76 protein-coding genes and 3 tRNA genes (1 of these 79 cut by a window edge) are annotated in these 96,151 nt (G+C 37.5%); 42 read left to right on the top strand and 37 right to left on the bottom strand.

Annotated features, from left to right (window positions below):
• Positions 1-1,735, top strand: a 1,735-nt coding sequence (locus AC6I5C_RS09590) for a T9SS type A sorting domain-containing protein (protein ID WP_497904963.1), incomplete at its 5' end; no start/stop codon positions are given.
• Between the two features lie 214 nt (positions 1,736-1,949).
• On the opposite strand, the gene AC6I5C_RS09585 is transcribed toward AC6I5C_RS09590, so the two are convergent.
• A complete protein-coding gene (locus AC6I5C_RS09585) occupies positions 1,950-4,499 on the bottom strand; it encodes an ATP-dependent Clp protease ATP-binding subunit (RefSeq protein WP_497904962.1) in 2,550 nt (849 codons plus the stop codon).
• Between the two features lie 261 nt (positions 4,500-4,760).
• Here AC6I5C_RS09585 and gyrA point away from each other — a divergent pair, with 261 nt between their 5' ends.
• Together gyrA and AC6I5C_RS09575 are read left to right on the top strand one after the other, a co-directional pair.
• Entirely contained in the window at positions 4,761-7,304 is a 2,544-nt protein-coding gene (gyrA, locus tag AC6I5C_RS09580; RefSeq protein WP_053977760.1) for a DNA gyrase subunit A, read from the top strand.
• A 44-nt stretch (positions 7,305-7,348) separates the two neighbouring features.
• Entirely contained in the window at positions 7,349-8,665 is a 1,317-nt protein-coding gene (locus tag AC6I5C_RS09575; RefSeq protein ID WP_497904961.1) for a tetratricopeptide repeat protein, read from the top strand.
• A gap of 55 nt (positions 8,666-8,720) precedes the next feature.
• Here AC6I5C_RS09575 and AC6I5C_RS09570 read toward each other — a convergent pair whose 3' ends face one another.
• Both AC6I5C_RS09570 and AC6I5C_RS09565 read right to left on the bottom strand, forming a co-directional pair.
• Positions 8,721-9,470, bottom strand: coding sequence for a C40 family peptidase (locus tag AC6I5C_RS09570; RefSeq protein WP_497904960.1), 750 nt, complete (start codon positions 9,468-9,470; stop codon positions 8,721-8,723).
• Positions 9,471-9,479: 9 nt separating this feature from the next.
• Positions 9,480-10,658 (bottom strand): acetyl-CoA C-acyltransferase, encoded by a 1,179-nt coding sequence (locus tag AC6I5C_RS09565; RefSeq protein ID WP_497904959.1) that lies wholly within the window; start codon positions 10,656-10,658, stop codon positions 9,480-9,482.
• 212 nt (positions 10,659-10,870) lie between these two features.
• On the opposite strand from AC6I5C_RS09565, the gene AC6I5C_RS09560 reads away from it, so the two are divergent.
• Positions 10,871-12,916, top strand: coding sequence for an HD family phosphohydrolase (locus AC6I5C_RS09560; protein ID WP_497904958.1), 2,046 nt, complete (start codon positions 10,871-10,873; stop codon positions 12,914-12,916).
• Between the two features lie 109 nt (positions 12,917-13,025).
• Here the strand turns inward: AC6I5C_RS09560 and AC6I5C_RS09555 are convergent.
• Both AC6I5C_RS09555 and AC6I5C_RS09550 read right to left on the bottom strand, forming a co-directional pair.
• Positions 13,026-13,099, bottom strand: a tRNA-Arg gene (locus AC6I5C_RS09555).
• A 197-nt stretch (positions 13,100-13,296) separates the two neighbouring features.
• A complete protein-coding gene (locus AC6I5C_RS09550) occupies positions 13,297-14,055 on the bottom strand; it encodes a LytR/AlgR family response regulator transcription factor (RefSeq protein ID WP_497904957.1) in 759 nt (252 codons plus the stop codon).
• A gap of 186 nt (positions 14,056-14,241) precedes the next feature.
• Between AC6I5C_RS09550 and AC6I5C_RS09545 the strand changes: the two genes are divergently transcribed.
• The 4 genes from AC6I5C_RS09545 to AC6I5C_RS09530 are packed head-to-tail and all read left to right on the top strand — an operon-like array spanning position 14,242 to position 19,156.
• Positions 14,242-15,474, top strand: a complete 1,233-nt coding sequence (locus tag AC6I5C_RS09545; protein ID WP_497904956.1) for an alpha/beta hydrolase-fold protein — start codon at positions 14,242-14,244, stop codon at positions 15,472-15,474.
• Between the two features lie 47 nt (positions 15,475-15,521).
• On the top strand, positions 15,522-18,428 hold the full coding sequence (locus AC6I5C_RS09540) for a tetratricopeptide repeat-containing hybrid sensor histidine kinase/response regulator (RefSeq protein ID WP_497904955.1): 2,907 nt from the start codon (positions 15,522-15,524) through the stop codon (positions 18,426-18,428).
• Complete coding sequence (locus AC6I5C_RS09535; RefSeq protein WP_497904954.1) at positions 18,425-18,811, top strand: response regulator; 387 nt, start codon at positions 18,425-18,427, stop codon at positions 18,809-18,811. Before AC6I5C_RS09540 ends, AC6I5C_RS09535 begins: the two co-directional genes overlap by 4 nt.
• Positions 18,812-18,826: 15 nt before the next feature.
• Positions 18,827-19,156 carry an Hpt domain-containing protein gene (locus AC6I5C_RS09530; RefSeq protein WP_497904953.1) on the top strand — a complete coding sequence of 110 codons (330 nt, stop codon included), beginning with the start codon at positions 18,827-18,829 and terminating at the stop codon, positions 19,154-19,156.
• Between the two features lie 48 nt (positions 19,157-19,204).
• On the opposite strand, the gene AC6I5C_RS09525 is transcribed toward AC6I5C_RS09530, so the two are convergent.
• The 9 genes from AC6I5C_RS09525 to tsaD all read right to left on the bottom strand — a co-directional run bounded on the left by AC6I5C_RS09525 (position 19,205) and on the right by tsaD (position 25,463).
• Positions 19,205-19,279: transfer RNA gene (locus AC6I5C_RS09525), tRNA-Pro, on the bottom strand.
• Between the two features lie 9 nt (positions 19,280-19,288).
• Positions 19,289-19,372, bottom strand: a tRNA-Ser gene (locus AC6I5C_RS09520).
• 142 nt (positions 19,373-19,514) lie between these two features.
• Complete coding sequence (locus AC6I5C_RS09515; RefSeq protein ID WP_497904952.1) at positions 19,515-20,177, bottom strand: HAD family hydrolase; 663 nt, start codon at positions 20,175-20,177, stop codon at positions 19,515-19,517.
• A 104-nt stretch (positions 20,178-20,281) separates the two neighbouring features.
• A complete protein-coding gene (locus AC6I5C_RS09510) occupies positions 20,282-21,460 on the bottom strand; it encodes a THUMP-like domain-containing protein (protein WP_497904951.1) in 1,179 nt (392 codons plus the stop codon).
• A 1-nt stretch (position 21,461) separates the two neighbouring features.
• Positions 21,462-22,550 (bottom strand): AI-2E family transporter, encoded by a 1,089-nt coding sequence (locus tag AC6I5C_RS09505; protein WP_497904950.1) that lies wholly within the window; start codon positions 22,548-22,550, stop codon positions 21,462-21,464.
• 23 nt (positions 22,551-22,573) lie between these two features.
• The gene (locus AC6I5C_RS09500; protein ID WP_497904949.1) at positions 22,574-23,077 is read right to left on the bottom strand and encodes a TrmH family RNA methyltransferase; all 504 of its coding nucleotides are present in this window, start codon (positions 23,075-23,077) and stop codon (positions 22,574-22,576) included.
• A 12-nt stretch (positions 23,078-23,089) separates the two neighbouring features.
• On the bottom strand, positions 23,090-23,731 hold the full coding sequence (locus AC6I5C_RS09495; protein WP_497904948.1) for a DUF4159 domain-containing protein: 642 nt from the start codon (positions 23,729-23,731) through the stop codon (positions 23,090-23,092).
• Between the two features lies 1 nt (position 23,732).
• Positions 23,733-24,437: a 16S rRNA (uracil(1498)-N(3))-methyltransferase gene (locus AC6I5C_RS09490; protein ID WP_497904947.1), complete on the bottom strand. Its 705-nt coding sequence runs from the start codon at positions 24,435-24,437 to the stop codon at positions 23,733-23,735.
• A 3-nt stretch (positions 24,438-24,440) separates the two neighbouring features.
• A complete protein-coding gene (gene tsaD, locus AC6I5C_RS09485) occupies positions 24,441-25,463 on the bottom strand; it encodes a tRNA (adenosine(37)-N6)-threonylcarbamoyltransferase complex transferase subunit TsaD (RefSeq protein ID WP_497904946.1) in 1,023 nt (340 codons plus the stop codon).
• 126 nt (positions 25,464-25,589) lie between these two features.
• On the opposite strand from tsaD, the gene AC6I5C_RS09480 reads away from it, so the two are divergent.
• The 4 genes from AC6I5C_RS09480 (at position 25,590) to AC6I5C_RS09465 (ending at position 33,072) form a co-directional block, all read left to right on the top strand.
• Positions 25,590-29,972 carry a translocation/assembly module TamB domain-containing protein gene (locus tag AC6I5C_RS09480; protein ID WP_497904968.1) on the top strand — a complete coding sequence of 1,461 codons (4,383 nt, stop codon included), beginning with the start codon at positions 25,590-25,592 and terminating at the stop codon, positions 29,970-29,972.
• Positions 29,973-30,113: 141 nt separating this feature from the next.
• Entirely contained in the window at positions 30,114-31,100 is a 987-nt protein-coding gene (pfkA, locus tag AC6I5C_RS09475; protein ID WP_053977777.1) for a 6-phosphofructokinase, read from the top strand.
• A gap of 15 nt (positions 31,101-31,115) precedes the next feature.
• Positions 31,116-32,117 (top strand): type I glyceraldehyde-3-phosphate dehydrogenase, encoded by a 1,002-nt coding sequence (gap, locus tag AC6I5C_RS09470; RefSeq protein WP_053977778.1) that lies wholly within the window; start codon positions 31,116-31,118, stop codon positions 32,115-32,117.
• A gap of 85 nt (positions 32,118-32,202) precedes the next feature.
• Complete coding sequence (locus AC6I5C_RS09465; RefSeq protein WP_497904945.1) at positions 32,203-33,072, top strand: N-acetylglucosamine kinase; 870 nt, start codon at positions 32,203-32,205, stop codon at positions 33,070-33,072.
• A gap of 53 nt (positions 33,073-33,125) precedes the next feature.
• Here the strand turns inward: AC6I5C_RS09465 and AC6I5C_RS09460 are convergent, their stop codons facing one another.
• The gene (locus AC6I5C_RS09460; RefSeq protein WP_497904944.1) at positions 33,126-34,166 is read right to left on the bottom strand and encodes a GMP reductase; all 1,041 of its coding nucleotides are present in this window, start codon (positions 34,164-34,166) and stop codon (positions 33,126-33,128) included.
• Positions 34,167-34,359: 193 nt separating this feature from the next.
• On the opposite strand from AC6I5C_RS09460, the gene AC6I5C_RS09455 reads away from it, so the two are divergent.
• Both AC6I5C_RS09455 and AC6I5C_RS09450 read left to right on the top strand, forming a co-directional pair.
• Positions 34,360-34,938, top strand: coding sequence for a YdeI/OmpD-associated family protein (locus AC6I5C_RS09455; RefSeq protein WP_497904943.1), 579 nt, complete (start codon positions 34,360-34,362; stop codon positions 34,936-34,938).
• Between the two features lie 76 nt (positions 34,939-35,014).
• Entirely contained in the window at positions 35,015-36,799 is a 1,785-nt protein-coding gene (locus AC6I5C_RS09450) for a DUF885 domain-containing protein (protein ID WP_497904942.1), read from the top strand.
• A gap of 86 nt (positions 36,800-36,885) precedes the next feature.
• Here AC6I5C_RS09450 and AC6I5C_RS09445 read toward each other — a convergent pair whose 3' ends face one another.
• Positions 36,886-37,266, bottom strand: a complete 381-nt coding sequence (locus AC6I5C_RS09445) for a RidA family protein (protein ID WP_497904941.1) — start codon at positions 37,264-37,266, stop codon at positions 36,886-36,888.
• Between the two features lie 4 nt (positions 37,267-37,270).
• Complete coding sequence (locus AC6I5C_RS09440; RefSeq protein WP_497904940.1) at positions 37,271-40,030, bottom strand: putative LPS assembly protein LptD; 2,760 nt, start codon at positions 40,028-40,030, stop codon at positions 37,271-37,273.
• A gap of 110 nt (positions 40,031-40,140) precedes the next feature.
• On the opposite strand from AC6I5C_RS09440, the gene AC6I5C_RS09435 reads away from it, so the two are divergent.
• The 12 genes from AC6I5C_RS09435 to bshA all read left to right on the top strand — a co-directional run bounded on the left by AC6I5C_RS09435 (position 40,141) and on the right by bshA (position 53,829).
• Positions 40,141-41,262 carry an N-acetylmuramoyl-L-alanine amidase family protein gene (locus AC6I5C_RS09435; protein ID WP_497904939.1) on the top strand — a complete coding sequence of 374 codons (1,122 nt, stop codon included), beginning with the start codon at positions 40,141-40,143 and terminating at the stop codon, positions 41,260-41,262.
• A gap of 56 nt (positions 41,263-41,318) precedes the next feature.
• A complete protein-coding gene (locus AC6I5C_RS09430) occupies positions 41,319-42,290 on the top strand; it encodes an MlaD family protein (protein ID WP_497904938.1) in 972 nt (323 codons plus the stop codon).
• A gap of 18 nt (positions 42,291-42,308) precedes the next feature.
• The gene (locus tag AC6I5C_RS09425) at positions 42,309-43,619 is read left to right on the top strand and encodes a 4Fe-4S dicluster domain-containing protein (protein WP_497904937.1); all 1,311 of its coding nucleotides are present in this window, start codon (positions 42,309-42,311) and stop codon (positions 43,617-43,619) included.
• A 56-nt stretch (positions 43,620-43,675) separates the two neighbouring features.
• Entirely contained in the window at positions 43,676-44,467 is a 792-nt protein-coding gene (locus AC6I5C_RS09420; RefSeq protein WP_497904936.1) for a (Fe-S)-binding protein, read from the top strand.
• Positions 44,468-44,648: 181 nt separating this feature from the next.
• The gene (gene serB, locus AC6I5C_RS09415) at positions 44,649-45,872 is read left to right on the top strand and encodes a phosphoserine phosphatase SerB (RefSeq protein ID WP_497904935.1); all 1,224 of its coding nucleotides are present in this window, start codon (positions 44,649-44,651) and stop codon (positions 45,870-45,872) included.
• A 94-nt stretch (positions 45,873-45,966) separates the two neighbouring features.
• Complete coding sequence (locus AC6I5C_RS09410; protein ID WP_497904934.1) at positions 45,967-46,161, top strand: hypothetical protein; 195 nt, start codon at positions 45,967-45,969, stop codon at positions 46,159-46,161.
• Between the two features lie 40 nt (positions 46,162-46,201).
• Positions 46,202-46,720: a PH domain-containing protein gene (locus AC6I5C_RS09405; RefSeq protein WP_497904933.1), complete on the top strand. Its 519-nt coding sequence runs from the start codon at positions 46,202-46,204 to the stop codon at positions 46,718-46,720.
• On the top strand, positions 46,707-48,215 hold the full coding sequence (locus AC6I5C_RS09400) for a PH domain-containing protein (RefSeq protein ID WP_497904932.1): 1,509 nt from the start codon (positions 46,707-46,709) through the stop codon (positions 48,213-48,215). The genes AC6I5C_RS09405 and AC6I5C_RS09400 overlap by 14 nt, the downstream gene beginning before the upstream one ends.
• Before the next feature lie 34 nt (positions 48,216-48,249).
• Positions 48,250-48,732: an ABC transporter ATPase gene (locus AC6I5C_RS09395; RefSeq protein ID WP_497904931.1), complete on the top strand. Its 483-nt coding sequence runs from the start codon at positions 48,250-48,252 to the stop codon at positions 48,730-48,732.
• A gap of 29 nt (positions 48,733-48,761) precedes the next feature.
• Positions 48,762-49,646, top strand: coding sequence for a hypothetical protein (locus tag AC6I5C_RS09390; protein ID WP_497904930.1), 885 nt, complete (start codon positions 48,762-48,764; stop codon positions 49,644-49,646).
• 100 nt (positions 49,647-49,746) lie between these two features.
• Positions 49,747-52,689 carry a serine hydrolase domain-containing protein gene (locus AC6I5C_RS09385; RefSeq protein ID WP_497904929.1) on the top strand — a complete coding sequence of 981 codons (2,943 nt, stop codon included), beginning with the start codon at positions 49,747-49,749 and terminating at the stop codon, positions 52,687-52,689.
• 3 nt (positions 52,690-52,692) lie between these two features.
• A complete protein-coding gene (gene bshA, locus AC6I5C_RS09380; RefSeq protein ID WP_497904928.1) occupies positions 52,693-53,829 on the top strand; it encodes an N-acetyl-alpha-D-glucosaminyl L-malate synthase BshA in 1,137 nt (378 codons plus the stop codon).
• A gap of 75 nt (positions 53,830-53,904) precedes the next feature.
• On the opposite strand, the gene AC6I5C_RS09375 is transcribed toward bshA, so the two are convergent.
• Positions 53,905-54,411 (bottom strand): hypothetical protein, encoded by a 507-nt coding sequence (locus AC6I5C_RS09375; protein WP_053977791.1) that lies wholly within the window; start codon positions 54,409-54,411, stop codon positions 53,905-53,907.
• A 153-nt stretch (positions 54,412-54,564) separates the two neighbouring features.
• Between AC6I5C_RS09375 and AC6I5C_RS09370 the strand changes: the two genes are divergently transcribed.
• Positions 54,565-57,480, top strand: coding sequence for an FAD-binding and (Fe-S)-binding domain-containing protein (locus AC6I5C_RS09370; RefSeq protein WP_497904927.1), 2,916 nt, complete (start codon positions 54,565-54,567; stop codon positions 57,478-57,480).
• A 1-nt stretch (position 57,481) separates the two neighbouring features.
• Here AC6I5C_RS09370 and AC6I5C_RS09365 read toward each other — a convergent pair whose 3' ends face one another.
• Positions 57,482-58,324, bottom strand: coding sequence for a UDP-2,3-diacylglucosamine diphosphatase (locus AC6I5C_RS09365; RefSeq protein WP_497904926.1), 843 nt, complete (start codon positions 58,322-58,324; stop codon positions 57,482-57,484).
• A gap of 186 nt (positions 58,325-58,510) precedes the next feature.
• Here AC6I5C_RS09365 and aroC point away from each other — a divergent pair, with 186 nt between their 5' ends.
• The 3 genes from aroC to AC6I5C_RS09350 are packed head-to-tail and all read left to right on the top strand — an operon-like array spanning position 58,511 to position 61,749.
• On the top strand, positions 58,511-59,572 hold the full coding sequence (aroC, locus tag AC6I5C_RS09360) for a chorismate synthase (RefSeq protein WP_497904925.1): 1,062 nt from the start codon (positions 58,511-58,513) through the stop codon (positions 59,570-59,572).
• 18 nt (positions 59,573-59,590) lie between these two features.
• Entirely contained in the window at positions 59,591-60,907 is a 1,317-nt protein-coding gene (locus tag AC6I5C_RS09355; protein WP_497904924.1) for a dicarboxylate/amino acid:cation symporter, read from the top strand.
• An 8-nt stretch (positions 60,908-60,915) separates the two neighbouring features.
• A complete protein-coding gene (locus tag AC6I5C_RS09350) occupies positions 60,916-61,749 on the top strand; it encodes a sulfurtransferase (RefSeq protein WP_497904923.1) in 834 nt (277 codons plus the stop codon).
• A 180-nt stretch (positions 61,750-61,929) separates the two neighbouring features.
• Here the strand turns inward: AC6I5C_RS09350 and AC6I5C_RS09345 are convergent, their stop codons facing one another.
• From AC6I5C_RS09345 to AC6I5C_RS09330, 4 genes are all read right to left on the bottom strand, one after another.
• Positions 61,930-64,080, bottom strand: a complete 2,151-nt coding sequence (locus tag AC6I5C_RS09345; RefSeq protein WP_497904922.1) for a DUF4139 domain-containing protein — start codon at positions 64,078-64,080, stop codon at positions 61,930-61,932.
• Positions 64,081-64,479: 399 nt separating this feature from the next.
• Positions 64,480-65,151 carry a hypothetical protein gene (locus AC6I5C_RS09340; protein WP_497904921.1) on the bottom strand — a complete coding sequence of 224 codons (672 nt, stop codon included), beginning with the start codon at positions 65,149-65,151 and terminating at the stop codon, positions 64,480-64,482.
• Between the two features lie 140 nt (positions 65,152-65,291).
• Positions 65,292-65,708, bottom strand: a complete 417-nt coding sequence (locus AC6I5C_RS09335; protein WP_497904920.1) for a thiol-disulfide oxidoreductase DCC family protein — start codon at positions 65,706-65,708, stop codon at positions 65,292-65,294.
• A complete protein-coding gene (locus tag AC6I5C_RS09330; RefSeq protein ID WP_497904919.1) occupies positions 65,705-67,873 on the bottom strand; it encodes an endonuclease MutS2 in 2,169 nt (722 codons plus the stop codon). Before AC6I5C_RS09330 ends, AC6I5C_RS09335 begins: the two co-directional genes overlap by 4 nt.
• Positions 67,874-68,030: 157 nt before the next feature.
• Here AC6I5C_RS09330 and AC6I5C_RS09325 point away from each other — a divergent pair, with 157 nt between their 5' ends.
• Together AC6I5C_RS09325 and ung are read left to right on the top strand one after the other, a co-directional pair.
• On the top strand, positions 68,031-69,008 hold the full coding sequence (locus AC6I5C_RS09325) for an alpha/beta fold hydrolase (RefSeq protein WP_497904918.1): 978 nt from the start codon (positions 68,031-68,033) through the stop codon (positions 69,006-69,008).
• A gap of 33 nt (positions 69,009-69,041) precedes the next feature.
• Entirely contained in the window at positions 69,042-69,707 is a 666-nt protein-coding gene (gene ung, locus AC6I5C_RS09320; RefSeq protein ID WP_497904917.1) for a uracil-DNA glycosylase, read from the top strand.
• A 225-nt stretch (positions 69,708-69,932) separates the two neighbouring features.
• Here the strand turns inward: ung and AC6I5C_RS09315 are convergent, their stop codons facing one another.
• From AC6I5C_RS09315 to AC6I5C_RS09295, 5 genes are read right to left on the bottom strand one after another with little or no spacing between them, the layout of a single operon-like run.
• Positions 69,933-70,790: a substrate-binding domain-containing protein gene (locus AC6I5C_RS09315; protein WP_497904916.1), complete on the bottom strand. Its 858-nt coding sequence runs from the start codon at positions 70,788-70,790 to the stop codon at positions 69,933-69,935.
• 2 nt (positions 70,791-70,792) lie between these two features.
• Positions 70,793-71,668: a nucleoside phosphorylase gene (locus AC6I5C_RS09310; RefSeq protein WP_497904915.1), complete on the bottom strand. Its 876-nt coding sequence runs from the start codon at positions 71,666-71,668 to the stop codon at positions 70,793-70,795.
• Positions 71,658-72,593, bottom strand: coding sequence for a DUF1835 domain-containing protein (locus AC6I5C_RS09305; RefSeq protein WP_497904914.1), 936 nt, complete (start codon positions 72,591-72,593; stop codon positions 71,658-71,660). The genes AC6I5C_RS09310 and AC6I5C_RS09305 overlap by 11 nt, the downstream gene beginning before the upstream one ends.
• Positions 72,594-72,597: 4 nt before the next feature.
• Entirely contained in the window at positions 72,598-72,927 is a 330-nt protein-coding gene (locus AC6I5C_RS09300) for a translation initiation factor (protein ID WP_053977806.1), read from the bottom strand.
• 7 nt (positions 72,928-72,934) lie between these two features.
• Positions 72,935-73,885 (bottom strand): isopenicillin N synthase family dioxygenase, encoded by a 951-nt coding sequence (locus tag AC6I5C_RS09295; RefSeq protein WP_497904913.1) that lies wholly within the window; start codon positions 73,883-73,885, stop codon positions 72,935-72,937.
• Positions 73,886-74,034: 149 nt separating this feature from the next.
• On the opposite strand from AC6I5C_RS09295, the gene AC6I5C_RS09290 reads away from it, so the two are divergent.
• Both AC6I5C_RS09290 and AC6I5C_RS09285 read left to right on the top strand, forming a co-directional pair.
• A complete protein-coding gene (locus AC6I5C_RS09290) occupies positions 74,035-76,035 on the top strand; it encodes an alpha-ketoacid dehydrogenase subunit alpha/beta (RefSeq protein ID WP_497904912.1) in 2,001 nt (666 codons plus the stop codon).
• Between the two features lie 31 nt (positions 76,036-76,066).
• Complete coding sequence (locus tag AC6I5C_RS09285) at positions 76,067-76,519, top strand: 3D domain-containing protein (protein WP_497904911.1); 453 nt, start codon at positions 76,067-76,069, stop codon at positions 76,517-76,519.
• Here the strand turns inward: AC6I5C_RS09285 and AC6I5C_RS09280 are convergent.
• A complete protein-coding gene (locus tag AC6I5C_RS09280) occupies positions 76,491-77,051 on the bottom strand; it encodes an ExbD/TolR family protein (protein WP_497904910.1) in 561 nt (186 codons plus the stop codon). The two genes, AC6I5C_RS09285 and AC6I5C_RS09280, sit on opposite strands and share 29 nt — an antisense overlap.
• A 644-nt stretch (positions 77,052-77,695) precedes the next feature.
• Between AC6I5C_RS09280 and AC6I5C_RS09275 the strand changes: the two genes are divergently transcribed.
• The 3 genes from AC6I5C_RS09275 to AC6I5C_RS09265 all read left to right on the top strand — a co-directional run bounded on the left by AC6I5C_RS09275 (position 77,696) and on the right by AC6I5C_RS09265 (position 80,616).
• Entirely contained in the window at positions 77,696-78,175 is a 480-nt protein-coding gene (locus AC6I5C_RS09275; protein ID WP_497904909.1) for an Hsp20/alpha crystallin family protein, read from the top strand.
• A 128-nt stretch (positions 78,176-78,303) separates the two neighbouring features.
• On the top strand, positions 78,304-79,827 hold the full coding sequence (locus AC6I5C_RS09270; protein WP_497904908.1) for a DEAD/DEAH box helicase: 1,524 nt from the start codon (positions 78,304-78,306) through the stop codon (positions 79,825-79,827).
• A gap of 93 nt (positions 79,828-79,920) precedes the next feature.
• Complete coding sequence (locus AC6I5C_RS09265; protein ID WP_497904907.1) at positions 79,921-80,616, top strand: hypothetical protein; 696 nt, start codon at positions 79,921-79,923, stop codon at positions 80,614-80,616.
• Between the two features lie 10 nt (positions 80,617-80,626).
• Here AC6I5C_RS09265 and AC6I5C_RS09260 read toward each other — a convergent pair whose 3' ends face one another.
• The 4 genes from AC6I5C_RS09260 to AC6I5C_RS09245 all read right to left on the bottom strand — a co-directional run bounded on the left by AC6I5C_RS09260 (position 80,627) and on the right by AC6I5C_RS09245 (position 86,586).
• Positions 80,627-81,214: a pseudouridine synthase gene (locus AC6I5C_RS09260; protein ID WP_497904906.1), complete on the bottom strand. Its 588-nt coding sequence runs from the start codon at positions 81,212-81,214 to the stop codon at positions 80,627-80,629.
• Positions 81,201-83,492: a type IA DNA topoisomerase gene (locus tag AC6I5C_RS09255; RefSeq protein ID WP_497904905.1), complete on the bottom strand. Its 2,292-nt coding sequence runs from the start codon at positions 83,490-83,492 to the stop codon at positions 81,201-81,203. The genes AC6I5C_RS09260 and AC6I5C_RS09255 overlap by 14 nt, the downstream gene beginning before the upstream one ends.
• A gap of 104 nt (positions 83,493-83,596) precedes the next feature.
• On the bottom strand, positions 83,597-85,690 hold the full coding sequence (recQ, locus tag AC6I5C_RS09250; protein WP_497904904.1) for a DNA helicase RecQ: 2,094 nt from the start codon (positions 85,688-85,690) through the stop codon (positions 83,597-83,599).
• Positions 85,691-85,776: 86 nt separating this feature from the next.
• Positions 85,777-86,586, bottom strand: coding sequence for a DUF1853 family protein (locus AC6I5C_RS09245; protein WP_497904903.1), 810 nt, complete (start codon positions 86,584-86,586; stop codon positions 85,777-85,779).
• Positions 86,587-86,679: 93 nt separating this feature from the next.
• Here AC6I5C_RS09245 and AC6I5C_RS09240 point away from each other — a divergent pair, with 93 nt between their 5' ends.
• Both AC6I5C_RS09240 and AC6I5C_RS09235 read left to right on the top strand, forming a co-directional pair.
• Complete coding sequence (locus AC6I5C_RS09240; protein ID WP_157503254.1) at positions 86,680-86,853, top strand: hypothetical protein; 174 nt, start codon at positions 86,680-86,682, stop codon at positions 86,851-86,853.
• 72 nt (positions 86,854-86,925) lie between these two features.
• Positions 86,926-88,482, top strand: a complete 1,557-nt coding sequence (locus AC6I5C_RS09235) for a DEAD/DEAH box helicase (protein WP_497904902.1) — start codon at positions 86,926-86,928, stop codon at positions 88,480-88,482.
• Positions 88,483-88,554: 72 nt separating this feature from the next.
• On the opposite strand, the gene AC6I5C_RS09230 is transcribed toward AC6I5C_RS09235, so the two are convergent.
• A complete protein-coding gene (locus AC6I5C_RS09230; RefSeq protein WP_256385857.1) occupies positions 88,555-88,686 on the bottom strand; it encodes a hypothetical protein in 132 nt (43 codons plus the stop codon).
• A gap of 119 nt (positions 88,687-88,805) precedes the next feature.
• Here AC6I5C_RS09230 and AC6I5C_RS09225 point away from each other — a divergent pair, with 119 nt between their 5' ends.
• From AC6I5C_RS09225 to AC6I5C_RS09215, 3 genes are all read left to right on the top strand, one after another.
• Positions 88,806-89,888 carry a nickel-binding protein gene (locus AC6I5C_RS09225; protein WP_497904901.1) on the top strand — a complete coding sequence of 361 codons (1,083 nt, stop codon included), beginning with the start codon at positions 88,806-88,808 and terminating at the stop codon, positions 89,886-89,888.
• 122 nt (positions 89,889-90,010) lie between these two features.
• Positions 90,011-91,402 carry an FAD-binding oxidoreductase gene (locus tag AC6I5C_RS09220; protein ID WP_497904900.1) on the top strand — a complete coding sequence of 464 codons (1,392 nt, stop codon included), beginning with the start codon at positions 90,011-90,013 and terminating at the stop codon, positions 91,400-91,402.
• A 64-nt stretch (positions 91,403-91,466) separates the two neighbouring features.
• A complete protein-coding gene (locus AC6I5C_RS09215) occupies positions 91,467-92,384 on the top strand; it encodes an EamA family transporter (RefSeq protein ID WP_497904899.1) in 918 nt (305 codons plus the stop codon).
• Positions 92,385-92,498: 114 nt separating this feature from the next.
• Here the strand turns inward: AC6I5C_RS09215 and AC6I5C_RS09210 are convergent, their stop codons facing one another.
• The 3 genes in view from AC6I5C_RS09210 to AC6I5C_RS09200 are tightly spaced (at most 18 nt apart) and all read right to left on the bottom strand, a layout consistent with a single transcriptional unit that may run on beyond the window.
• On the bottom strand, positions 92,499-94,364 hold the full coding sequence (locus AC6I5C_RS09210) for an OmpA family protein (protein ID WP_497904898.1): 1,866 nt from the start codon (positions 94,362-94,364) through the stop codon (positions 92,499-92,501).
• Positions 94,365-94,376: 12 nt separating this feature from the next.
• Positions 94,377-95,315, bottom strand: coding sequence for a PorP/SprF family type IX secretion system membrane protein (locus tag AC6I5C_RS09205; protein WP_497904897.1), 939 nt, complete (start codon positions 95,313-95,315; stop codon positions 94,377-94,379).
• Positions 95,316-95,333: 18 nt separating this feature from the next.
• Positions 95,334-96,151, bottom strand: partial view of a T9SS type B sorting domain-containing protein gene (locus AC6I5C_RS09200; RefSeq protein ID WP_497904896.1) — the final stretch only. Its footprint extends 4,177 nt past the window's final position; 818 of the gene's 4,995 nt are visible here — the last part of the coding sequence; the start codon falls outside the window, past its right edge; the stop codon is at positions 95,334-95,336.

Below are 96,151 nucleotides of genomic sequence, written 5' to 3'. Positions count from 1 at the left end.
GTTTGCCGAGTGGGTTGCCCTGGGCAGCATCACCGGTGGCTGTAACCTGGTGGTTGACGTAACCAATCCAGGGGCACCTGATGCCTGTGGCGGTTCGTCAGAAGTGATCTGGACAGCTACCAGCGACTGTGGGGCACCGCTGTTGTTGAGTTCGACCTTTACGGTAGAGCCAGCACCTGAGGTTTCCTTCACCGCGCCAGAGGATTATACAATGGCAGCATGTTCCGACCAGGCTTCCGTAGACCAGGCGTTTGCCGAGTGGGTTGCCCTGGGCAGCATCACGGGCGGCTGTAACCTGATGGTTGAAGTGACCAATCCAGGGGCACCTGATGCCTGTGGAGGTTCAACCGAAGTTATCTGGACAGCTACCAGCGACTGTGGGGCACCGTTATTGCTGAGTTCGACCTTTACGGTGATAGGAGATACGACACCTCCAATGCTAGTAGGGCCAATTCCAGAAGGTATTTCGGATATTGATGCTTGTTTTAGCGATGTTCCAGAAGGGCCAACTGCAGATGAAATCGCAGCTATTTATGAAGATAACTGTGGAGAAGTATTTGTAGAAAAAATGCCTTCTATTGTTGGAGATGATTGTAAATGGATAGCGCTTTATGAATTCATAATATCTGATGCATGTGGTAATACATTGCCTCGTCTTAAAATTTACTATAATGGAGGAGATCAAACACCGCCAGTCATTGATGTACCAATGATGGATCCTATATGTAATGATGAATTCCCAGAAGCTCTTAAGGCTAATTGGGTAGATAATTGTTCAGGTGAAGGTGAAGTAACGGCATATTTAAGTGATACAACTATGGATGGTTGTGTTGAATATGGTACTTATGTGTTTGAAGCATCTGATGCATGTGGTAATATGGCTCAAGAGATATTAACTCTTGAAAGAACGGTTGAGAAGTACTCCGGTAATTGTGAGACTGCTTTTGGTAGAGATCCAAACAGTAATACATGTTTCCTTCAAGACGGATTTAACCGTTGGGGTTGGACCAATTATTACGCAGAAGAAGGTACCTATACTATGGATCTTTATGCGGGAGCAGGACAATGTAATTTGTCCAGTGGTACTCTAGCTGGAGATGTCGTGGTGGAATATCTAGATGGATATGTTACTGTATACTTTGATATTGCTAGTGGATTTGGAATGAGTGAGGCCCAAGTTTATGTGGGTTGTAATCCTTACCCAACTAAAAATAATGGAGCCTATACAGTAGCTCCTGGACAGTACAACTTCAATGTTGGAGCAATGGATTATATGACAAGTTACACCGTAGGGCCTATTGAGGCGTCTGGACCAATCTACGTAATAGCACATGCTAATGTTTGTGAAGCTATTTGCCAATGTGGTGAAGGAGATTCTGGAGAGTATGCGCCAGAAGGAGCTGCTATAGATTGTGAAGATGAAGTGATTGATCCTGAACCAACAGTTGTTGCAAGTAACTTAGACTTTGTTGCTTATCCTGTTCCATTCGATAAGGAGGTTACTATATCATACATGTTTGAATTTGAAACAGATGTAACTATTGAATTGTTTGACACAAGAGGAATTGTAATCTTAAGTGAAACAAATAGAAATTATGGTAAAGGATTTAAAGATAAAACAACCTTTGATTTATCTAGAATACCTAATCAAATGTTCTATGTGAAGTTAACGACCAATCAAGGTTCGGTTACTAAGAAAATTGTTTCTTCTTCATTGAAGGAGCATAAAAATTAGAAAGTAGAATTTAAAATTGAAGGGCAGCTATAAGCTGCCCTTTTTATTTAATGTAGTTTTTGATTTTCAATTTGTGACCAGTATTTTATGGTATGGAGCTTTAATAATTCCAACGTTTTAATTGATTTTTGGTAATTGCTTTTATTTTGCCATGCATAAAAAAAGGTCCCTGTTTTTAACAAGGACCTTTTCTATTTTAATACTCTCTCTTTACTTAAGACTCTGTATGCTTTTCAGCCTTTTCTATTTTTATGGTTAATTCTTCAGTTTTTGAATCTAAATCCATAAAAATAGTATCGCCTTCCTGTAATTGGGCATTGATGATTTCTTCAGCAAGAGCATCTTCAATATACTTTTGAATAGCACGTTTTAAAGGTCGCGCACCATACTGTTTATCGAAGCCTTTATCTGCGATATAATCTTTGGCTTTATCACTCAATTTAAGTTCGTAACCTAAACCTTTGATGCGCTCAACAAGCTTGGCAAGTTCAATATCAATGATTTTATCGATATCTGATTTTTCTAAAGCATTGAATACAATGACATCATCAATTCTGTTTAGGAACTCTGGAGCAAAGGCTTTTTTCAAGGCATTTTCAATAATGCTTTTTGAGTTGTCATGAGCTTGGGCTTCTCTTGCAGCGGTTCCAAAACCAACACCTTGTCCAAAGTCCTTAAGCTTTCTGGCACCGATGTTGGAAGTCATGATGATAATGGAGTTTCTGAAATCTATCTTTCTTCCCAAGCTATCAGTAAGATAACCGTCATCCAATACCTGTAAAAGCATGTTGAATACATCTGGATGCGCTTTTTCAATCTCATCCAAAAGGATTACAGCATAAGGCTTACGACGAACCTTTTCGGTTAATTGCCCACCTTCTTCGTAACCAACGTATCCTGGAGGTGCTCCAACAAGTCTAGAAATTGCAAATTTCTCCATATACTCACTCATATCAATTCTGATAAGAGCATCCTCGCTGTCAAATAATTCTCGGGCCAGTACTTTGGCTAATTGGGTTTTCCCAACTCCAGTTTGCCCTAAAAATATAAACGAGCCAATAGGTTTGTTAGGATCCTTAAGACCAGCTCTGTTACGTTGAATTGCCTTTACAACCTTAGCTACTGCTTCATCTTGACCAATAACTTTTCCTTTGATGTGGTCAGGTAACTTTACCAATTTGTTGCTTTCTGTTTGTGCTATTCTATTTACAGGAATACCTGTCATCATCGATACCACATCTGCAACGTTATCTTCGGTAACAATTTCACGGTGAAGTTTGGTTTCTTCTTCCCATTTTTCTTGGGCCACGGCCAATTCTTTCTCCAGGCGTTTTTCGTCATCTCGAAGTTTGGCCGCCTCTTCATACTTTTGTTTTTTAACAACCGTATTTTTGGTTTCCCTAACTTCTTCTAACTTTTTCTCCAATTCCAAAATTTGCTTCGGAACTTCAATATTGGTGATATGTACTCTCGATCCAGCCTCATCCAAAGCATCTATAGCTTTGTCGGGTAAAAATCGATCGGTCATGTATCTATTAGTCAATTTTACACAGGCCTCAATGGCTTCAGGAGTGTAATCTACATTATGGTGGTCTTCATATTTTTCCTTAACGTTGTTAAGGATTTCAATAGTTTCTTCCACAGTTGTAGGTTCTACAATCACCTTTTGGAAACGACGCTCTAAAGCACCATCTTTTTCGATGTACTGTCTATATTCGTCCAAAGTAGTAGCGCCTATACATTGAATTTCTCCACGTGCCAAAGCTGGTTTGAACATGTTTGAAGCATCCAAACTCCCTGTGGCACCACCGGCACCTACAATAGTGTGAATTTCGTCAATGAACAAAATGATGTCATCATTCTTCTCAAGTTCGTTCATCACGGCTTTCATGCGTTCTTCAAACTGACCACGGTATTTCGTTCCAGCAACCAAACTTGCCAGGTCTAAAGTCACTACTCGCTTGTTGAAAAGGATTCTAGATACTTTACGTTTTACGATACGTAGTGCCAAACCTTCCGCAATAGCCGATTTACCAACTCCAGGTTCGCCAATAAGAAGTGGATTGTTCTTTTTACGTCTGCTCAATATTTGGGACACACGTTGTATTTCTTTTTCTCTACCAACAACAGGATCTAGTTTGCCTTCTTCTGCCAATACGGTGAGATCTCTACCAAAATTGTCTAGAACTGGCGTCTTAGATTTTTTTGTTGTTTTAGATGAAGATTGACCAAATGGGTTTTGTTTAGAATCATCGTCATCGGCCATATCGTCGTCTGAATAGGACTCGGCTTTTGGAGATTCTAAAAAGTCATCATCGTTTGTAATCATAAATTTAAATTGCTCTTTAACGTTATCATAATCCACTTTTAGCTTGTTCAAAAGCTTGGTTGTGGGGTCGTTTTCGTTTCTTAAGATACATAGCAGCAAATGCGCTGTATTGATAGATGTGCTTTGAAACAGTTTGGCTTCCAAAAAGGTGGTCTTTAAAGCACGCTCTGCCTGTCTAGTAAGATGTAGGTTCTTTTTTTCGTTAGAGGCAGTTGCCACATTAGAATTGGCGGGGCTCAATATTTCAACCTTGCGCCTTAAATGGTTCAAATCTATATCTAGGGCACTCAATATATCAATTGCTTTTCCACTGCCATCACGAAGTAGGCCCAGCATTAAATGCTCGGTACCTATAAAATCATGGCCAAGACGCAGTGCTTCCTCTTTACTGTAAGCAATGACATCTTTGACTCTTGGGGAAAAATTATCGTCCATAATTAAAAATCCTTTCTGCATTAAAAATAATAAAAAACAAAGTTATAAAGGCAAAAACTGTACCTTAAATGTTTCATAAAAGCTAATAGAGGAAAAAACTTTAAAAATTCAAAACTTTTGGACTTTTACTTATTAACGAAAGAAGGCCTTATATTTGTTAATAAAAAAAGTTAAAAAACCCTCTTAAAAGTCGGATAAGGACTAACAAAATACTTATATTAGCACGATTTGAAAACCTACAAAAAATCTAATTAAATATATATGGTAGAAGGAGAAAAACTCATTCCAATTAACATTGAAGATGAAATGAAATCGGCCTACATTGACTATTCAATGTCGGTCATTGTGTCACGTGCTTTGCCAGATGTTAGAGACGGATTGAAGCCAGTGCACAGACGTGTATTGTTTGGGATGCATGAGCTTGGTGTAAGATCCAATTCACCTTATAAAAAATCGGCCAGAATTGTTGGAGAGGTTTTGGGTAAGTACCACCCTCACGGAGATAGTTCTGTTTATGATACAATGGTACGTATGGCTCAGGAATGGAGCTTGCGTTATATGTTGGTAGACGGGCAGGGGAACTTTGGTTCCATTGACGGAGATAGCCCTGCAGCTATGCGTTATACAGAGGCGCGTATGCGTAAGATTTCCGAAGATATGTTGGCAGACATTGAAAAGGAAACCGTAGACCACAAACTTAACTTTGACGATACTTTACAGGAACCAACTGTATTGCCTACCAGAATTCCAGGATTATTGGTGAATGGTGCTTCAGGGATTGCAGTAGGGATGGCTACCAATATGCCTCCACACAACATTTCTGAAGTTGTAGATGGAACTGTTGCTTATATCGATAACAACGATATTGAAATAGAGGAGTTGATGACCCATATTAAGGCGCCTGATTTTCCAACAGGAGGTACTATTTACGGGTATGATGGAGTTAAGGAAGCATTCAAAACAGGTAGAGGAAGAATCGTAATAAGAGGTATTGCCAATATTGAGGAAGTTCAAGGCCGCGAATGCATTGTGGTAACAGAAATTCCTTATTTGGTGAATAAGGCCGAAATGATCAAGAAGACGGCCGACTTGGTTAACGATAAGAAACTGGAAGGAATTTCTACTATTCGTGACGAATCCGATAGAAACGGGATGCGTATCGTTTATGTACTTAAGCGTGATGCCATTCCAAATATTGTTTTAAACAAACTTTACAAATATACAGCTCTTCAATCGTCGTTCAGTGTTAATAACATTGCATTGGTGAATGGGCGTCCACAATTGTTGAATCTAAAAGATTTGATTTATCATTTTGTGGAGCACAGACATGAGGTTGTAGTAAGAAGAACCACTTACGAATTGCGAAAAGCTGAAGAGCGTGCCCACATTTTGGAAGGGTTGATTATTGCTTCGGATAATATTGATGAAGTTATTGCATTAATCAGAGCCTCTTCAAATGCAGAAGAAGCAAGAGAGAAGTTGATCGAGCGTTTCAAGCTTTCAGAAATTCAAGCGAAGGCAATTGTTGAAATGAGATTGCGTCAGTTAACAGGACTGGAGCAAGACAAACTTCGTACTGAATATGAAGAATTGATGAAGACTATTGAAGACTTGAAGGATATTCTTGCTAAGAAAGAGCGAAGAATGGAAATCATCAAGGAAGAACTTTTGGTAGTTAAGGAAAAGTATGGTGACGACAGACGTTCTATTATCGAATATGCTGGTGGTGATTTAAGTATTGAAGATATGATTCCTGATGCGCAAGTGGTAATTACCATTTCGCATGCGGGTTATATCAAACGTACATCATTGAGTGAATATAAGCTTCAACATAGAGGAGGAGTTGGGCAAAAAGCATCAACAACAAGAAACGAAGATTTCTTGGAGCATTTGTTTGTAGGGACCAACCACCAGTACATGTTGTTCTTCACCCAAAAAGGAAAATGTTTCTGGATGCGCGTTTATGAAATTCCAGAAGGAAGTAAAACTTCTAAGGGAAGAGCTATCCAAAACTTGATCAACATAGAACAGGATGATAAGGTTAAAGCGTTCATCTGTACTCAAGATTTGAAGGATGAAGAATACATCAATAGTCACTATGTAATCATGGCGACTAAGCAAGGTCAGGTTAAGAAAACGTCTTTGGAGCAATATTCGAGACCAAGAACCAATGGTATCAACGCTATTACAATTAAGGAAGATGACGAGCTATTAGAAGCAAGACTTACTACTGGTAACAGTCAAGTGATGCTGGCATTGAAGTCTGGTAAGGCCATTCGATTTGAGGAAGCTAAAACACGACCAATGGGACGTAGTGCTTCTGGAGTACGTGGTATTACTTTAGCTACGGACACAGATGAAGTAATTGGTATGATTGCCATTGAAAATCCTCAGGAAGAATCTGTTTTGGTAGTGTCTGAAAACGGTTATGGAAAACGAACCTATATTGACGATCCAGAAGATGGAGAACCAGTGTACAGAATTACCAACCGTGGAGGTAAAGGTGTAAAAACTATTTCCATTACAGAAAAAACAGGAAGTCTTGTGGCTATAAAAACCGTTACAGATGAAGATGATTTAATGATCATCAATAAATCTGGTATCGCCATTAGAATTGCGGTTAAGGATTTGCGTGTAATGGGAAGAGCTACACAAGGTGTTAGACTTATCAGCTTAAAAGGAAAGGATTCTATCGCCGCTGTTGCTAAGGTAATGAAGGACGAGCAAGAAGAGATTGAAGGAGCAGCAGAAGATATCGAAACCGCAAATGAAGATGGTGCAGCCATCGACAATGCACAAGAATAAAAATAACTAATATTAATAAATAGTAATTCAAAATGAATTTTTCAATGAACAATCATAAATACTCAATTCAGAGAAGTATTGTGAATAAAAAGCAACTGGCAGTTGCTTTGGCTCTTTTGGCTGGTTCTTTCACCTATGCGCAAAAGAATGAACTTAAGGATGCTGAAAAGGCTATTAAATCTGGAAATTATGCAGATGCCAAAACGGCAATCAATTCAGCAGAGTCATTAATATCAGGTACAGATTCTAAAACTCAAGCAAAATTTTATTTCCTTAAAGGGCAGGCTTTGTATGCTAACGGTGCTGGATCGGATGCTGATATAGAAAAGGCTATTGAAAGTTTGGATAAAGTTAAAGCTATTGAAAGTGCCGATGGTAAAGTAAAGTATTCTAGCGATGTTGATGAAATGAAGCAACAGATGTTAAATGGATTCTTAACCGATGCAAATTCTGCACTTGAGGCGAAAGATTATATGAAATCTTCAAAAGGATTCGAGCAAGCTTACAGAATGTCTCCAAAAGACACTTTATATCTTTATTATGCAGCTTCTACTGCTGTAACTGCTAAAGATTATGATACCTCTTTGGAGTATTATGAAGAATTAAGAGATTTAGGTTATGAAGGTGTTGAAACTGAGTATACAGCTATAAATAAAGCAAGTAATGAGGTTGAAACTTTCGGTTCAGCATCTTTACGTGATATAAGTGTAAAGGCAGGAACTCACATCAAGCCTTCAGTAAGAAAGACAGATCCAAAGTCTGCCGAAATCATCAAAAACATCGCTTTGATTTACGTGTCTAAGGGAGATACCGCAAAGGCTATTGAAGCAATTGATGATGCTAGAAAGCAAAATCCAGATGACTTTAACTTATTGTTGACTGAAGCTAACCTGCACCTACAAATGGGGAACAAGGATAAATTTAAGGCTTTAATGCAGGAAGCGACTGTTAAAGATCCAAATAATCCAGAGTTACAATATAACTTAGGTGTTATTTCAGCAGAAGCAGGTGAAACAGAAGCCGCAAAAGCATATTACAAAAAAGCTATTGAATTAGACCCTGGATATGTTGATGCTTACAATAACCTAGCGGTTGTAACTTTAGCCGGTGAGCAAAGCATCATTGAAGAAATGAATGGTTTGGGTAACTCTGCTGCTGACAACAAACGTTATGACGAATTGAAGGAGCAACGTATGCAATTGTATAGGGATGCTGTTCCTTATTTAGAAAAAACATTACAGTTAAAACCTAACAATTTGCAAGCGGCTCAAACGTTAATGAATATTTATAGTGCTATTGGAGATACTGATAACTATAAAAAGATGAAGGCAAAAGTTGAAGCTATTCAGAGCGGAAACTAAAACTTGAAGGATATATCATAAAAAAAGCTACTTAATTTTAAGTAGCTTTTTTTTGTTAGATTATTTTTTTGATGACTCTCAATTTATGGGTGTGCATCCGTTTGTCTACATTGTAAATTCCAGAATGGTCCAAACGATCAATCCTTACTTTGCCATGCGCATGGATAATGTAATTGTTAGCCATGATGATGCCAACATGAACAATATGTCCTTCGTTATTATCAAAGAAAGCTAAATCTCCAGGTTCACTTTCTTCTATAAAACTTAAGGCTTCTCCCTGTGTAGCTTGCTGCGAAGCATCTCGCAAAAGTTTATAACCATTAAGTTTGTACACCATTTGTGTAAACCCAGAACAGTCTATTCCAAAAGGTGTTTTTCCTCCCCACAAATAAGGAGCGTTCAAATAGGTGAATGCAGTTTTAAGCAGCTGTTCTCTTGGTTGAATTCCTTGAACCAAATTACCATCGTGTTGATGCTCCAACACAGATAAGCCATTTAATGACGAACCTAACGGTATGGTGATTAAATTGTCATTGACATCTTGTACAAATTCAACTAGGTCGGAGGAAAGTTTAGGGAATTCACCTTTTAAGGTGTTATAATTCTCTTGATCAATTTCAAGATATTGCTTGTTATCTATCCAACCTTCGTAATTATCAAAATGCAAACGGATTTTGCTCCAATGTTTACGCTGTTCCAAAACCTTAAAGAAATCTCCATATAAAACCTGTGAAACGAGTTCACTTTTATCGGAAGGTTCTAATCGTAAAGGAACAATGCTTAAGTTACAAATTCCGTATTGCATGTATCTGTTTTAGTTACGTTCAATAACAATTGCAGAAGCTCCTCCGCCACCATTACAAATAGCAGCCGCTCCAATTTTAGCATTGTTTTGTTCCAAAACATTTATAAGGGTGATGATAATTCTAACACCTGAACATCCAAGTGGGTGTCCTAATGAAACGGCTCCACCGTTTACATTTACTTTATCATCATTTAATCCTAGAAGTTTCATGTTAGCCAAGCCTACTACAGAAAAGGCTTCGTTAAATTCAAAGAAATCTACATCCTCTATAGCAATGCCTGCTTTGTCCAATGCCTTAGGAAGGGCCTTGGCAGGAGCAGTTGTAAACCATTTTGGTTCGTGAGCTGCATCGGCATAACTTTTTATGGTGGCCAATGGAGTCAATCCTAATTCTTCCGCTTTTTCTCTGCTCATCAAGACTACGGCTCCAGCACCATCATTAATGGTAGAAGCATTGGCAGCAGTAACAGTTCCTTCTTTTGTGAAGGCAGGGCGTAAAGATGGAATTTTGTCAATTTTTACGTTTGTGAACTCTTCATCTTTGTTCACAACTAGAGCATCACCACGACGTTGAGGCACTTCAACAGGAACTACTTCATTGTCGAATTTTCCAGCTTCCCAAGCAGCCGCAGATCTTTCATAAGACTGAATAGCAAAAGCATCTTGGTCTTCACGGGAGAAGTTATATTCGGTTGCACAAGCATCGGCACAAACACCCATGGCATTTTGGTCGTAAGCATCTACCAAACCATCTTTTTGCATCCCGTCAATTAAACTTGCAGGACCAAATTTTGTTCCCATACGGGCATGCATATAATGCGGAATCAAACTCATGTTTTCCATCCCTCCGGCAACCACGATATCCGCATCACCTAAAGCAATAGATTGGGCAGCCTGCATAACGGCTTTCATACCAGAAGCACATACTTTGTTTACTGTTGTACAAGGAACAGTATCTGGAATACCAGCATACATAGCGGCTTGTCTAGCCGGTGCTTGACCAGCTCCAGCTTGTACTACGTGGCCCATTAAAACTTCCTGAACCAATTCTGGTTTCAAGTTAATTTTATCTAAAGCTCCTTTTATGGCAACTGCTCCCAATTTTGGTGCAGGTATTGTTGATAAACTTCCTAAAAAACTACCTATTGGTGTCCTTGCAGCAGACACAATTACGACGTCTTTACTCATTGTTATGCATTTGTATTAGTTCGAGCAAAATTAATCATTTTTTTACAGAGTTAGGAACGAAATGGCATTATAACGTTATCGTAAATTTTAAGTAATTCATTTTGAAATGTATAGGTGGAAAATGAATAAGCGAGGAGATGGGAATTAGAATTTCTTAAAATTTAATAGTTTGGCTTTATTTCTTACATTTGAAATTGTGTCAATACTACGCTATGAATGAACTAATAAATAAATGGTACAGAAACCATGCGCTTTTGTATAAAGTACTGCTGTTTATTGCTACCACTTTATTGATTGTATACCTCTTCCCTAAAAGCGGAAAATTTAAATACAGCTTTGAACAAGGTAAGCCATGGCAATCGGAAAACTTATATGCGCCTTTCAATTTCGCCATAAAAAAATCCCAAGCAGAAATCAATGAGGAAAAAAGGACTATTCAAGAGAATAGTACCATTTATTTCAATGTAGATGAAGGCTTAAAAAGCACCGTTTTACAATCCTATAAAAACCAGTTTAAAGGAGCATTTCCCGACAGTGTCAAGCAAAAAAGTAATGCATTGTATAAAATAGGGAAGGATGTTATAGAGCGTATATATAAACATGGTGTTTTAGATGATAGCTATAATTATGGGCCAGACAAAAACGTGGTGCTTTTGGACAACCAAACCCAAGTGGCCTCGATCACCTATAAAGATCTTACCAAGACCAATGCTTTCATAAATATTTTGGAACAATCACTTGCAGAAGAAGACCTATCTGAATATGATTCCAATTTTGTGTCCTTGTTTTTTGATATTGTCAAACCAAATATTTCTTTGAACAAAGCCATTACAGATAATGCTTTGAAGGAAGAGTTGGATCGTGTGTCACCTACAAGGGGAAGTATTGAAAAGGAAACTTTGATCATTTCAAAAGGTGAATTAGTTGAAGGCAAGAAATATGATATTCTAGAATCCTTAAAATCAGAATACGAATCCCAAGTTTGGAGTGAGTCCAACTACAACTGGGTGATTTTTGCCTACACATTATTGGTGGCCTTGGCTTTATTGATGCTGCTTTTATTCCTTAGGAAATATAGAATGGAAGTGTTTTTGGACAATACCAAAGTTACCTTCATTTTTTTCAATATTGTATTCGTGATTTTATTGACCACCTTGGTGGTAAATTATGATTCGAGGTATGTTTATGTAATTCCGTTGTGTATTCTACCTTTGGTGTTGAAAGCCTTTTTTGATGCGCGTTTAGGTTTGTTTTCACATGTGCTTACCGTATTGCTTCTTGGGTTTATTGTGCCTAATAGTTATGAGTATATTTTCCTTCAGATTATTGCGGGTATTGTAACCATTTTAACGGTTTCAGAACTTTATAAACGAGCCAATTTGTTTATTTCCGTAGGGCAGATTACCATTATTTACATTATTGCTTATTTCGCCTTTTTCGTGATTCATGAAGGAAGTGTGGCTAGCCTAAAATGGGGAACATTTGGATTGTTTATTTTGTGTGGACTTGCCACTTTGTTCGTACAGCCTTTAATTTACATCTATGAGAAATTGTTCGGGTTGGTGTCAGATGTGTCTTTATTGGAGCTTTCAGATACCAATTCTAAACTGTTGAAGGAATTGGCTAATAAAGCGCCAGGAACTTTTCACCATTCCTTAAATGTGGCCAATTTGGCTGAAGCTTCGGCCAATGAAATAGGTGCTAATTCCATGTTGGTGAGGGTAGGAGCTTTGTACCATGATATAGGTAAAATGAAGAATCCAACCTATTTCACCGAAAACCAATCTACGGGGATCAATCCTCATGATGAATTGTCTCCGAAGGAAAGTGCTAGAATTATCATAGATCACGTGATAGATGGTATTGAAATTGCCAAAAAGAACAACTTGCCAGACCGTGTGATTGATTTTATAAGAACTCACCATGGAATGAGTTTAGTGTATTATTTTTACTTAAAGGAGCGTGAAATTGATGAGAATTTGAACAAGGAAGAATTTAGGTATCCAGGACCAAAGCCATTTAGTAAGGAAACTGCCATTTTAATGATGTGCGATAGTGTGGAGGCGGCCTCCAAAAGTTTAAAGGAACCTTCTTCAACCAAAATCGACAAGTTTGTAGAATCCATTATAGGGAAGCAGATGGAGAGCGGTCAGTTTTTGAATGCCAACATTACCTTTAAGGAAATTGAAGCTATCAAGAAGGTTTTAAAGAGTAAATTGGCCAATATTTACCATTTACGGATTGAATACCCAGAATAGGAATATTGTTCTTAAAATTGGTTAGAGTGGTATTGTTCCCCTAGAAGAATATATCTTAACGAGACACATAAAAACAAAAAAGCCTTACTATTTCTAGTAAGGCTTTTTGTGATCGCGACAGGATTCGAACCTGTGACCGTCTGCTTAGAAGGCAGATGCTCTATCCAACTGAGCTACGCGACCAAAACTTTAAGAGCGTTCCTCAAAAAGGCGGTGCAAATATAAGTACATACTTCATACAAAACAACTCTGTTTTTGATTTTTTTGAATTTTTTTTTCGCAGCATCTTTCATGTACTTGCTTTGGTTCATTTGGGTTTTGCCTGCTTTGAAAAAGTTTTAGGCTGCTATTGTTTTTTAAACGATTTAAGGGTGAGTAGTTTAGTGCCTGTCTTCGCGAAAATGATGAAACCATGCTTTTGCAGATTTAAGCTTTCTCCTAGAGATTTCAATGGAAGTGCCGTCTTGAAAAAAAAATGCTTGATTTTCCATTTTTTCTATGAAATGTTGGTTGATCAACATTGATCGGTGACATCTAAAGAACCCAAAGTCGCCTAAAATATCCTCAAAATAGCCTAAATTTTTCGATGACAATTCTTGGTTTCCGTTGTGTAAAATCAATTTGCTGTAGTTTCTATCGCCTTCAATGTATTTAATTGATTTTAATTTTAAACGTAAGGTTCCCGAATGGGTAGGCAATAATAGCGTTTGGTCTTTAATGTGTTTTACCTTTTGGTTAGACAAGGCATTTTTAACTTTCTCTTGGTTTAACACCCCGTTTTTTTGATTGGAAAATCTATTGATGGCATTTTTTAGTTCTTCGGTATCAAAAGGTTTTAAAAGATAGTCCAATGCATTAAACCGTATGGCTTTTATGGCATAATGGCTATGTGAAGTAATGAAAATGGTTTTAAAGTCAATATTGGTAACAGTGTTAAGCATTTCAAACCCTGTCATGTCTGGCATTTCTACATCAAGGAATAGCAATTCGGGTTTTAGAGAATGTATCATTTCAATGGCTTCTTCGCCATTGGTAGCTATACCTACCACATTTAAAAGTTTATGGTTTTCAGCTAAATGATCTTTTAGCAGCTCCAAAATGAAGGGGTTGTCATCTATTAGTAAGGTTTTAATACTCATTTTAAACTGGAATTATCCCAATAGGGGTATGCATAAACCATAAAATAGTTACCACTTGATAATAATTAAGGCCGCTCGATAATTCAAAAGCATCATTAAAAAGAGTTGGTTTCTAAATTTATACAACCTTAAAAATGGGAAATTTTTCCATTAAGTAAAAAGAATAACCATTAATACTTCCAAATTATGAAAACTTTAATGACATCAATTGTGTTGTGTTTTACTTTGTTGGTGAGTGCACAACAGCAAAAGACAGTAGACTTAGGCGTTGAGGATAGTATATTCTCTAAAGTGTTGAATGAGCACAGAAAAGTCTGGATATATAATCCAGAAAAGAACTCTGGTATCTATCAATCTAATAAGGTGTATCCGGTTTTGTACCTGTTGGACGGTCCGTTACATTTCCATTCCGTAGCAGCCATTGTAAAGCAATTGAGCACTACCAATTTCAATAGAATTTTGCCTGAAATGATTATAGTGGCCATACACAATACGAATAGATCTAGAGATTTGTCCCCAACACAAATGGTTGAAAAAGCAGGGTATGCCCCAGGTGATATGAGTAAACGTACAGGCGGCGGTGATTTGTTTTTGGACTTTATTGAAAAGGAATTGAAACCTTATATAGAATCAAATTATCCTACAGCTCCCTATAGTATGTTGGTAGGGCATTCTCTTGGAGGGATGATGGCCATTTACACCATGTTCCAAAGGCCTCAAATGTTTCAAAGTTATATTGCCATTGACCCATCGATATGGTGGAACAATCAAGAAATCTTAAAGGAAATCCAAAACCGTCCAAACTTAAATGATTTAAAAGGAACATCTCTTTACCTAGGTTACGCGAATACTTTGGTAGAAGGTTACGATATTTCAACAGTAAGTAAAGACACAACAGAGGAGACGCTTCATATACGATCTATTTTGTCTTTAGACAGCTATTTAAAGGATAATTTAATAGAAGGGTTTAGATACAAAAGTCAATTTTACGAAAATGATACCCATGGATCTGTACCGTTGATAACGGAATATGATGGGTTACGGTTTTTGTTTGAATTCCATAGAATTGAAATTAATGAAAAGGATTTTGAAAATATGGATGTTGATATGGTGGCGCAAATTGCAGGGCATTATCAAAATGTTTCAAGACACATGGGCTATGAAGTTAAGCCAGATGAAAGCTTGATAAATAGATTGGGATATGGGATGTTGAATGGTAAATTATATGATAGGGCGGGGCAGTTCTTCTCATATAATGCAAAGATCCATTCGGATAGTTTTAATGTGTTTGATTCCCTTGGTGATTACTACGTGGCAACAAACAATAAGGAAAAGGCTGCTGAAAGCTACCAAAAGGCTCTAGAACTAAAGGAATACCCACTTACCAGGGAAAAATTGGAGCAGCTTAAACAGCAGTAGCTCAGTCATGTTAACCTTTTAATTGTTAAAATTAGTAACTTACTAAGATGAAACATTTGATTACATTATTCTTTTTTGCTTTTCTCTTTGCCAATTCAGTACAAGGACAAGTAGCTCCTATAGATTCTCTTTTTCAGGTTTTTAAGGACACTTCCAAAACTCCAGAAATGAGATTGAAGGCTTATGACGAGCTTTATAGCTACCTCGTGGATCCTGAAAAAAATAAAGGAATGGCACCTAAGGATTTATTCGGTATTGTGGATAAATTGAATTTTGGAAGCGATACAGCTCTTGATTTAAGTAATAAATCAAGCAAAACTTTTAATAGAGGAAAAGTATATCTGCTAAAAGGATCTTATAGTTTTATCAATAATAATCAGTCTATGGATTGTGATTATTTGATGAAAGCCTTGGAGGTAGGCATGGAGGAGCAGGATTATGTGGTTATAGGAGGTGCTTTAGAAAGCTTATTGGCTTTTAATTGCAAAAACCTTTCGAAAGAACGAGCCATCCAACTCATGTTTGATTTAAATTCAAAAGATCTGACGGCAGAGGAACAATTGAATTTATATAGTTCCATGAGTCGATTTATAGAAAATGATTCTATTAAATCCATTTTGTTCAAAAATCTTCCCGCAACGTTAAAATCGGAAACTGTAAGAAACTATAAATTGCAGGGGTTCTTTTCGGAGGTATTGAGAAATTTAGATTCCCAAATAGCAAGACCACTTTTTGATCATATTGAGACGGTATTGGATGTGCCAGAGGCTCGTGATAAATTGATTCCGATGTACTTGAGTTTAGGGGAATTTTATGTGTTGAATGAAAAATATCCAGAAGTTTTAAAGGTGTTCCAAGAAGCATTGAAACTCTCTGAGGAATTACATTTTGAAATTGATAATTTGGAGAATGTTTGGGTGTCTATGGGAGAAATTCATTCAAATATTGAAAATTTTGAAGAAGCACAAAAGTACACTCTAAAAGGCTTGGAAATAGCCAAGCAAAAAGAGGAAAGTAGGAACTTAGCCAGAATCTACTTATCAATGGCTTCTGTTAAAACAGAAATGAAAGAGCCCGAAATGGCATTGAAATACATAGACTCTGCAGTAGTGTTGATGGCTCCAAAAGCCAGTGAAGATAAGTCTTGTGAGCAATGTATGAATTATGCATTATTGGTGAAATCTAAAGTGTTTAATGGACTTGCTCGCTACCGGGAAGCTTTGAGTCAGTTGTTGGATTTAGAGCCCTTTTACAAAGATAATTTAGCTAGTAGAGTACAACCATTATTGTATCAGGAAATAGGGAAGGCCTATGTAGGACTTGGTGAGTTTAAACAAGCTATTTCTTCAATTGAAAAAGGAATGGCATATCCTCATGTAACCTTGCTTGATGATAAACGGAATTACGAAATATTAGCTAAATCTTATAAGGAGCTTGGTAATTATCAAAAGTCGCTTGAGGCTTATGAAAAGTTTGTTGCCGCAAATGATTCCATTACAAAATTTAGAAATAGCCAGGAAACAATACGTTTGGAGCTTGAAAATGCTTTTCGACAGGAGCGGTTTAGGGATAGCTTGGTTGTAGAAAAGACAGTCTTGGAAAAAGAGTTGAAATTTGAGAAGCAATTGAGAAAGGAGCAAACCTTTAGAAATTTAGTTATTGGGGCTGCAATTTTAGCGTTATTGGTTGCTTTAGGCCTGTATAACCGTTTGAATTTTATCAAAAAGACCCAACGTGTCTTAAAGGAAAAAAATCGTGTTATAGAGGCTGAAAAGGAAAGGGCAAAATCCTCAGAGCGCGCAAAACATCAATTTTTGGCTAATATGAGTCATGAAATAAGGACACCGATGAATGCCATTAAGGGAATGACGGATATTTTATTAAGACGAAACCCCAAAAAGGAACAATTGGATTATTTAAAAGCCATTAAAGAATCGTTGAATTCCCTTTTGGTAATTATTGATGATGTATTGGATCTGTCCAAGATTGAATCCGGTAAAATCGAGTTGGAGAAAATTCCCTTTTCAATTTCAGAAGAAGTCCACAAAGTAGTCCAAATAATGAAGTTTAAAGCGGAAGAGAAGGGAGTGTCCCTAAATGTCGATTTTGATCAACATATTCCAATGGTAAAGGGGGATTCCGTTAGATTGCGACAGGTGCTTTTAAATCTTGTTGGGAATGCTATCAAGTTTACATCTGCTGGCCAAGTTGTTGTAAAAGTAGATCGTAAAATAGAGGAAAGTGTAGGAAATCTTGAAGTTCATTTTTCTGTTTTAGATACTGGTATTGGAATCGAAGAAGATAAACTTGTGAATGTTTTTAAATCGTTTGAACAGGCCCAAACAGATACCAATAGAAAGTTTGGTGGCACCGGATTGGGTTTAAGTATATCTAAGAAGATAGTTAAACTGCATGGAGGAAAAATTTGGGCGGAGAGTAAAAAAGGTAAGGGGAGTACATTTCATTTTGTGATTCCATATGAGCCATTTATTATTCCTTCAAATTTAAATGGCAAGACACATACAGATGAATTTGATCTTTTGAAAGATCAATTGAAGGGGCTTAAAGTATTGTTGGTTGAAGATAATGCCTTTAATGCCGTTGTGGCAAAAGAAGAATTAGAGGACAATATCCAAGGTGTTGAAGTAAGGATTGCCGAAAATGGAGAAGTGGCTTTGGATAAATTGCGGACTGAATTGTTTGATGTTGTTTTAATGGATGTTCAAATGCCTGCTATGAATGGCTTTGAGTGTACAAAAGCCATACGTCAACTGAAGGATTCTGTAGGCCATATTCCCATTATTGCTATGACAGCAAATGTCTTGAAGGAAGAAGTGGTAAGATGTTTTGAAGCGGGAATGAATGATTTTGTTCCCAAGCCTTTTGATGTGGCAGATTTGCTTCAGAAAATCTATAAGGTAACTGACAAAGAACATAAAGTATTAAAATCATGAATTCTTATAAAAACAAAGTATTCATTGTAGATGACGAACCCTTGTTTTCTGCAATGCTTAGTGACTTTTTAATGCAACATAATCCCTCGTTGAAGGTAAAGAGTTTTATGTCTGGAGAGGCTTGTTTGGAGGCTTTATATGAAAATCCAGCTCTTATTATTTTGGATCATTATTTAAGCTCCAATAATTCAGTGTGTCTAAATGGATTGGATATGTTAAGTGAAATAAAGAAAACGAAAAGTCATCCTGTAGTAGTAATGCTTTCTGGCCAGGAAAGCTACTTCACGGCAGCTAAAGCCATTGGTTTAGGAGCGTTGCACTATGTGATAAAAGATGAAAAAGCGTTTGAAAAGGTGAATAGGATTATTAAGGCGAATATTTGAAGAGAAATGATGTCTATGGATTTATCTTTTTTAGAGAAGTTTACGGGGGGAGATCCTTTAAAGATGAAGAAGTATATTGCGCTTTATCTAGATACAGCAACTGTGCTGTTCAATTCCATTGGTGAGGGAATTGCAGCTGAAGATTGGGAAAAGGTTTGTGCCAATGTCCATTCTCTTAAACCACAGATAACTTATATGGGATTGACTAATTTGAGTGAATTGTTGTTGAAAATTGAAGAGAAGTCAAAAGCTCAAGATACCTATTCCATAAATGAAATTTTTGAGCAAGCTTTGGTTGTCCATAGGCAATCTAAACAAGTTTTGGAAGGCTATTTGGAAACTTGAAAGAATTCCATAAAAAAAAGCTGAACAAAATTATTGTTCAGCTTTTTGTCGGGGTGGCAGGATTCGAACCTGCGACCTCCTGCTCCCAAAGCAGGCGCGATAACCGGGCTACGCTACACCCCGAAAAGAAAGCGGAGAGACAGGGACTCGAACCCTGGCAACACTTTCGCGTTGACAGATTAGCAATCTGCTCCATTACCACTCTGGCACCTCTCCAATATTAAATAAAGAACCTTTCTTAATTGCGGATGCAAATGTAGGATAACATTGCGTATCTCACAACTATTTTTTGAATTTTTTCGTCAATATTTTGAAATTTCAAACCACTGGAGTTTTAAATAGCTTGAAGCCAATATGTTTAGACGACCTGTAAATTTTGAATTTTTTCAAATGAAATTTCCTTAAAGTCGTCAATTAGCAAATTCGCTAGGGTGTAATCTTGATTTTTGGAATTTTCACTTCTATAGGCAACACAAAAAATGTCGGCACTATTGGCCGCTACAATACCGTTGGTAGAGTCTTCAATCACCATGCAATGCTGTTTTTCGTGTCCAGAAACTTCTGCAGCCTTTAAAAATATTTCGGGATGTGGTTTGGAGGCTTTTAAATCGGCGCCGCTTAATTTGGCTTTAAAATATTGATCTAACTCAAATCTTTTAAAGACGCGATCAATGGTACTCATGGTTGCAGAAGACGCCAAAATTAAGGTTAGTCCATTAGCGTGGTATTCTTGAATTAATTCCAACACACCGTCTAAAAGCTGCAAACTTTCATCATAATCGAACAAATGATTAAAATGGTTGCGTTTCTTCCTTTCGAGATTTATAGGATCTTCATCCAGTCCAAAATGCGAACAAAGAAACTTACACACATTCCTTGTAGATTTTCCAGTAAAGGTTTCATACAATTCATCTGAAACGTCAATACCATAGTCATCAAACATTTTGTGGTAGGCCTTGTGGTGCAATGGTTCGGTGTCCACAATAACACCGTCCATATCGAATAAGACTGCTTTTAGCATCAATAAAAATTTTGCGCGAAGATAGTCAGAACCTTTGGAACAAACTAACTATTGATTTGAGCTAATCATCTGATGATTATTGAAGTAGGAAAGTTAGAGTTAAATTAAGAGGTTTTCTTGCAAAAAATCACGATTTTTTCATCGTTTAAGTTGGTGGAGAAGAATAAATAGAGTTCTCCACCATCTTTTATTTTCAATTTGGTTCTAAGTTGTTGAACCGTTTCGGGGAAATTTCTAGTGGTAATATTCGCTTTCGAGATTCCTTCCTTTTTCAGAAGTTGTTTGTTAAAAGAGAGTGTTTTAACAATTTCAAAACTTCGTCCAGGAAATTCAATTAAAGTTTCTGATGTATACAGATGTGTATGCTGATGTAGCTTTGGAATCCCCAACTTTTCTGAAACAGATTTAAAAGCGCCTGATTTTAAAATAGCGGCGTTAGGTTCGTATAGATACGAAAGTGGTTCGCCAAATACAGCGCTAGCATTTTTTTCTTCATTAAAGTTGAAATCAAACTTTTCTTCAATTGGTAATGTTAGGTTAACTGTTCTTATTTCGATATCACCTTTAAAACCATCTTCTAAAACCCACAGGAGTTCTTTTACTTCATTGTTAAGCGCAACAATATGAATGGTTTTGATATGCTTTAATTCTCCCATTCCTACAGAAATATCCAAAAGCGGGGAGGTCTTGATCATGATGTTCTTGGAACGTTGAAACAACATATCCAAATGTAAAGGCACATTGGGCAGGCAGTCATTTAAAAAAAAGACTTTGCCTTTGCTGTCATGGCGTCTGGAAGGATCTATATAAATCCAATCGAAAGTATCTTGATGTCTTTTTAAATGCTCAATACCATCAACGTTCAATGTTTTAATATTGACATTTAATTGGGAGTAGTTATGCGTAACGATTTCCGAAAGTTCAGAATTCAACTCGCAGTGTGTGACATTTTGAAATCGTTTGGAAAAGTAGTAGCAATCCACTCCAAAGCCACCTGTTAAATCAATTAAGGACTTCCCTTCAATAAGTTCAGCTTTGTATTTGGCTGTAGCTTCAGAGGAAGTCTGTTCAATATTGAGTTTATTGGGATAAACTATGAGAGGTGCATTAAACCAAGTTGGAAGTTTATGTTGACAGCGTTTTTTAGCTTCAATCTGTTCTACCAAAAGTTTGATGTCAACTGAAATCTCTGGATGGTTTTTGAATAGCAAAGCAACTGTGTCAGAATTTAAATTTGCATCGATAAATTCTTGGTGCGTGGTATTTAAAATGTCAGGATTCAATTTAGAGATCTTTTGTGAGTCTTTGTACCAATTTTATATCGTACAAAAATTCCTTTAAAATAACTTTTAAGGCTGTATAAGCCGGCACGGCTACAACCATTCCAACGACTCCAAAAAGGATGCCTGCAATGATAATCACTAGGAAAATTTCCAATGGATGAGATTTTACACTTTTCGAAAAAATAAAAGGCTGGCTAATAAAATTATCAATTAACTGGCCAATAGCAACCACGATGAGCACATAAAAAGTAGTTGGTAAAATGACAGTGCTCAAACCTCCGCCAAGATTGGAAGTCATAGAAAGTGTTACCATGATAACAGCACCAATTAGCGGACCGATGTATGGTATCAAATTAATTAAAGCACACAGGAATGCAATAACCACAGCGTTTTCAACTCCTACAATAAGTAACCCAATTGTATAAATGAAAAACAGAATGGAAATTTGAATGATCAATCCAATAAAATAGCGAGATAATAAATCCTTGATTTTATCAAAGGATTTTTTCAAACGAGTTTCCTTGCTATCTGGAATAAATGAGAGTATACTATTCTCCAAAAGTTTACTATCCTTTAGGAAGAAAAATGAAATAAACAATACAGAAAAAAGTCCGATTCCAAAACTTCCAAAGCCACCAATAATAGCATTGATAAAATTTGGAATAGCCGCAAAATCAAGTTTTTCAATCAAATTGGAATACTTGAAGGATTCTTCCATATTAATATTATAGATGTGAAAATAATCAATGACTTGGATATAGAGACTTTCAATATTGTCTTCTAGTTTTTTGATATCCAACAAAGCTAAATTATGACTCTGCTTTACGATCATTGGAATAAACATCCCTATAAGCCCAACCAACAAGCCAACCAAAATTAGCATGGTAACAATTACGGCAGCAGTATTACCAAATTTAAGCCGCTTTCTTAAAAAGATGACTATTGGTCTTCCAACTAAAGAAGTAACCCCTGCAATCACGATATAAGTGATGACCGATTGAATTTTGTATAAAAAGAATAGGATAAGTACAATGGCTAAGATGATGCCTAAAGCCCTTAAAATTCCGTTTGCAATTACTTTTGAATCCATATCTGTAAATATAGAAAATTGGATTACATAATTTGCTTTGTAAGTTCATAGAGTGCCACACTTGTTGCTTGCACAACATTCATACTGCTGTTTTGTCCAAACATTTCAATGTGCAATATGTGGTCGCAATTTTTGAGGATGTCTTCCGACACACCAAAATTCTCATCGCCAATTACCAAGGCTATAGGGGATTGGTCACTATAGTTGAAAGTGTGTAAAGGAATACTATTAGAGGTAATTTCAAGCGCAATAATTTGAAATCCTTTCTGTTTTAGACCTGACACAACTTCCAATGTATTTTCTTCAATTTTGAATGACACTACTTTTTCCGTTGCTCTAGCTGTTTTAGTCATTTTACGGCCCATAGGGATGTCATTGCCGCAAAAAATGAGTTGTTCCACTCCAAAGGCATCAGCGGTTCGGAACAAGCTTCCAATATTTGGTGCATTAGAAATATTGTCACAGACAATAGTGATTGGAAATTGCTTTTTAGTAAAATTGGAAGTGTAGTGGGTGAGTTGTGTCACTGTGGTGTGATATTAATGCTCAAAGGCATACTTTACTATATTGGCTCCCATTTTAAGAGCTTTTTCCCTAACATCTTGCGGGTCATTATGTACTTCGGGGTCTTCCCAGCCATCACCTAAATCACTTTCATAGGTGAACAGTAATACCAACCTGTTTTCATAAAAAATACCAAAGGCCTGTGGGCGTTTGCCATCGTGTTCATGAATTTTGGGAAGACCTTCAGGGAACTTGTAAGCGATATTGAAAATTTCGTGAGTTTTCGGGATTTCAACAAGTTCTAAGGCCGGAAATACTTTTTTTAGTTCCTTGGTGATATATGGACGAATACCATAATTGTCATCGATATGAAGAAAGCCTCCTGAGATTAAATAGTTCCGAAGGTTCTCGGCATCTTCGGTGCTGAAAAACACATTGCCATGCCCTGTCATATGTACCAAGGGATATTGAAAAATATCGGTGCTACCTATCTCAACTGTTTCTGGTATGCTGTTCATTTGGGTGTTGATGTTGGCATTACAGAAAGCAATAAGATTGGGTAAGGAGGTAGGATTTCCATACCAATCGCCACCGCCCTTATATTTGGCAACTGCCAAATTTTGAGCAGAAAAACATAATGGGAATAGGCAAATTACAAGGACTAGGTACTTTTTCATATTATTCATTTGTAAAGGCAACCGAGTGACAGGCAACGATGGCCGCTGTTTCTGTTCTAAGTCGGGTGTTACCCAAAGTTACAGGAATAAAATCATTCTTAAGAGCCATTTCAATTTCTTTCACACTAAAATCTCCTTCAGGGCCAATTAAAATGGTGACTTCCGTATTTGGAGTCAATTGTGATTTTAGAGATTTCCTATCCAATTCCTCACAATGCGCAATAAATTTTTGTCCACTGAATTCCTGTTCGACAAAATCTTTAAAAGGAATAGCAGCTTCCAGTTGCGGCATATAGCTACTCAAGGATTGCTTAATTGCCGATTGTAAAATCTTTTCAAACCGTTCTGTTTTGATAACTTTCCTTTCGCTATGCTCACAAATGATGGGGGTAATGGTATCGATGCCTATTTCGGTGGCCTTTTCCAAGAACCATTCGTAGCGATCGTTCATTTTTGTGGGAGCTACCGCCAAATGGAGTGTATAGTTTCGTTTTTCATGAAAGGTTTTAGAGGTAATATTGGCACGACAGTGTTTTTGGTCGGCAACCTCTATTTCAGCAGTAAACAGCCAACCTTGTCCGTTAGTAATGTGCAATACATCTCCTTGGGATTTCCGAAGCACTTTTACTATATGCCGACTTTCTTCTTTATCAAAAGAAATTTGGGAGGAAGTTTCTAAAAGCTCTGGGTTGTAGAACAACTGCATAAATTAAATTTTTAAACGAGCCGTAGCGGTTACGTTAAAATCGGAAAAATCACCTTCCATATATTTTAAATGCCCAACGATGGCAATCATGGCAGCATTATCTGTGGTGTATTCAAATTTTGGGATATAGGTAGTCCATCCAAATTTTTTCTCACCATCCTTAAGTGCTTTTCGAATGCCCGAATTGGCAGACACTCCACCACCAATGGCGATGTGTTTGATACCGGTTTCTTTGCTGGCAAGTTTTAGTTTGTCCATTAAAATTCCAATGATGGTATATTGAATGGATGCACAAATATCGTCTAGGTTTTGTGCTATAAAATCAGGATTGTTTTTGGTTTCCTTTTGAATAAAATACAGAATTGCCGTCTTTAATCCCGAAAAACTAAAATTTAGTCCATCTACCTTCGGCTTGGTAAATTTGAATGCTTTTGGGTTTCCAACTTGAGCGCGTTTATCTATTTGTGGCCCGGCAGGATAGCCAAGCCCTAAAATCTTTCCACTTTTATCGTAAGCTTCTCCCACGGCGTCATCGATGGTCTCACCAATTACTTCCATATCAAAATAGGAGTTCACTTTTACAATTTGTGTGTGTCCTCCAGAAATGGTCATGGCCAAGAAAGGGAAAGGTGGTTTGTTGAAACCGTCTTCTTCTATATAATGCGCCAAAATATGAGCCGACATATGATTGACATCAATCAATGGGATATTAAGTCCGTAAGCCAAAGATTTAGCAAAAGAGGTTCCTACCAAAAGTGAGCCCATAAGTCCAGGACCTCTTGTAAAGGCTATGGCGCTTAACTGGGATTTATCTATATTGGCCTTTTTTAACGCTTGGTGCACCACTGGAACAATGTTTTGTTGGTGGGCCCTAGAGGCAAGTTCGGGGACAACGCCACCATATTCTTCATGAATATTTTGACTGGCCACAACATTGCTTAAAATTTTTCCGTTCAGCATTACAGCAGCAGCCGTATCATCGCAAGAGGATTCTATGGCAAGTATGTAAATATTTTGTGAAGTCATTACTGAAAATTAGGCACAATAATTGTTAATTTTGGCTTCAAAGTTAAAACATTAATACGTATCAAAAAATTTTTAAAAATAGTATCAAAGCTCGTTGCAATAGTTTTACTGTTGTTTGTCATTTTGGTGCTAATACTTTCCATTCCAGCTGTTCAGACCTCTTTGGGTAAATATGCTACCAAACGACTTAACGATGAGTTTGGAACGCATATTTCCATAGAAAAGGTTGGTTTGCAGTTTAATGGCGATGTGGAGCTGAAGCAGATTTACATTGAAGACTACAAGAAAGATACGTTGATTAGTGTTCAGGAACTGAATACCTCCATCCTTAATTATAGAAATTTATCTGAAGGGAAATTGGTGTTTGGAGATATAGATATCATGAATTTGGTGTTCAATATCAAAACTTATGAAGGGGAAAAACAGACCAATCTGGATGTTTTTGTAGCTCGTTTTGATGAGGATAACCCAGACAAGGTAAAGGGTGATTTCTTGATGTCCTCAAGTGATGTGTCTATTTATAATAGTGTGTTTAAATTTTCGGATGAAAACAAGGAGAATCCAAAGATTTTGGAGTTTAATGATTTAAACATTAACGCTACCAATTTTTTGATTGACGGAAGCAATGTAAGCACCCGAATTAACACCTTAAATTTCGTTGATAGTAGAGGGGTGAAAATCCAGAATATGATTACCGATTTTCAATATACGGTCAATTATATGAATTTTGATAATCTTCAAATTAAAACTACCAATTCCAATATAAAAGGATCCTTAAGGTTTGATTATTTACGTGAGGATTTACAGTTTTTTACAGACAAAGTAGATATTACCGCCAAATTTGAAAATTCTGAAGTACAGTTGGATGAATTGAATACCTTTTACAACGAGTTTGGGAAAAATCAACAGGCAAAATTCAATGTGGAAATCAGTGGGACACTCAATGATTTAAACACCAACAACCTACGTTTAACGACTAGCCGAAGAAGCAAAATTTATGGTGATATCAATTTTAAAAACCTTTTCAATAATGAGGCCGGGACTTTTTCCATGGATGGAAAGTTTTCCAATCTTACTTCAAACTACTACGATTTAACAGGGTTGTTACCTAATGTTTTGGGGAATTCTATTCCAACCGTTTTTTCCAAATTGGGAGATTTTACGATTACTGGTGATTCCTTTATAACGGCCACAACTATCGATGCCAAATTGAAAATGGATACAGAACTTGGCCATGTATCCTCCGATTTGAATATGGAGCATTTGAATGATGTGGACAATGCTAAATATGTGGGTAATGTGGTATTTGAGGAATTCGATTTGGGAAAGCTTATAGAAAGAGAAGAGGTAGGAACTACTTCCTTTAATCTTGATGTGGATGGAAAAGGCTTCTTGGTTAAGAACTTAAAAACACAAATTCAAGGGAAAGTATTTTCCTTGGTTTTTAATAATTATGACTACCAAAATATTGATGTAGCGGGGCGTTTGGAGAGTGATGTGTTTAATGGAATTATTAATTCCAGCGACCCTAATTTTAAGTTTAGATTTGATGGTTTGGCAGACTTGTCCAAGGATATTAAAACCTTAGATTTTAAGGCGGATGTGGCGTATGCCAACTTGAAAGCTTTGAATTTTGTACAAAAGGATAGTGTTTCCATTTTCAAAGGAAATGTAGTTATGTCCATGCAAGGTTCTAGTGTGGATGATGCCAGGGGAAGCCTAAGGTTTAAAAACACAACCTATATCAACCAGAGTAATGAGTTTTACTTTGAAGATTTTGATATCAAGTCCAGATTTGAGGAAAACAAACGAGTTATCAGGATCAACTCTCCCGACATTATTGAGGGGACTATAAGAGGTGATTTTAAATTTAAGGATTTGGGCAAATTGGTGAGAAATTCGTTTGGAAGTCTGTATTCAAAATATGTTCCTAATGAAGTTAAGGGACATCAATACGTCAATTTCAAATTCAATATATATAATAAAATTGTAGAGGCTTTTTTCCATAATGTGGAATTGGCAGAAAACACTTTTATAAAAGGACGTATAGAAAACAGTGAAAAAGGGTTTAAACTATCTTTTAGCTCTCCACAGATAAAGGTCTTTGACTATTTTGCCCAAAACGTTAATTTAACGGTTGATAATAGCAATCCTGTTTACAATACCTATGTAGAGCTGGATTCGCTGCATACCAAATATTATGATGTATCAAGGTTCAGTTTGATTAACGTGACCCAAAACGACACCTTATTTATCAAGTCCAATTTTAGGGGAGGTACCCATAATGGGGATAAATACGACCTGAGTATGTTCTATACAATTGACGAAATGGATAAGTCTGTTTTGGGTTTTCAAAAGTCCAATGCCACATTTAAGGATTTTACTTGGCAGATCAACGAGAAGAAGGACACGCTTAATAAAATAGTCTTTGACCGTAAATTCAAGGAATTTAATTTCAAGAATTTGGTATTGTCCAATTTAGATGAAGAAATTGAATTTTCTGGGGTTGTAAGGGATTCCACGTATAAGGATTTGAGTTTAAACTTCTCAGAAGTTGAATTAATGAAAATCACACCAAGGCTTGACAGTTTGCTTTTGGAAGGAATTGTTAATGGGAAATTGCAGGTCCTTCAAAAGCATGGCGTGTATTTACCCTCATCAAGTATCACCATCGATAATTTTAAGGCAAATAACTACGATTTAGGCAATTTAAAGGCCGACATTGAAGGAAATCAATCCCTGACCAATTACAGTTTGGATCTTGTGTTGAAGAGTGACCGTTTAAGGTCATTGGAAGCCCATGGCGAGGTAGATGTTAGTGAGGCCAATTCTTATATAGATGTCAATATTGATTTTGATCGTTTTATATTGGATCCATTGGCTCCTTTGGGGGCAGGAATCATTACCAATATCAGGGGAATGGTCTCGGGAGAAGCCCAAGTGTTGGGGAGTCTTAAAAGGCCCGATATTCGTGGGGATCTGTATTTGGACAATGCAGGGATAACTATTCCATACCTAAATGTCGATTATAGTTTCGATTTCGATTCTAGGGTGACTTTGGAGCAGCAAAAGTTTATATTTCAGGATGTCGCGCTTACCGATTCAAAATACTTCTCTAGAGCTTACCTGAATGGGTATATTTCCCATGTGAATTTTGATGATTGGATCTTGGGCTTGGAATTGGCAACGGATCGTCTATTGGTTTTGGATACAGACGACTCTGAAGAAGCCTTATATTATGGAACTGGGTTCGTGGAAGGCGAAGCTACTATTAAAGGTCCAGCCGATGAATTGGTGATAACCTTTGATGGTAGCACAGAAAAAGGAACGGTGTTTAAGGTGCCATTGAATGATTTGGAAACCTATGGAGATAACTCCTACATACATTTTTTAACGCCCGAAGAGAAAGAAGCTCGTTTAAAGGGAGAGGACTATGTAGCTCCAGAAGTGAAAGGGTTGGAGTTGGATTTTGACCTTATCGTAACGCCAGATGCCGATATTGAGATTGTGATCGATCGAAATTCGGGAAGTACCATTCAAGGTTCGGGTAACGGGAACTTATTGTTTGAAATTAATACCAATGGTAAGTTCAATATGTGGGGAGATTTCGCTGTTACAAAGGGAATTTACAATTTCGCTTATGGAGGCTTAATTCAAAAGGAGCTTGAAGTAGAACCCGGTGGAAATATTCTTTGGGAAGGTGACCCAATGAAGGCCCAAATTAACTTGACGGCCGTTTATAAAACCCAAGCGAATCCTTCGGTGCTATTGGATAATCCTATTAATAGAAGTATTCCTGTAAATGTAGAAATTAGTCTGCAGGGGCAGTTGGAACAACCAGAGCCGGAATTCAGCTTCAACTTCCCTAATGTGGGGTCTACTATCAAGTCGGAGTTGGAATATCGTTTGGAAACAAAAGAGAGTCGTGAGTTCCAAGCTTTAAATTTATTGTCCTTTGGTGCCTTTGCTAGTGAAATCAGTTTAGGACAACAGGCCTATGGTACAATTGCTGATCGTGTGAACAGTCTTTTCAATAGTCTTTTTGAAGATGAAGATGGCAAACTACAAATTGGTGTGAATTTACAACCAGGCGAAGTAACCCCTGATTATGCTACGGACGATCGTTTAGGGTTAACCTTGAGCACGCAGCTTAGTGACAAGGTGCTTATTAATGGAAAGGTAGGGGTGCCTATTGGTGGCGTGGAACAAAGTGTGATTGCAGGCGATGTAGAGATCCAAGTTTTGCTCAATGATGAGGGAACTTTATCTGCAAAATTCTTCAATAGAGAGAACAGTATTCGCAATTTTGGAGAGGAAATTGGATATACCCAAGGAATGGGCTTGTCTTATAACGTAGAATTTGATACTTTTAAGGAATTGCTTCAAATCATCTTTACAGGAAAAAACAAAAAGAAAGTTTCAGAAAAGAAAGATGATACCAACGAAAATACAGCCGACGACAACTTCCCAGATTTTATTAACGTCAAAGAAAAAACGACCAACAAATAGCATATTTAGTACTAATTTCTTAGGTATTTAAAGAAGTTATTAACGAAATCGTTTGAATTTTCGTACCAAAATAAAAATATCATAAATGGTCGTATTTATTGGTTATCTTTGTTATGTTGACTTTTCAAAACATAAAAATTAATGAGTAAAAGCATAAAAAAAATAGCCGTATTTACCTCGGGAGGAGATGCTCCTGGAATGAATGCCGCTATTAGATCGGTTGTGAGAACTTGTGCATACCACAACATTGAATCCATAGGCGTATACCGTGGATATGAAGGTATGATTGAAGGTGAATTTGTAGAAATGAATGCCCGTAGTGTTAAGGACATCATTAATAAGGGAGGAACCATTCTTAAGTCGGCACGTTCTGATAGGTTTAGAACGCCAGAAGGTAGAAAGCAAGCCTACGAGCAATTGAAAAAGGCAGGAGTAGACGCTTTGGTTGCCATTGGTGGAGATGGAACCTTTACCGGAGCTATGATTTTTAGTAGCGAATTTGATATGCCAATCATGGGGATTCCTGGAACTATCGATAATGATATCTATGGAACTTCACATACATTAGGTTACGATACAGCCTTGAATACAGGTGTAGATGCCATTGATAAAATTAGAGATACGGCCAGTTCCCATAACAGATTGTTCTTTATTGAAGTTATGGGCCGCGATGTAGGGCATATTGCCTTAAACGTAGGTGTTGGAGCTGGAGCTGAGGAAATCTTGATTCCTGAGGAAGATTTAGGATTGGATCGTTTGTTGGAATCGCTAAGACGTAGTAAGCGTTCAGGAAAAACCTCTAGTATTGTTATTGTAGCCGAAGGTGATAAAATAGGAAAGAACGTTTTTGAACTTAGGGATTACGTAGAGGAAAACCTAGGTGAATATGAAGTACGTGTATCTGTACTTGGTCATATGCAGCGTGGTGGCTCACCATCTTGTTTCGATCGTGTATTGGCAAGTAGAATGGGAGTGAAAGCTGTAGAAAGCCTTATGGAAGGAAAAACCAACTTTATGGTCGGGTTATTGGATGATAAAATGGCACTAACACCATTGGATCAAGCCATCAAAGGCCAATCAAAAATAAATTTAGAATTACTTCGTGTGTCAGATATCATGACCACATAACATTAAATTAAGATTATGTCAAAGTTAAAATTAGGAATCAACGGATTCGGGAGAATTGGAAGAATAGTATTTAGAGCTACTATCAACAGACCAGATGTTGAAGTAGTAGCCATCAACGACTTATTGGATGTAGATCACTTGGCGTATTTGTTAAAATATGACTCTGTTCACGGAAAATTTGATGGAACTGTAGAGGTTAAGGATGGACATTTGGTTGTTAACGGTAAAACTGTTAGAATCACTGCCGAAAAAGATGCTAAAGCTCTTAAATGGGACGAAGTAGGCGCAGAGATCGTAGCTGAATGTACAGGAATCTTCACTACTTTGGAAACTGCACAATACCACATTGAGGCTGGTGCTAAAAAGGTAGTTATTTCAGCTCCAAGTAAGGATGCTCCAATGTTTGTAATGGGAGTAAACCATACAGAAGCTAAAGCTTCAGATACTATTGTATCCAATGCATCTTGTACTACAAACTGTTTGGCGCCTGTAGCTAAAGTATTAAACGATAACTTCGGAATTGTTGAAGCTTTAATGACTACAGTTCACGCTACAACTGCTACTCAATTAACAGTAGATGGACCTTCAAGAAAAGATTACAGAGGTGGTAGAAGTGCTTTATTAAACATTATTCCTGCGTCTACAGGTGCTGCTAAAGCGGTAGGTAAAGTAATTCCAGAATTGAATGGAAAACTAACTGGTATGGCATTCCGTGTACCAACTGCTGACGTTTCTGTAGTTGATTTAACAGTGAAGTTGGAAAAAGAAACTTCTTTGGATGAAATCAAGAAAGCATTTAAAGCGGCTTCAGAAGGAGCCATGGAAGGTGTGTTAGGATATACAGATGAGTTAGTAGTATCTCAAGATTTCGTAAGCGATGCACGTACAAGTATCTTTGATGCCGATGCTGCGATCGAATTGAACTCTACGTTCTTTAAAGTTGTGTCTTGGTATGACAACGAGTTTGGTTATTCAAACAAACTGATTGATTTAGCTTTACATGTAAGCAAATTATAATAACACTTTATATACGAATAGAAGACCGCAGCATAAAATTTGGGAAACTAAATGGAATGCTACGGTCTTTTTTTATTTTATTCTTATGATTTTAATAGTTGATAGCGGTTCTACAAAGTGCGATTGGATGCCAGTTGATTTGGAAGGGAACCAACTTTCGGAAAAAATAAGAACCAAAGGTCTCAACCCTGCCATTTTGGAGCGCAATGAGCTTCGAGTAAGGATTTTGGAGAGCGAGGAGCTTATGGCCTATAAAGACAAAGCTACACACTTGTACTTTTATGGTGCGGGTTGTGGGACTGAAAAACCAAAATTGGCGCTTCGCGATGTCTTAAAGGAAATATTTACATCTACACACATCGAGATTGAAGAAGATACCATGGCAGCCGTAAGGTCTACCATCAACCATGATGATGAGGCCGCAGTGGTATGTATTATGGGAACAGGATCCAATTGTAGTTATTACGATGGGAATAGGCTGCACCAAAGGGTAGTATCTCTAGGATATTCATTAATGGATGAAGCCAGTGGAAATTACTACGGAAAGGAGCTTATTAAAGATTATTATTACAAGCATATGCCTTCTTCATTAAGAGTGGCATTTGACCATAAATATAATATGGAAGCAGACCATATTAAATACAATCTTTACAAGCAACCAAACCCTAATGCCTATTTGGCAACCTTTGCAGAGTTCATGATTTTAAACAAGGAATCCGTATATATGCACGATTTAATTGTAAGAGGTTTTAAATCTTTTGCAAAAAATATGATCATGCAGTTTAAGGATGAATTGAAAAGTGTTCCGGTACATTTTGCGGGATCGATATCGTTTTTCACCCAAGAGCACATTAAGGAAGTAGCCGCAGAAATGGGCTTTACCGTTGGCAACTTTGTGAGAAGACCAATTGAAGGATTGGTAGATTATCACGTTAAAGCATTGAAACATGTATAAATCAATATACTTTTATAAAAAAAAGCCTTGAAGATTCTTCAAGGCTTTTTTTATTATCCATTATAAACTTGGTTTTCCTGTTCGGCAACCCTAATGAAAGTGGTGCGCTTGGTTAATTCCTTTAGTCTTTGGGCACCTACATAAGTACAAGTACTGCGCAAGCCTCCCAAAATGTCCTGAAGTGTCGTCTCAACAGGACCTCGATAAGGAACTTCCACGGTTTTACCTTCACTGGCACGATATTCAGCAACACCTCCAACGTGTTTTTCCATGGCAGTTGAAGAGCTCATACCGTAAAATTGTTTGTATTGTTTGCCATCGCGCTCCAAAAGTTGTCCGCCACTTTCATCATGACCAGCAAGCATGCCGCCAAGCATTACAAAATCGGCAGCGGCACCAAAAGCTTTGGCAACATCTCCCGGTGTGGCGCACCCACCATCACTGATAATTTGACCTCCCAAACCATGTGCCGCATCCGCACATTCAATAATGGCCGATAATTGGGGATATCCCACACCTGTTTTCACTCTAGTAGTGCACACACTTCCTGGTCCTATACCTACTTTAATAATGTCGGCACCTGCCAAAAGAAGTTCTTCAACCATTTCACCGGTCACAACATTTCCAGCAATAATAACTTTGTGTGGATAAGCTTCTCTAGTGCGTTTTACAAAATGAACAAAGTGTTCTGAATAACCATTGGCAACATCAATACAAATAAACTTTATTTGGGGATTTTGGCTGAAAATGGCGTGCAAACGCTCGGTGTCTTTTTTGCCTGTACCTGTACTAAGGGCTATGTAATCTTCGATACCACTAGGTGCTGAGTTCAAGAAATTGGTCCATTCTGAAGGGGAGTAGTGTTTGTGAATAGCTGTAAAAAGCTTTTTTTTATGCAACGCCAAGGCCATTTCAAAAGTACCAACGGTATCCATGTTGGCAGCCATAATAGGAACGCCTTTCCAAGAAATTTTACTATTCAAAAAGGTGAATTCTCGCTCCAAGTTCACTTGGGACCTACTTTTAAGGGTGGACCTTTTGGGCCTGATCATAACATCCTTAAAACCGAGTTTTAAATCTTGTTCTATACGCATGGAATGATAATTTGGTTATTCCTAAAAATACGGGTTTGTTTTGTAAACGGTGTATTTTGTAGATATATAGTTGTCAACAATTGAAGATTTATGAGGATGTAATTCAGACGTTTTTTTATAAAATTCCAATAGAAACAAGATATGCAAGTCATTAGGGAATAAATTTCTAAATTGGCCTTAAAATTTAAAAGAAATGAATCCCAAAGTAGAGGCATTTTTAAGCCAATCCTCAAAATGGCAAAAGGAATTTGAAGTTTTAAGGAACATTGTTGCTGAATGTGGCATGACGGAGGAATTAAAATGGGGAAAACCTTGTTATTCCATAAACGGAAAAAATGTAGTCTTGATTCATGGTTTTAAGGACTATTGTGCCCTTTTATTCCATAAAGGGGCTCTGTTAAAAGACCCTGAAGGTATTTTGGTGCAGCAAACCAAAAACGTGCAAGCTGCAAGGCAATTACGTTTTACAAGCCTTCAAGAAATTAGGGACTTGTCGGCTACCATAAAGGCCTATGTTTTTGAAGCTATCGAAGTGGAACGGGCCGGTTTAGAAGTTAAAATGAAACCAACTTCGGAATTTATCATGGTAGAAGAATTTCAAGATGTTTTGGCCTCCAATCCTAGCCTGAAAACTGCTTTTGAAAGCTTGACCCCTGGAAGACAACGTGCATACTTGTTATTCTTTTCCAGTGCTAAACAATCCAAGACTCGAAGCTCTAGAATTGAAAAATGTATTCCAAAAATGTTAGAAGGAAAAGGGTTGAATGATTAAGTGTTTTTCTAACTGACTGATAAAGATCTTCAAACTTCACTTATTTTAATATCTTAGAGGACAAAACAAATAATCAATGAAGAAAATTATTATCTGCTGTGCTGCTTTTCTGGCTCTGCAAGGATGTAAAAAGGAGACGAGTTCCCCTGTGGTAAAAGATGATTCAACCAGTACTGTTTTTTCCAAATTGTTGAAGGATTTTAACCAAGAAAAACTGGTGCTGGATCCAATGTTAGCTACACAGGTGGGAGACAACCGTTACAATGATCAGTTTCCCAATTATCTTTCGGAAGTCTATAAAGCAAAGGAAAAGGCCTTTTATGAAAAATATAAAGCTGTTTTTGGTGATATTGCCGATTCCTTGCTGAGTCCATCAGAGCAAATGAGTAAAGCAGTTTTGTTGTGGGATTGCAATATTAAATTGGAGGCTTTAGGTTTTAAGAAGGATTTAATGCCTATAGACCAAATGTGGTCTTTGAATTTGGATTTCAATCAATTGGCCAGCGGTTCTACGGCGCAACCATTTAAAACTGTTGAAGATTACGAAAACTGGTTAAAGCGCGTGGATGGCTATTTAAATTGGCTTGCGACAGCAAAATCCAACATGCAGCTTGGAATGACGGAAGGTTATGTACTGCCAAAAGCATTGATTGTAAAGGTAATTCCTCAGTTTGAATCCTTGGCAAATGGTCCAGCAGAAGCACATTTGTTCTATGGTCCGATTAACTTGATGCCTGAGGATTTTGATCAAGCTTCGAAAGATCGTCTTGCTTCAGAATATCAGGCAATGATTAATAACAAGGTGATTCCTGCATATAGCGATATGACAACCTTCCTTAAAGACTCCTATTTGTCTGCTGGCCGAGAGAGTAGTGGTATTGCTGCAACACCACTCGACACCGCCTATTACAATCATCAAATAAAGTTTTACACTACTACCAATTTAACCGCTGAGGAAATCCATCAAATTGGTTTAAATGAAGTTGCCCGTATCCGAAAGGAAATGGAAAAAATCAAGGAGCAAGTTGGTTTTAAAGGTGATTTGAATGCGTTTTTTGACTTTGTAAGAACGGATAAGGCTTTAATGCCTTTTACGGAGCGTTCACAGGTGATTGCCTTTTATGACAGTATCCACAATGTGATGAAACCTCAATTGAATAAGTTGTTTGGGAAGCAGCCCCAAACACCATTTGAAGTTAGGCGAACAGAGCCTTTTAGGGAAAAATCGGCGGCTGCTAATTATAGCTCGGGATCTTTGGATGGTACCCGTCCGGGAATTTTTTATACACCTATTCCTAATGTGGAGGAGTACAATATTTTTGATAAGGAGGATTTGTTTTTGCATGAAGCCATTCCTGGTCACCATTTCCAGATTTCCTTGGCACAGGAAAATGAAGAATTGCCTGATTTTAGAAGAACCTTGTGGTATAGTGCTTTTGGAGAAGGTTGGGCGCTTTATGCCGAGTCTATGGGGACGGAGCTAGGCTTGTACAAGGATCCTTATCAATATTTGGGAATGTTGGGAGCTGAAATACATAGAGCCATTCGTTTGGTGGTTGATACTGGGATTCACGCAAAAGGGTGGACTAGGGAAGAAGCCATAGCATATTCCTTGCAGAATGAAGCGAAATCCGAATCTAAGATTATTAGTGAAATAGAACGTTATATGGCTAATCCGGGACAAGCCCTGTCGTATAAAATTGGACAGTTAAAAATCATTGAATTACGTGAAAAGAGCCAAAAGGCTTTGGGCGATAAATTCGATATCAAAGCATTTCATGACCAAGTGTTGGAAACAGGTTGCGTGCCTTTGGAATTATTGGAACAAAAGATCAATGCTTGGATAGCTTCTTATGAATAAGTCAAGTTGCAAAGCTTATATTTACTAGACAAAAAGGCCCAATAATAAATAATTATTGGGCCTTTTTTTATTTTGTATTTTAATCCTTATTTAACTGCAATCATACTGATTTCCACATTGACCGCCTTCGGTAATTTTGCTACTTGAACAGTTTCTCTCGCGGGAGCCGCAGCTTCATCAAAATAAGCACCGTAAACTTCATTTATCTTTGAGAAATTGTCCATATCGCTAATGAAAATGGAAGATTTAATTACATTCTCAAAGCTCATGTCGGCTGCTTCCAAAACGGCCTTAAGGTTTTCCATTACCTGTTTTGTTTCGGTTTGGATATCATCCATCACCAATTCCATAGTATCTGGGTTTAGGGCAATTTGCCCAGAAGTGTAAAGGGTGTTTCCCGTTAACACGGCTTGGTTATAAGGACCAATTGGCGCAGGGGCTTTAGTAGTGTTGATGATTGTTTTCATGATGTTATAGTTGTTGGTCACGTTGTTTACGTTTATCGTATTTAAGATCTTTAAGCAAGCTGGATTTAATCCCGATAAAGAAATTCCATGAGCTACGACTACTGAACGGAATCCAGCTAAAGTTCATTCTCCAGCTTAAAAGGTCGCGTTCAAAACGCAATTGGGTATAAGTGAATCCTTGATTTTTAAAATCATAACCGGAAGAGGCACCAACCGTCCAACGAGGCGACAAATCGATATCTCCCGAGAACATTAAGGAATGAGAAGAGATTTCATTTTGCCTAGCAGAATTGGAATAGTTCACGGCATAGGCCAGACGCAAACTCCAAGGAATTTCATATTTATAGAATTCGGAGTTTTCATCGGCTTTGGATTTACCACTATCATCACTCAAGCGTTTATCGGCAAAGTCCTCATTCTTCCCAAAAAGGTCATCGGCACGCCCACCACTTCTTACATTGTCTTCTATGGCGCGTTTGTCTTCTTCGGTTTCTCCTTTAAATGTATCACTGGAAAGGGTGTAGCTCATGTTAATACTGGCAGAAGTCATACGGAACAAGCTTCCACCATTTTCAATATTGAACTTATCTATTTTACGATTATTGTTGTCTAGAGCATACGGATCTAAGGTCATCCCGAAGTTGATGCTCATCTTGTTGTTTAAAATCTGTGTGCCTCCAGAAACCCTTACAGGGCTCCAGTTCAATGAATCTCCCGCAATGTTGTAGGAAGTAGAGAAGTTCAAGTTGTTCAATAAAACCACTTTTTTAGCTTCGGTAGCTGTAGAGTCTCTATCCTTAACTTTTGCTTCTAAATTGTTGGAAAGTGATATCCCTACAGAGCTTCCATAGGTTTTGTTTGGAGATCCAAAGATAGAACCTTCAAAACGGCTATATTCTACTTCTCTTGTGGTAAGTCCGTCCGCGGAAATCACTTCGTAGGTTTCATAATATTGATCGAAAGCCGGATTGATGTTATAACTTACCGAAGGACGCATAACATGCCTTATCGCTTGAATTTTAGGATCTTTATCTTTCAATTTGAAATCCCACATTCCGTAAATAGTCGTTCCTAAACTAGTCCCGAAGTTGTAGGTTCTAAAGCTGTCAAAACCTTTACGGTCTATGGTAACCACTTCATCTTCAAATTCGTCATAATATTTCTTAATAGTATTAAGGGTCCAGTTTTCTTCAAAATTGGTGCTGGCACTCATACTGAAATATTTAAACAATTTCCAGTTAGTACTTAATGGAATGCTATGTTTCATACCAATTTTGGCATCATCAAACATTTCTGGTTTGAAGAACAATGAATCGGTGGTTTGGATTCTATTTTCCCCCCGTACATTGTATTGAAAATTGATGTTTTGAAATGCTCCCTTTTTGGTGCCTTCCCTTGGTGCAAATGGAAAAACACGTCCAACACTAGCCTGTAAGGTTGGAAGTGTCATATTGATCTGTTCGGTTTGAGTATTTTGAGAATGAGTGGCAGTAAGGCTTAAGTTGGTTTGTGGCTCCCCCTGAAAAGTCTTAGAATAGGAGATCGAGGAAGACATGGTATTATTTAAAAAGTTGGCAGCATTGTATTGGTTAATGGATTGTTGGTAGTAGGTACTACTTCCTAAGTTAACCGAGGCAGAAAAGCGCGAGTTTGGATTGGCTTTGGAATCCTGGCTGTGGGACCACCTAATGTTGTAAATTGTAGATCTGGAATAATCCGGAAAACCACGTTCGCTACTAATTAAATTTTCATATCTAAAACTAAGGTTTCCTCTAAATTTATACCTGAGGGCATAATTGTTTTCTAGACGTAAACCATAGCTCCCATTGGTATAATAATCCCCTAATACGGCCAAATCTGTATAGTCACTAATAGCGAAATAATATCCCCCATTTTGTAAAAAGTACCCCCTGTCGTTTTGTTCTCCAAAGGAAGGAAATATGATTCCTGAGGTTTGAGTTTTGGTCATAGGGAAATACGCAAAAGGCAAACCAATTGGCGTGGGTACGTCATAAATAAACATGTTGGTAAAGCCAGTAACCACTTTTTTATTGGGAACTACCTTTGCTTTACGCATCAAAAAGTAATATTCAGGGTCATCTAGATTTTCTGAAGTGGTAAATTTTCCTCGTTTTATAAAATATACCGAATCGTTTTCTTTTTTGGTAACATCGGCAATGATGGTTCCGCCACTTTGTTCGGTTTTGGAATTGAAAATCAAGGCCTTTTTGGTTTCAGTATTGAAAATAATGGAATCTGGTTCCACTACGTTACTTCCCTGCTTGAATATAGGTGGTTGGGTATAAACACCAGCAGAATCCTTCAATCTTCCCGCGTAAACCAAATTTTTGCTATAATCAATCACGATAATTCCCGACTTGATTTCCATGTCCTGATACAATACTTCAGCCTGGTTGTACAGAGTGATTTTTTGTGTTTTTTGGTTCATGGAAACATAGTCTTGTGCCCGGTACTTTACAATACCCGTTAGGAACTCTTTTTTCTTCGGGATGGAATCGGTACTTATGGATTCTGATTCCTTTATATTTAGGGGTGCTGCCAGAAGGGAATCGGCAACCACATCAAGGGTGTCTCTTTCTACTTTTGGTTTAATGGTTTCGACTGGTTTTGGTAAGTCCTGAGCGAACGCCAAAGTGTTAATAAGCACTGTAAAACTTAGGCTAAAAAGTATTTGAAAGATGTTTGTACGCAACGCTTTTAAATGTATTTTTGTAAAAGTATGGCTCGGTTTTTGAAAAGCCAAAATTACGTATATTTTTTTGGGATTAATTATTATTCAATTAAAATTTAAAAATTAACTCAGCCTCAATTTTTTAGGTAATAAATAAAGATATTCTGTCGTTGAAAACATTTATGAGAACGTACTTATTATCAATAATCGTATTATTTACAATTTCTTTAACATTTGCTGCAACACCAAGAAAGGATCGGAACAAATTTGTGGTGGTCTTGGATGCAGGACATGGTGGGCATGATCCTGGAAATTTGGGAAATGGCTATAAAGAAAAGGATATTGCCTTGAAAATTGTATTGGATTTAGGTGCTGCTTTAGAAAGATTACCCAATGTTAAGGTAATCTATACGCGTAAAACCGATGTGTTCGTAGAATTGCGCGAACGTGCTGCTATAGCGAACAGGGCAGATGCCGATTTGTTTGTGTCGGTTCATTGTAATGCTCACGGTTCTTCGGCCCACGGTACGGAGACATTTGTTCTGGGAGAAGCTAATGATCAGCGAAACTTTGAAATTGCCAAAAAGGAAAATGAGGTAATCTTTTTGGAAAGTAATCACGAGAAGCACTACGCAGGATTCGATCCTAATTCTCCTGAATCCATGATTGGTATTTCTATCATGCAGGAAGAATACACCCATAATAGTATTCTTTTGGCACGAATGATAGAGGATAATTTTTCAAATTCTTTAAAACGTAAAAGCCGCGGTATCAAACAAGCCAGTTTGTGGGTGTTACATAATACCTATATGCCAAGCGTGTTGATTGAGGTAGGTTTCTTGACATATAAGCCAGAAGGACAGTATTTACACTCGGGATCAGGGCAAAGTCAAATGGCGAATTCTATTAAAAATGCGGTAGTGAGTTATAAAAAGTACCTAGAGCAGAATGTAGGTGAAAATATTTTTGATGATGATGAGTTGGCAATGGCCACCGAAACAGAATTGGAAATAGAAACGGAATTACCCAAAGTTTATAAGGATGTTACCTTTAAGGTTCAGATTGCGGCAAGCTCGAAACGATTAAAATTAAAGCCATATAATTTCAACGGATTGGAAGTGTCTTCTATGGAAGAGGCAGGAAATACCTATAAGTATTTTTACGGTGAAACTTCCGATTATAACGAAATTCAAAAGTTCCAAGAGGTGGCCAAACAAAAGGGGTACAGTGGCAGTTTTATTGTAGCCTATAAAAATGGTGTACGCATAGATCTTTCCGAAGCGCTTAAAACTGCTACCAATTAAAAGTATTCTTAATATATTTATCACTAATTTTGTGAGCAACCAAATACAAATTCACATTGAAAATCTCAAGAGAAGTTAAAACCGCAATATTGGTTATCTCAGGAATAGCCTTACTTATTTTCTTATTCAATTATTTAAAGGGTGAGAACCTACTGGATTCTTCACGTACATATTATGCCGTTTACGATAATGTTGAAGGTTTGACGCCATCTGCTCCAGTAACCATTAATGGGCAGATTGTAGGTAAGGTTCAAAATATTAAATTTAAGGAAGACGGTTCAGGGAAATTGGTGGTGAAATTATTAATCACCAATGATTTCGAGTTCTCTAAAAACAGTACGGCTGAACTATACGAAGCTGGATTGATAGGAGGGAAGGCCGTGGCCATTATCCCTGCATTTGATGGTGCCGCTCCAGCGAAAACGGAAACCTTCTTGGAATCGAAGACTAAAGACGGTCTTTCTGAATTGGTAAACCAACGCTTGACACCTTTACAGGAAAAAATTGAAATGGTAATGGTAAGTGCCGATGAAGCCATAAGAAATATCAATTCCATTTTTAGTGCCGAAAACAAGAAGAATTTGAGTGTGGCCTTGGCAGAATTGGATCAAACCATTGTTGCCTATAAAAATACGGCTAACGGTTTGAATAAAATATTGGCGGAAAATCAGGAAAGTTTAAAAAGTACACTTTCCAGCGCCGAAAACACTTTTGGTAACTTCTCCAAAATTTCAGATTCTATTTCACAAGTGGATTTGGCAGGTGCAGCAAGAGATTTACAAAGCTCCATGAACAACCTGAATCAATTGCTTTCAGGAATTGAAAATGGCGATGGTACTATGGGTAAATTCTTGAAGGACGACAAACTTTATGATAACTTGGAAGGGGCTACCAAGCAATTGGAAGAACTTTTACAAGACCTAAAATTAAACCCTAAACGTTATGTGCATTTTTCGATGTTTGGCAAGAAAGCCGATCAATATGATGCCGAAGGTAACCTTATAAAAGATTCCGATTCTGGGGAATAAACGACTACACTTACACAAATGAACTATATTCCAAACATACTTTTTGCCGTGGCTCTGGCACTGGGCATCGGCTATTTTGTTAAAAATGTAAAGAAATTAGTCCGCAACATTAAATTAGGACAAGATGTTGATGTCAGCGATCATAAGGATCAACGTTGGCAAAACATGATCAGGATTGCCTTGGGTCAAGGTAAAATGGTTCGTCGTCCGGTGGCAGGAATTCTTCATATTATCGTATATGTAGGATTCATAATTATCAACATCGAGGTACTTGAAATTATTCTTGATGGTCTAACCGGAAAGCACCGTTTGTTCTCCTTTATGGGAGGTTTTTATGGGTTTTTAATAGGCTCTTTTGAAATTTTGGCCTTTTTGGTGTTTGTTTCAGTAGTCATCTTTTGGATTAGAAGAAACATCATGAAGCTACAAAGATTCTGGAAACCAGAAATGACCAGTTGGCCTAAAAATGATGCGAATTTCATTCTTTACTTTGAAATGGTGTTGATGACCTTGTTTTTGGTTATGAATGCTACCGATACTCATTTTCAGGAGATGCATTCTGGAAATGTGATAAGTCAATTTATTGCCCCATTGTTTTCAGGAGCTTCCGAAGGAACTTTACATGTCATAGAGCGCAGTGCTTGGTGGTTGCATATTTTGGGGATTTTGGTATTCCTTAACTATCTATACTTTTCAAAGCATCTTCATATTCTACTGGCGTTTCCAAACACTTATTTTGGTAAAGTGAAGCCAAAAGGAACATTTAACAATCTTGAGGCTGTAACTGCTGAAGTAAAAATGATGATGGATCCGGATGCCGATCCTTATGCCATGCCAGAAGAAGGTTCAGATGAAGAAGTACCAGTAAAATTTGGAGCTAGCGATGTTCAGGATTTAAGTTGGGTACAGTTGTTAAATGCGTATACCTGTACGGAATGTGGGCGTTGTACCAGTGAATGTCCTGCGAATTTGACAGGGAAGAAATTATCTCCTCGTAAGATCATGATGGATACCCGCGACCGTTTGGAAGAGGTTGGAAAGAATATTGATGCCAATAATGGGGAATTCAAAGATGATGGTAAACAGTTGTTGGGCGATTATATTTCGCATGAAGAAATTTGGGCTTGTACTACATGTAACGCCTGTGTGGAAGCTTGTCCGGTGAGCATAGATCCATTGTCCATTATTATGGAAATGAGACGTTATTTGGTGATGGAGCAGAGTGCTGCGCCAATGGAATTGAATAACATGATGAGTAACATCGAGAACAACGGGGCCCCTTGGCCATATAACCAGATGGATCGTTTAAACTGGGTAGATGAAAACTAGTATGGCATTCCAATATTTAAGGACAGGAATGTATAAACTACAAAACGAAAAATAAGATGGAACAACTTATAGTAAAAACCATGGCCGACTATATGGCCGAAGGCAAAGAACCTGAAATTTTGTTTTGGGTAGGTTCTGCGGGAAGCTATGATGATAGAGCTAAGAAAATAACCAGAGCTTTTGTTAAGTTGTTAAACAAAGCGCAAGTAGAGTTTGCTGTTTTGGGAACAGAAGAGAGTTGTACTGGCGATGTTGCCAAACGTGCAGGTAACGAGTTTCTTTTCCAAATGCAGGCCATGATGAATATAGAATTGTTGAATGGCTATGAGGTGAAACGCATTGTTACGGCTTGCCCGCATTCCTATAATACACTTAAAAACGAATACCCAGCTTTAGGTGGTCAGTATCAAGTGCAGCACCATACAGAATTTATAGAAGAGTTGATGCACAATGGACGTTTGAAAATAGAAAGCAGTTCTACCTTGAACGGAAAACGCATCACGTTTCATGACCCTTGTTATTTAGGGCGTGCCAATGAAGTTTACGAGGCGCCAAGAACCTTGTTGACAGCTTTAGGAGTGGATTTGGTTGAAATGAAGCGCCATAAGCAAACTGCTTTATGTTGTGGAGCTGGTGGAGCACAGATGTTTAAAGAACCAGAAAAAGGAGACAAAGACATTAACGTGTTAAGAACCGAAGATGCTTTGGAAACACAACCTACCATCATTGCAACCGGATGTCCGTATTGTAATACCATGATGACCGACGGGGTGAAAGCTAAAGAGAAGGAAGATTCTATTGAGGTGCTCGATGTTGCTGAGTTGATTGCAAATGCAGAAAACCTTTAAGTATTCGGCGTTAAAAAATCTCATTTTTCAAGGTTGTTTTAAGCACTTTCTTTGATGAAAGATTAGCAAATCTTTTGAAATCATACTGAATCTTTAAATATCAAGCTTTGTTTAATGCAAAGCTTTTATTTTTCAAATAGATTAATGAATTTTACAGCTATAAGGTTTAAAAAACGATAGTATGGCTAATGAGATTTTTCTTTTAAACATTTCAGGACAGGATAAACCAGGTTTAACGTCCAATTTAACGGCGGTATTGGCAGAGTATGATGCGAAGGTACTGGATATTGGTCAGGCCAATATTCATGACACACTTTCGTTGGGGATTTTGTTTGAAATTAAGTCGAAGGCCAAATCAGCTGCGGTATTAAAGGATTTACTTTTTAAAGCTTATGAGCTAGGGATTACGGCAAAATTTACTCCAATCACCTTAGATAACTACGAAAACTGGGTGAATTTACAGGGAAAGGATCGTTATATCGTGACCATTTTAGGTGAAAAATTATCGGCCGAGCAGATTGCTAAGGTTACTGCGGTTATTTCAGAAAAAAATCTCAACATCGATGCGATTAAACGACTTACAGGACGTATTTCTTTATCAAAAGAAGAAGAATATCCTAGAGCCTGTATTGAACTTTCCATTAGAGGGCAGATTGACGATAAATCTGAGTTCACCAAAAAGTTTATGGAAATTTCGCATGATTTAGATGTGGACATTGCCTTTCAGGAAGACAATATTTATAGAAGAAACAGACGTTTGGTTTGTTTTGATATGGATTCTACATTAATACAAACTGAAGTTATTGACGAATTGGCTGAATTGGCAGGTGTTGGCGATCAAGTGAAGGCCATTACAGAATCTGCTATGCAGGGCGAAATAGAATTCAAAGAAAGTTTTACTAAGCGCATGAAACTCCTTGAGGGGTTGAGCGAGGAAGTGCTTCAGTCTGTAGCTGTAAATCTACCGATTACCAAAGGTGCTAGACGATTGATAGACACCTTAAAAAGCTACGGATTTAAAACCGCCATTTTATCTGGAGGCTTCACCTATTTTGGTCACTATTTGCAAAAGGAGTTAGGGATAGACTATGTGTATGCTAACCAATTGGAGATTAAAGATGGAGCTTTAACAGGAGGCTATCTTGGAGAAATTGTGGACGGAGAGAAAAAGGCCGAATACCTCAAAAAAATAGCAGAAGAAGAGGGAATCAATATTAGTCAAACCATTGCTGTGGGTGATGGGGCCAATGATTTACCTATGTTGAATTTGGCAGGTTTGGGAATTGCCTTCCATGCCAAACCAACAGTAAAAAACAATGCCCAAAGTTCCATATCAAGTATTGGTCTGGATGGTGTTCTGTATTTATTGGGTTACCACGACAGACATATAGATTTGGTGAGCTAGTTTTTTTATTAAATCCATTTTATACAGTGGCCTTCCATTTACTTGGTAAATTACATTCTGCAATCTATTTTAGAAATAAAATTCAACAATAATTATGAAACGAGAATTACTGCCTTTAAGAAAGATTTTGTCAATTGTTTTTTTAGGAGGATTATTTATAGCGGGATCTACAGCTTTATATTGTTTTTATATTGATGAACCTATATCCTTGGGCCATTTTATCTTCTTATTCTTAGGAAATGCTTTATGGATGTCTTTGGCGTTTCGGTATCAATACACCAAAAATTAAGAGACTGAATAATGACATTTTAATATTTAAATTTCACTAGGTGTTTTTAAACAATCAAATTTCTCTGGAAAATCTTCCTAAAATAGAAAATCTTGAACTTTCTAATATTGCTTCTAAGTATAAAATCATCTTGTTTTTAAATTGGAGTTTAATTTTTTTAGGATTTATTACAATCTTTTTAATTCTTAACACTTTTGTAGTGGACGAAAAGCTTCCTCAAGCCATGTTTTTTGGTATCCTGGTAATTTGGATTTTAGGTTTTGTGTTGAGTTTGGCCTTTGCAAGTATGTCTTTTAAAAAACGGAAATATGCGTTAAGGGACAAGGACATAACGTATTCTAAAGGTGTTTTTGTGCATTCGGTGACAACACTTCCTTTTAACAGAATTCAACATGTTGAAATTTCCAGAACGTTTTTGGCTAGAAAATTCGGTTTGGCTACGCTACACTTGTATTCTGCAGGACAAAGTGGTAGCGATTTGTCTATTAAAGGCTTACCGCTGGAAGTAGCTCAGTCGCTTAAAACCTTTTTAACCAACAAACTGAATGAGCAGTCCTAATTTTAGTATTCCTACAAGGCAGTCGGCAAAAGGGATTATAGTGTTGTTTGGTTTCCGGGTCTACAAATTGGTTAGACAGCAAATGGCTATAATATTTGTGTCCCTTTTTCTATTTATACGAAAGGCAGATTCCGAAAAGGTTCTTTGGCTGGGTTTTGGTATTCTTATGCTACTTCTGTTAGTCTTGGTCATTTCAATTTTAAAGTATTACAATTTTAAATTCCATTTAGTCAACGATCATCTTGTTCTTCAGCAAGGCATTTTAAAGAAGGAGGAAACCTCTATATCAAAGTCTAAAATTCAAAATGTCTACATCAAGCAAAACCTCTTACAGCAAATTATTGATGTGGTATCGTTATCGGTAGAAAGTGCAGGAGACAAAAAAACTGAAATTGAAATAAAAGCTTTGGATAAGCCTACAGCGCAAGCCTTAAAGACGTTGTTGATTTCTAATAACACACAAGTCTCAAACAATAATGAATCGCGAGAGACTATGGAGGTTTTAAGAGACGATAAAACCATTTTTCAGGTATCAATGAAGCGTTTGTTTCTTGAAGGTGTTTCTGAGAATCATTTAAAAAGTATGGTATTTATTTTCGCTTTCTTTTTGGGGCTTTATGGAAACTTTAAAGATGTGTTGGGAGATGTTGATTTGGAAGCTTATGAAGAATCTTATTATCAGTTTGGAGAAAGTCAAATGCTTCAATTCTTAATTTTAAATGTTGTTTTGGCAGTTCTTTTACTGTTGTTAGCATTTGTGATTTCCTTAGTTAAAACAGTACTAATCAATTTTGATCTTAAGGTTATAGAAAACGACAAAGGTTTGGAGATTTCCAAGGGATTATTGAACAAGGTTTCGTTAGGCTTAGTGACTAGTAGAATTCAAACAATCACCATATCTACCAACCGATTCAAAAAAGCTTTGGGGCTCTATCAAATGTTCTTCACTCAAGCGATGGTAAATGCAAAGCAGTTGAAGAATTTCTCCATTATAGGTTTGTCAAAATCAGAGTCTACCAATCTGGTTGAGAAATTTTATAGTGATATTCTTAATGGAGTAGTGAAGCATAAACCAGAACCGTATTTTAAAAGGGTGAAAGCTTTACAATTATTGGTATTCATCTTGGTCATAAACTGTTTTATTGTTTATAACACTTATTATATGTATTTACTTTGGAATATTCCATTGTTGGTTTTTGCATTAATGGTTGTAAGTCAAAGCTATAAAAAGGCTTATTATAGTATTGATGATAATTATGTGGTTATTGGAAGTGGCGGATTAATAGACATCAATACCGATTTGTCTGAAATTCATAAACTACAAGGTGTGAAGTTGAAACAAAGTATTTTTCAAAAATACAGAGGAATAGCTTCGGTGAAAATTTATACAGCTTCAAAAGCTTTGACCATTCCATTTATAAAGGAAAATGAGGCTAGGCAAATTGTCGATTTTCTATTGTTTAAAGTGGAATCTGAAGATAGACATTGGATGTAAAGTTGTACTTTTGTGTGCATAAAAACAAAGAGCTATGTTAGTTGATTTCGATACATTACCAGAAGAATCTAGAGTTTGGATCTACCAGGCCAATAGAACTTTTACAGATACAGAAATTCAGGAATTGGAAACTAAATTAGATGAATTTATCCATAATTGGACAGCACATGGAAGTGATTTGCATGCAGGTTACAAAATTGTGTATAAGCGCTTTATTGTAATAGCTTTAAACCAAAGTTTAAACAAAGCTACAGGGTGTTCCATTGATGCTTCGGTGAATTTTATTCAACAATTGGAAAAGGAGTATAATGTGGATTTGTTGGACAAAATGAACGTGTCCTATAAACAGGGAGAGTTTATCGCGTACAAAAGTTTGATTGATTTTAAAAAGATGGCGAAGGATAAGGCGGTATCCCAAAATACTATCGTCTTCAATAATTTGGTGACTAATATTGCCGAGTTTAATGAGAACTGGGAAGTTCCTGCCAAGGATAGTTGGCATTCAAGATTTTTATGATATATTTAAGTTCTTTAAAACAAACCAACATGAAGAACTTAACCCAACTAGTATTTTTATTTTTTACACTTTTTACTTTTTCCAAAGGTTTTGCACAAGCTAATTTTATAGATTTTCCATTTGCCCGCATTTATTTGCACAAAAAAGAATTTGTGTCGGCTGAAATTACTTTTAATGATGGCACAATTAAAAATGTCTTGATTGAAAATCTATTTGATCCTATGAGGTATTCTTTCCAGGGATTTAATTCGGATATGATGGATGTTGAAAATACAACACTTGCCAGAAAAAAAGTAAAGATTAAAGACTCGGATATTGAAAAGGCCTATGACATTGAAACCAATACCATAAAGGAATTGGTAATTTTTAATGGAGACTCGGCACCTGCCCGTTTTGAGCGTTTGAAAATAAAGGATATAAATAATAAACTGGACGCTGTTTACAAGGATCGAGAGATTCTGGCTCCAGTATTGCGCAAAGGTAAACTTAACTTATATGCGTTACCGATAAAGTTTGAAGGCAGTGGTTCTAGCCCGAAGCAACTTTCTGCATTTCCTGTAGTATATGTTAAGAATTCAGATGACGAATATGCTTATAAACCAATAGATATAAGTCTTAAAACGATTTTTTCTATTGGAAAATTGGATGACAAATTTATACGAGCTTTTGAATTGGCAGGTAGTGAATGTCCCGAATTTATAGAATACTTACAAGAAGAAAAGGAAGCTATGAATTCAAGAAGTTTTAGGGAAAATGGAAAAGTAAAATTTGAAGATCACGTAGAAAGTAAAAAAGCTCAAGGTAAAAAACTATCCAAATCAGAACGCGAAGATTTATATTTCGAAATGGATTTGGAATATTCTCTTGAAATGTATAGGTCTATTTTTGATAAATATGAAGAGCTTTGTGAGTAGTTGTTAGTAGCTTCTTTATAAAACTGTCTTAAAGTTTTTTACACTTCCTTGTAAAAGTATTATTTTGGCTAATAATTAATTCTTTGGCCTAAATACCTTTATGAAATACATATATTCCCTAACTTCTATCATACTTTTATCCTGTTTTTACTACGCTTGGGCACAATCAAGTCCAATGCAAACCAATACTCCAATTAATCCCTTATTAGCTGAAAATCCTGTGGCCCAACAAAAATGGGTGGACAGTATTTACAACGACATGACCTTGGAGGAAAAGCTTGGGCAATTGTTTATGGTGCAGGTGTTTTCAAGTCAAGATGCAAAGACAAGGGAAAAGATTGAAAACTTAATTACAGAACATCATATTGGTGGGATCATTTATTCCAAAGGAGGTCCTGTAAGGCAGGCTAAACTCAACAATGAGCTACAAGCCCTGTCAAAAGTTCCAATGCTTATTGGTATGGATGCGGAGTGGGGTTTGAGCATGCGTTTGGATTCCACTTATGCCTTTCCTTGGAATATGACTTTGGGAGCTATTAAGGATAATGCCTTGGTTCAACAAACCGGGTATCAGGTAGGGGAGCACTGTAAGCGTTTGGGCGTACACTTCAATTTTGCACCTGTTGTAGATATCAATACCAATCCGGCCAATCCCATTATTGGAAATCGTTCATTTGGAGAAGATCGCGATAATGTAACGGTCAAGGCCTTGGCATTTATGAGGGGAATGCAGAGCGCTGGTGTTTTGGCCAATGCTAAACACTTCCCAGGTCATGGGGATACCGAAGGGGATTCGCATAAAACATTGCCTACTATTGGGTTTGATGAAAGACGTATTGATTCTATAGAGCTTTACCCTTATAAAAGGTTGATTAAGGAAGGTTTGTCCAGTGTGATGGTGGCACATTTAAATGTTCCTAGTTTAGAACCTAGGCAAGGCTATCCATCTTCTTTGTCAGAGAGAATTGTTACCGATATTTTACGTGAACGTCTTCAATTTCAAGGCTTGATTTTTACAGATGCTTTGGAAATGAAAGGAGTGTCTAATTACAGCGAATCTGGCGATGTGGACCTAACGGCTTTTTTAGCAGGAAATGATGTGTTGTTGATGTCTGAAGATGTGCCTGCAGGGGTATCCAAATTGGGAGAAGCCTATGCCAAAGGAGTGATTTCTGAAGAGCGTTTGTCACATTCGGTAAAGAAAATTTTAATGGCCAAATACAAAGTCGGGTTGGACCAGTATGTGCCAATTGAGACCGAACATTTGGAGGAAGACCTTAACAGACTTAAGGACGATTTACTATATAGTCAATTGATGGAATCTGCTATTACTGTTGTGCGTAACAAGCAGCAGGTATTACCTATTAGACATTTGGACACTAAAAAGATTGCCTATGTAAAATTTGGAGATGATGATGGATCGGTGTTTTTAAATGAGCTTCAAAAATATACTAAAGTGCACGAAGTAAGTGCAGATAAATTAGATGAACTTCTTACCAAACTTCAAAATTACAATACCGTTATCATTGGTCTTCATAAATCGAATGCATCTCCTTGGAAACCGTACCAGTTTACCAATCAAGAATTGGTTTGGTTATATGAAATAGCCAGGACCAATAACGTGATTTTGGATGTGTTTGCACGTCCGTATGCCTTAATGGATCTGCAATCTATTGAAAACATTGAGAGTATTGTGGTTAGTTACCAAAACAGTAAGATTGCTCAGGAAAAATCGGCGCAAATCCTATTTGGAGCTTTGCCTGCAAAAGGACATTTGCCGGTATCGGCAGGTGAGTATTTTAAGGTTGGTGATGGGGTGGAATATACCGATATAGAGTTGTTGGGCTATGGTCTGCCAGAAAGTGTAGGGATGAGTTCAGAAAAATTAAAGAAACTGGATTCTGTGGCTAATTATGCCGTTTACAACGAAATGACTCCAGGAATTCAATTGTTGGTTGCCAGAAAAGGAAAGGTGATTTACAATAAAAATTTCGGGAAACACACTTACGAAGGAGATGAAGTGGTGAAATCCAATGATATCTACGATTTGGCATCGCTTACAAAAATTTTAGCAACGCTACCTTTGGTGATGGAATTGGAAGAGCGTGGTGAGATTAGTTTGAACACTAAATTGTCTAAAATTCTTCCAGAGTTTAAAGAGTCCAATAAAAGGAACATTACTATTAAGGAAATGCTCTCGCATTGTGCTCGTTTAACGCCTTGGATTCCTTTTTATACGGCTACTTTGGATTCCTTGAAAAAGCCAAGTCCAGAGTATTACAGACGAAAACCGAGCCCAAAGTTCAATATTAAGGTCGCGGAAGAAGTCTATCTAAGGTATGATTATCCAGACACCATGCAAAAAATAATTTTGGAAAGTGAACTGCTTTCCAAACCGGGTTACCGTTATAGTGATATGCCCTATTATATTTTAAAGAAATATATTGAAAAGTTTTACGACCAACCTTTGGATGAATTGGTTCAGGAACATTTTTATAAAGCTTTGGGAGCAAACCATACCACATACAACCCATCCAAATTGTTCAGTAATTCACAAATAGTGCCAACTGAAGTGGATGATTATTACCGCTATCAAACCATTCAAGGCTATGTGCACGATATGGGGGCAGCCATGGAAAATGGGGTGGGTGGCCATGCTGGGGTATTCAGTAATGCCAATGATGTGGCCAAGATTATGCAAATGTATCTGCAAAAAGGATTTTATGGTGGTAGGCGCTATCTAAAACCTGAAACTATTGAGAAATTCAACACCTGTTACTATTGCGATGCCGATAACAGACGCGGGGTTGGATTCGATAAGCCACAATTGGGAGATAGTGGTCCTACCTGTGGTTGTTTGTCCATGACAAGCTTTGGGCATTCAGGTTTTACGGGAACTTATGCCTGGGCCGACCCAGAAGAAGAAATAGTATATGTATTTTTGGCAAATAGAACGTACCCAACGGCAGGAAAGAATCTATTGCTGAGGGAAAATATTCGAACTGAAATACAACGCCTCATTTACGAGGCCATTGAAGATTAAATCATGAAAATAGGTATAGTATGTTATCCTACTTTTGGAGGAAGTGGGGTTGTAGCTACCGAATTAGGTATAGAATTGTCCAAACGTGGGCACGAAGTTCATTTTATTACGTATAAACAGCCTGTAAGGTTAGAGCTTTTGGGAAGCCATGTGCATTTTCACGAGGTGAATGTGCCTGAATATCCGTTATTCCATTATCAACCATATGAGTTGGCACTTTCCAGCAAATTGGTAGATATGGTGAAATTACATGGCATTGAAATTTTGCATGTGCACTATGCCATTCCACATGCCTATGCAGCCTATATGGCCAAGAAAATGTTGATTGAGGAGGGCATTTATGTACCTATAGTAACGACTCTCCATGGAACCGATATTACCTTGGTAGGAAGTCATCCCTTTTATAAGCCAGCGGTTACTTTTAGCATCAATAAATCCGATGCGGTGACTTCTGTTTCTGAAGATTTAAAGCAGGACACACTTCGTTTGTTCGATATCAAAAAGGATATTGATGTGGTGACCAATTTTATTGATATGGATAAACATAGAACCAATTTTACCAATTGTCAACGTAGTATGATGGCCAATGAAGAGGAACGCATCATAACCCATATCAGTAACTTTAGAAAGGTGAAGCGTATTACAGATGTAGTGAAGATTTTCTATAATATTCAAAAGGAAATTCCAGCCAAATTGATGATGGTAGGAGAAGGACCGGAAAAAGAACCTGCAGAAAGGTTGTGTGAAGAATTTGGCATTCAGGAGAAAGTGGTATTCTTTGGAAATAGTAATGAAATAGATAGGATTCTATGTTTTTCAGATTTGTTCCTATTGCCCTCGGAAACTGAAAGTTTTGGTTTAGCTGCTCTAGAGGCCATGGCTTCTAGTGTACCTGTTATATCCAGTAATTCCGGAGGAATTCCAGAAGTGAACATCAACGGTGTCTCTGGATTTTTAAGTCCTGTGGGGGATGTTGAGGGCATGAGTAAAAATGCTTTGACGATTTTAAGAGATCCGTCAACGCTTAAGCTCTTTAAAAAACAAGCTAAAGCGCAAGCAGCAAATTTTGACATTCACGAAATAGTGCCGCAGTATGAGGCCATTTATGAAAGAACTTTAAAAAACAGCGTAGTCATTTAAAGTGATTTACTTCTGTTCTGTAATAAAAAACCACCCGTAAAAGGTGGCTTTTTTATTATAAAAATGTTGTTTGCTCTAGAATTGGTATCTCACCCCAAAGGCCAGATCAAAGTCTAAATCATTATTGTCGTGGTCTCCATTTCCAAAGCCCCATTCAGGTCTAAGGTCCAAAGAAAGCAATAATGGGAAATCGAAACTGTACTCAATTCCCACATCTCCACCAATAAAGATAAAGGTGTCATGCTCATCATGGTGCCATTTGTCATTGTGGTAATAGTCATCGTAAGAATAGGATGCTAATCCTCCTCCGGGTCCTGCATACCAATTAAAGCCGCCATCAATGTTCCAAACCCATTGGTAGATTCCAGTTAATTTAACTCCGTCATGGTGGTTACCATCACGCCAACCAAAGTCAATTTCCAAACGATTGTCCAAGCCAAGAGCTCTTTGGTAAGAGATTTCAGCACCAATCCCGTCGCTATCACCTAAGCGTAGACCAATGGCGTTTGGAGAAATCATCTGCGCTTGGGAAGCAAACGAAAAACCAATACAGGCTAATGCTATTAAAAACAATTTTTTCATAAGTAATTTAAGTTTAAGATTTGTTAAATCGAAATTACAACTTTTGGAATTGGCTTGGTAAAGAATAACGTTGAAAATATGTTAAAATTGGATTTCTTATTCTAATTTAGTCGAAATTCTAAAGACATAAATCACTTAAAATATTGTAAGGGAATGACTAAGGCTTTGCAAACATTAGAAGCGCAGTTGGATGGCGAATTGTATTATGACGATTTAATGAAAGCCATGTATGCCACCGATGCTTCGGTGTATAGAATGTTACCTTTGGCCGTGGCTTATCCAAAATCTGAAAAGGATATTCAAGCTCTTATTAGTTTTGCAAGCAGCAATAACACTTCCTTGATTCCGCGTACAGCAGGGACTTCTTTGGCTGGGCAATGTGTGGGGCCAGGGATTGTTGTGGATGTCTCGAAATATTTTACAAAGATTCTAAATATCAATGAAAAGGAACGTACCGTAACTGTGCAGCCGGGAGTGGTTAGGGACGCCTTAAACAACTATCTAAAACCTTTTGATCTCTTCTTTTCTCCCAACACGTCCACATCCAATCGTTGTATGATTGGAGGAATGGTTGGGAACAATTCTTCGGGATCGACTTCCATTAAATATGGAGTCACTAGGGATAAGGTGTTGGCTGTAAAAACCATTCTGAGTGATGGAAATACGGTGCTATTTGAATCGATTTCAAGCGAAGAGTTTCATGAAAAGATGAAGCAGCAGGATGTAGAAGGACATATTTACAAGACGATTTATGAAGAATTGGAATCAAAAGAAGTCCAGGAGAGAATCATTTCCACTTATCCCAAACCAGAAATTCACAGAAGAAATACTGGCTATGCCATAGATGAATTGCTGAAATCTGAAATTTTTTCGGAAACTGAGACATCTTTTAATATGTGTAAGCTTTTGGCGGGCAGTGAAGGGACTTTGGCTTTTTCAACAGAAATCACCTTGCAACTTGATGTCTTACCACCTACAGAAAGCATCATGATAGCGCTTCATTTTACTTCAATAGCCGACTGTATGAAGGCTGTTGTACCAGTAATGAAGCACGATTTGTACAGTTGCGAAATGATGGATAAAACCATTCTGGATTTGACCAAGCACAACAAAACACAGCAACAAAACAGGCAGTTTATAGAAGGAGATCCAGAGGCTATTTTGATGTGCGAAGTGAGGGCAAACAGTAAAACGGAAGTAGAGGAAATGATTTCACGTTTGTTGAAAGATATTGAAGTACAAACCAAAAGTTATGCAAATGCCTTATTATATGGGAATGAGATGGATAAGGCCATTGAATTGCGCAAAGCGGGATTAGGACTATTAGGGAATATGGTTGGCGATAAAAAGTCGGCTGCTTGTATTGAGGATACAGCTGTCGCACTGGAAGATTTGGATGCCTATATCAGCGAGTTCACAAAGTTAATGGAAGGGTATGACCAAAAGGCCATTTATTATGCGCATGCCGGTGCTGGAGAGTTGCATTTGCGTCCCATTTTGAATTTGAAATTAAGTGACGATGTATTGCTGTTTCGAAAAATCACGACTGATGTGGCCCATTTAGTGAAAAAATACAATGGAGCCATGAGTGGGGAGCACGGCGAAGGGATTGTGAGAGGGGAGTTTATACCATTCATGATTGGTGATGAGAATTATCAAATTCTCAAACGTATCAAAACAGCTTTTGATCCTAAGGGCATATTCAATCCGGGAAAGATAGTAGAAGCATTTCCGATGGACCAATCTTTGCGATATGTTGCGGATAGAAAGGAACCAGAAATAGAAACCTTTTTGGATTTTTCGGAGTCCCAAGGTATTCTCCGTGAGGCCGAAAAATGTAACGGTTCGGGCGATTGTAGAAAACTGCCTGAATTTGGAGGGACCATGTGCCCAAGTTATCGGGCAACCCAAAATGAAAAGGATACCACAAGAGCCAGAGCAAATACCTTAAGGGAATTTTTAACCAATAGCGAAAAGCCAAATAGATTTAACCATGAGGAATTAAAAGAGGTTTTCGATTTGTGTTTAAGCTGTAAGGCTTGTGCCAGTGAATGCCCGAGTAGTGTGGATATGGCACGTTTGAAAGCGGAGTACTTATATCAGTACCAAAAAGAAAACGGCATCTCTTGGCGTACCAAATTGTTCGCCTACAATAATGCCCTGAACAGGTTTGGTAGTCTGTCCCCACGACTTACTAACTTCATGTTTTCTAACAAAACAATCGCTTCTGCGTTGAAAAATATTATGCAGGTAGCTCGAGAAAGAACACTTCCTTTGATTTCATCTAAGAGTTTAAGTGATGTTTTTAAATCAGTGCAATATCAATTAATTGAATACAATCCTGTAAAAACAATTTATCTTTTTAATGATGAATTTGTTAACTATTTAGACACCAGTATAGGTGTTGATTTTCTGGAATTGATGAAGCGCCTTAATTACCAAGTCATTGTTTTGGAGAATGTAGAATCTGGAAGGAGTTTTCTATCTAAAGGATTGTTGGAGCAAGCCAAGGCAGTAGCTAATAAGAATGTGGAATTGTTCAAAAGTAAAATCTCAAAAGAAACGCCTTTGGTAGGTGTCGAACCTTCCGCAATTTTAACTTTTAGGGACGAATATCTTACGTTGGCAGATGATAGGGAAGCAGCCAAATCTATTGCGGCCAACACATTTTTGTTTGAGGAATTCTTTCAGAATGAAATCAATTTAGGAAACATTAAAAAAGAGCAGTTTACCCATGAGCCCAAGACCATTAAATTTCACGGACATTGTCACCAAAAGGCCTTGAGCAATCAAAAATCTAGTTTTGATGTACTCAATTTTCCTAAAAACTATAAGGTTACCGTAATCCCTAGTGGTTGTTGCGGGATGGCGGGAAGTTTTGGTTATGAAAAGGAACATTATGAAGTGAGCATGAATATTGGTGAGCAAACTTTATTTCCTGCCGTTAGAAATGCTGAGAAGGATGTAATTATCTCTGCTAACGGAACAAGTTGTAGGCACCAGATAAAAGATGGAACTTCGGTAGAGGCCTTACATCCCATCACAGTTTTGAGACAGGCTTTGGTATAAATTATAGTTTGGAATGTTGGTCTACTATAGTGATTGCGGCAATTAAATCCTTTACTTCCATGTCCTTGATATCTTCATCGGCATAGAAGGGTGATAGTTTGTCTTTACTATAACTGTAGACTTTCCAGCGTTTGAATTGGTATTCCAAGGCTGTGAAGTTTTCCACCCAATCCCCAGAATTCAGGTACATGGTTTTTCCGTATTTATTCTCTTTAATCACCATTTTGGGTTGGTGAATGTGGCCGCAAATTACATAGTCGTAGCCATTTTCAATAGCAAGGTCAGAAGCCACTTGTTCAAAGTCACTAATGTATTTTACGGCGCGCTTTACGCTGTTTTTGATTTTTTTGGACAAGGAGTATTTTTCTTTTCCTAATTTCTCCAAAAGCCAATTGCTTAGACGGTTCAGTAAAATCAATAAATCATAACCATATCCGCCCAATTTGGCCAACCATTTGGCGTTCTGAATAGAGACATCAAACACATCTCCATGGAAAATCCAAGCCTTTTTGCCGTCCAATTCCAAAACGGCTTTGTCTACTATAGATATATTCCCAATGCTCATGTCGCTAAATTTACGCAGCATTTCGTCATGGTTGCCCGTAACATAGATGATTTCCACACCATCGGCAGACATGTCCATAATTTTCTTGATAACTCTTAAGTGGGATTTTGGAAAGTATCGTTTACTAAATTGCCAAATATCTATAATGTCGCCATTCAAAATGAGTTTTTTAGGTTGAATGCTGTTTAAATAGGTCAATAATTGTTTGGCATGACATCCATAGGTTCCTAGATGGACATCAGAGATTACGGCGATTTCTACTTTTCTTTTAATTTTCAAGAGTTTATCAGATTGATTAGTACAAATAACTCTTTTCTTTATTACTTAAAGATTAACATGTAATTAATTAACCGTGAGCATTCTGTTAAGATATTGTTATGTAGGAATGAATAAAATAAGAGCTTTGTGGGTTTACATTTTTGATTCTCTGAGAATACAATTACATTAGCATAAAATAATAGTAGTATGGCAGGAAACTCCTTTGGAACGTTATTTAAACTCACCACTTTTGGGGAGTCGCATGGTATTGCAATTGGGGGAATTATTGATGGTTGTCCTCCAGGAATTCAATTGGATTTTGAGGCAATTCAACAGGAATTGGACAGAAGAAAACCTGGCCAATCAGACATTGTTACCCAACGTAAGGAACCAGATACTGTGGAATTTTTATCGGGTATTTTTGAAGGTGTTACTACAGGAACGCCTATTGGTTTTACCATTCACAATACCAATCAAAAGTCGAAGGATTACAGCCATATTAAGGATGTGTACCGTCCGAGCCATGCCGATTACACCTATCAACAGAAATATGGCACCAGAGACTATCGTGGAGGCGGAAGAAGCTCTGCTCGTGAAACAGCGTCACGGGTCGTTGCAGGTGCTATTGCTAAACAGGTCCTTGGTGAAATTACAATAAACGCTTATACCTCTTCGGTTGGTGATATTTATTTGGAACAGCCTTACCAAGCACTTGATTTTTCCAAAACGGAAAGCAATGCAGTGCGTTGTCCAGATGCTGAAGTGGCTGAGCAAATGATTGCCAGAATCAAGGAAATTAGAAAAGAAGGAGATACCATAGGAGGAACGGTAACTTGTGTGATTCACAATGTGCCTGTTGGCTTGGGAGAACCTGTATTTGATAAACTTCACGCCGAATTGGGTAAAGCCATGTTGTCCATTAATGCTGTTAAAGGATTTGAATATGGAAGTGGGTTTTGCGGAACCAAAATGAAAGGAAGTGAGCATAATGATTTGTTCAATTCTGATGGTTCTACCAAAACAAACCTCTCGGGAGGTATTCAAGGAGGGATCAGTAATGGTATGGATATCTATTTTAGGGTGGCCTTTAAACCTGTGGCAACAGTAATGCAAAAGCATGAAGCGTTGAATGCAGAAGGAGAGATTGTAGAAATGCAGGGGAAAGGACGTCATGATCCTTGTGTGGTGCCAAGGGCAATACCAATTGTGGAGGCTATGGCTGCCTTGGTTTTGGCAGATTTTATGTTGCTCAATAAATCTTATCAATAATAAAAGAACAATGATTCTATGAAGAAACTGGCATTGCATTGGCAAATAATTTTGGGAATGGTTTTAGGGGTAGTCTTTGCCCTAGTAATGGCTAAATTTGAATGGGGCAGTGGCTTCATTACCGATTGGATCAAACCCTTTGGAACCATTTTTATCAATTTGCTAAAGCTCATTGCAGTGCCTTTAATTTTGGCTTCATTGATTAAAGGTGTCTCCGATTTAAAGGACGTTTCAAAGTTGTCCAAAATGGGTGGTCGCACCATTGGGTTGTATATTTTTACCACAGTCATCGCTGTTTCTATTGGGCTTTTGGTGGTGAATTTCATAAAACCGGGGGCTTCCATTACAGAGGCGACGCGAATGGAACTTGTTGAGAGTTATAAAGGCGATGCCGATTCCAAAATTGCTGCTGCTGAAAAGCAGAAAAATGCGGGCCCTTTGCAAGCCTTGGAAGATATTGTACCTAGTAATATTTTCAATGCCGCTAGTGATAATGGCAATATGCTTCAAGTGATTTTCTTTGCTATTATTTTTGGTATAGGCCTTATTCTGATTCCTGAGGAAAAAGCACAACCTGTCAAATTATTCTTCGATAGTTTTAACGAAGTCATTCTAAAACTCATTGATTTGATTATGTTATTTGCGCCTTTTGGTGTATTTGCACTTTTGGCTGCTTTAGTGGTAGAATCTCCTAGCACCGATTTGTTTGCGGCTTTGGGATGGTATGCGTTCTGTGTGGTTTTGGGTTTATTGCTCATGATGGTGGTATATGTGATTTTGGTATACTTATTCACAAAAAAATCGCCACTTTTCTTCCTAAACGGAATTGCTCCAGCTCAGTTATTGGGGTTTTCAACCAGTAGTAGTGCGGCAACTCTTCCTGTTACCATGGAACGGGTTGAAGAGCATTTAGGTGTGGAAGAAGAGGTGACTAGTTTTGTCTTGCCTATTGGAGCTACCATTAACATGGATGGTACCAGTTTGTACCAAGCTGTTGCCGCTGTTTTTATCGCTCAAGCCTTTGGTATGGAATTAAGTTTTGGGGTGCAATTGGGGATTATTGCTACGGCTACTTTGGCTTCCATAGGAAGTGCGGCAGTGCCTGGAGCAGGTATGGTAATGCTGGTGATTGTTTTGGCTCAGGCAGGAATTCCTGAAGCTGGTTTAGCATTGATTTTTGCAGTGGACAGACCCTTGGACATGTGTCGCACTACAGTAAATGTGACTGGGGATGCCGCGGTTTCCATGATTGTTGCCAAATCGGTTGGAAAACTTGGGGAGCCTCATGTAAGGAATTGGGACGATAACTACACCAAGCAACAAACATCAATGTAATTGTAATTATGAAACCTATTGTAATACCTAGCCCTTTGGTGTCTGCTAAATGGATAAATGCTCATTTGGAAGCGCCTAATTTGGTTGTTTTGGACGCAACCATTCCAAAAGCTGTGGCAGCCGATTCTATAGAGGAATCAGGAGTGCAGATTCCTCAAGCGCGATTTTTTGATTTGAAACAGAAATTCAGTGATGCATCTGGGGAATTTCCAAATACCTTTCCATCGGAAGCGCAGTTTGTTTTGGAAGCCCAAAACTTGGGAATCAACAACGATAGTGCGATTGTAGTCTATGACGATCAAGGAATCTATTCAAGTGCAAGGGCATGGTGGCTTTTTAAAGCTTTTGGATATGACAATGTAGCCGTATTGGACGGCGGACTTCCAGAATGGATCAATTCTGGTTTTATGGTGGAGCCTAAGGTAGCTTATACGGGCGTTAAAGGGAATTTTACAGGAAGTTACCATCCAAGATACATGAAGTTTTTTCAGGATATGTTGAAGGAATCCAGAGAAGGTACTCAAACAATCATTGATGCCCGTTCGGAAAGTAGATTCAAAGGCTTGGAAGTGGAGCCAAGAGCAGGTTTACGAAGTGGTTCTATTCCTAATTCTGTGAATTTACCATATACAGACTTGCTAGAAAATGGAGTTTTTAAAGATGTAGAATCCTTGAAAAATCTATTTTCTACTTTAGCCAAACCTGAAGATGGCATTACGTTTTCCTGTGGATCAGGCATTACGGCCTGTATTTTGGCTTTGGGCGCGGAACTGTCTGGATATGATAATATTTCGGTATATGATGGCTCTTGGACGGAATGGGGTTCATTAACCGAAGCTTAATTTCCAGCTTTCAAAATCCAGTCTAAATTTTGATAAAAAAGAAATCCCAACACGATAGTTCTAGCAGTTTTTTTGCTACCCAAGGGAGATTAGACACGTCTCTCTTGGGAACTTAAGAGGTTCCTGCCTAACGGAAGACGGGCTTAAGTTGATGTAATCGTGCTGGGATTTTGGGGATTTTTATAGATTGACTTGCCTGTATTTTGGATATTTTACGGAGAATGAAAATTTGAAAGTATCTGTAGCGCCAGGAGCAAGTACCGTTTTCCATTCCATCAAACCTTTTTCATCATTGTACTGAGAGGTGCCGGTTTCGATGTCCTCAACTTTAATATCCTTGTTTTGACTGATTGGAATACGGTCCATGATCACAATATCGATAGGAGTCTGTTTGTTGTTTTTTAGTTCCAATTCATACATTTTGTTGATAATCCTATTGTTCCCTATAAAATTGGTCTTTTTAAAATCATTCACTTGATTTCGTTTCACCACCACGTTAGGATCAACCCCAAGGGATACGGTTAAGGTATCTGTAGTAGTTTGAGGGTTGATATTGGTTTTCCCTGAGTAACTGCCTTCAAAATAGACATTCGCTTCTGCAGGCAATAAGTTGTACTGTTCCCAATTGCCAATTTTGGCGGTTAGGAAAACATTTTCATTTAAGATAGGTGCCGCATAATAGGAATAGCTTGCAGGAATCGAGAATTTATCAATTTCAATAACAGTGATGTCTCCATTGGAGGGCATACTGTAGGCCTTTTGGATTTCGAAACGCTTGTTGGTGACACCTTCTTCAATGATTTCTCCCGTAGCGGTAAGTTTTTTTGTAGAAATCAAAATGACGCCATCTGAAGCTCTGCTTCCATAGAGTCCTGAAGCCTCATTGCCTTTTAAGATTTCAACAGAACCAATACTATTTGGTGAAATATTTTCAAATTCCTTTTTGGAGACAGGGACTCCGTCAAGTACATATAACGGTTCACTATAATTTGAGATTGAATTAATACCTCTGATGTTTACATTTAGGCCGGCAACTTTGCCTTCTATGGTACTAACTGCTCCCGTGTATGAAACATCATCAAAATTTTCGGCATCCATCATGGCCTGTACTTTGTTTTGATAACCAGGAGTATTATCAGATTTTGGTTGAACTCCATAACCAACAACCACGACTTCCTCAAGGGCTGCAACATCTTCTTCCAAGGCTACATTCATAATGCTGGAATGAATAGGGAGTTCTTCCGTCATCATACTTACAAAGGAAAATACAAGCTCTTTGCCTCCAGTGGTTCGCAGGGTATATTTACCATCAAAATCGGTTTGTACGCCATTGTTGGTTCCTTTTTCCATAACATTTACGCCTGGTAGAGGTAATCCATCAGCCGCTGAAGTTACAATACCAGATACGGTTTGTACCATTGGGTTGTATTTGTAATTATAGCTTTTTGTGGCCCGTGTTCTTTCGTAATGACTGTTTCGGGATATAAAGTTTAGGTATTTAGGATCTAGATCTGGTTTTTCGTTGTTGGTGTTGGGGTCACTGGTGGAAAGCATCACTTTTATATCGTTCCAATCTACACCCGTGTTTTGGTATACATGTGCTTTATATTGCATGTCGATGGGAGCATTGATACTGTTCGCTTTTAAATCGTAAGTAGGAAACCATCCAGCATTGCTGACATTGTATTTCAAGGTAATATTAAGTGTGGATGGTTTAGCGGTGTTGAATTTCACTTTGATTTCCCCAGTCTGAACTTTTTCTTCAACATTATATTCTTGAAGCTGTTTTCTAATGTCTGCAATGTTGTCTTCGTAATCCCTTTTCTTTTTGTAAGACTCATATATCAAGGTATTCACTTCGGTAATTCGCTGTCTGTAATATGAGGCAAATTGCTTTAGTTTTTCCAAAGAAACCACTTGCGTGTCACTACCCAAGTGACGGTTTTGTTGAATGATAGACAATTCTTCTTTATACCCAGCAATTAAATCATCTTCAAATTGAATTTGATCCAAAATGGATTTTATTTGCTCCTGAAGGGCTTCTATTTCTTTGGTTTTTGGTTGTTTGGAAAGATAGTTGATCCCATAGTTGATTGAGAGAATAGAGGCGCTTTGCAAGCCTGAAACTTGAATGCTACTTTCCTGAATATAAGGGGAAAGTTTGGAAAAGGTATATTCAGAAGTTCCAAGAGGTAAGTTTACAGTGGCAGTTCTGGTTATTTGGGCACCATCAAGGTAGACGGTGACTTCCTTTAACGAAGACTCTGTTTCGTTTGTGTTTGCAAAGCAAACAGCTGTAAGGAAAAGAAAAAAGATAACGTATGATTTCATGATTGTAGTTTTAAAGTGTCATAAAACTATCATGGAATAGGAAAGTAAGAAAAAGGAAATGAGTTAAGGCTACAATTTGTTTAGTGAAATGGTTTTTTCGATGAGTTAAATGGTTGACGTTTGTGTAAGAAATGGTTGTTTATGGAGGATATTTGCATTTTTAATATGTTAATCATTTTTTTTTGCTACTAAACGATAATTTTAACAAAAAAGAGTTGGAATATGTAATTTTAAAATGGTTAAAGAATAATGCCTTATTACTCAAGAGGTTGGTTGTAAGCATTATTAAAAAGCAATTTATAGAGTTAAATTAGTTTTTAATTAGTTGTTAATTGTTAAAAAAGGTCTTGATGAATTTCAAGACCTTTTTTATTGAATATTAAATAACAAATTGCCTTGTCATTTAAGCGCTTTTGCTATTTCCTCTGTGTATTTCTCGGCATTTTTAGTGACACTCTCTGGGTCTTCAATTTTGGTAGTAACCACCGCAACTAATTGCTTACCATCAGGTTGGTCAAGGTCATAAGCCACAGTTTCTAAAATAAAAGTTTTTTGGGTAACAGTTGTGGAGGTCATTGGTGTATAACTTCCATAGGTGGAGTAGGACATAGGGTGCATATAGTACCCATAAAAGCCTCCATAATACCCAGGATAGTAGCTTGGATAAGTCGCTCCTGCATAGTAACCTCCATCTGTGTAGGTTTTTGAGGCCTCTTGGTAGTCTTTAATCACTGTTAAAACAACAGCATTATAGCCTTCATTTTTTAGAAAGGTTTTGAAATTTTCAAGCTCCACTTCGGTGTGCTTTTCTTCCAATTTAATGGTGGATGGTAGCACAGAATAGCTAGGAGTGGCTTTTGTTCCATTGCTGATAAGTTTGTCTGCAATATCGCGTTCAAAAGCGATTCGCGCCTGATTATTATCTGTTCTGGCAATGACCAAAACATTGTTGTCCTTGATTTGCGCTACATTATCAGATTTCCAAGAATCCAACACTTTGATACTACTTGAGCAGCCCGTAACAACAATAAACAACATTAAAACCGAAAAGATTTTTAAGGTATTTTTCATAAGAAGTTAAAAATGGATTAATAATATGGTTCTGGTGCCACCAGAATGTAAAATTTAGGTGGTAATTAAAATTACAATAAAATTTTAATAATCAGTAAATTATGAGGGTAATGTGCGAATTTTATTAATCCAAATTTTCGCTAATCAAGAAATTTTGAGGAGAGTTCTGGTGTGGGGATCATGCACGATTCTTTTTTGCCAAACCATTTATAGCGATTTTTGGCTATAAAATCGTATACCCAATTTCTAATGAAAGTTGGTACAATCAAAAAAATGCTCATAATGGATATTGGAAATCCTAATTTTGAGGCAATTTTAAGAGCTGCAGTCGATTTGTAGTATATTTTGTTGTTCGGTGTGTGCAGTAAAATGGAGTCTATTTTGGTTGTGTCTATACCGTGATTTTCAATAACGGATTTTCCAATGTCGCTCTGCAAAGCTGCAAATACAAACTTATTCTGTTTGTCATGTTTGATGACATATTGTATGGAAGTGTTGCAGAGATTGCAAACTCCATCAAACAGAATCAATTCCTTATTTGCTGGCAATGTTATCATTTTTGTCTTTGGACAAGTTCCAACTGGTCAATATTTACAGTCGTGGTAAAGATACCATAGTTTACGGTAGCCTTGTTTTTTTCTATTTTATCAATACTTCCAACGGCTTTTCCGTCTTGCATTCTCACGCGGTCGCCAATTTTTAAAGCAACTTTTGGTTTCGCTGGTTGTTGGGCAGCTTTTTCCTTGGCTACTTTTTTCTTTTGTCGGATTTCTTCAACCTTTTTTTCTGCTTCCTGCTTTACTTTTTGCTCTTTGGCTTTTTGTTCTTTTTTCTTTTTGGCCGAAACCTTTTTACGCTTGGAGTTTTCTATTTGCACCAATTTGAACAATTCGTCCATAAGTTGGCGCTTCTTTTTGTTCTCAAAATAAGCTTCGGACAATTCATTTACTTTTTGACCTAAATAAATTAAACGTTGGTTGCTGTCGTATAATTCTTGATAGCTCTCCAGTTTCTTCTGGATTTTGGAATTGATTTCTTCCAATCGTTCCGCTTCATTTTGCTTTTTCTGCTCGTTGACCTTTAAGGACCTTTCGGTTTTTTCCAGTTTAGAACGTTCCTTTTGAAGTTTGGCAATGGTTTGGTCGAACCTTACTTTACCGCGTTCAATTTTCTTCTTCGCTCGATTGATCAAACTGTACGGGATTCCATTTTTTTGGGCAACTTCAAAAGTAAAGGAGCTTCCTGCTTGTCCCAATACCAATTTAAACATGGGCTCCAAACTCTTTTCATCGAACATCATATTGGCGTTTTGCATGTATGCCAATTCATTGGCCAATATTTTTAGATTGGAGTAGTGGGTTGTGATAATTCCGTAAGCTTCCCGATGGTAGAACTCTTCCAAGAATGTTTCAGCCAAAGCCCCTCCCAATTCAGGGTCACTTCCTGTTCCAAATTCATCAATCAAAAACAAGGTGCTGTGATTGCATTTCTTTAGGAAGTAATTCATTTGCTTCAACCTATAACTGTAGGTACTTAAATGATTCTCTATGGATTGATTGTCTCCAATATCGGTGAGGATTCTGTCAAACAAACAAAGAGAACTGCGTTCATGCACAGGGATAAGCATCCCGCTTTGGAGCATAACCTGAAGGATTCCAATAGTTTTCAATGTGATACTTTTTCCTCCGGCATTAGGTCCTGAAATTACTATAATCCTATTTTCAGAATTAAGTTCAATGCTTTGCGGAAATGTTTTTAGGCCTTTTTTCTTGTTTGAAAGCAACAATAGGGGATGGAAGGCATCTCTAACCGTGTAAGTTTTGGTATCATTTATTTCAGGCAAAACAGCATTCATAGATTGAGCGTATTTTGCTTTAGCAAAAACAACGTCCATTTTTACAAGAAAGGCTTGATATTGCTTCAGTAAGTCTACAAAGGGTCTGGTAAATTCCGTAAGGGCTTTTAAAATGCGCTCTATTTCTTCTTTTTCATCAAATTCCAAATTATTGAGTTCCCGAACATGATGAAAGGTCGCTTCCGGTTGGATATAAATGATGCTTCCTGTTTTGCTGGTTCCCAAAATACTGCCTTTTATCTTTCGGCGGTACATGGCCTTAACAGCCAAAACCCGTTTGTTTTCAATGACACTTTCTCTAATGTCATCCAAAAAGTCCTGACTGGCATAGGCGTTTAGCGCCGTAACAAAACTTTGGTTTATTTTTCCCCTAATCAAATTAATGGCTTGCCTTATTTCGTAAAGGTGTTCGCTGGCGCCATCCTTAATATCTCCAAATCGATCAACAATCGTGTTTATTTTATCGATAAGAATTTTGGTAATTTCAATGGAAGCAGCATTTTTACTAAGACTTGGGTAGTAATCCTCGAACTTCTTTAAAAACGTCAATATTTCGTTTGTGGTCACAGAGATATTTACAATTTTTTTGAAGCCATAAGGATCCAAAAAAGCCCCTTCCAAATTCAAAAATTGAAGCTCTTTTGCAATGGAATCGAAACCATGATTAGGAATACGGTTTTCATTATAAAAGGAGGACAAATATTCGTTGGTGAAACCTAATTCCATGTGTAAAGTCTCCTTATTTGGAAACGGCACAATTTTTAAGGTTTCAGTTTTGCCTAAATCCGTAATACAATGTTCAGATACTTGTGAGAGCACAACGTTGAACTCTATATCCTGTAATGTTTTTTTATGAATGTTTATCATGGAATTCCTGTAATAAAAAGGGCAGACGAAACTATCTAAATTTTATAAGAAAGCAAAGTTACGTATTATGTTTTAAAAGCGGTTGCATGTTTTGAGGTGAATTGTTTTCTCAGTAATTGAATTTTAAATGCTTAGATTTGAGAATAAATTCACAGGCATGAAAATCAGGACACTTTTATTGCTATTTGCTATTGGGATTTTGACTATTCAATGTCAAAAGAACTACAATGATTATGCTGAATTTGAAGCAAAGCCTTCCTATATCTTACAAATGAATGAGGAACAGCGTCCATATTTTGAAGCTTACGATAAGGCTTTGAAATTGTGGGGGACGAATTATGAAGAACTTTATGTGCCAACCAGTTTTGGTATGGCCCATGTAATCGTAAGCGGTCCAAAAAATGGTGAGCCGACTGTTTTGTTGCATGGAATGAATGCCAGTGCCACCAGTTGGTATCCCAATGCTAAAGCTTTGTCTAAAAATCATCGTGTGTTTGCAATTGATTTACTCATTGAACCAGGAAAATCTGATTTGACGAGAGAGGTGAAGGACATTGAATCGATTGTGTCTTGGTATTTTGAGATTTTTGAAAAGTTGCAACTAGAGAGGTTCAATATTATTGGAGCCTCTCGAGGTGGTTGGCTTTCGGTGAAAATAGCTTTACATGACCAAACTAAAATTAAGAAAATGGTTCTATTAAGTCCTGCTCAGACTTTTAAATGGATTCAGCCCAGCACAGGCTTGTTGGCGAATATTATATATGCCTTATCTCCAGAAAAAAAGCGTTTGGAGAATGTTTTGGAATCGATGTCGGCTAATGTGAAGAAAATAGACCAAACTTATGTCGATCAATATTTCTTGGGGAGTCAATTGGATTCTATCAATAGGTTTGTAGTGGATATGAAACCCTATTCCAAAGAAGAGTTACATTCCTTGGGAATGCCTATTTTAGTGTTGATTGGCGATGATGATTTGATAAATAACGAAAAAAGTTTAGAGGTTGCCAAGGAAAATATTCCTCATATTGACGCTGAAATTATTCCAAATGCAGGTCATTTTTTATCCATTGACCAAGCAGAAATGGTGAACACCAAAATATTGGAATTTTTGGATTCAGGGTCTGAAGAAAAATAAAATATATTACCCAAAATTAAGGAAAGACATTACATGGACGTACAATTTGAGCCTACTTGGAAAGCGTATTTAGAAGAAGAATTTAGTAAACCTTATTTTGAAAATTTAACCGAGTTTGTAAAAAACGAATATTGTCAACACATCTGTTTCCCTCCAGAAAGGCAAATATTTTCAGCCTTTGAATGGTGTCCCATTGAAAACATAAAAGTGGTTATTATTGGGCAGGATCCCTACCATGGACCAAAACAAGCCAACGGCCTTTGTTTTTCAGTAACCGATGGTATTTCACATCCACCGTCCTTAATCAATATTTTCAAGGAAATTGAAACCGATCTTGGTGTGCCATATCCTGTTTCGGGTAACTTGGAACGATGGGCACAACAAGGGGTACTGCTTTTAAATGCTACTTTAACGGTAAGGGCGCATGAAGCGGGCAGCCATCAAAATAAAGGCTGGGAAACCTTTACGGACCAGGTCATAAAGTGCATTAGTGAACAAAAAGAGAATGTTGTGTTTTTACTTTGGGGCGGTTATGCCAAAAAGAAAATCAAACTTATAGATCAATCCAAACACCACGTATTAATTTCTGGACATCCATCTCCATTAAGTGCCAACAGAGGGTATTGGTTTGGAAATAAGCACTTCAGTAAAACTAACTTGCTGCTCGAGAAAGCTGGACAGGAGCCGATTGAGTGGTAACTTTTTTCTTTACTACCGGTATTGGTTTAACTTCCTTTTGAGATGTTTTTTTAGTGGTTTTGTTGCAACTAAAAAAGAGTAGCGCAAAATTTAATGCGACTAAAAAAGCAAGAATATATACAATGGTTAAAAACATAGGTTGGTGGTTGGGTCAATTCTAACGTAAAATTAGGGCTTTATTTTCATATAAACCCCAATTTAATGTTGATTATATATCGTTAACTTCTAATTAACTTTAGAAACGAGTTCTTCATAGTCAACTTTGGAGTTAATAATGTTTAAATCAAATAGCTCGTTTTGAACGACTTCAACAGTTTCCTTGTCCAGATTTTCTTGTGACCATTCGGTTAAGCTTAACCATTCCTGAACATCTTCCAATTTTTGGTCATATCTTTTGGAAATAGTTTGGTCTATATTTGGAATGTCTTTAAAACCTTTGGTGGTATTATTAACGATTTCTAAAATGGTTTTAACCGTATCTGGGTTCGTTTCCAAAAATTCATTTCTTACCGCAATCACAAAACAGGGCCAAGGTGTTGGGCAATTGCCAACCCTTCTAAAAATACCGTTGTCTACAATGGGTTTGGTAGTGAATTTCTCCCACATAAAATAATCGGCTACATTGTTGGTGAGTCCTTCTATTGCACCATCCAAATTGTCTATAACTTCAAACTCTAAATCCGTTTCAGGGTTCCAACCATTATTTTGCGCATTGATGTAGGCCATTAAATGAGAACCAGAGCCAAAACGACTAATGGCAGCTCTAGTCCCTTTGAGGTCCTCGATAGTTTGGTATTGGGAATCATGAGCCACATGAATTCCCCAAATAAGTGGCGATGCTACAAAGGTTTGTACTATTTTACTCGGGTTGCCTTCAATAATATCCTTAATGATGCCTTCCGTCAAAATTACGGCCAAATCAATTTCTCCTTCACGCAAGGCATTGCACATTTCACCTGTGCCGCCAAAATAATCCTTCCATCTTAGATTGATGCCTGCATCCTTATATTCTCCATTTTTCAAAGTCAAATACCAAGCTAAATTGAAATGTTCCGGTACTCCACCTATTTTTACGGTCTTCATCTTTAATTCTCCGTTAATTTATCTAATGTATAGCGTATTAAACGCGAAATTGTCTCTTTAGGATTGTTACTGAATTTTCCTATAGCTCTATTTGCTATAATGGCATTCATAGATACCGCTTTGTGGTTCAGTAATTTTGATAACCCATAAATAGCAGAAGTTTCCATTTCCAAATTGGTGATCGATAATCCTTTATATTTAAAGGTTGCTAATTTACTGTTCAAATCCCGATCTTCAATGCTTAATCTCAATATTCTTCCCTGTGGGCCATAAAATCCAACATTCGTACCTGTAAAACCATCAATGGTTTCAGGTGATTTTAAACGTTCAAACAAAGAAGTGTCACATCCTATAACATAGGGTTTTGATTTTTCTATGGACCAATTAGAGTGTTGCATAAAGCTCTCAGAAACATCTTCCAATACTTCTAAATTTTGACAGTTGTAAAATGTCAAAAGATTATCAAAACCAATAGCCTGTTTGCTAATAACAAAGCTATCTACAGGAATGTGCTCTTGTAAAGAGCCGGAAGTTCCAATTCTAATAATATCCAATGAAGTAAGGTTTTCTTTGATTTCTTTTCTTGAAAAATCAATATTTACCAAAGCATCCAGTTCATTTAGTACAATGTCAATGTTGTCGGTTCCAATTCCAGTGGAGATTACTGTTATGCGTTTGTTTTTATAAGTGCCAGTTTGAGTATGGAATTCCCGTTTTCTTTTTTTGAATTCAATGGAATCAAAATATTGAGAAACTTGATCAACTCTATCTGGATCTCCTACCAAAATGATGGTTTCGGAAACATTTTCGGGTAATAAATTGAGATGGTAGATAGAACCATCTGGATTTAAAATAAGTTCCGAAGCTTTAAATGGCATTTATGGGGGTTTTGATGAGTTTGTTCTCCTGTTTGCTGAATTGGAAATCCAAGCGGTTCACACCGCCATACCAAATATTATTGTTGATGTCCATGGCAAAATTCGATTGATTTAAAAGGGCTTCATGTCCTTTTCTGTTCAGTGAAATATCGGTTTCACTTTCATCAAAAAACATGGAAAGATGCTCAATCAATCGGTTGATTTGAATATCTCCAAAACCGTAATATCCTTGGTAATTCAAAATGTAGCCCAACAGGTGATGGCGGGATTTTATGGTGTTGTCCCTAACAATAATTAAGATATTTTGTTCCAAGGCACTCAATCCGCTTCTAGAATCCGGAAAACGCTCCAAATGTGCTTTTAGGCAATTGCTTAAATATTCAAAAGAAGAATTTGTGGTAATGTAAGGCTTTAGCAGATTGTGGTCCTTTCCGCAGTAAATACTCCATAAAGTATCTGCCATATTAATATCAAAATCTTTCAAGAGTATCCTGTCATCATATTGTTCCAAGAGTTGATCTTGGGTAAGTTCCGAAAGGCCCTTGAGGTTTTTTTCGCCTTCCACACGCCCACTGCAAACGAGGTAGAGAGGGAGGTTCATTTTCTTTTGAAGAATAAGGCTTAGTACTGCAATAAGATTGATGTGGCAAAATAGATCGTATTCAAACCACAAGATGATTTCCGAATAGTTTTCGGGGTTATTAAGTTTATTGATGTCTATGTAGAACTTTTTTTCATCAAATTCCAAACCGTAAATATCCATAAAGAATTCCTTTCGCAATTGAACGAACTCCTTGGAGTCTATATCTTCGGTGGTAGGGCCTTCACAAAGCATTTCGTCCCAAGTGAGAATGTCACCGGTAATATCGTACTCTAACAATTTTTTGGTGAGTTGACCACCATTTGTAATGTGAAGCGTCTCCATAAAGTTATCCTCCTACGCGTTTTACTGCAAATCCTTTTTCTTTTAGAATCTGCATGATTTTATCTCTGTAATCTCCTTGAATGATAATTTTATCGTCTTTAAAACTACCGCCAACACTTAGCTTGGTTTTGAGTTCTTTGGCCAAGAGTTTAAAATCTTCGGTAGCACCTGTATAGCCTTCAAGGATGGTGATAGGTTTTCCTTTACGCTTTTCGTATTTGCAAATAATGGGGTCGTCCTGCATCCAGATATCATCTTCTGGTGTGGCAGTTTCGGTTTCAGGTTCAGGCTTGTGATCTGGGAAAAGGTGTTTTAATTGATCCTGTAAATCCATAAAGTAATTATTGTTTAATGAGTCCTAGTTCTACTAGACGTTCGTGAAGGAATTCCCCTGCGGTGGTGTCTTCGTATAATTTGGGATGTTCTTCATCTACGCAAGTATCCAAAACGTCCAATTTCATTTCAGAAACGGGATGCATAAAAAATGGAATGGAATAGCGAGACGTTCCCCAAAGTTCCTTTGGAGGATTCACCACACGGTGAATAGTAGACTTTAGTTTATTATTGGTATGTCTTGATAGCATGTCTCCCACATTAATCATGAGTTCGTCAGGTTGGGCAATGGCATCAATCCATTCGCCCTTGTGATTTTGCACCTGTAAACCGCGACCTTGTGCTCCCATTAAAAGGGTAATCAAATTAATGTCGCCATGGGCCGCAGCTCTAACGGCTTCTTTGGGTTCCTCTTTAATAGGAGGGTAGTGGATGGGTCTTAAAATGGAGTTACCGTTGTGGATATAATTATCAAAATAAGATTCCTGAAGCTCCAGTCTTAGGGCTAGAGCGCGCAATACGTATTTAGCCGTTTTTTCCAACATCTTGTAGGCCTCTTTTCCAACGGCATTAAATTCAGGAACTTCCTCAACAGTAACATTGTCGGGATATGTTTCGGCCAATTTGGGGTTGTCGTCAACATATTGGCCAAAATGCCAAAATTCTTTCAAATCGCCTTCTTTTTTACCTTTGGCACTTTCTTTTCCAAAAGAAACATAACCGCGTTGCCCTCCAATTCCTGGAATTTCATACTTCTGTTTGGTTTCTAGGGGAAGATCGAAAAAGCGTTTTACTTCGAAATAAAGTGACTCCACCAACTTGTCGTTCAAGAAATGGCCTTTAAGGGCAACAAATCCTATATCTTCATAGGCTTTTCCTATTTCATCTACGAATTTTTGTTTTCTAATGGGGTCTCCTGAAATAAAATCCTGAAGGTCAACACTTGGTATTGCGTTCATTATTAAGGTATTTATAGTTGTAATAATACAAAAATAACGAAAACATAGCTAAAATTTAGTACAAATGGTCTTGGCTAAAAAAAAATAAGTTTAAGAAAGGCAGATATAATTTTTAATTAAATTTGGCTGAGAAAAGAAACAATATCCATATGCTAACGTCCATCAAAAGCAACATTATCTACGATAAAAAGAATTTAGATTCCAAGAAATTGATCCAACTCTACAAGCAGATGCTAAAACCACGCTTGATAGAGGAAAAGATGTTGATTTTACTGCGTCAAGGGAAAATTTCGAAGTGGTTTTCAGGTATTGGTCAGGAGGCTATTTCCGTAGGGGTGACCATGGCTTTACAAAAGGAAGAGTATGTGTTGCCAATGCATAGAAATTTGGGAGTATTTACTTCTAGGGACATTCCATTGCATCGTTTGTTCGGTCAGTGGCAAGGAAAAGCCAGTGGTTTTACCAATGGACGCGATCGTTCCTTTCACTTTGGAACTCAAGAATACAATATTATAGGAATGATTTCCCATTTGGGACCTCAATTGGGTGTGGCAGATGGTATTGCCTTGGCGAGTTTGTTAAAAAAGAAAAAACAGGTTACTGCGGTGTTTACGGGAGAAGGAGGGACTAGTGAAGGAGATTTTCACGAAGCGCTCAATGTGGCTTCTGTGTGGCAATTGCCCGTTATTTTTTGTGTGGAAAACAATGGATATGGACTTTCAACACCAACTAACGAGCAGTATAACTGCAAAGATATTGCCGATAGAGGAAAGGGCTATGGCATGGAATCCTTTATTATAGATGGAAATAACATTATTGAAGTGTATACCAAGGTTTCAAAATTGGCCGAAAGTATCCGTAAGCGTCCGCGACCAATTCTTATTGAGTTTAAAACCTTTAGAATGCGTGGCCATGAGGAGGCTAGTGGAACCAAATATGTTCCACAAAAATTAATGGACGAATGGGCAGCAAAAGATCCTTTGAGCAATTTTGAGTTATATTTAAAGGAAACCAATGTTATTACCGATAAGCAAATAGCCGCTGCAAGAGAAAGCATTGCGGAAGAAATCAATGAGCATTTGCAAATGGCTTATGACGAATCGCCCATAGAACCAAATATAGAAAAGGAATTGGGAGATGTCTATAAAGATTATATATATGAAAATGTTGAAGCGGGCTCAGAGGTTGTTGAAATTCGTTTCATAGATGCGGTTTCAGAAGGTTTAAAACAGTCCATGGAACGCCATAAGGATCTGGTGGTTATGGGGCAGGATATTGCCGAATATGGAGGTGTGTTTAAAATCACTGAAGGCTTTGTAGAAGCCTTTGGCAAAGACCGCGTAAGAAATACCCCAATTTGTGAATCGGCCATTGTGGAAGTAGGGATGGGACTGTCTATTGCAGGTATGAAGGCGGTTGTAGAAATGCAATTTGCGGATTTTGTGAGTTCAGGTTTTAACCCTATTGTTAATTATTTGGCCAAATCGCATTACCGTTGGGGGCAACAGGCCGATGTGGTTGTGAGAATGCCTTGTGGAGCTGGTGTTGCTGCGGGGCCATTCCATTCGCAAACGAATGAGGCTTGGTTCACCAAAACACCTGGGTTAAAAGTAGTATACCCAGCATTTCCATATGATGCCAAAGGCTTATTAGCAACCGCCATAAACGATCCTAATCCAGTGTTGTTTTTTGAGCATAAAGCTTTGTATAGAAGTGTGAAACAGGAGGTTCCTGCTAATTATTTTACCTTGCCATTGGGGAAAGCTGCTCTTTTGAAGGAAGGAACTGATGTCACGATTATTAGTTATGGAGCGGCTGTACATTGGGCCTTGGAAAGTTTAGAAGCCAACCCTGATATTAAAGCCGATTTGATCGATTTAAGGACTTTACAGCCTTTAGATGCGGAGACTGTCTTTGCTTCGGTGAGAAAAACAGGGAGAGTAATAATTCTTCAGGAAGACTCCTTGTTTGGAGGGATTGCTAGCGACTTGTCTGCAATGATTATGGAGGAGTGTTTTGAGGATTTGGATGCGCCTGTAAAGCGTGTGGCAAGTTTGGAAACCCCGATTCCATTTATTTCGCAATTGGAAAATCAATATTTGGCAAAAGCCAGATTTGAAGAGGCTCTCAAGGAATTGATAGAATATTAGATTGTAACGTTCATTGTTGAAAATTTAAATTATGCTGTCCAACACTAGTATTATAAAAGTTTTGGGAGTTCTGTTTTTGGTGTTTGCAGTATCTTGCAAAAAGGAAGTTGAACCACCCAAAACACATGAGTGGAAAACTTTGAAGGTTACGGCGACAGCATACAATTCTCTTGAAAGTCAGACCAATTCCAATCCTCACATTACGGCTTTTGGCGATAGTTTGAAACCAGGATTGAAATATATTGCAGTATCTAGGGATTTGTTGAAAAAAGGCCTTAAACACGATACGCCTGTAATGATTGAAGGTTTTGATGGGTTATTTTTGGTGAAAGACAAAATGCACACCCGCTGGACCAATAGAATTGATATCTATATGGGAGTGGATGTGGATTCTGCCAGAAATTGGGGGCGAAAAAAGGTGAAAATCAAATATCAGGTGGAGATTGTACCTGATTCTATTCCGTCTGAGCTTCAGACAAAATAAAAGGATAGGCCTCTTTTACTTCCTTTAATTCTTTTTCGGTTAAATTATCACTGGGCTTTCTTAGGATTTCACTAGCATAGGTTGCTCTTAAATCGTAATAAGCTTTAGTGATTTCATCTTGAACTTCAATGTAAAACTCATATTTAGTCTTCGCTGCAGTTTGTAAAGAGATCACTGCTTTTTGAGGATTTTCGGAGGATGTGATTTCAGATTTTCCGTGACAGTAGTCACAGGTTTTTATGCCATTATTGTCTATAAAATTTGTAACAACCTGTTTTAGGTCTTGAATCGCAACAATTTTTTCGTTCACCAAAATGTCATTGTTTGGGTTTATCATGACTCTAAGGATGTTTCGTTCCTTAATATCTGCATTGCAATCGGTGTTTGGAGGGCAAGGAGGCGGAAGTTTTCTACTTAAGCCTGAGTCCATGGAAATGGTGGTAGTAACCAAAAAGAAGATGAGCAATAAAAATGCAATATCGGCCATGGAGCCTGCATTTACTTGGGGTGCGGCGTGTCGTGAAGTTTTCATATGTCAAGGATTTATGGTTTAATGAACCCTTCACAAAAATGATACCATAAAATTTTGTTAAAAAGAAAATCGGCATAAATAATGGATTTATGCCGATTTTCCTGATGATTGATTGATGAAAATTCTGTTGTCACTTCAACGTTTCCAAATCATCTTCTCTACTGTGAGTACTGTCAATAATTTTAGATAACGCTTTCATAGCTTTTGATTTTTAATGATTGTTAACTGTTGGTTCTTGATTGATGATGAAATTTGATTGATGATGTAATTGGTAATTTTTCTTTTCGCTTTTAGAATGTTATTCTAAATCGTCTCTTGTTATTCCAAGAATTGCTCTTGCTTCCGTGTAAGGTTTCTGATAATTGATTTGTGTCTAAAGTTCTCATGATATTTCGTTTTTAATGATTGATGATTTACTTTATAGACGCCCCCAATTAAAAAATGTTACGGTTAAAACACTGAAGTTTTGGTTTTTAACAGATTTTAACAGTCAAAATGTTCTTTAGTATTGGTTTACCGTGAGTTTTGCCCGACAAAATGACTTGTGCAGTGTAGAAATGTCAGTTTTTTAACATAAACATTGCTTTGGTATCTATTTTGTTTAGTGATAGGTGAATTTTTGTTTAACTTAAAAAATGAACAACATGAGTACTTTAGTAACATTGCCTAAACCAGGCAAAACAACTTCAAACAAAAGAAGCGTTGCCACACTGCCAAGTTTTTCATCTTGGGTTGACAATTTATTTGACCCTAGTTTTGGTACAGAGTTTTTGTCCAATTTTAACACTGGTATTACAGCGCCTGCAGTAAATATAAAAGAGACCAATGATGCCTTCCAATTGGAATTGGCTATTCCGGGAATGAAAAAATCAGATTTTGATATCAACATTGAAAACAAAATTTTGACGATTTCCTCAGAGGTCAAAACACAAGATGAAGAGAAAAACGAGAATTACACTAGAAGGGAATTTGGGTATTCTTCATTTAAAAGAACATTTACCTTGCCAGATACCGTAGAGTCAGATAAAATTAAGGCTACCTATCAAGATGGAATTTTGGAGGTCAATCTTCCAAAAAGGGATGAAGCAAAGCAGAAACCTGCAAAACGTATTGAGGTTTCTTAAATATCGATTACAATTAATTATATTTAAAGGGAGGTGTTAAAGCCTCCCTATTTTTTTCAAATGTTTTTAACAACTATTCCATTAAATCATGTAAAATCTTAACTTTACTAGAATTTTTTCTAGGAATTATGTCTATGTCTCAAACTCTACAGCTCACCCAGGAACTAAAAAACAAGAAACGTTTATACGATTATCAATTGGCGGATCTCAATCGGATTTTTGATGTGATTCAAACCCAATCGGATAGTTATAATCTATTGTACCAGTTGCCAACAGGTGGGGGAAAAACCGTTATTTTCTCTGAGATTGTGAGACGTTACATAAAACATCATCAGAAAAAAGTGGTCATTTTAACCCACCGTATCGAGTTGTGCAAACAGACGTCTATAATGTTGTCCGGTTTTGGGGTGAAAAACAAAGTCATCAATAGTAAAGTGAAGGAACTTCCGGATCAAGATGAATTTGAATGTTTCGTGGCTATGGTAGAGACCTTAAACAACAGGCTAAATGATGATAAGTTGAAGTTGGAAGATATTGGCTTGGTGATTATCGATGAGGCCCACTACAATTCCTTTAGAAAGCTCTTTAAGTTTTTTAAGGATTGTTTTATTCTTGGAGTGACGGCTACACCTTTGAGTTCCAATATCAAACTTCCAATGAAGGACAATTATGACGAACTCATAGTAGGCGATGATATTTCTACTTTAATTAAGAATGGTTTTTTGGCCAAGGCCGAAATTTATAATTACGATGTAGAATTAAGCACTCTGAAAATTGGGGTGAATGGCGATTATACGGTAAAATCATCCGAAGCCCTTTATACCAACTCGGTGATGCAGAGTAAGCTGCTATATGCTTATGAAGAAATGTCTAAGGGCAAAAAGACCTTGATCTTCAATAATGGTATCAATACTTCCAAAGAAGTGTATTATTCCTTTAAAAAGGCAGGGTACCAAAATATCAGACATTTGGATAATACAGCTTCAAAACAAGAACGACGGGATATTTTAAAATGGTTTAAAAATACGTCAGATGGCATTTTAACTTCTGTGAGTATTTTGACGACGGGGTTTGATGAGCCAACTGTAGAATCGGTTATTTTAAATCGAGCTACAAGATCTTTGACTTTGTATTTTCAGATGATAGGAAGAGGTTCTAGGGTTCTTGGCAATAAAAAGGATTTCTTGGTGTTGGATCTTGGGAATAACATCATCAGGTTTGGCCCTTGGGACCAACGCGTAGACTGGCAGCATATTTTTAAATATCCAGACCTGTATTTGGATAACATCAGAAATGACGAAGATATAGAGCGAGACTTTGTCTATACCATGCCAGAACTTATCAAACAAAAATTCAAGGGTGTAAAAAGCTTCGATTTTGATATGAAAGCTGAATATCAAAAGGCGGTTCAGGAGGGGCAGAAGTCTATTGTGGCCATTGAGCGCTCCATTCAGCAACATTCCCAAATGTGTATTGAAAGCAGTAAAGATGTCTACGAAGCTCGATCCTTAATTAAACATTTACAGGATGATATTGCCTACCGTATCAAGCAATATTCCTACTGCATTATGAATTGTACGGACAACTATAAAGATTGGCTCCACGAGGAGTATAACAGAAAATTACGCTTGAGCTTTAATGGGAAGTTTTAACTAAAGTTTAAAATTTATTTCCGCAAAACACCTTATTTTCGGCAAAAAGGTATAGTCTTTGATTTCCTACAAGAAAAAGAAATGTTTAGAGTTATGAAGAATTCCAAAATTCTGTTTTTAATGGTTTTTCTGTTTATGGCATATTCCCAATCTCAAGCCCAGGTAGGAGATAAAAAGGAGAATAAGTCCATTAAGATTCCTGCGAAAGAAACCAAGGAAAAGGATTCTATACCAACAGATTTAAAGATAAAGCCTAGTTCAGATGCTCCCTCGTTGACCAAAACCGATGATAATATCAATGGTATTCCTTTAAAGAGTAAAGTAGAGGTTAGAGAGTTAAAGGAGGAATTCTCCATGATTGACAATAGTACGCTTATCAATCCAGGAACCATTTACGAACAACGATGGAACAAAGCTGCGGCTGACACTGGTATCAAACCCGAAGCGATGGCTGACCAATTTTTGGGAGATTATAGGAGTAATGGAAAGTTTGTCAATATCATGTGTCGTGATCACGAATACCCCGATGGAGATATGGTTCGGGTGTTTGTAAACGATGAAATTGTAGTGCCAAGGTTGGTGCTGACTTCAAATTACAAATCTTTTGACATTCCTTTACAAGAAGGGTTTAACAGAATTGTATTTCTTGCTTTAAATCAAGGGCAATCTGGACCAAATACGGCAGAATTTAAGGTGTATGATGATAATGGTACTTTGGTGTCCGCAAAGGAGTGGAATTTGCTCACTGGAGTTAAAGCCAGTATCCTTGTCATTAAAGAAACCCCGTAACAGCTTCTTTTTATAAACTCACTTCTGTAGGGATAACATCACCCGGTTGCATGTTGTCAAGGGTAAAATCTCCCACACGAATTCTTACCAATCGTAGGGTTGGAAAGCCAATAGCAGAGGTCATTTTTCTAACTTGACGATATTTCCCTTCACTAATAATAACAGATATCCAGGATGTTGGGCCATGTCTGTCGTCCCTTATTTTTTGAATGCGCTCCGGTAAATTGGGAGGTGTCTCCAACAAAGTAACCTCACAAGGTTTTGTGATATATTTTATGCCCTTAAAACCAATTTCAACACCTTCTTGAAGTTTGATAATCGCTTCTTGGGTAATCATACCATCCACCTGAACATAATATTCCTTATCAATTTTTGAACTGCAAATATCATAGCTCAATTGTCCATCTGTAGTCAAGAGTAGGAGGCCTTCAGAGTTTTTATCCAAACGTCCAATAGCCATGGTGCCTTCGGGGAAATCATGCAAGTCGCCAAGGAACTTTTTCTTTTGTTCATGCTTGGCATTGCTAACAAATTGACTTAAAATTCCAAAAGGTTTGTAGATTTTGAAATGTTTATGTTCTGGTTTAGATGGAGTCATTTATAATTTTAAAAACCAATTCCTTAGTTAATTGTTGTCCATTAGCCCTGTTTCTGATGTCTTCATATGAAATCCTAAAATCACAACCTTCTTTATGGGCACTGCAGCCGTAAGCAGTTTTGCCTTTTATGATAGTTCCTTTTTTACATTTTGGACAAGTCAATACCTCCGGGACTTCCTTCTTCTTGGTCTTTTTAGGTTCCAAAACCAATTTGAAGTTATCATCAAAACGAAGCAATCCTTCAACTGAGGAAGAGCCATCTTTAAACCCTTTTAAATTTACGGTAGATCCTTTTTGGAGCAATCTGATAAACTGCTTTTCAGAAATGGTTTTGTTGTACACTTTAAACGGAAGCACAAAGTCACACCCCGATTTATAATTACTGCAACCGTAAGCTGTTTTTCCTTTAATGAGCTGTCCTTTTTTACATTTTGGGCATGTTTCGGCTGTAATCCCGGCCTTTTTGGTGGCTACTGCTTTAACAGCGCGTTGCTTTACTACGGCAGCTTGAGAAAGGTTGGCACGCTTGGTTTCGCTTCGTACTTCATAGACCAGCTCGTCCACCATGCGTTTCATGTTTTTTATAAACATACTAGCGCTATAACTGCCTTTTTCAATGTCTTTCAATTGCTTTTCCCATAATCCCGTAAGTTCGGCAGATTTCAATAGTTCATTTTGAATAATATCTATCAAGGCAATGCCCGTTACAGTCGGTAAGATTTGCTTTTTATTTCGCTTAATGTATTGCCTTTTGAACAAAGTTTCAATGATATTTGCCCTGGTAGAAGGTCTTCCAATACCATTTTCCTTCATCAATTCCCGCATTTCGTCATCATCCACCTGTTTTCCTGCGGTTTCCATGGCTCTAAGCAAGGTGGCTTCCGTAAACTGATTGGGTGGTTTGGTTTGCTTTTCCAAAAAGGAAGGCTCATGTGGGCCTTTTTCACCTTTGGTAAATACAGGAAGAATATCCGATTCCTTTTCAGGTTTATCAGGATTTTCAAAAACAACACGCCAGCCCTTTTTCAGAATTTCCTTTCCGGTTGTTTTGAAATTAACCTCGGCCGCTTTTCCTATGACTGTTGTATTCGATACTTCACATTCATCATAAAAAACAGCAATAAAACGCCTTACAATAATATCGTAAACCTGTTGTTGGTTGTATTGCAGTTGGCTTTGCATTCCCGTAGGAATGATCGCGTGGTGATCGGTAACTTTTTTATCGTTGAATACCTTACTAGACTTTTTAATTTTCTTACCCAATAACGGCTGCACCAAAGTGCTGTAATTGGTCAATTTTTGAAGGATGCCAGGTACCTTTGGGTAAATATCTGTTGGTAAGAAAGTAGTATCAACCCTTGGATAGGTAACCACTTTCATTTCGTATAAACGTTGAACGATTTTAAGCGTGTCTTCGGCAGAAAACCCAAATTTGGTGTTGCAATAAACCTGAAGTCCTGTTAAGTCGAATAGTTTAGGAGCGTATTCCTTGCCTTTCTTTTTAGTGATGGATTCAATTTCAAATTCATCCTCTTTCACCTTGTTGGCCAAGACTTCTCCTTCTTCCATTTTCAGAAAACGACCTTCTTCATAGCTAAATAAGGTGTCTCTATAGAGCGTTTGTAATTCCCAATAGGGTTGTGGTTGGAAATTCTCGATTTCCTTAAAGCGATTGACTACCATGGCAAGGGTAGGAGTCTGTACTCGTCCAATAGATAATACTTGCTTGTAGCCGCCATGTTTTAAAGTGTAAAGCCTTGTGGCATTCATACCTAAAAGCCAATCTCCAATAGCTCTAGAAAAGCCCGCATAAAAAAGGTTGTCGTATTGGGTTGACGGCTTTAAGTTATCAAAGCCTTCTTTAATGGCTTCCGTGGTCAAGGATGAAATCCACAAACGCTGTACTTCGCCTTTGTAATTGGCTTGATCTAACACCCAACGTTGAATTAACTCTCCTTCTTGACCGGCATCCCCACAGTTGATCACTACATCGGCCTGGTCGAACAGTTTTTTTACAATTTTGAATTGCTTTTGAATTCCTGCGTTGGGAGATACCTTAGTTTTAAACTTATCGGGGAGCATTGGGAGGTTGTTCAAATCCCAACTTTTCCAATGGGGTTTATAGTCGTTGGGCTCCATAAGGGTGCACAAATGACCAAAGGTGTAAGTAACCGCGTAGCCATTGCCTTCAAAATAGCCATCATGCTTTGTATTGGCTCCCAAAACGGAAGCAATTTCACGGGCTACACTGGGTTTCTCGGCAATACAGACTTTCACGGGTTAAATTTTATGCTTTGTAATTATAAAGGCGCAAGGTAATATTTTATGAGCTTTTCATTCTTATTTATAATGAAAAACAAAGGTGAGAAAAAGTAATATTTCTATGATTCCCTTTCCAATATACTTAGGGCTATTCTAATTTTAAAATAGTCCATTTGTTCATTAAAGTATTCAAAATAGGGTTTTAAAGCTTTGGGAGTGTTTAGTTTGTCCTTGGCTATTTTAACGGCTTCCACATCACTTTTGGAAACAAAATAATACATATTTATGTCTTTGCCTTCTTGATATAATTTTGCCAAATGGGAAAAGACGGTGTTGAGATGCAACTGACGCTCTTCAGCTATTTCCTCAACAGATTTTCCTTGTTTGTAAAGGTTGAAAGTAGCTAGGTAAGTATCTTTTTTGCTATTTTTTTTCTGGGTCTTAAAAGTAATAATGGCATTTATGAAATCTTCGCCATATGCATTGAGCTTGTATTGTCCGACACCACTTACCTCAAGAAAATCGGTTTCTGTAGTTGGTTCAAGACGCGCCATATCTTTTAAGGCTGCATCACTAAACACCTGATAGGGAGGAATACCTTTGGCTTTTGAAATTTGATGACGCAGTTGGCGCAAATGCTCAAACAAGGCACTGTTTTCAAAAGCTGCTCGGGGTGGGACATTTTTAGCTGCTTTTTTAGAATTGATTTCCTGTACTTTGGTTAACAAAACGGTGTCGTTTTGAAATAGGACGTTCTTTGAAAACGCCGTAAGCTTAAGAGCGTTAAATTCATGAAATGCGATTTCACAATAGCCTTGGTTGATGAGTTGGATGATATAACTTTGCCAATGGTTCCAAGGAATGTCCCTGCCAATGCCGTAAGTTTTCAGTTGGTTATAGCCTTTATCTAAAACGGTAGCGTTTTGGGCACCTCTCAAAACGTCAATTACAGTTCCTATGGCTTCAGTTTCTTTCAATCTTGCAATTGTTGATAGTGCTTTTTGCGCGATGATGCTTCCGTCAAAAAACTGAGGTGGATTATTACAGACATCACAATTATTGCAATTCTCAGAAAGTAACTCTCCAAAATAACTTAACAAAATTTTTCGGCGGCAACTGGTAGCTTCCGAAAACTGTTTCATCCTATCTAATTTTGCAATCTGTACCTCTTCATTACTGGCACCTTGAGCAAAATTCCTCAGTTGGATGACATCTGCATAACTGTGGAACAAAATGGCATTGGAATCTAGGCCGTCCCTTCCTGCACGACCAATTTCCTGGTAATAGCCCTCTATGTTTTTAGGCATATTATAATGGATGACATAACGAACGTTGGATTTGTCAATTCCCATTCCAAAAGCTATGGTGGCACAAATAATTTTAATATTGTCGTAGATAAAATCCTCTTGAACTCTCTCTCGTTCCTCGTGACTCAAGCCTGCATGGTAGGCGCAAGATGAAAAACCAAAGTCATTAAGTTTTTTAGAAATGCTTTCGGTAGTTTTTCTACTTAGACAATAAATAATCCCTGATTGATTCGGCCTGTCGGTCACGTATTTGACTATCTGATTTATTCTGTTATTGGCAGGTCTTACATCTAGTGCTATATTTTTTCGGTCAAAGGAGGATATAAATTGTTTTGCTGTTGGAATGTTTAATTGGGTGACAATATCCTCGCGTGTGGCTTTGTCTGCTGTTGCCGTTAGAGCAATGATTGGGATATTAGGCAATGAGTTTTTTAGAAAACCCAAAGCTTGATAGGAAGGTCTAAAATCATGTCCCCAACTTGAAATACAGTGCGCTTCATCTATGGCAATGCAACTCAAATGCTGTTTGGTTAAAATTGGCTGTAAACCGGCAAGGCTTTCCGGGGCTACATATAATAATTTGAGTTCCTTTTTGTAAACTTTTTCAAGGATCTGCTGCTGTTCCTCGCTGCTTTGACTACTATTAAAGAAGGCTGCAGAAATACCATTGGCCAATAGACCGTCCACTTGGTCTTTCATTAGCGCAATCAAAGGAGAAACTACTAAAGTGATGCCTTCAAAAAGTAAAGCTGGTAGTTGGTAACAGATAGATTTTCCGCCTCCTGTAGGCATAATTACTAAGCAATCCTTTCCTGAAACAACGGTTTCTATAATCTGTTGTTGTTCACTTCTAAAGGTGTCATACCCAAAATAGGTTTTTAGTGTGGAAATTAAGGTGCTTTTCATAGTATATGATAAGAGCTGCACAAATTAGATAAATCGTAATTGTAATTAAAACGAAACGGGTAAGAGTTATCAAATTTAATAAACACTCACCACCAAACCAGGAAGCATTTTGAAATCATTCCGTTGGGATGTTTGACCCAAACAAGTGGGGAGGTTTGTTGGTTTAGAAGGTTTAAAAGTAAAGGTTCAATAGCGGTATATGTTTGCCAGTCTACTTCTGGATGAGGGATTATGAACCAGTCCAATTTGGGAGGCATGTAACATTTACAATTTTTGAAATGCGGTAATTCCTTTTCCTTAATATAAAATCCTTGAATACAATCTTGGTTGATTTTAGAGAACTCAATATGTTCCTTGTTCCACGGTACAAAGAGTTGTGCTTTAAAAAGAACACATTGCTCCATGAGCTCTGACTCGATTGATAGCTGTTTTAGAAAATTTTGACTTTCAGGTTGATGTAACAATGGAAGTTGTTTATTTTTCAGTTTGTCCAATTTTTGAATGAGACTGTCCTTTTTGTTAGGGCCTATCCAATGCTCAAGCTCATCCGTCCCTGTTTGTTCGTCATATAAATAGAACTTGTAAATAATTTCAAGATGTATGGGTGTATCATCCAATGTAATGATGGCGTCCAGTTCTCCCAGGGTCCTTTGGTTCTTTTGAATTTGAATTCCTGAAGCAATTAGTTGGATGTTTTGATGAGTTTTAAAACTATGGAATACAAATTGTTCGGCTAGCTTCCCTAAACGTAAATGACCTTTAATATCTTCATTGAAGGGTTGTAAGGGGAGCTTTTGCAATTCCAGCTGCCGTAAACCATAAATAGTGTCACCTTTCCAGAGTATAGGTGTTTCGTTGTATCCAATGTAGCGTAATTTCAACTTTTTGTAGTCCATTACAAGTGTTAAAATTCGAATTTACGATAACTTTTAGAGTTTTAATTCCAAAAACATCTATAATAACTTTACCTTTGCAGCCCAATTGCGTAAATGATGTTTGCATTATTAGATTTAGGAATCCGTAATACACTTTTCACAGAACTCTTCCAATCCATTAGGGCTTATATTTCAGGCTCGATGGAAGAGGTAATTATTCCATTTATGTTACAGGAACAAAGCCATTTGGTATTTGTAAACTGTAAAACATCTTACAGCTCTTTTTAATAAATTATTTCATTGTAATTTATTATATTTCAACATGTTAATGTGTAATATTTAAACAATAAATTGATATCAATGTCTGATACTACCGTTTTAGAAGTGAAGGAGAATACCGTTGAGAAAGACTTATACAGTTACCAGAAAAAAGCGATTGAAAAAGTATTCAAGCGATTTGATGAAGCGCCAGATGATTACCACCTCTTGTACCAGTTGCCAACAGGTGGAGGGAAGACCGTAATTTTTTCGGAATTGGTTCGCCAGTACCTAAAAAATCATGACAAGAAGGTTTTGGTATTGACCCACCGAATCGAGTTGTGTAAGCAAACTTCTAAAATGCTTACAGAGTTTAAGGTTACCAACAAAGTGATACACAGTAAGGCCAATCTTGACGACCAAAAGGAGTATAGCTGTTTTGTGGCCATGGTAGAAACCTTAAACAATCGTTTACAGGAGGACATGCTTGATATTTCTGATGTTGGTTTGGTGATTATTGATGAGGCGCACTATAACTCATTTACCAAATTGTTTAAATACTTTGAGAAGTCTTTTATTTTAGGAGTTACGGCTACACCGCTTAGTTCCAACAAGGATTTCCCAATGAAAAAGAATTACAATGAGTTGATTACGGGTGAAACCATTGAATCGCTTATTGAAAATGAGTTTTTGGCACGTGCCGAAACCTACGCCTATAATGTTGGTTTGACCACTTTGGAAATTGGTTCTAACGGAGATTATACCGTAAAATCTTCGGAAGACTTGTATACGAATACGGACATGCTTAAAAAGCTGTTGTATGCCTATGAAGCACATTCTAAAGGGAAAAAGACCTTGATTTTTAATAATGGTATTAATACATCTTTGTATGTTTATGATACGTTTAAAAGAGCGGGCTATCCAGTGGCGCATTTGGATAATACGGCTTCTAAAAAGGAACGTAAACAAATCCTAAAATGGTTTAAGGAAACCCCAGATGCCATTTTAACTTCGGTGAGTATCTTGACCACTGGTTTTGACGAACCCTCTGTAGAAACCATTATTTTGAACAGAGCTACCAAGTCCTTGGCATTGTATTACCAGATGGTTGGTCGTGGTTCCAGGATCTTCAAAAACAAGAGTAAATTCAGTATTATCGATTTGGGGAACAACCTGCATCGATTTGGACCTTGGGGTGCCGATATTGATTGGCAGAAGATATTCAGTTCTCCAGATTACTATTTGGACAATATCACCAATGATGAAGATATTGAAAGCAATTTCAGATACGAAATGCCAGACGATATCCGAGCTGAATTTGCAAAGTCTGAAGATGTTTATTTCGATGTGAAGCAGGCTTATATCGATTCAGTAAACAATGGAGAATCTTCAAAAGTGTTGTTGGAGCGTTCTATAGAGCATCATGCCAAAATTTGTGTAGAAAACAGCGAAGATGTTTATGATGCTTTGGCTTTGGTGAAATTGTTGGATGGCGATATCAACCACCGTTTGGAGCGTTATACCCAATGTATCAGTAATAGTACCCATAATTTTGTGAAATGGTTACATGAGGATTACCGCATGCGTTTAAAAACGTATTTAAGAAAGAATTTTGATAAAGTATTCGAGGATATCCACGGATATCCACCAGAAGATTAATTGGTAATGGTGTAAAGTAAATATTACAAATAAAAAAGGGGCAACTAAACAGTTGCCCCTTTTTTATAGAATTTAATTTATGACATAGCCCAAAAGCCAATACAGGATAATAAATACAATAATCACACCAATACAACCACATTTTCCTCCTCCAATTTTTTTAGCCCCAAAGCCAGCCAATAAAGCACGTAGTAGATTTTTCATTTTATAGCATTTTTATATTCAGTAAAGAATTATTTAAATATAAGTAAATGAAATTGAAGGAAATGTGCTTTAATTGTTAAATCACTTTAAATTTGTTAAATTGCATAAAAACCACCAATATGCCAATCTATATGGATCGTCACAACATTCCTGCCGAGATAACGTCGGAGCACGTGGCAAGAATGCATCAAGAGGACCTAAAGGTTCAGCATTTGTATGGCTGTAAGGGAATGACCTATTGGTGCGATGATGTAAAGGGAACTGCATTTTGTTTGATTGAGGCCCCCAACAAAGAGGCTCTTAAAAAAATGCACGATCATGCCCATGGTGCTTTACCTCATGCCATTATTGAAGTGGATCCCATGGTGGTAGAAGCTTTTTTGGGGCGGATTAAAGATCCCGACTTTAAAGGGGGTGGTGAGCTAAATGTAATCTCAGAGTCGGCATACAGAATCATTATGGTAAGCGGTTTTGAATACGAAAGCTTTACTGAAGATTCCTCTTTTACCATTGCTTTACAGGAATATTTCAAAGACCTCATTATCCGTTTTGAAGGCAGTATTGTCAAACTCAATAAAAACTATGGATTGGTGTCTTTTAAATCTGTCACCAATGCCGTGATGTGTGCTATTGATATTCAGGCGAAATTCAAAAAATACATTTTAGAACATAAAAACACCAATTTAAAGCTCAATATTGGGTTATGCACTGGAGTGCCTTTTAATGAAAAAGGTGGCATTTTTGAAGAAACGGTGAAGTTTGCCGAATGGATGTGCGATTTTGTGACAGGTCCTATTGTGTTGTCCTCCGAAGTTCGGAATTTATTTGAAAGTGAAAACCTGAATGTTTTTATTGCTGATGAACAAACCCACAGCTTAAGTCCTTCCGAAGAAAAATTTCTTTCTATTTTGATGGAGCATACTGAAAAGTCTTGGAATGACACCGATTTAACCGTGGAGTCTTTCAGTAAGAGTTTGGGATTCAGTAAATCGCAGTTATACCGAAAAATGCAGGGCTTAACCAATAAATCTCTGAATTCCTTTATTAAGGAGTATCGTCTAAAAAAGGCCTGTGAATACCTAGAAAAGAAAAAGGGAAATATTTCTGAAATCGCTTTTGAGACAGGCTTTAATAGTCCGGCCTACTTTACAAAATGCTTCCAGGAGGCCTATGGCATTCTTCCTTCGGCTTATAACAAATAACCCCAATTCATCTATCTACAATTTACTTTATGATCCAAAACTGAGCATTTTTGGAGGATTTCTTATGCCTAATGGAATTCTATAATGTTAATTTTAAAAGTGTTAATCAATTTTAATTTATTATGAAAACAATCAAGGATTTAGATCCTTCTTTAATTGAGGATTTAAAGTCAAAGCTTCGGGGGAAGGTCCTGCTACCTTCAAGTTCCAATTATGATGAGACTAGGAAGGTGTATAACGGGATGATCGACAAAAAGCCGGGTCTTTTTGTGATGTGTGTAGATGTTGCCGATGTTATAGCTGCTGTAAATTTTGGTAGAGACAATAGTTTAGAAATTGCCGTTAGAGGAGGAGGACATAATGGAGGAGGATTGGGACTTTGCAATGATGGTCTGGTAATTGATCTTTCCGGGATTAAATTTGTAAGGGTGGATACCTCCAACAATACGGTAAGGGTTGGTGGCGGCAATCTTTGGGGAGAGGTGGACCACGCAACGCACCCTTTTGGGTTGGTTATTCCAGCAGGAATAATTTCTACCACTGGTGTCGGTGGACTGACGTTGGGAGGTGGCGTTGGATATTTGTCCAGAAAATTCGGCTTGACTATAGATAATATGTTGGAAGCTGATATGGTTTTAGCAGATGGGAGTTTTGTAACGGTAAATGCAACGCAGCACCCTGATTTATTTTGGGCAATAAGAGGTGGAGGTGGAAATTATGGTATTGTTACAGCCTTTAAATTTCAGGCTCATCCGCTTAAAACCGTTATTGGAGGACCAACATTTTGGCCTATTGAGCAAACAGAAACCATTATGGCTTGGTACGATAGCTTTATTCATAAAGCTCCAGAAGATTTAAATGGGTTTATTGCCACCTTGGTAGTACCAGGGCCTCCTTTTCCTGAGCATTTACACAATAAACAGTTTTGCGGTATTGTTTGGTGCTATACAGGAGATCCTGATAAATTTGAAGAAGTGTTTGCTCCTGTAAGGGAACAAGAGCCATTTTTTGAACATGTAGGCGAAATGCCTTATCCTGCCATTCAGACACTTTTTGATGGTATGATGCCTCCTGGGCTTCAGTGGTACTGGAGAGCCGATTTTTATAATGAAATACAACCTGAAGCAGCTGCTCAGCATAAAAAGTTTGGTTCTGAAATCCCGACTCCCTTGTCGCAAATGCATATGTACCCCATAAGTGGAGCAGCTTCAAAACCTGGTAAAGAAGATACGCCTTGGGCTTATAGAGATGCCAAATATGCGGGAGTCATTGTAGGGGTAGACCCAAGTCCATCCAAGGCATCGAAAATTACAGATTGGTGCAAGGCCTATTGGAATGCACTTCATCCGTATTCTTCTGGTGGAGCGTATTCAAATTTCATGATGGATGAAGGACAGGAACGTGTGAAAGCCAGTTATAAACATAACTATGCGAGGTTAACTGAAATAAAACAAAAATATGATCCGAACAATCTATTTCATGTAAATCAAAATATTGCACCTAAGGGCAGTTGATAAATAAGTTTAAAGACAGATTTATAGTAGATTATGCGTAATATTGCGGTTTCAAAATATCACAATGGGCACATCGCGCAATACTACTTTAATCATACTCGCATTCTTTTCAATCTATGTCATTTGGGGCTCCACATATCTGTTGAATAAAATTGCCGTGGCACAATTGCCACCGTTTATGTTGGCCTCCGTAAGGTTCATAACAGCAGGAATATTGATTTTCATCATCTCCAGAATTATGGGGATTTCATTAAAGATTTCTTCCCGACAACTATTGAATACCATTTTTGCAGGCTTTCTCTTTTTAACCTTTGGAAATGGTGTTGTGGTGTGGGCCTTGAAATATGTAGATAGCGGTTTTGCGGCTTTGGAAATTTCTGCCCAACCCTTAATTGTACTCTTATTGATGCGAATTCTACAAGGAAAGAAAATACAAGCAATGTCTGTCATTGGAGTTGTGTTGGGTGTTATCGGGATTTATTTATTGGTGAGCCAAAATGAAATTGTAAGTAAAGAAGGTTCTGTTTTGGGAATGGTCATGATTTTATGTTGCATGTTGAGTTGGGCGTACGGGAGTTTGTTTGTGGGAAAGGCCGAGTTACCCAAAAACTATTTTGTGAATACCGGTTACCAAATGTTAACAGGAGGTATTATGCTGTTATTGGCCAGTTTGATTTTTCGGGAGCAATGGGTGATGCCATCTAAATGGGAGAGCTCTGTGACAGTTTCTATGGTACTTTTAATTTTATTGGGAAGTATTGTGGCTTTCACATCCTTTAATTATTTATTGAAAACTGTGTCTCCAGAAAAGGTAGCTACGTCCACTTATGTCAATCCTATAGTAGCCTTGGTTTTAGGCTGGTATTTTTTAAACGAACACATCACGGCACAATCCATTGTAGCCGCTGCAGTATTGTTAACGGGAGTGTATTTTATCAATACCAAAAAGACTTTGGAAATATTTTCCAGATTTAAAAGATGATAGGTTACTTTGAAATTAGAAAGAAGTAGAAGGAAGATTATAAATTAAAAAAAGCTGTTTCAATGACGAAACAGCTTTTTTATTGCTATTGAATTAGTTCTAGATAATTCAAGTTTATTTCAAAATTAAGAACTCACAACGTCTGTTTATGGAATGCTCTTCTTCCGTACAGTCGTCTTTACAATCAACCAAAGGTTGGCTTTCACCATATCCTTTAGATCTCAAACGAGAACGCTCAATACCATTAGCCACAAGGTATTCCAAGGTAGATTGCGCTCTGTTATTGGAAAGGTTAAGGTTGTATTCTTCACTACTTCTAGAATCGGTATGGGCTCCTAATTGCACTTCCATTAGCGGGTATTTCTTCAATAAACCTACCATGATGTCCAAAATGCTAGCCGCTTGTGGTTTGATATCCCACTTTCCAAAATCAAAATAGATGTTTTCCAGTTCAATATACATATAACCATCATTTTTGGTTACAATAATATCTTCGGCATCGTCATAGGATTCAATTTCCAATTCAATGTTGAACTCAAATCTACCGTCATCATTGGTGGTGAACTCTTGTTCTCCCAAAGCATAGAGATCTCTATGGCCCATAATTTTATAAAGTTGGTTTGGCTTGGTGCTAAAGGCGTATTTGGCATCTTCTCCAACAATAGTTTGTCCAACAAGTTCTCCTTTATCGTCGTATAAGGTTACAGTGGTTCCTGGAAGCAGTTCTTTTGTGTTTTTATCAATCACAACCCCTTCAACGATATAGCGTTTTTTGTTAGGGATTCTTAAAAATGCATAAATGAGGTCTTCACCACTTCGGTTGGAAGAAATGAATCCTTTTTGTACATCTTCATTAAGAACATATCCAAAATCGTCCATTCCAGAATTGATGGTCTCTCCCAAATTGATTGGTTTTGAATAAAATCCGGCATAACCATTACTCATAAAAATATCCAAATTTCCCAGACCTTGGTGTCCGTCGGAGGCAAAGTATAAGGTTTCGCTTTGGTCCATAAATGGGAATTGTTCTCTATGGGCAGTATTGATAACTTCTCCTAAATTCACAGGAGTCCCAAAACCATCGGCTGTGATGTCTACAGAATAAATATCAAAGGATCCTAAGGACCCAGGCATGTCACTTGAAAAGAACAGTTTGGTATTACTAGGGTTTAAAAATGGATGTTGTGTAGAGTAGGTGTCGCTACAAAAAGGCAACACTTGAACATTGGTCCATTTGCCATCAACCAATTCTGCTTTGTATAATTTAATGGTGGCAATTTTATCGTCGCCAATTTTTACGCGTTTATCGTTGGTTCTGGAAAAGTACATAGTTTTTCCATCTGACGTGAAAGTGGCATTACTTTCATGTGTTTTGGTATTGATATCCTCAGAAAAAGGTTCAATGTTTTCCAGGGCATCCTTTTCTTCTGAAAGTGAAGCTTCATACAAATCCAAATAAGGTTTGTTGTTCCATTCATAAGTTGGATTTTCATTATTTCTGTAGGCTGAAAATACCACATTGTCACCATGCCAACCTATACCGAAATCACCAGAAACACTATTTTTCAATGGCTTCAATTCATAAACATAAGGCACAATGGCGCTTAAAGTGCGTTTCAATTTTGGAGTATCCATGACCTCGCCAGTATAGATACTAAGAATGCTGTCGGCAGTTTTGAAATCACCACTTGCTTTGAGGGCCTGTCCATATCTAAAATAGTAGTCTTTGGCCAAACTATCGTTAGTAGCAAACAATTGTCCGTAAGCATTACTTGCTTTAGACATTTGGGCATTAAAGAAATAAGAATCGCCTAAATTTTGAAGGTTTTCCTTTGTTTTAGGTAAGGACTGGTACATTGAGGCAGCTTCCGAATATGCTCTGTTTTCAAACAGTTTTCTGGCTTTGGAAGCACTAGCCTTTTGTCCAAACCCCAAGGAAACTGTTAAAAGAAACGATATTAGTAAAACAATGTTTTTCATATTAAAAAGCTATTAGAAAAATCTTGGGGATTTATCATATCCTACACCAAATTTACTGATGTCAAACAGCAGCATGACTTCATGCGAACCCGAATTGAATTTACCTAAATTGGAAAGCGTATAATCGTAGGCATATCCAAATCTTAATGATTTTGTAATTCTGAAATTGATCAAACCGCTTACCGAATCATCAAAGCGATAGCCTACACCAAATTCCACCATTTCATTAATTAGGACGTTGGTGGTTAGATCCAAAGACATGGGGGCTCCAGAGACGGCCTTAGTCATAAAGGCAGGCTTCAATTTTAAATTGTCATTTAATTGAAATACATAACCTCCGGTTAAAAAGAAATGGATTTCTTCAGCGCCACTGGTTACAATACCGCTATCGTTTTTAAGGTGTTCCGAACGTAAAATATTTGGCACAGAAAGACCTGCGTAAAATTTTTCGCCAAAATAGAACGCTCCTGCCCCAATGTTGGGAAATGTTTCACTTAAGTTGGAAGCAAAGGCAGGGTCGGGAAGTGGATCTGAATACACAAATCCATTAAAGTTGGTGCTAAAAAACGTCGCGCCAGCCTTAATTCCAAAGGACAGTTTAGTGTGTTCACTCATTGGGATGATGTAAGCCACATCTACATAAGCATTGGTTTCTTTTACAACGTCTCCAATTTGGTCGTGTACCACCGAAATCCCTCCTTCAAGCCGATTGGCAATGGGAGTGTGAGCAAAAAAAGTACCCGTAGTTGGACCCCCTTCGGAACCTACCCATTGGGCGCGGTAAAAGCCACCAAGATTGATCGTGTTTGGATCGTCAGTCGCATAAGCAGGGTTAATGACGCTCATATTAAACATGTATTGCGTATACTGGGGATCCTGCTGGGATTGGGCCGTCAATCCAAGTAAAAACATCAAAACACTGATGCGGTATGTTATTTTTTTAAGTGTCATATATTAATTTTATAAGACCTATCTGCTTAGATAAACGCGTCCCTGAATAGCTTTTGTCTCCCCATCATTAAAATTCAAAATGTAAAAATAAACGCCTACCGGACAAACTCCATTCCCCTGAGTTACACCCTTTTTGGATTCTCCATTCCAATCAGGGGTGTTGGTGTCTCCTTTATATAAAACGTTGCCGTATCTGTTATAAATTTCTAATGTAAAATCTGGATATAAATCTCTTAAATTAGCAATGGTAAAAGTGTCGTTGATACCATCATCATTTGGAGAAAACCCATCAGGAATGACAAAACATTGGTCTAAAGTTACAGTTACATCCAATCTGATGACACTCTCGCAACCATTGTCAGAAATCATGGCAGCATAATAGGTGGCTCCATCTTCAAGAGGTTGAGAATCTTCTAAAACATTTCCATCTACAGGAGCGTCATACCAAATAATGATGTTGGAATCAATAATATTGGCAGAAAGTTCAGCGATGGTTGGTTCAAATTCTCCACAGAAAATATGACCGTTTTCGGATAATTCAGGAGTTGGATTTTCAAGGACAGTAAATGTGGTTACCAATAGAGTTCCTTCCTGAGGGCAGGAAGCATCTGGAAAGCTAACCCCTGTAATGGTAATAGTGGTTTGTCCTATATTTGTCAATTCTTCTGCAGGAATAGTAAATACTGTATCGCCTCCAATAAATTCAGTGGTGACTGTATTGTTAGTATTGTTAGCACCTGTGAGTTCATAGGATATATTGTAAAAACCATCTTCCATTTGAAGCGCTAATGTAATTGTTGCGTTATTTGAAAGGCCCAAACATACCATCCCAGCTT

The sequence above is a fragment of the Mangrovimonas sp. sgz306409 genome (assembly GCF_059735265.1).
Note: the sequence above shows the minus strand (reverse complement) of the source record. Positions and strands in the feature narration are given on the sequence as shown.

Coding starts and splice junctions, on each gene's coding strand:
- AC6I5C_RS09585 (WP_497904962.1), bottom strand. CDS start 4,499: ATGGACGATAATTTTTCCCCAAGAGTCAAAGATGTCATTGCTTACAGT.
- gyrA (WP_053977760.1), top strand. CDS start 4,761: ATGGTAGAAGGAGAAAAACTCATTCCAATTAACATTGAAGATGAAATG.
- AC6I5C_RS09575 (WP_497904961.1), top strand. CDS start 7,349: ATGAACAATCATAAATACTCAATTCAGAGAAGTATTGTGAATAAAAAG.
- AC6I5C_RS09570 (WP_497904960.1), bottom strand. CDS start 9,470: ATGCAATACGGAATTTGTAACTTAAGCATTGTTCCTTTACGATTAGAA.
- AC6I5C_RS09565 (WP_497904959.1), bottom strand. CDS start 10,658: ATGAGTAAAGACGTCGTAATTGTGTCTGCTGCAAGGACACCAATAGGT.
- AC6I5C_RS09560 (WP_497904958.1), top strand. CDS start 10,871: ATGAATGAACTAATAAATAAATGGTACAGAAACCATGCGCTTTTGTAT.
- AC6I5C_RS09550 (WP_497904957.1), bottom strand. CDS start 14,055: ATGAGTATTAAAACCTTACTAATAGATGACAACCCCTTCATTTTGGAG.
- AC6I5C_RS09545 (WP_497904956.1), top strand. CDS start 14,242: ATGAAAACTTTAATGACATCAATTGTGTTGTGTTTTACTTTGTTGGTG.
- AC6I5C_RS09540 (WP_497904955.1), top strand. CDS start 15,522: ATGAAACATTTGATTACATTATTCTTTTTTGCTTTTCTCTTTGCCAAT.
- AC6I5C_RS09535 (WP_497904954.1), top strand. CDS start 18,425: ATGAATTCTTATAAAAACAAAGTATTCATTGTAGATGACGAACCCTTG.
- AC6I5C_RS09530 (WP_497904953.1), top strand. CDS start 18,827: ATGGATTTATCTTTTTTAGAGAAGTTTACGGGGGGAGATCCTTTAAAG.
- AC6I5C_RS09515 (WP_497904952.1), bottom strand. CDS start 20,177: ATGCTAAAAGCAGTCTTATTCGATATGGACGGTGTTATTGTGGACACC.
- AC6I5C_RS09505 (WP_497904950.1), bottom strand. CDS start 22,550: ATGGATTCAAAAGTAATTGCAAACGGAATTTTAAGGGCTTTAGGCATC.
- AC6I5C_RS09495 (WP_497904948.1), bottom strand. CDS start 23,731: ATGAAAAAGTACCTAGTCCTTGTAATTTGCCTATTCCCATTATGTTTT.
- AC6I5C_RS09490 (WP_497904947.1), bottom strand. CDS start 24,437: ATGCAGTTGTTCTACAACCCAGAGCTTTTAGAAACTTCCTCCCAAATT.
- tsaD (WP_497904946.1), bottom strand. CDS start 25,463: ATGACTTCACAAAATATTTACATACTTGCCATAGAATCCTCTTGCGAT.
- pfkA (WP_053977777.1), top strand. CDS start 30,114: ATGAGTAAAAGCATAAAAAAAATAGCCGTATTTACCTCGGGAGGAGAT.
- gap (WP_053977778.1), top strand. CDS start 31,116: ATGTCAAAGTTAAAATTAGGAATCAACGGATTCGGGAGAATTGGAAGA.
- AC6I5C_RS09465 (WP_497904945.1), top strand. CDS start 32,203: ATGATTTTAATAGTTGATAGCGGTTCTACAAAGTGCGATTGGATGCCA.
- AC6I5C_RS09460 (WP_497904944.1), bottom strand. CDS start 34,166: ATGCGTATAGAACAAGATTTAAAACTCGGTTTTAAGGATGTTATGATC.
- AC6I5C_RS09455 (WP_497904943.1), top strand. CDS start 34,360: ATGAATCCCAAAGTAGAGGCATTTTTAAGCCAATCCTCAAAATGGCAA.
- AC6I5C_RS09450 (WP_497904942.1), top strand. CDS start 35,015: ATGAAGAAAATTATTATCTGCTGTGCTGCTTTTCTGGCTCTGCAAGGA.
- AC6I5C_RS09445 (WP_497904941.1), bottom strand. CDS start 37,266: ATGAAAACAATCATCAACACTACTAAAGCCCCTGCGCCAATTGGTCCT.
- AC6I5C_RS09435 (WP_497904939.1), top strand. CDS start 40,141: ATGAGAACGTACTTATTATCAATAATCGTATTATTTACAATTTCTTTA.
- AC6I5C_RS09425 (WP_497904937.1), top strand. CDS start 42,309: ATGAACTATATTCCAAACATACTTTTTGCCGTGGCTCTGGCACTGGGC.
- AC6I5C_RS09420 (WP_497904936.1), top strand. CDS start 43,676: ATGGAACAACTTATAGTAAAAACCATGGCCGACTATATGGCCGAAGGC.
- serB (WP_497904935.1), top strand. CDS start 44,649: ATGGCTAATGAGATTTTTCTTTTAAACATTTCAGGACAGGATAAACCA.
- AC6I5C_RS09410 (WP_497904934.1), top strand. CDS start 45,967: ATGAAACGAGAATTACTGCCTTTAAGAAAGATTTTGTCAATTGTTTTT.
- AC6I5C_RS09400 (WP_497904932.1), top strand. CDS start 46,707: ATGAGCAGTCCTAATTTTAGTATTCCTACAAGGCAGTCGGCAAAAGGG.
- AC6I5C_RS09395 (WP_497904931.1), top strand. CDS start 48,250: ATGTTAGTTGATTTCGATACATTACCAGAAGAATCTAGAGTTTGGATC.
- AC6I5C_RS09390 (WP_497904930.1), top strand. CDS start 48,762: ATGAAGAACTTAACCCAACTAGTATTTTTATTTTTTACACTTTTTACT.
- AC6I5C_RS09385 (WP_497904929.1), top strand. CDS start 49,747: ATGAAATACATATATTCCCTAACTTCTATCATACTTTTATCCTGTTTT.
- bshA (WP_497904928.1), top strand. CDS start 52,693: ATGAAAATAGGTATAGTATGTTATCCTACTTTTGGAGGAAGTGGGGTT.
- AC6I5C_RS09375 (WP_053977791.1), bottom strand. CDS start 54,411: ATGAAAAAATTGTTTTTAATAGCATTAGCCTGTATTGGTTTTTCGTTT.
- AC6I5C_RS09370 (WP_497904927.1), top strand. CDS start 54,565: ATGACTAAGGCTTTGCAAACATTAGAAGCGCAGTTGGATGGCGAATTG.
- aroC (WP_497904925.1), top strand. CDS start 58,511: ATGGCAGGAAACTCCTTTGGAACGTTATTTAAACTCACCACTTTTGGG.
- AC6I5C_RS09355 (WP_497904924.1), top strand. CDS start 59,591: ATGAAGAAACTGGCATTGCATTGGCAAATAATTTTGGGAATGGTTTTA.
- AC6I5C_RS09350 (WP_497904923.1), top strand. CDS start 60,916: ATGAAACCTATTGTAATACCTAGCCCTTTGGTGTCTGCTAAATGGATA.
- AC6I5C_RS09345 (WP_497904922.1), bottom strand. CDS start 64,080: ATGAAATCATACGTTATCTTTTTTCTTTTCCTTACAGCTGTTTGCTTT.
- AC6I5C_RS09340 (WP_497904921.1), bottom strand. CDS start 65,151: ATGAAAAATACCTTAAAAATCTTTTCGGTTTTAATGTTGTTTATTGTT.
- AC6I5C_RS09335 (WP_497904920.1), bottom strand. CDS start 65,708: ATGATAACATTGCCAGCAAATAAGGAATTGATTCTGTTTGATGGAGTT.
- AC6I5C_RS09330 (WP_497904919.1), bottom strand. CDS start 67,873: ATGATAAACATTCATAAAAAAACATTACAGGATATAGAGTTCAACGTT.
- AC6I5C_RS09325 (WP_497904918.1), top strand. CDS start 68,031: ATGAAAATCAGGACACTTTTATTGCTATTTGCTATTGGGATTTTGACT.
- ung (WP_497904917.1), top strand. CDS start 69,042: ATGGACGTACAATTTGAGCCTACTTGGAAAGCGTATTTAGAAGAAGAA.
- AC6I5C_RS09315 (WP_497904916.1), bottom strand. CDS start 70,790: ATGAAGACCGTAAAAATAGGTGGAGTACCGGAACATTTCAATTTAGCT.
- AC6I5C_RS09310 (WP_497904915.1), bottom strand. CDS start 71,668: ATGCCATTTAAAGCTTCGGAACTTATTTTAAATCCAGATGGTTCTATC.
- AC6I5C_RS09305 (WP_497904914.1), bottom strand. CDS start 72,593: ATGGAGACGCTTCACATTACAAATGGTGGTCAACTCACCAAAAAATTG.
- AC6I5C_RS09300 (WP_053977806.1), bottom strand. CDS start 72,927: ATGGATTTACAGGATCAATTAAAACACCTTTTCCCAGATCACAAGCCT.
- AC6I5C_RS09295 (WP_497904913.1), bottom strand. CDS start 73,885: ATGAACGCAATACCAAGTGTTGACCTTCAGGATTTTATTTCAGGAGAC.
- AC6I5C_RS09290 (WP_497904912.1), top strand. CDS start 74,035: ATGCTAACGTCCATCAAAAGCAACATTATCTACGATAAAAAGAATTTA.
- AC6I5C_RS09285 (WP_497904911.1), top strand. CDS start 76,067: ATGCTGTCCAACACTAGTATTATAAAAGTTTTGGGAGTTCTGTTTTTG.
- AC6I5C_RS09280 (WP_497904910.1), bottom strand. CDS start 77,051: ATGAAAACTTCACGACACGCCGCACCCCAAGTAAATGCAGGCTCCATG.
- AC6I5C_RS09275 (WP_497904909.1), top strand. CDS start 77,696: ATGAGTACTTTAGTAACATTGCCTAAACCAGGCAAAACAACTTCAAAC.
- AC6I5C_RS09270 (WP_497904908.1), top strand. CDS start 78,304: ATGTCTATGTCTCAAACTCTACAGCTCACCCAGGAACTAAAAAACAAG.
- AC6I5C_RS09265 (WP_497904907.1), top strand. CDS start 79,921: ATGAAGAATTCCAAAATTCTGTTTTTAATGGTTTTTCTGTTTATGGCA.
- AC6I5C_RS09260 (WP_497904906.1), bottom strand. CDS start 81,214: ATGACTCCATCTAAACCAGAACATAAACATTTCAAAATCTACAAACCT.
- recQ (WP_497904904.1), bottom strand. CDS start 85,690: ATGAAAAGCACCTTAATTTCCACACTAAAAACCTATTTTGGGTATGAC.
- AC6I5C_RS09245 (WP_497904903.1), bottom strand. CDS start 86,586: ATGGACTACAAAAAGTTGAAATTACGCTACATTGGATACAACGAAACA.
- AC6I5C_RS09240 (WP_157503254.1), top strand. CDS start 86,680: ATGATGTTTGCATTATTAGATTTAGGAATCCGTAATACACTTTTCACA.
- AC6I5C_RS09235 (WP_497904902.1), top strand. CDS start 86,926: ATGTCTGATACTACCGTTTTAGAAGTGAAGGAGAATACCGTTGAGAAA.
- AC6I5C_RS09230 (WP_256385857.1), bottom strand. CDS start 88,686: ATGAAAAATCTACTACGTGCTTTATTGGCTGGCTTTGGGGCTAAAAAA.
- AC6I5C_RS09225 (WP_497904901.1), top strand. CDS start 88,806: ATGCCAATCTATATGGATCGTCACAACATTCCTGCCGAGATAACGTCG.
- AC6I5C_RS09220 (WP_497904900.1), top strand. CDS start 90,011: ATGAAAACAATCAAGGATTTAGATCCTTCTTTAATTGAGGATTTAAAG.
- AC6I5C_RS09215 (WP_497904899.1), top strand. CDS start 91,467: ATGGGCACATCGCGCAATACTACTTTAATCATACTCGCATTCTTTTCA.
- AC6I5C_RS09210 (WP_497904898.1), bottom strand. CDS start 94,364: ATGAAAAACATTGTTTTACTAATATCGTTTCTTTTAACAGTTTCCTTG.
- AC6I5C_RS09205 (WP_497904897.1), bottom strand. CDS start 95,315: ATGACACTTAAAAAAATAACATACCGCATCAGTGTTTTGATGTTTTTA.